The following is a 112,928-nucleotide window of genomic DNA, read 5'->3' on the forward strand; positions in this document are numbered from 1 at the left end:
TCGCCATTGGCCTCGTCACGCTCATCGTAGCGTCTGCCGTGGTGTTTCTGGTTTTGGAAATCGTCCCGGGCGACCCTGCCCTGTTGATGCTCGGGATGAATGCGGAACCCGAGGCGCTGGCTGCCCTGCGTGAGGATATGGGGCTCAATCAGCCGGTGGTCCTGCGCTATTTCGGCTGGGTGGCGGGCATGGCGTTCGGCGATTTCGGCAATTCCTACACCTATTCCACACCCGTGCTCGAACTGATCGGCGGGCGCGTGATGGTCTCGCTGCCGCTCGCGCTCATCTCGCTGTTCCTGTCCACGGCAATCGCCCTGCCCGTCGGGATTTTCGCCGCCTCAAGGCGCGGAAAGCCTGCCGATACAATCAGCATGGGCGCGGCCCAGATCGGTGTCGCCATCCCCAATTTCTGGTTCGCGCTCATCCTGATCTATCTTTTCGCCGTATGGCTTCGCCTCGTGCCTGCCGGCGGATTTCCCGGTTGGGACGCCGGGTTGTGGGCCGGTTTCAAGGCCCTTTTCCTCCCGGCCATCGCCCTCGCCCTGCCGCAGGCGGCCATCCTTGCCCGCGTCACCCGTTCCGCCATGCTTGAAGTGCTCGGCGAAGACTATATCCGCACCGCCCGCGCCAAGGGCATGCCGCGCCGCATTGTCCTGTGGCACCACGCGCTGCGCAATGCGCTCATTCCGGTCCTCACCATTCTCGGCCTGCAATTCGCCTTTTTGCTTGCCGGCACCATCATCATCGAAAATGTGTTCTATCTGCCCGGGCTCGGACGCCTCATCTTCCAGGCCATCACCCAGCGCGATCTCATCGTCGTGGAAGGTGTGGTGATGCTGCTCGTCGCCACGGTCATCGCCGTCAACATTCTGGTCGACATCGGCTACGCCATCGTCGATCCGCGCCTGAGGACACGAAGATGACCCTGGAAACGCCTTCGCCGGAAGCCCCGCCAGAGCGTCATTTCCTGCAAATGGCATTCGCCAACCGTTCCTTCGTGATCGGTCTTGTCATCACCGCCATTGTCGCCGACATGGCGCTCCTTTCCTTCGTGTGGACACCCTACGATATCACCCATCTCGTCGTGGCCGACCGCATGAAGGGACTGTCGATTGCCCATCCGCTCGGCACCGATCATCTTGGCCGCGACATTCTTTCCATGATCATGATCGGCGCGCGCAATTCCATTGCCGTTGCCATTGTCGCCGTCGGCATCGGCATGGGGATCGGCGTTCCGCTTGGCACGTGGGCGGCGGCACGCGGCGGCCTGGTCGACGAAATCCTCATGCGTTTCAACGATCTCGTTTTCGCCTTCCCCGCCCTGCTCTCGGCTATCATGATCACCGCCATTTTCGGTCCCGGCGCGATCAACGCCATCATCGCCATCGGCATATTCAACGTGCCGGTCTTCGCCCGCGTGGCGCGTGCCGGCGCGCTGTCCATCTGGCCGCGCGAATACATCCTCGCTGCCCGAGCCGCCGGCAAGAGCAAGGCGCTCATCACGATCGAGCACATTCTGCCAAACATCGTGGCGCTGCTTCTGGTACAGGGCACGATCCAGTTTGCGCTCGGCATTCTGGCCGAAGCCGGCCTCTCCTATCTCGGCCTGGGCGCGCAGCCGCCCATGCCCTCCTGGGGTCGCATGCTCTTCGAGGCGCAGACACGCATGATGATCGCCCCGCATCTCGCCATTTTTCCGGGCCTTGCCATCGTCATCACAGTCCTCGGTCTCAACCTTCTGGGCGATGGTCTGCGCGACCTTCTCGACCCCCGGCTGAGGCGCGAGCGATGAGCCTTCTTGAAATCGAAAATCTGTCGCTCTCCATCGCCGGCTATCCGGTTTTGAAGGACATCGATCTTCAGATTGCTCCCGGCGAGGTGCTGGGCGTCGTGGGCGAATCGGGCTCAGGAAAATCCATGACCGCCCTCACCGTCATGCAGCTCCTGCCTGAGCTTGCACGCGCGAAAGGGCGTGTCACCTTCGACGGGATCGACATTCTCTCTGCACCCGAAGAGGTCATGTGCCGGTTGCGCGGCGACGATCTCGGCATGGTCTTTCAGGAGCCCATGACCGCGCTCAACCCGGTCAAGACCATCGGCGAGCAGGTGGCCGAAGGCATTCGCTGGCACACAGGCGCCAACCGACCCGACGCCGAAGCGCGCGCCCGTGCCATTCTCGACCGTGTCGGCCTGCCCGAGGCCCAATTTCCGCTCACACGCTTTCCGCACGAACTCTCCGGCGGCCAGCGTCAGCGCGTCGTCATCGCCATCGCCTGCGCGTTGAAACCCAAGCTCCTGATCGCCGACGAACCCACCACCGCGCTCGATGTGGTGCTTCAGGCACAGATCCTCGACCTCCTGCGCGATCTGGTGGAAGAAAACCGCATGGGCCTCATGCTCATCTCGCACGATCTTGCCGTCGTCGCCGGCATGGCCGACCGCGTCACCGTGATGCGCCATGGCGCTGTCATGGAAAGCGGCCCGACGGCCAGGGTTTTAAGCGAGCAGCAACACCCTTATACGCGCCAGCTCGCCGAAGCCTCCACCCATGTCCCGGCCCGTGCACGTCCGCCCGAAGAAGGCAAAGATCAAGAGCAAACGCCCCTCCTCAGCGTTTCCAGCGTCACACGCGATTATCCCGGCCGCCGCAAGGGGCTTTTCCAGAAATCCGAAGCCTTCCGCGCCGTGGACAATGTGAGTTTCTCCCTCATGTCCGGCCATGCCGTGGCGCTGGTCGGGCGCTCAGGATGCGGGAAATCCACACTGGCGCGTATGATCCTGGCGCTCGATACGCCGACATCAGGCGAAATCCGGCTCGATGGCGAGGCACTCGGCGGCAAGAGCGAGCATGAGCTGCGCCACGCCCGCCGCAAGATGCAGGTGGTGTTTCAGGATCCCTATGGTTCGTTCAACCCGCGCCATCGGGTGGAGCGGCTGGTGGCCGAGCCCCTGCATCTGCTTGATCGGAAACCCTCGGCCAACGAGCGCCGCGAACGCGTGGCCGAAGCGCTTCGCTCCGTCGGGCTGAAGCCCGACGACATGCACAAATACCCGCACGAGTTTTCCGGCGGTCAGCGCCAGCGCATTTCCATTGCCCGCGCCATCATCACCGGGCCCAGGCTGATCGTGGCAGACGAGCCCGTCTCCGCGCTCGACGTCTCGATCCGTGCACAGGTTCTGGACCTCTTCGCCGATCTGAACCAGCGCCTCGATCTCACCTATCTCTTTATCACCCATGACCTCACGGTTGCCCGTGCCATCACCGATGAAGTCATGGTCATGCATGAAGGAAAAATCGTGGAAAGCGGGCCCACAGCTGTCGTGTTGCAACATCCGAAATCAGAGGCCGCACGTGCGCTGGTGGCCGCCGCGCCGGATCTGGAACAGGCTGTGGCTGACCGGATTCAGAAGATGGAAACTTAAAAGCGCCCGAACTGCAAGACGGCTTCAACTCACCCGGAGAGATGAGCAACGTCCTCGGCACCAAGTGCCAACACATCGCAAACACGCGTCGTAAGCCGCTCGGCCCGGCAGCCAAGCTCAGCATCACGCATGGCCAGTTCAAATAAGGTTTCTGCGAGGATCAGGCGCCTTTCATGGCTCATCTGACGAAAATTCGCTCTGGCCTGCATGATGTCGACCTCCAACGCCAGATCTTCAAGCGCAGACATGATCTCCGCGACCTCATCATCGGAGAATTTCAAAACGCTGGCGGCGAAGCGGCGCAAAACGTCGGCCTCACGCGGACCTATTGCCTCATCGGTCAATGCCAAACGCAATAACAGGAGCACTTCAGCCGAAACGGCGTTCATCGCGGCCGTCATCGCGCGCCCCCTTGCAGGTGAAATGGCTTCTGGTGATGCGGGCATGGGTCGCCTCCCGCTCGCGGGCGCATGATCACGCCACCACAGCGCGTTCCTCCCACGCGATTGCGGGGGCGGCCTCCTAATTCTGCTGAGACGAGAGCGCTCAATCTTGACCCCTTCCAGATTGCTTGACCGCACATTGCCGTCGACGTGGTTCCTTGTTCATTGCGCCACAGCGGAAAGCTTCCTGTACAATCCACAATTCACCTTGCGGTCTCCATCCCCTTGTGTTGCAAGAAGCAATCTTCTCGCTGGCTACCTCCTGAATATGTTTGAAGCAAGTCTCGAAATTCTCCTGCTGCTGACGCTGGCGGCTTTCTTTGCCGGCTTCATGGATGCGATTGCCGGCGGCGGTGGCCTGGTTACCATCCCTGCCTTGCTGCTCGCCGGTTTCCCGCCGGTGCTTGCGCTGGGAACCAACAAGCTGCAGGGAATGTTCGGCAGCGGGGCGGCGGTCTATGCCTATGCGAAAGCCGGTCACGTCCGCGTTTCAAGCCAGTTGTTTCCAGCGGCATTCTCTTTTCTTGCATCCATCGCAGGCGCGCTCGTGGCCACTGTCTTGCCGGCCGATCTTCTGCGCGGCATGTTGCCCTTCCTTCTCATAGCCGTTGCTCTCTATTTTGCTTTCAAACCGAATTTGAATGACATCGATCAGGCGCAACGCATCTCGCCGTTTCTCTTCGGTCTCACCATTGCTCCGCTCCTGGGTTTTTACGACGGCGCGTTCGGGCCGGGAACGGGTTCCTTCTTCATGCTCGCCTTTGTTGGCCTTGCCGGACAAGGCATGCTCAAGGCGACGGCACACACGAAATTTCTCAACTTTGCATCGAATGTCGGGGGCTTTGCAGCGTTTGCCGCTGTCGGCGCCGTAGCCTGGAAAATCGGACTGATGATGGGGGTGGCGCAGATCGCAGGAGCGCGGATCGGAGCCGCTTTTGCGATGAGGAAAGGTGCTCGCATCATCAAGCCACTGCTTGTCCTTGTGTGTGTCGCATTGGCGATCAGACTACTGATGGACGGCAACAACCCGCTTTTACGATATATTGGCCTATAAGTTGCGACGAGCTTTAACCTTCCCCTGCTGAAACCTGACCGGGGATACCCATGACACTCAACGCACCTTCAAAGCTCGTCTTTCTTCTCAGCCTCGTGATCGCTGTGATTGCGCTTCTCGCGGCGTTGAACCTTCTCACTTTCGTGCCGATCCCATCGTTCTGGATTATGAGCCTGGCTTATATTCTTCTTGCTGGCGGCACGCTGCTGAAGGGTATCTGACCATCTTTCCTGATGTAGCGGGCAGCAGTATCGTGTTCGGATGTACGATGGTTCAGGGCTTCCATGTCTGATGACGGCGGCAGGACTTCTCCCGCCGGACCCGGACAGTTTTTTCCTGCACCACCGTCGTCCGCAGCCTGCGTTTTCAGATGCAGTGCTCGGCCTCACAGGCTATGCCGAAAAGAAGAAGGGACATTTTCGCCAGATCGAGGCCGCCTCTCTGGCTGTCCCCCTCATAATCAGCTTCTCATCCTCCTTCGTAATCGCGCTGGGCAGGATGCCGAAGCAGGATGAACGGTTCAGTTGCTTCACATCCGGTCTTTTTGCCGGACCGGCCGTCATCGAATCCCGCGGTGACAGCGCTTGCATTCAAGTCGACTTTACCCCAACCGGAGCATCCAGGTTTTTCGGCGTACCCATGAGCGAACTCGCCGCCCGTATGATCCCCTTGGACGAAATTCTCGGGCTGTCTGCTCATCGATTGCGCGACCGTCTAGAGGAGGAACCCGACTGGGATCGGCGTCTTGATCTCGTTGAAGCACTTGTCTATCGGCGCCTGCTCGAACGACCCGCAGCCGACCGAAAGTCTTCGATTGCAGTTGCTCGTATCATGGCAGGCCATGGAACGGTGCCGATTTCAATGATCGCTGCCGAGCTTGATTGTAGCCGGAAGCATCTAAACGACGTGTTTCAACGAGAATTGGGTGTCGCTCCCAAAACCTATGCGCGCATGGTGCGCTTTCACCGCGTGCGCAGACTTGCAATTACAGGTGAGCGCTCATGGGCTGATATTGCGTTGGAATGCGGGTTCTCCGATCAGGCCCATATGAGCCGCGACTTCTTGGCCTTTTCCGGCGAGACTCCATCCGGGTGGAAGCGCCGGACAGGCTGACCGGACGGTTACATTTCTTCAAGACGAAACTGCGAGTTGGTGCCAGGTTACTTCGTGCAAACAAACCGGAGAGCATGATGAACCAGTTCGTCTCACTTGAGCCGCCATGCATCTATCCAACTTTTCGCTACCGCGATGCGGTCTCAATGATTGATTGGCTCACGAGGGCGTTCGGCTTCCGTGTTCACAGTCAGCACGAGCACGCCGACCGCATTGTCCATGCCGAACTGGCGCTCGGATCGTCCATGATCATGGTGGGTGAAGCGGCCGACGACACTTACGGGAACGTTGTTGGAACCGCCGGTCAGGCGGGTGGAAAATCCACTTATGTGGCGGTGGACGATGCGGACATGGCGTTTGCCAGGGCAAAGGATGCTGGCGCGGTCATTCTTCAGCACATCCGTGACACGGATTATGGCAGCCGCGACTTCATCTGCGCCGATCCGGAGGGCAATGTCTGGTGTTTCGGCACCTATTGGCCCAAGGCGCACGAGAATCCGTCCGTGGAATAATTTAGCGCGCAGCTGCCAACAAGGCATCGCAATCGAGATGGTTTTCCAGTTTTCGCGCGATATCATCGAGAGCCGTTTCGACCTGCTCGCGATAATTCGTTCCGCCCGTCTCTATCCCGAATTCTCTGAGAAAGCGGGCCCGAAATGGATCGGAGCTGAACAGCCCATGGAGATAGGTTCCCAAAACCCGTCCATCCTTGCTCGTTGCACCTTCCGCCCTGTCGCCGATCAACGCGACGGGACGGCTGCAGTCCGTGCCAAACGTTTGGCCGATGTGAATTTCGTAGCCGTTGATTGCCACCTGATACGCGTGTGAAATGGCATCGACCTCGCGCAGGGCCTTCTGTGGTTGCATGATCGTTTCCACATCAAGCAGCCCAAGCCCCTCGACACGGCCTTCCGCGCCTTCAAAGCCTTGCGGGTCCGCAACGCTTTGGCCCAGCATTTGATAACCGCCGCAAAGCCCAATGATATACCCGCCGCGTTGCCTGTGCGCTTTAATATCCTCGTCCCAGCCCTGCCTGCGCAGGAATGCGAGATCGCCAATCGTCGATTTTGACCCCGGCAGAACGATCAGCCCGGCATCCCGCGGCAATCGCTCGCCCGGCGGCACAAACACCACTTCCACCTCCGGTTCCGCCGAGAGTGGATCGAGATCGTCGAAATTGGCGATGCGTGACAGCATGGGCACCGCAACCTTGAGCTTCGCCGGCAGCGGGCTCGAGCGCCGCGCCAGTGTGACGGAATCCTCCGGCGGAAGCCGATGTGCCTCTGCAAGCCACGGTACGACGCCGAAAGACGGCCAGCCCGTGAAGCGGTGAATGGCGGCGATCCCGTCATCAAACAGCGAGAGATCACCGCGAAACTTGTTCACGATATAGCCGACGATCATCCTCCGGTCCGCTTCCTCGAGGATCAGATGCGTGCCGGCCAGCGCCGCGATCACGCCGCCCCTGTCGATGTCGCCCACCAGAACCACCGGCACGTCGGCCTCTGTGGCAAAACCCATATTGGCAATATCGCGTGCACGCAGATTGATTTCGGCCGGCGATCCTGCTCCCTCGACGATCACCAGATCAGCATCCTGGCGCAGCCGTTTGAAGGAATCCATCACCGGCTCCATAAGCGCGCCCTTGCTGCGCTGATAATCGCGCGCCCGGGCCGAACCACGTGATTGCCCCTGCACCACGAGCTGCGCGCCCGTATCGCTCTCGGGCTTGATAAGAACCGGGTTCATATCCACGGTGGGTGCCACACCGCAGGCCAGTGCCTGCAGCCATTGCGCGCGCCCGATTTCGCCCATTTCACTGGATCCTGGAATGGCTGCGATGGCCGCATTGTTCGACATATTCTGCGGCTTGAACGGAAGAACGTTGAGGCCGCGCCGCCTGGCCATCCGGCAAAGCCCGGCCACCAGAACAGACTTGCCCACATCCGAACCCGTGCCCTGCAACATGATGGCGCGCGCCATGGTCACCCCGTCTTCTTCCTCACCGCGTTTGATGCACAGCGCCTGTGCCACACCTCGCATTGCGCGGTTCCCTCAATGCACTAAAGTGCTCGATCAGGGAAGGAATTCCATTTCGGGAGGACGTTATGGACGCCAGCGTTTCACAGGCTGCGGAGCAGTTCGAGCTCAACGCAGACCAGCGCGCCATCCAGGAAATGACCCAGAGCTTCGCCGCTGATCGTGTCGCACCCCATGCGCTCGACTGGGACCGTGAAAAGCATTTTCCCGCCGATGTGGTGCGCGAGACAGGGCCGCTGGGTTTCGGCGGCATCTATGTGCGCGACGATGTCGGTGGCTCAGCGCTCGGCCGGCTTGACGCGGTGCTGATTTTTGAAGCTCTTGCCGCGGCCTGTCCGGGCTTTTCCTCCTTTATCTCCATCCACAACATGGCCGGATGGATGATCGACACATTCGGCAACGAGGAACAGCGCCAGCGCTTCCTGCCGAAACTCACCTCCATGGAATGGCTTGCCAGCTATTGCCTGACTGAACCCGGTTCCGGCTCCGATGCGGCGGCGCTCAAGACAAGAGCCGTCAAAGCCGGCGGCGACTACGTGCTGAACGGCACCAAGCAGTTCATTTCGGGTGCTGGCGAAAATGACATTTATGTCGCCATGGTTCGCACCGGCGAAGACGGTCCCAAGGGCGTGTCCACGGTCGTCGTCCCGAAAGATGCACCGGGCCTTTCCTTTGGCCCGGCCGAGTTCAAGATGGGCTGGCACATGCAGCCGACCCGACAGGTGATCTTCGAGGATTGCAAGGTTCCTGCCGAAAACCTTCTGTCCAGTGAAGGCGCCGGCTTCAGCATTGCCATGGCCGGGCTTGACGGCGGACGTCTCAACATCGCCGCCTGCTCGTTGGGTGGCGCGCAATCCGCGCTCGACAAGGCCCTCGCCTACACGAACGAACGCCAGGCGTTCGGCCAGGCTATCAACCGGTTTCAGGCGCTCCAGTTCAAACTGGCCGACATGGAAACCCACCTGCAAGCCTCACGCATGATGCTCTACACCGCTGCCTCCAAGCTGGACGCCAAGGCTTCGGACGCCTCGAAATGGTCGGCCATGGCCAAGCGCTTCGTCACCGATACCTGCTTCGACATCGCCAATGACGCGCTGCAGCTTCATGGTGGTTACGGCTATCTGCATGAATACGGCATCGAAAAACTGGTGCGTGACCTGCGCGTTCACCAGATTCTCGAAGGCACGAACGAGATCATGCGCCTCATCATCGCACGGCATCTGGTCGGTCGGAGCTGATCCCGCCACCGAAACCGCATCGCCACCCCCGGGAGGAAATTTATGGCAAGCATCGCATTCATCGGTCTCGGCAATATGGGCAACCCTATGGCCGCCAATCTCGTCAAGGCGGGGCACACGGTGCTGGGTTTCGACCTCGTCACGGAAAACCTCGAGATCGCAGCAAAAAACGGTGTCACGGTCATGGCCAGTGCAGCCGCGGCAGTGAAGGATGCAGACGTCGTCATCACCATGCTGCCCGCCGGAAAGCACGTTTTGTCCGTTTATGCAGACATCGCTGCGAAGGTCCGCAAGGGTGCGCTCTTCATCGATTCCTCCACCATCGATGTGGACTCGGCCCGCAAGGCCCATGGCATTGCCTCCGAGCACGGGCTTCTTTCCATCGACGCTCCGGTCTCCGGCGGTGTGGGCGGAGCGGAAGCAGGCACCCTCACCTTCATGGCCGGCGGTTCGGCTGATGCCTTTGCCAAGGCGAGCCCGATCCTCGAACCGATGGCGGGTCGCGTGGTTCATTGCGGCGAAGGGGGTGCCGGTCAGGCCGCGAAAATCTGCAACAACATGATCCTCGGCATTTCGATGATTGCCGTCGGCGAAGCTTTCGTATTGGCCGAAAAGCTCGGTCTTTCCCATCAGGCGCTGTTTGACGTGGCCTCAACATCCTCGGGCCAGTGCTGGTCGCTGACAAGCTATTGCCCCGTGCCCGGTCCGGTGCCCGCCTCCCCGGCAAACCGCGATTATAAGCCGGGTTTTGCGGCAGCCTTGATGCTCAAGGATCTGAAACTGGCGCAGGAGGCCGCCCAGAGCGCCGGCGCTGCCACACCGCTCGGCGCGGAGGCCACGCAGCTCTACACGCTCTTCAACGCCATGGGACACGACAGCACCGATTTTTCCGGCATCATCAATTTCCTGCGAGGCAAGCAAAGCTGAAAATATAGAACGCCGGCAAAAAAAGTGATTTTATACTTCGCGCTAACTTCCCGGTAACCATGAGCAGCTAGAAATGACGTCGAGGCGGCTTTGAAGCCTCCCCGACGCCGGATCAGGTCTCGCGTACCGGTACGGGAACTCTTCGCAGTGTTGCGTATTGGCGAAGAGAAGTATTCGAGTGCTGTAAAACCGCGTCTCTTCCCGCCCGAAGACACGCGGTTTTTCTTTGCTGGATCGTCAACCCTTGCGAAGCTCGGTTTCGGCCTTGTCCAACGCCGCAGAAATACGGTCGCAGGCCATGTCGATGGTTTCGCGCGCCCAGATCAGCGGCGGTGACAGGATCATCGTGTCCCCCACGGCCCGCATCATCATGCCGCCGGCAATGGCGTGGTCGCGCACGCATGCAGCGGCAGCCCCTTCACCAGGGAAGCGTTTGCGGGCTTCCTTGTCCGACACGATTTCAATCGCTGCCATCAGACCGAAGGAACGTACCTCACCGACAATGCCATGCCCCCCGATGCGGGCCTGCAATGCCTCGGCCAGATAAGGACCGGTGTCGTTGCGCACGCGCTCCACCAAGCCTTCCTGCTCGATGATTTCCAGATTCTTGAGCGCCACCGCGCAGGCAACAGGATGGCCCGAATAGGTGTAGCCATGGAAGAACTCGCCACCTTTTCCGACCAGCGTTTCGGCAATACGATCACCGACCAGGAGCGCTGACAACGGCTGATAGCCGGAAGTGAGCGCCTTGGCCGTCGTAATCGTGTCCGGCTTCAGTCCCAGCCGATTGGCTGCAAACCACTCGCCTGTGCGGCCATAGCCGGTGATCACCTCGTCCAGCATCAGAAGCACATCGTATTTCTTGCAGATGCGGTCCATCTCCGGCCAATAGCTTTCCGGCGGAATCTTCACTCCACCTGCTCCCATCACCGGCTCACCGATGAAGGCTGCGACAGTCTCCGGTCCAGCCGCAAGAATTGCATCCTCAACTGCCCTGGCTGCGCGCAATCCGAAATCATGGTCGCTCTCGCCCGCTTCCCTCAGCTCAAACGCATAAGGCGGCATCACGTGGTCGATGTTCGGCACGGCGCCATAGAGCTGCCCGTGCATGGCGCCCATACCGCCAAGCGATGTCGCCGCAACGGTGGAGCCGTGATAGGCCCAGTTGCGCGAGATGATGCGGTTCTTTTCCGGCCGGCCCTCAAGCGCCCAATAATGCCGCACCAGCCGCAGTGCCGTGTCATTGGCTTCCGAGCCGGACGACCCGTAAAAGACCTGATTGATGTTCTCCGGCGCGATCTCCGCCAGCTTCTGCGAAAGCAGCACCGGTGAAGGCGTCGAGCAGCGAAAGAAGGAATTGTAATAGGGCAACTCCTTCATCTGTTCATAGGCCACTTCGGCCAGCTCGTCGCGCCCGTAGCCAATGTTCACGCACCACAGGCCGGCCATCCCGTCGAGGATTTCATTGCCCTCCGTGTCATAGACGAAGGGCCCGTCGGCACGGGTGATGATGCGTGAGCCGGAAGCCCGCAAATCCTTGTGGTCGGTGAATGGATGCAGATGGTGCGCAGCATCCATTGCCTGAAGCTGCTTCAGCGAAAAATTCCGATAGGTCATGAGTTTGGCCTCTTCTGCTTGAAATCTTCCGGCAATGCCGGAGCCGCGTTCAAACAGAAGCCGGGGGAGAATATCCGATGCGCGCGCAAAGCCGAAGCAACTCCGCGTGCCGTGTACGCGACGACGGCTTGGGCGCCGGCAAGATGCCGTGATCGTGGGTTGCGCGATGTTTCATGAAGCGACTCTAGCCGCACACGACTGCGCTGTTCAAGCAGGATTACCCCCGGCCACCCCGGCCGTTCAGCGGCGAATATGTCGCATCTCTGACGCTACAGGTCGCCAGCCCTGCCTTGTCCCGCCTCTCTTGGCTCCATCATCAAGAATACGCAGCAGTCACGAAGGATGCCCATGACGCAGGACCTCGCAACCGCTGATCCCGGCCCGGCCCGCTCGAGGCGCGGCGGGCGCGCCGCCAAGCGCGCCAGCACGTCACATTTCGAACAGCCTCCCTTCCGACGCCTCGTCAATCCCTTCGAGCCAACGCGCATCGTTTCCGAAGATCAACTTGAAGCGATACATTTCGCCTCATTGCAGGTGTTGAGCGAAATCGGCGTCGAGGTGCTTCATGATGAAGCGCGCGCAATTATGAAAGCCCATGGCGCCGATGTGCGCGCCGATACCCAGCGCGTTCATTTCGATCCCGCACTGATCCTCGACTACATCGCTCATTGCCCATCCGAATTCGAGGTCCACGCACGCAACCCTGCGCACAATCTGCGCATGGGCGGTAACAGCCTCATTCTCGCGCAGATGGCATCGGCACCCAATTGCTCCGATCTCGACCGCGGCCGCAGACCGGGCAATCAGGAGGATTTCCGGAACTTCATCAAACTCTCGCAGATGCACAACATCATCCAGTGTCAGGGTGGCTATCCGGTCGAACCCATCGACATTCACCCCTCTACCCGTCATCTGGAATGCCTGCGCGACATCGCCACCCTCACCGACAAGGCGTTCCACATCTATTCGCTTGGGCGTGAACGCAACCTCGACGGTTTGGAGATTGCCCGGATCGTTCGTGGTGTCAGCGCCGAGCAGTTTGCCGACGAGGTTTCCTGCTTCACCATCATCAACACCAATTCGCCACTCAGGCTCGACATTCCGATGATGGAAGGCATCATCCAGATGAGCCGCCACGGTCAGGCCGTCATCATCACACCTTTCACGCTGGCCGGCGCGATGGCCCCGGTCACCATCGCCGGTGCCGTGGTCGAGCAGAATGCCGAGGCTCTTGCCGCAATCGCCTTTTCCCAGATGGTTCGCAAAGGGGCACCCGTCGGCTATGGCGGTTTTACCTCCAATGTCGATATGCGCTCCGGGGCGCCGGCCTTCGGCACACCCGAATATATGAAGGCCCAGTTGCTCGGCGGGCAACTCGCAAGGCGCTATGGCATCCCCTATCGCAGTTCCAATGTCTGCGCCGCCAACACGGTCGATGCTCAAGCCGCCTACGAAAGCACTTTTTCACTCTGGGGCGTCATTCAGGGCGGCGCGAACATGGTCAAACACGCCGCCGGCTGGCTCGAAGGCGGGCTATGCTGCTCCTACGAAAAGATGATGCTCGACATCGATCTTCTGCAGATGGTGGCCGAGCTTCTACAGCCGCTTGATCTTTCCGAAGATGCACTCGGTGTTGATGCCATCCGCGAGGTCGGGCCCGGTGGACATTTCTTCGGCTCCCCGCACACACAGGCCCGTTACAAGACCGCCTTCTATTCCCCGATCATTTCCGACTGGCGCAACTACGAGACCTGGGCTCAGGCCGGCTCTCCCACTGCCATCGATCATGCCAATCGCCTGTGGAAGGAGCGGCTTGCCATGTACGAACCACCCCCGATGGATGACGCCATTCGCGACGAACTGAACGAATTCGTCGAGCGCCGTATCCGCGAGGGCGGCGCACCCACGGATTTCTAGAGCAATTCCAGGAAAAGTGGGAATGCTCTGGTTTCGATTCCAGAAACAGGTACAAGCCTATGAAATCGCATGCAAAAGCAGTCGTGATCGGTGGTGGCGTGGTCGGATGTTCGGTGCTCTACCACCTCGCCCGCGCGGGCTGGCGCGACATCATGCTGATCGAACGATCCGAGCTAACCTCCGGCTCTTCCTGGCATGCCGCCGGCGGTTTTCACACGCTCAATGGCGATCCCAATGTTGCGAAGCTCCAAGCCTATACGGTCCAGCTTTACCGGGAAATCGAAGAGCTGTCCGGCCAGTCCTGCGGTCTCCACCTCACGGGCGGCGTCATGCTGGCCGACAGCCTCGAGCGCATGGATTTTCTGCGCCTTGCCCACGCCAAGGGTCGGTATCTCGGCATGGAGACCGAGCTGATCACACCGTCGGAAGCCAAATCCATGTTCCCCCTCATGGATGAGCGCCATTTCGTTGGCGCCATGTGGGATCCGGTCGAGGGTCACCTCGACCCGTCCGGCACCACCCACGCCTATGCGAAGGCCGCGCGGAAACTCGGTGCCGAGATCGTGCTCAGAAACCGAGTCACGGAACTCTCGCAAACCTCTGACGGCACATGGAAAATCGCCACAGAGCAAGGCACGGTCGAAGCAGAGCACGTGGTCAATTGCGGCGGCCTTTGGGCGCGCGAGGTGGGCCGAATGGCGGGCCTCGAGCTGCCGCTTCTGGCCATGGAGCACATGTATCTTCTTACCGAACCCATGCCGGAAGTGGAGGCTTTCAACCGCGAAACCGGACGCGAGATGATTGGCGTCATCGATTTCAAGGGCGAGATCTACACGCGCCAGGAGCGTAACGGCATTCTGCTTGGCACCTATGAGAAGGCGGCGAAGCCGTGGTCGCCGCGCGAAACCCCGTGGGATTTTGGCCATGAGCTCCTGGAGCCGGACATCGACCGCATCGCACCTTCTCTTGAAGTGGGATTCCGCCATTTTCCTGCACTGGAAAATGCCGGCATCAAGCAGGTGATCAACGGCCCCTTCACCTTCGCCCCCGATGGCAACCCGCTTGTCGGCCCGGTTCAGGGTCTCACCAATTACTGGGTTGCCTGCGCCGTCATGGCCGGGTTCAGCCAGGGTGGCGGTGTCGGGCTTGCCCTTGCCAACTGGATGGTCGATGGCGACCCCGGCTTCGATGTCTGGGGCATGGATGTCGCCCGTTTCGGCGAATGGGCAAGCCTGCGCTACACAAATGCCAAGGTGCGGGAAAATTATTCCCGCCGCTTCTCCATCCGTTTCCCCAATGAAGAACTGCTAGCAGCCCGCCCGGCGCAGACAACGCCGCTCTACGACATAATGGTGCGCGACAACAATGCAGTCATGGGCGATTCCTGGGGTCTGGAAACACCCCTCTGGTTTGCCCCGGAAGGCACCGAGCCGAAGGATGTGGTCTCCTTCCACCGCTCCAATGATTTTGCGCCTGTGGGCAATGAAGTGCACGCTGTTCGCGAGCGCGTGGGCATCACCGAGATCGCCAATTTCGCAAAGTATGAGATTTCCGGCACTGGTGCGCGGGCCTATCTCGACCATTTGATGACCAACCACCTGCCAAAGCCCGGCCGCATTGTCCTCTCTCCCATGCTCAACGAGTTCGGCAAGCTTATCGGCGACTTCACCATCGCCAATCGTGGTCCAGAAGACGGGATCGACCGCTTCATGGTCTGGGGCTCGTCCGCCGCGCAAATCTACCACATGCGCTGGTTCGAAAAGCACCTGCCGCGCGACGGAACGGTGCATCTCCACCGGTTCGATCAGACCCTTGTCGGCCTGTCGCTCGCCGGCCCCAAATCCCGCGCCGTTCTCGAAAAACTGGTCGACATCGATATTTCGAAAGATGTCTTTCGCTTCATGGATTTCCGCGAAATCGCCGTCGCTGGCGCGCCCTGCCTGGTCAACCGGCTCACCTATACGGGCGATCTCGGCTATGAAATCTGGATGCCGCCGGCCTACCAGCGCCTCGTTTATACGGCGCTGAAGGAGGCGGGCGCCGAATTCGGCATTGTCGATTTCGGCATGCGCGCCCTGCTCTCCATGCGGCTTGAGAAGAATTTCCCGACCTGGTTTCGTGAGTTGCGCCCGATCTACGGCCCTTTCGAAGGAGCCATGGAGCGTTTCGTCAAAATGGACAAGGGAGATTTCATTGGGCGCGAGGTCGCCATGAGGGAGAAGCAGGAGGGGCCGCGACTGCGCCGCGTCTCCTTCATCGTCGAGGCTGAAGACGCCGATGTGATGGGCGACGAGCCCATCTGGGCAAAGGTCGGCGATCAGGATTTCGGCACCGTCGAGCCACCCCATGGCTATGGTGCGCCCCGCTTCGATGAAACCGGCAGGGGGATCTCTAAGGCCGGCAGCAGCATGGTCGATGGCGCGTGGCGCGTTGTCGGCTGGGTGACCTCCGGCGGATACGCCCACTCGGTCGACAAATCCATGGCGCAGGGATATGTGCCTGCAGCTCTTTCCGACGACGAGACCACCAGTCTCTTCGAGATCGAGATCCTGGGCCGCCGCTGTCCCGCACGCATCAATGTCACGCCGCCCTTCGATCCCGAAGGCGAGCGCATGCGCAGCTAGGCAAGAAGCACTGACCGCAGCGACGCAAGTGTTTCCGCATCCGTTTCAAGGCTCGTGACATAGGGAAGCCCCAGCCGCCGCGCCGTCCACCCGGCGACACGCACCCCGTCTAAACCAGGCACGAAACGCTGCGCCAGCGCCCAGCTGCGGCAATCCACGGCGCACACATCCGCGCGCCCGTCCCGCACGGCCTCCAGCGAAGCGCGGTGCCCCCCAGTCTCTCGCTTTTCCGAAAACATTTCAATCGTTTCTCCCGCCTCTCTCAGATCCTGAATCAAGGCGAGAAAGCCCGAGCGCGAGAGCGTTTCATTATAGGCAAGGCGCATTCCCCGCATCCCATCAAGCGGCAGGAGCGCCCGCCCATCCCCGGGCGCGGGGACATCACGGCCAGCCATGCCCTTGCGCATCACGATGACGCTTGAATAATGCGGGCCCGCCCCACCCTCATAGGCTGAATAGTCCGGCTGCCCGACCACACGCACATGCCGGGCCAGTCCCGCCTCCATCGGTCCCCAGCATGTCTGGGCGAGAAGCAGACGCGGGTTCCGCCACAGCGCCTGCAATTCGTCGCCACGCGAAAGCGCCTCGGGCGCGTTGACACCACGCCCGTGCAGCGCATCGCGCAGCCGGCGCCATTGCGCATCGGTCTCATCCCGACACTCGGGCCAGTCATACATGGGAAGGGCTGCAATCCAGTCACTCATGCGCTCTTATCCGATACGGAGCGCGCCAGACGCAAGCGCTCACTCCTTCACCGGCCTTGCCGGCACGGGCACGGTCCCCTGCCCGCCAACCCTGCGCCCATGCGCCCGCGGGCGAAAGCCGCGCGCAGCCTCAGGCATGCGCCGCAAGACAGGATGCGGCACCGGCTCCTTGGCCCGAAAGGCAAAGTCCTTCAGAAGCGCCCAGTAACTGGCATAGCTGTAGCCGCCATTCATGGCGAGCCATTCCGCCCGCCTTTCCCGGTAAAGCGCGGGAAGCCGATACCACGGCACACGCGGCATCTTGTGATGAACGAGATGCAGATTGTTGTTCAGGAAAAGCAGCGACAGCGGCGAGCGCTCCACGATGATGGTGCGCCCGTCCGGCCGCTCCGACCACTGATGCTCGGCAAAGGTACGCACGGAAATCAGCGATTGTCCGAGCCAGGCCGGCACCAGACCATAAAGCCACAGCGCCATGTCGAACCCATAGCCGATGACAGGCAGAACAATGATAAGCCCCGCCCCGTGCAGCAACCAGGCTTTGCGCACACCCGGCGCATTCTCACCGATTAGCCTCCATTCCGAAACCAGAAAGCCCGCATTCATGATCACCGGCCCAAGCACGAACCGGCCCAGCATGGTGTTGTTGATTGTCAGGAGGCGCTGCACCCAGACGGGCATCTCCTCATATCGCCAGAGCGCCCTGTAATGGCTCTCCGGATCCTCGAAAGGATCTGTCAGCCGTTCATCCGCGTGATGGCGCAGATGCAGCGCCTTGAACCGGCGGTAAGGATAGACAAGGCCGATGGGCAGGAACACCAGCGCCTCATTGATGACCGCCGAGCGTGTCGGATGCCCGTGCAGGCATTCATGCATGAGCGAACTCTGCAGCGCGATCGTCAATGTGAGGAGGACGAGCGCTGCGAGCGGCCAGTGAGGCCAGAGCACGAGCCCCGCAATCGCCCAGGCTCCGTAGCAGGCGAAAATCAGGGCAAGCGTCGGCCATTCCACCGCCGCAGAGCGTGTGCCCCGGCGTCTGGTCGTTTTATGCATCGGTTTTCCGGTTCTGCGCCACACCCCAAGCCCGTCGGGCCGTCACAGCAGCGCGTCATTGATCCTGACAATAGTGTGTCAGGAGCACCGATTACACGCAATGCGAGAAAGCGCACAATCCGTTGACATTGCACACTTATTGTCGCATTTGTTTACTAAAGTCATCATTCGTTGAGGGGCGTTATGGAAAAGCTCATGATCGACAAGCGCGATCTTTCAGGCACCTTCCGTGACCGCCTGAAAATCCTGCTCCAGCGCTCCGGCCTCAACCAGTCGGCCTTCGCCGCAGCCGTTGGCATAGACCGTTCCGCCCTCTCCCAGCTGCTCTCCGGCGCGTCCACTCGCCTTCCGCGCGCCGAAACGCTCATCAACATCGCCGCAGAACACAAGGTGTCACTCGACTGGCTGCTCGGGCTCAGCCAGGACGAGGGCATCACCGGCGACCTGCGCGAAAGCCTTGAGATCGCCGAGGCTCAGGGCGGGTTCGACGACACGATGCTTGCCAGATGGCATGCCGAGGCGGTCGGCACAAAAATCCGTTACGTGCCCTCGGGCATTCCCGATCTTCTGCGCACCGAGGCTGTCATTCACTATGAAGCCGAGGCCATGCCGCAGCGCCGCGACACGCAGATCAGCGAGGCCCGGTACCGTGTGGACTACAACCGCCGGCCCGAGACCGACATGGAGGTCTGCATGCCCCGGCAGACCCTGGAGCTTTTCGCCAAGGGCGAAGGTGTGTGGCGCACCCTGCCCGAGCAGGTTCGGGCCGAACAGGTCATCCACATGGCGCGCCTGCTTGACGATCTCTACCCCACCTTTCGCCTTTTCCTGTTCGATGGCCGCCGCCGCTATTCCGCGCCCTACACGATCTTCGGCCCCTACCGCGCGGCCCTCTATATGGGCGGCATGTATCTGGTGATCAGTTCCACCGGCTCCCTTCAGCGCCTCACCCGGCATTTCGACGGGCTGATCCGAGACGCCGAGATCAATGCACATGAGGCAGCCGATTTCGTCAAAAGCCTTCGGCTTGGGTAAGAAAGGCGGATTGACGGATATAAAGATTTCTTTATATCCTCACCCCATATCCAAGCCTCGCCAAATGGAAGGCGCACCCATGCAGACCCCGTCTCTCGCAAATCCCATCGACGCTCTGCTTGCAGAACGCGGCGTGCTCCTTGCCGATGGGGCAACCGGCACCAATCTCTTTGCCATGGGCCTGGAATCGGGCGAAGCGCCGGAACTCTGGAACGAGGATGCGCCTGAAAAGATCGAGGCCCTGCACCAGGGCTTCGTCGATGCCGGCGCCGACATCATCCTCACCAATTCCTTTGGCGGCACGCGCCACCGGCTCAAGCTGCACAACGCACAGGACCGGGTCCACGAATTGAACCGCAAGGCGGCTGAAATTGCCTGCCGCATCGCCCAAAAGGCAGGACGTCGCGTCATCGTGGCGGGCTCCGTCGGCCCCACGGGCGAGCTTCTGGTGCCGCTGGGCGCGCTCACCTATGAGGAGGCGGTGGACGCCTTCACCGAACAGATGGAAGGGCTCAAGGCAGGCGGTGCGGAAGTGGCGTGGATCGAAACCATGTCCGCGCCCGACGAGATCCGCGCGGCAGCCGAGGCGGCGATCCGGGTCGGCCTTCCCTACACCTATACCGGTTCCTTCGACACGGCCGGCCGCACCATGATGGGCCTTGCACCAAAAGACATTCACACCGTTGTCGACGACCTGCCCCAGGCGCCTCTCGCCGTCGGTGCCAATTGCGGCGTCGGCGCGCCCGACATCCTGGCCTCTTTGCTGGACATGACAGAAGCGCGGCCCGAGGCAACGGTGGTCGTCAAGGGCAATTGCGGCATTCCGGAGTTTCGCGGCACCGAGGTCCACTATTCCGGAACGCCCGAACTCATGGCCGAATATGTGCGGCTTGCCGTCGATGGCGGCGCGAAGATCATTGGCGGCTGCTGCGGCACCTCCTTCGAACATCTGGCGGCGATGCGTGCTGCTCTGGATGGCCACAATCAGCCTGCAAGCCGTCCGGACTTAGAGGAGATCGTGGCGCGTGTCGGGCCACTGCGCAACAAGGCTGCATCCGAAAGCGGCGCAACGACCGGAGCGCGCAGGTCCCGCCGCGGGCGCAATTAACGGCGACTGGACCAAACGAAACCAGCTTGCCTGTCTGGCTGGCAACGTTAAAAGCAATTTTTCGCCGAAGGCATCCTCCTTCCGCGCATGATTCCGGCAGGCGTTGAATGTTCCGCCCGCCACAAGGGGTAGACAACATGACGGCCATCGCTCCCGGCGTCCGCGCGCCGGCCAATCCGTGGACCGCCGAAGCGCGGGCGATGCTGGCGCTTTCTTGGCCGATGGTGCTCACCAATCTGGCGCAGATCGCCATGACAACGACCGACGTCATGATGATGGGGCGTTTGGGCCCGGATGCCCTGGCAGCCGGGACACTCGGGTACAATCTCTATTTCGCGCCGCTGATCTTCGGTCTTGGTCTGCTGTTGGCCACCTCCCCCATGATGGCGAGCGCGCTTGGACGCAAGCTTCATTCGGTGCGAGACGTGCGGCGCACGGTCCGGCAGGGGCTTTGGCTTGCGATTGCGGTCTCCGTCCCGATTTGGCTCCTGCTCTGGCAGTCCGAGCGGGTGCTTCTGTGGATGGGACAGGAGCCAGACCTCGCTGCAGTGGCTGGCAGCTATGTGCGTGCGCTTCAATGGGCGGCTCTGCCGTTTTTCGGCTATATCGTGCTGCGCTCGTTCATTTCGGCGCTCGAGCGACCCGGATGGGCGCTTACCATCATGTTCATCATGGTCGCCTTCAACGTGCTGGCCAACTGGTGTTTGATGTTCGGCAATCTCGGTTTTCCGGCACTTGGCGTTCCCGGATCCGGCATCGCCACCACGCTTTCAAGTCTTTTGATGTTTCTCGGTCTCGCGCTGGTCGTTTCCATCGAACGCCAGTTCCGCCGCTACCAGCTTTTTGGTCGCTTCTGGCGTTCCGACTGGCCGCGCTTCTTCGAACTGATCCGCCTCGGCCTGCCAATTGCGGGAGCGATGACGTTCGAGGTCACGATCTTCAATGCCGCCGCTCTTCTGATGGGCCTCATCAGTGCGCCCGCATTGGCCGCCCACGCCATTGCGATCCAGATTTCCTCCATCACATTCATGGTGCCCATGGGGCTTGCGCAGGCGGCAACCGTCCGCGTTGGCCGGGCGTACGGTGCGCAGAACCGGGACGCGATCGCCCGCGCCGGCTGGACCGCGTTCGTCATGGGGGTTGGTTTCATGGCGCTGATGGCCGTCATCATGGTCACGCTTCCAAGACCATTGATCGGCGCTTTCATCGATCTCGACCTGGCCGAAAATGCCGACGTCATCGCCCTTGCCGTCACCTTCCTGGCTTTTGCCGGGCTGTTCCAGATATTTGATGGGGCGCAGGCGGTTGCTGCCGGCATGTTGCGTGGGCTGCACGACACGAAAGTGCCGATGATCTATTCGCTGTTCGGCTATTGGGGGCTCGGCATGACGTCGAGCGTGGTCCTTGCCTTTGTCCTCGGCATGGACGGGCCCGGCATCTGGATCGGCCTCGTAAGCGGCCTCGCCATCGTTTCAGTCTTGCTCTATGTGCGCTGGTTGCGGCGCGAGCGCCTCATGCCCTGGCTTCACCAGCCCCGCGCGGCTTGAATTTGCCGCGTTTGGCTTCATCAATCAGCATATTCGCCACCTGCATGCGCATCATGGCATTCGCCCGCAGATGAGCAGGCACACGGTCGGGGTGATTGCGAAAGGCGAATTCCCGCCGCAACCGATCAAGGATTTTGGGCTCGATGGCCTGGCTCAGACCGAGTTCACGGGCGATATCGTCTGGGTCAGTGGTCAACGGCGGTGACGGAGGCGCTTCGGCAGCCTTGCTAGCAGCCTTGCTCCTTGGCTCGACCGGCTCCGCCATCCGGTGCTCGTCATACTCGACCTGCGCGCGCCGGTCGGTAAAGTTGATGCGTCCGGAATGGAGCTCTTCGGCCACGGAAAGATAGTCGAGTGAATTGAGGCTCGCAGGCACGCCGCCCGCATGCTCATCATCCTCGCTGATCAGTTCATCAAGCAATGCCGCAAAATCGCGGCCTCTCCCGATGGCCATGTCGCATCTCCCGCCGGTGCGAGAGCTCCCATCATACAATCCGCACCGAACGCACCCATAGCGAGGGGCGGTTAAGAAATGCCCCTCTGTTTCATTCTATTTGAAACAACACCAAAATGCACGACGCGCCGCTACAGGCGATCACAATCTGAGCAATGTTCAAACGCTAATATCGGTGCGAATCGATGTTTCCCGCGTTACCCTGCAGGCCGTTTCGAGCCGAGGAGGCCCTGATGAAACCCGCTTTCGCCGCCGTCGCATTCCTTGCTGCGTTGCAAACATCCGTCCTTGCACAGGACGAACCCTATCTGGACGACCGCTCGACGCCGCAAACCTTGTTGAAATCCCTTTACAACGCCGTCAACCGCAAGGAATACGCCCGCGCCTACGACTATTTCGCAACGCCGCCGGCCGATACGCTCGAAGCCTATCAACAAGGCTATGCCGACACGGAACATGTCGAGCTTGCAACGGGAACAGCCACCTCCGAGGGCGCTGCCGGCAGCATTGTCTATTCACTGCCCGTGGCGATCCGTGCGCGGGCAAGCGGTGGCGACGAACGGGTTTTTGCGGGTTGCTATACGCTGCGCCTGTCCAACCCGTTGATCCAGGGAACACCTTACAATCCGCTTCATATCGAAAAGGCGGAAATGAAACCCGCTACCGGCGAACTCGCCAGCGTTCTGCCGCCCAGCTGCGGTGATGGCGCTCCGGATGAAACCGACGCCATGTTGGCCAGCGCAACGGCACTCTTCAAGTCTGTTTATGGCGCCAGCTGCCCCCAGGCATTCGAACAGAAACGCGACGATCAGGTGGAAAGCTACACGATCGCCTTCAACTACTCGCACGAAAGCCTCGACACACCGAAACACGAGGCCAAGCTCTTCCGATTCTATTGCGGTAGTGGCGCGTATAATGAGATTCACGCTTATATTCTGGCCGATGAGGCCGGTGCGCTCACCCCTCTTCAATTTGCCACGCCCGAAACGAGCGTACAGTATCAAGATGATGATCCCGAGGGGAAAGTGGAGGACATCCGGACGATCGGTTATACTGCCGACAACACGCTTGTGAACTCGTCTTATGATGCCGATACGCTGACGCTCACCAGTTACAACAAATGGCGCGGTGTCGGCGACGCCTTCTCGTCAGGCACCTGGATCTTCCGCGAAGGCACCTTCACGCTCGTGCGCTATGATGTCGATGCGTCCTATGACGGCGAACAGGATCCCATCACCATTCTCGACTATCATACAGGCCCCTGACACGTCGCGTCATTGCTGAGCAAGCATCCAGTTCAGCGTCTCGCGCCAATCGGTCATGCGGATCGGCGTGCCATGGGTGCCGGTCTCGAACCGCACGAAGCGGGCAGGATAGCCCTGTGCCGAAGAACGGATCTTGCGAAAGAACGCCTCCTGCCGCTCGACCGGAAACACACGGTCATTGCTGCCGTGACCGAAGAACACCGGCACGCGGGCTGCAAAAGCCGGGCTCTTGAGAAACGCCTCATGCCACAGGGAGCCGAGCAGCAGCAGCCCGCCAAGCCGATCCACCATCGTTTCATCTTCCGCGAGCCACCAGCACTGCACGCCCCCCATCGAACCGCAGGCGACAAACACGGGCGCGCCCGGCGAGGCCGTCGCATAATGAGAAATCAGCGCCGCGATTTGTTGTTTCCCACGCGCCTCGAAATCCGCAACATCAGGCGACAGATAAAGCCCGCCGCTCTTCACCATCAGGTTCTTGATGCGGTTGAAATTGCCACCGAAGGTGAAGTCATTCACGCCCTGCCGGCGATTGCCGCCTTGCCCGTGCAGGTAGATCACGATCGCGCTCGCCCCGTGGGTCTTGCCCACGGCAAAGAAACGCACCGTGCCCGCCTCCGTCTTCATTGCGAGTTCCTGCTGCGCACTGCGCACGCCTGTGGAAATGTATCGCCCCTCCACCCGCCGTTCCGGCACGGCATCGCGAGCATTGATGTCGCGCATTTCCTGATAATCGACAACGCGGTAGGCGCCGCCATCACTGGATGACAGAACCGCGGGATAGGCAAAAAGCCGGTCCTTGTGCGAAGCGAGTTCAAGCGCCTTGACCGACGCTACCGAAACAAACAGGAAAAGAACAGGAAACCAGAACCTTGGCCTGAAAAGAAAACTCATCGATCGAACGTCCCGCCCGCCTTTTCGAGCGCCTCCGGCGTGTCCACGTCGAGATGCGCCGCACCGCCGATCTCCACATCGAACACCGGGACCAGCCCCTGCTCCACCACATGCCTTGCGCCCGTATCACCTTCAAGCCGCGCCACTTCGGCAAAGAGCACGCGCGGAAGGATCACGGGATTGCCGCGTTTGCCATTGTGGGTTGCCCGAACCACGGAATTGCCGCCCGCCTTCACAAAGGCATCCACGAGCCTGTTGAGATCGTCGCAACCAACCTGCGGCATGTCCGCCAGCATGATCAGCGCACCGGAAGCCTCTTCCGGGAGCGCCGCAATTCCGGCCTTCAGAGAAGTGGAAAGCCCGTCCGCATAGGCATGGTTGATCGCAAAGCCCAGTCCGAGACCTTGAAGCGCTGCCTGCACAGGCTCCGCGTCATGCCCAAGCACGGCCACGGCTGCGCCCACACGCGCCTTGGCCAATGCCGCTCCCGTCCGCCGCACCAGCGGCACATCGTCAAATTTGGCGAGAAGCTTGTTGCGCTCCCCCATCCGGCGCGATTGGCCGGCCGCCAGCAAAACACCCCAAACCAGGGGGGCGTCCGCGTCGCGCTTTCCCTCGCGCGGCTGCGGCCGCGTCGGAATTTCGGCGAGCAGCCCGCCGACGCCCATCCCGGCAATATCGGCAGAAGAAACGGCGAGCCCCGCCATCAGCCGGTCAAGCACCCAGTCAAAACCATTTGACTTGGGGCTGCGCGCGCAGCCGGGCGCGCCGATGACCGGCTTGCCGTCAATCGTGCCCAGCACCAGAAGATTGCCGGGATCAACCGGCATGCCGACCCGCTCCACCGCGCCGCCCGCCTTGCGGATGGCGGAAGGGATCACGTCATCCGCATCGCACACCGCCGATGCGCCAAAGACGAGCAGCATGTCGCTTTCATCCTTGAGCACATCGAGCGCGCGCGCAACCGCTTCGGTCTCATGCGCCGGTCGCAGCTCGCGCGTCACGCGGCTTCCCGAACGCGCCAGCCGCTCACGCGTGATCCGTGCAGTCTTGCCGAGCACGCTGTCTTTCAGGCTGGGCAATGCGGTCTGCACCACACCGACAGAATGCGCGCGAAACGGCGCCAGGCGGAACACGTCCTCCCGGACCACAGCCAATGCCTCATCCACCCTGCCAGAGCCAACAGCAAAGGGGATGATCTTCACCGTCGCCACCATCTGCCCTTCGCCGACCGGGCTATAATCTGGCAGCGTGGCAAGCGTGACGGCCGGGTCCACGGCATTCAACCGGTCCACAGCTTCCTTGTCGACAATGAAGAGACCTGCCTTTTCAGCATAAAAGTTCACCCGCCCCGTGGAGGGAGGCCGCGCGGCAATTCCGTCGACGGCAAGCCGTTTCGCAAGCCGTTCCGCCGCCTGATCCTCGTCCAGATCTCCGGGCTCCAGTTTTGCCGCAATCACGGTCGAGACACCTTCGGCCCGCAAAAGTGCAATGTCTTGTGCCGTAAGCCGGTGCGCCTTGCGCAGCCGCATGCTGCCGGCCAACGTCGCATGGGCGAGCACCGCTCCCTCGGCATCTTCAACGCAAAGCGGCCCGAACTTCACGACGGGAGCCCCCCACCATCGAGCCCGCGCGTCCGCAGCGCCCGGATCACCGAGCCAAGCACCGCCACGGCGATCTCGGCTGGCGTCGCAGCGCCGATATCGAGCCCGATGGGTGCATTGATCCGCTCCAGCGCCTGCCCTGCCACACCGGCATCCTTCAGGCGCTCCACGCGCTTGGCATGGGTCTTCCGGCTGCCCAGCGCCCCGATGTAAAAACACTCAGCGTCAAAAGCTGCCTTCAAGGCAGGGTCATCGATCTTCGGATCATGGGTCAGGGCTGCCAGCGCCGTATAGGCATCGAGCGGCTGGCGCGCCAGCGCTTCATCCGGCCATTCGGCGTGAAGCGCCACGTCGGGAAAGCGCTCCGGCGAGGCGAAGGCGGTGCGCGGGTCGATGATTGTCAGATCGAAGCCGGCGATCTTCGCCATCGGCGCCAGCGCCTGGCTGATATGCACCGCCCCGATCACCACGAGACGCGGTGCGGGCAGATGCACGTTGAGGAAAAAATGCCGCCCGTCGACCTCCACCACACCGGATTTTCCGGAGCGAAAGGCACGCGCCACAGCCTCCCCCAGAACTCCTGCCACCGTGTCGCCCTCGCCGATCACACGGTCGCGTCCGTCGCCCAGATCCGTCAGCAGGATCGCAGCCTTGCGGTCGCGCCGCAGCGCGTTCAGTTTTTTGAGCGAATGCGGATCCACTAGCCAAGCCTCTCCACATAAACCCGGATGCGCCCGCCGCAGGAGAGCCCCACCTCCCAGGCGGTCTCGTCGGCCACACCGAATTCCAGCATGCGCGGCTTGCCCTCAGCGAGCACGTCAGCGGCCTCGGCCACCACCGCGCCCTCGACACAGCCACCCGACACGGATCCTTCGAAATTGCCGTCCATGTCGATCACCAGATGGCTTCCCACAGGCCGGGGTGCAGAGCCCCAGGTTTCGACCACGGTGGCAATCGCCACATCGCGGCCGGCATTCATCCATTCCTCCGCGATCATCAGCGGATCGCGCGCATGGTCCTTATGCACAAGATCAGACATTGGCGTTTCTCCCGCCTTTCATATGGGCACGCTGGAAGTGCCGTGCCAAGTCCCCGCCGCTCGCCGGTGCCGTCAGCGCGGCCACCAGATCGCCAAGCGCATCGAGCGAGTGTACGGGGCGTAATTCATCCACATGCGGCAGCATGGCGCGCATGCCCCGTGCGCGCGGCTCGAACCCCTCGAAACCCAGCAGCGGGTTCAACCAGATCAGTCGCCGGCATGATTTCGAAAGCCGCTCCATCTCGCGTGACAGAACCTCGATATGGTCGCGCTCCAGCCCGTCGGTGATCAAAAGCACGATGGCGCCCTGCCCCAGAACCCGGCGCGACCACAGCCGGTTGAAATCGCCCAGCACCGTGCCGATCCGCGTGCCGCCCGACCAGTCGCGCACGGTCCCCGAAGCCTCGTCCATCGCCTCATCGGGATCGCGACGGCTGAGCGCACGCGTGATGTTGGTCAGCCGCGTGCCGAAGGTGAAACTGTGAACGCGCCGGCGCTTCTCCGTCAGCGCGTGGAGAAAATGCAGGAAAATGCGCGAATACTGGCTCATCGAGCCCGAAATATCGACCAACGCCACCAGCGGCGGCGCGATTTCTCTTGGCGAACGGAATCTTGGCAGGATCAGGTCACCGCCCGTGCGCAGGCTCGACCGCAGCATGGCATGGGGATCGATCCGCACACCATGGGGATCCGGTCTGAAGCGGCGCGTCGCGATCTTGTCGAACGGCAATGTGAGATCACGCATGGCAAGGCGCGCCTCGGCCAGTTCAGCCGCCGACATCTGCGCAAAATCCTTGCCACGCAGCACCTCCATTGCCGTGAAGGAAAGGCGCGCATCGAGCTCGAATTCCGGGCGTTTCTTGATGATCGCGCGCCGTTCCTCATCGAGCGCATCTTCGGCACGGCGGTCGCCGGCGCGCTTCTTCTCGCGCAGCACTTCCGCCTCCTCGCCATCCTCGCCGCCGTCCGCATCGTCGCGATCCTCGCGCCGCGCCCAGTAAAGTCGGAACACCGCGTCGAACACCGCATGGTCCTCGCGCCGCGAGATCATGGTCGAATGCAGGGTCCAGTAAAAATCCTGTCGGTTCTCGATTCCGACCGAAAGCACCGCGCGCACCGCATCCATCACCGCCGCAGGCCCGATCCTGAGGCCGGCGCGGCGCAGCATGCGGGCAAAGCCGACAATGCGGTTTGCCAGCCGCGCGCCCTCCTGCTCAACCGAAGCCGATTTCTGCATTACCGGGGCGGCGGCCATTCAGCCGACCCTCACCTCTTCCAGAACCTGCACGCCCTCGCCCTCTTCCATCCGCGCGATGTCGTCCTGGTATTTCAGGAGAACGCCCATCGTGTCAGACACGCTTTCGGCGTCCAGCGCCTCCTTGCCAAGTGCCGTCAGCGCCGTCGCCCAGTCGATGGTTTCGGCAACACCAGGCGCCTTGAAGAGATCGAGCTCCCGCAGTTTCTGCACGAACACCACGATTTGTTTTGCCAGCGTCGCATTGGCGTTCGGCACCTTCTTGGCCAAGATGTCGAGCTCGCGCTGCGCGTCGGGATAATCGACCCAGTGATAGAGGCAGCGCCGTTTCAGCGCGTCGTGAATCTCGCGTGTGCGGTTTGTGGTGATGACGACAATCGGCGGTTCGGCAGCCTTGATCGTGCCCAGTTCCGGCACGCTCACCTGAAAGTCGGACAACACTTCCAGCAGATAGGCCTCGAAGGCTTCGTCAGCCCGATCCAGCTCGTCGATCAGAAAGATCGGAGGCCCATCCACACCGCTTTCCAGCGCCTCCAGCACCGGGCGGCGGATAAGATACTTTTCGGAGAAAACACCGCTTTCCATTTCCGCGCGGTCATGAACGCCTGCCGCTTCGGCCATGCGGATCTCAATCATCTGGGCGGCGTAGTTCCACTCATAGACGGCAGAAGAGACATCGAGCCCTTCATAACATTGCAGCCGGATGAGTTTTCGCCCGAGCCGGTCAGCCAGCACCTTGGCGATCTCGGTCTTGCCCACACCCGCCTCGCCTTCCAGAAACAGCGGCCGCTGCATCGTCAGGCTGAGATAGAGCACCGTGGCAAGTGAGCGGTCAGCCACATAGCCACCCTCGGTCAGCAGCTCCAGTGTTTCATCGATCGATTGCGGCAGGCCGCGTGTGCTCGGTTGGGCCATCATTCCCCCAGTTTTCGCGAAAGCGTGCAAGGTTACAACACCCGATAACCCCGTTCATGGTAGAGGAGCGGGCTCGATTTGTCGCCGATACTGAGGCCTGCGACTTGGCCGAAATAAACCCGATGCGTGCCAAGCTCCACCGTCTTCACCACGTGGCAGTCGAACACCGCCAGAGCATCTGAAAGCGTGGGAGCGCCGGTGGCAATGGTTTCCCAACGGGCCAGCGCAAAACGCTCTTCGGGCGAAAGTCCGGTCAGCCCCGAGAATGCGTTCGAGAGCTCCTGATGATCCGCTGCCAGCGTGTTGAGCGCAAAAACGCCGTTCTTCACGAAACTGTCATTGTTGGGGTTTTCGCGGTTGAGGCACACCAGCACCGTGGGTGGATTGTCCGAAACCGAACAGGCCGCGATGGCTGTGACGCCGCGCTTGCCTGCCGGCCCATCCGTGGTGACCACATGAACGGCACCGGCAAAACGGGCCATGGCATCGCGATAGTGGCGCGGTTCGATCTCGTTGGTCTTCAGCACAATCAACTCTTTTCAACTCTTGGGCGCGATATAGGATATTCCCAAGCCTTACCAAGGCATACCGAAACCCGACAGTGCAAAATCAGAAAAAGCGGTACGCCAACCCAACACGCCAAGCAGACGCATATTGCCGCAAGTGCTTTATGGCACAGTTATTTACCAGTTCAGCAGCTTTGCGGTTAATGTCTGGTGCCGACGGGCTGATTCCCATGCTACTGCGTGACCGTTAAACGGGTAACTGAACCACGATATGCGTTGCTTGGTCTTTTTCATCTTTTGCAGCTTCGCTGCCATCAGCCAGCCTGCCGCTCATGCGCAGGAGCCGGTTGTCGGGCTGGCCGCACCTTTGACCGAGAACTTCGAGCTGCTTGGGCAGCAGCTGCGCGATGGAGCACGCGTGGCGGCTCAATCGATGGGTGCGCGGATTGTCGAGGCCGATACGCAGTGCAGCACCGAAGGTGGGGAGGCCGCCGCCCGCTCACTCATCGATCAGAACGTATCGGTGGTGGTGGGCTTTCTGTGCACAGACGCCATCGACGCAGCGCTCCCTCTCTTCGCGAAAGCGGAGATTCCAGTCATCACGCCCGGGGTGCGCACTGCAACCCTGACCGATCAGCGTGAACGTACCGGCTGGCCCGTTTTTCGTACTGCGCCGCGCGCTGATGCGGAGCGCGATGCGGTCGCCCGGCTTCTCCTGCCCCGCTGGCGCGATGCCTTTTTCGCCATCGTGGACGATGGAACCATCTACGGGCGCGAACTGGCGGAGAACCTCCGCGCGTCTGCCGAGCTGCAGGAACTCAAGCCCGTCTTCATCGACACGTTCCGCCCGCAACTCGACAATCAGATTGCACTGGCCGGGCGCCTGAAACGCTCGGGCGCAACCCACGTATTCGTGGGCGGCGATCGCAGTGACATTGCCATTCTCGCGCGCGACGCGGCAGGCATGGATTACCAGCTCGTTATCGCTGGTGGCGAAGCGTTGCGCGCAGAAGAAAGCACCATACCTCTTGCCGACGGAACACTGATGGTCGGCCTGCCGCGTTGGGCCGACATCGCCACTGAGAGCGCCAAAAGCGCGCTGGGTGACGCCGGCATTGTGCCCGACGGTTACGTTCTACCTGCCTTCGCAGCCACCGAACTTGCCATTTCCGCGTTGCGTGCGGGGTCCGGCGCCATCGCGACGACACTCCAATCCGGCACATTTCAAACAGCGCTCGGCCCATATTCCTTCGATGAGAAAGGTGATCTCGAACAGCCCTTGTACCAGCTGTTCCGCTTCGACGGGCAGGCCTTCAAGGCGGTTGAATGATGTGGCGCAAGGGACCGCGGAACCTGATTACGGATGTCGCAGGACTCACGGTCGGCAATCACACCGACCAGCGCGTGAGGTCAGGGGTCACAGCAATTCTGTGCGAAACGCCGGCGACCGCCGGTGTGCAGGTTCTCGGCGGAGCGCCGGGCACCCGTGAAACCGACGCGCTGGAGCCACACAATCTGGTCGACGGGGTCGATGCCATCACGCTGTCAGGCGGCTCCGCTTTCGGCATTGATGCGGCAGCCGGCGTTCAGGCGGCGCTGCGTGAAATGGGCCGAGGTTTCGAAATTCTGGGCTTTCGCGTGCCCATAGTGCCCGGCGCCATCCTGTTCGATCTTCCCAATGGCGGCAACAAGGACTGGGGGCGCTTTTCCCCCTATCGGGATTTCGGCTTTTCCGCCGCCATGTCCGCATCGCAGGACTTCGAGATCGGCACGGCAGGTGCCGGCACAGGCGCCACCACGGCTACGCTGAAGGGCGGGCTCGGCTCGGCATCCACCGTGCTTGAATACGGCATCACCGTCGGTGCGCTCGTTGCGGTGAATGCGGTTGGTTCGGTCACTGTCGGCAACACACGGCATTTCTGGGCCGCCCCTTTTGAGATCGGCGACGAGTTTGGCGGCCTCGGTCTGCCTCACCCAATGCCGCCGAATGCTTCCAGCGTCACCACAAAAATGCGCACGGCCGCGCGCGGCAACACCACGATTGCCATCATTGCCACCGATGCAAAGCTCGACAAACCGGCTGCAAAGCGTCTTGCCATCGCCGCTCACAACGGTTTCGCGCGCGCCATCTGGCCGGCGCACACGCCGGTCGATGGCGATCTGGTCTTCGCGTTGTCGACCGGCCGCAACGAAACGCCGCTTGATCTCGAAGCAGTGATCGATCTCAACGCCGCCGCCGCCGCAACCATGGCCCGCGCCATTGCCCGGGGGGTGTTTGCCGCCAAACCGGCTGAAGGTGATATATTTCCCACTTGGGCGAACACATCTGTCATAGGGCAGTGAGACGAGCATTCAGCCGAAAGGAATGTCATCATGAAACAGTTTCTCATGGCACTGTGCGCCGCCGCACTTCTCGCCGCTTCGCCCGCGGCTCATGCAGGAGACACGCCCTCGGTCGAGGTTCTCGGCTTTTCAGCCGACGGTTCCACATTCGCCTTTGAGGAATTCGGTGTGCAGGACGGGTCCGGCTTTGCTTACGCCAATCGCTATTACATCAATACCGCCAATGACAGTTTCCTGCCCGGCACGCCCATCCGTGTGACCCTTGAGCAGGACGGGGCCAGTATTTCCGAGGCACGCGCTGAAGCCAGAACACAGTCTCAATCTGTCATTGCAGACAGCGAGCTTGCAGAAAATCTCGGTTTTACCGCCGGCTGGAACGCTGTGACGGAACAGTCAGCTGATCCCTTCCGCATGGCTGTCAATCCCCGCCCGGTCTTTCCCGCGATCGACAGTCCCCTCGAATTCCGCCTGACTGAACTTCCCATGCCGGACGGTGCGGAGTGCTATGGATTCGGCGAGCCAGCCGGCTTTCGCCTCACACGTATTGCCACACAGGCCGGGGCGGAAACCGTTCTTGTGCATGAAGACAGCGCGATTCCGCAGAGCCGCGGCTGCCCTCTCGGCTATAGGATCAGCGGCATCCAGACTTTCTATCCGCAGGGTGGCACACCGGTCTTCGCGGTGATCATTGCCGTGCGCAAAGTGGGCTTTGAAGGGCCCGACCATCGATTCATCGCCGTTACCGGTCGGCTTTGAACGTTGATGTCGGACGGCGGCAGAGACGTGGTTTTTTCGTGAGGCGTTGTTTTGCCAGCCTGCGGCAGGCGCTGCCATCGCTCACACAGGCGTTGACAGGCGCGCTCTTTTGGGGCGCGCTCATGGGCCTCAACATGCTCGTTTTTCTGTGGGCGCGCGGATGGCAGACACTGCCGCAAGTGCTGGTGCTGGCATCGATCTTTGCGCTGGGTGGGGCACTGGCCTTTCCCGTCGGGCACACACTTCAGGCGCTTGTTGCGCGCAGGTCCGGGCCCGAGACGCGCTTTGCTGCAGCCTTTGTTTGCTTCGCTCTCGCCACCATCGGCATCACGGCCGCGCTCTATGCACTGCAGTATCGTGCATATTACGCTCAGTGGCACGGCGATCCCCTGTCAGTCCGGTGGATTCTGCATTTCATTTTCACCACGGCGGGTGCAGTCTATCAATTCGCCGTCATAGGGCTCCGGGCCTATTTTCCCTGGGGATTGGCCGCGCTTTTCGCCCTCTCCTGCATCTATGCCTCCAGGCCGCGTTGAGGAAAACGTCAAGCTCTGCTAGTCAGGCGCCGACCCCACTTTCATGGAAGGCAAGGCACGCATGATCCCGCGCTATTCGCGGCCGGAAATGGCTGCAATCTGGTCGCCCGAGACCAAGTTCCGCATCTGGTTCGAAATCGAGGCTCACGCCGCAGACGCGATGGCCGAGCTCGGCATCGTGCCGAAGGAAGCCGCTAAAACCATCTGGGACAAGGCCGGCAACGCCACGTTCGATATCGACCGCATCGACGAGATCGAGCGCGAAACGAAGCACGACGTCATCGCCTTCCTGACGCACCTGGCAGAGATCGTCGGGCCCGAGGCCCGCTTCGTCCACCAGGGCATGACCTCCTCCGACGTGCTCGACACCTGCCTCAGCGTCCAGCTCGTGCGCGCCACCGACATCCTGCTCGACGATCTCGAGAAGCTTCTCGCGGCGTTGAAGAAACGTGCCTTCGAGCACAAGGACACGGTCACCATCGGTCGCAGCCACGGCATCCATGCAGAGCCGACCACCTTCGGTGTCAAGCTGGCGCAGGCCTATGCCGAGTTCGAGCGCTGCCGTACCCGCCTCGTCTATGCGCGTGAGGAAATCGCCACCTGCGCCATTTCCGGCGCCGTCGGCACTTTCGCCAACATCGACCCGAGCGTCGAAGCACACGTCGCGGAGAAGATGGGCCTGAAGCCGGAGCCGGTCTCCACACAGGTCATCCCGCGTGACCGCCACGCCATGTATTTTTCCACGCTCGCCGTGATCGCTTCCTCCATCGAGCGCCTCTCGGTGGAAGTGCGCCACCTGCAGCGTACCGAGGTTCTGGAAGCCGAAGAGTATTTCTCGCCGGGGCAGAAGGGCTCGTCGGCCATGCCGCACAAGCGCAACCCGGTTCTGTCGGAAAACCTCACCGGTCTTGCCCGCATGGTGCGCGCCTATGCCATGCCTGCCATGGAAAACGTGGCACTCTGGCACGAGCGCGACATCTCGCACTCCTCCGTCGAGCGCATGATCGGCCCGGATGCCACCGTCACGCTGGATTTCGCGCTCATGCGCTTGACCGGCATGATGGAAAAGCTGGTGGTCTATCCCGAGGCGATGGACAAGAACCTCAACAAGTTCCGCGGCCTCGTCCATTCGCAGCGCGTGCTTCTGGCGCTCACCCAGGCAGGCGTGTCGCGCGAGGATGCCTACCGGCTGGTGCAGCGCAACGCCATGAAGGTCTGGGAACAGGGTGCCGATTTCCTTGAAGAGCTTCTGGGCGACAAGGATGTGCGTGCGGCTCTCTCGGAAGACGAGATCCGCGAAAAATTCGATCTCGGCTACCACACCAAGCATGTGGACACGATCTTCGAGCGCGTGTTTGGCGAAAGCTGATCTCTGCCCCTTAAATGCAAAAACGCCGGCGCATCACCCGATGCGCCGGCGTTTTTTTGTCTGGAGCAATTCCGGAAAACTGGGAACGCTTCATGCAGATGACGGCTTCCTTCTCCCCGCGAGCGGGGAGAAGGTCCCGGCAGGGGGATGAGGGGCCGACGCCGCGCATGAAAATTTTTCCGTATTGTGGGTTCGCAGAACTTCGCGCCCGCCCCTCATCCTCACCTTCTCCCCGCAAGCGGGGAGAAGGGGCCTCGAAGTCGGCGTCTGCAACAACTCCAGGAAAAACAGGAACCGGTTCTCCGCGCTTCAGCGAAAGCTGAATGCTCCGGAACCGTGCGGCGTCAGTTTGACGGTGCGACCCGCACGACGGTGCCCCACGGGTCGGCGAATTCCTTCTCCGCCGTCGCATTCCTGCTCTTCAGCTCCAGCCAGGAAAGTCCGGTGCGGTTTGGATTGCGCTGGCCCGCCCCGGCGCTGCGCCAGCTGTTGGCGCCGATATGGTGGTGATAACCGCCCGTCGCCAGAAACACCGCCTGCGATCCATAGCGCGCCATCGTGTCGAAGCCCTGCGCCTCGTGCCACCAGGTTTCCGCCGTATTCGGATCGCCCACCCGCAGATGCACATGGCCGATGACGGTGTTTTCCGGCGCGCCCTGCCAGCCTTCGTCGCCATCCGCCAGGGTGGACAACAGGCTTGAGAAATCAAGCCGCTCGGTCGCCATCGCAATGCCGTCCTCGTTTCTCGCCCAGCTTTCAGGAGCACGGTCGGCATAGATCTCAATGCCATTGCCCTCCGGGTCCGAAAGATAAAGCGCTTCACTCACCAGATGGTCCGAAGCACCTTCAAGCCGCATGTTCCTGTCGCGCGCAAACAGTGCCCAGCGCGCCAGATCAGCCCGCTCCGGCAAAAGGAATGCCGTGTGGAATAGCCCTGCCTCGCGCGGATTATCCGGTTCGGCAGAGCGATCCTCGACGATCTCCACAAGCGTGCGACCGCCGACGCCCAGAGCAATCGCGCCATCGTCGCTTTTCATTTCCTCAAGGCCCAGGATATCCGCATAAAATGCGGCCAACATCCGCGCATCGCGTGCTTTCAGGCCCACGCGGCCGATGCTCACCGGGGTGGTTGCGGCGAAGGGAAACCCATTCATGGCAAAATCTCCATTAAAGTGGCAGCCGGCCATTTCCGCGGGCCACCTCGCGTTTGCCTGAAACTGGCGTGTCATCCTCACACGCACAAGCATGTGTCGGGAGAACACTTCGTTCACAGTTTCAATGCCAATAAAAAGCAACCGTTCGATGCAGATCAAAATCGCGCTTCCAACCGGCGAACGCTTGCATGCAACCGATACGATGGCTACATGGCCGGCCATGAAAGCTTCCGACGCAGACATCCTCATCATCCCCGGATACACCAATTCGGGACCCGATCATTGGCAGACGCGGTGGCAGTCTCGTCTCTCCACGGCGCGGCGTGTCGAACAGGAAGCCTGGTCGAAGCCGGTGCGCGAAGACTGGGTCGCCAATGTCGCAAAAGCCGTCAATGAAGCGGAGAAGCCGGTTGTTCTGGTCGCACATTCGCTGGGTGTGGCCACCGCGGTGCAGGCGATTCCGGAATTCAGAAAACCCGTCGCCGGCGCATTCTTTGTTGCCCCGCCGGACGTCGCCAACAGCAGGATCAGACCGAAACACCTGATGACCTTCGGTCCCTATCCGCGCGACCCGCTGCCCTTCCCGTCAATCACCATCGCCAGCCGAAACGACCATTTCTGTGCGTTTGACGTCGCAGAAGATATTGCAGCCGCGTGGGGATCGCTGTTTCTGGATGCAGGCGAATCGGGCCATATCAACGCCGAATCGGGCTTCGGCCCGTGGCCTGAGGGCTCCATGACCTTTGCCAAGTTCCTCCAGCAGCTTTGATCGCTCTCAATCCTGAATGGAATCCCGCGCGGCCTGGAGCATCGCCGGAGCGCCCTGAGCCATATATGTCGCTTCTGATCCCATGGCGAACAGCCTGAATCCCATGGCGTAGAACCGCCCGACAAGGCGTGGATCGACCACATAGATGGCCGCGTGTTTGCCGAGAGCCCGCGCCTTTTGAGCGATAGACGCAATCGCAGGCATCATTTCTTCAAGAGCCGGATCCACGGTCTTGCCGTTCGACCACGCGATGGAAAAATCCGAGGGGCCAACCAGCACACCGTCGATGCCGTCCACAGCCAGAATGTCGTCGAGCGCGGCAAGTGCCTGCCGGGTCTCTATCATGGCAAAGGCGACCGTGCCGGTATTGGCTGTTTCCAGCCATGTCTGCCCGTCGAAAGCGCCTTCACGCGGCATGGCGAAACTTGGCCCCCAGGACCGCAGCCCGACGGGCGGGTATTTCGTCGCGGCCGCGAAGGCGCGGGCGTCCTCAAGTGAGTTCACCATCGGGGCGATCACAGCCTCTGCGCCCATATCGAGCGCGCGACTTGCCATGTCGAAACGCCCCACGGGGATCCGCACCAGAGAATGTTTGTGATGCGAGCGGATGGCACTGATTCCACGCAGCACGCTGTCTTCGTGATGCCCCCCATGCTGCATATCCAGTGTCACCGCGCCGAAGTCCAGTCCGGCGACGAGCTCGACGGTTAGCGAATCGGGGATGGACGACCAGGCGGAGAAAACGCTCTCTCCTGCCTGCAGCCGGGTGGCCAGGGAGGGAACCGGCAAGCGCCTTACTCGCCGCTCTTGATTTGCTCGAGCGCAGTGGCGAGCAATTCGTCCATTGTACGGCGAATCTGATGATCCGATTGCTGGACCCCTGCCGCATCGAAATCCTTGCGAACCTTCCGGAACACATCGTCGTCCCCGGCTTCTTCGAAATCCGAGTTCATGACCTCGCGCGCATAGGCATCTGCCTCATCACCGCTCTTGCCCAGCTTTTCAGCGGCCCACAGGCCGAGCAGCTTGTTGCGGCGTGCCATGGCTTTGAACTTCTGGGTCTCGTCGTGAACAAACTTGTTCTCGAACGCGTCTTCACGATCTTTCATATTGGCCATCTCGCAATTCCTCCGGCTCGGGCATCGTGTGGCGATGCGGAAACATCTGGTTGAGAAGCAGAAACCAGATGCCCCGTCCCGGGTCAATACGCTCGTTTGGCTCATCCGTTCTTTGCCGGCGGGACACAAACTCGTTGGCTATGACGAATGGCAATTGTGGTATGAGTGGGTTTGCGCTAGAGACCGCGTGAAACGATGCATCCATGAAACTGCCGCATTGCGGAACTTCCGCGCGAAGTTTCCCTGTCTAGGCAACGGACCAGGAAAAGCCATGAACCGTCGTCGCCGCATTTATGAGGGCAAGGCCAAGATTCTTTATGAAGGCCCCGAGCCCGGCACCTTGATCCAGTTCTTCAAGGACGACGCCACCGCCTTTAACAAGAAGAAGCACGAGATTGTCGATGGCAAGGGTGTGCTCAACAACCGGATCTCGGAGTACATTTTCGAGCATCTGAACCGAATCGGCATCCCGACCCACTTCATTCGCCGCCTCAACATGCGTGAGCAGCTGATCAAGGAAGTGGAGATCATTCCGCTCGAGATCGTGGTGCGCAATGTTGCAGCCGGCTCGCTCGCCAAGCGTCTGGGCATCGAGGAAGGCACGGTGCTGCCCCGTTCGATCATCGAGTTCTACTATAAGGCCGATGCGCTGGACGATCCCATGGTCTCCGAAGAGCACATCACGGCCTTCGGTTGGGCCAGCCCCCAGGAGATCGACGACATGATGGCGCTCGCCATCCGCGTCAACGACTTCCTGACCGGCCTCTTCCTTGGCGTCGGCATCCAGCTCGTCGACTTCAAGATGGAGTGCGGGCGTTTGTGGGAAAACGAGATGATGCGTGTGATCGTGGCGGATGAGATTTCGCCCGATTCCTGCCGCCTGTGGGACACCACCACGCAAGACAAGATGGACAAGGACCGTTTCCGCCGCGATATGGGCGGGCTGGTCGAGGCCTATCAGGAAGTCGCACGCCGTCTCGGCATCATGAACGAGAACGAACCGCCGCGCGGCAATGGCCCGGTCCTCGTATCCTCCAAAGACAACAAGACGCGCCACTAGGCCGTTTCAGGACATGCAGGGAGCAGCAAAGTGATCAAGGCCCGCGTCACCGTGACGTTGAAGAACGGCGTTCTGGACCCGCAGGGAAAGGCCATCGAAGGCGCGCTCGACGCGCTCGGTTTTTCCGGTGTCGGTTCGGTGCGCCAGGGCAAGGTCTTCGATCTGGAGCTCGAGGGTTCCGACAAGGCCAAGGCCGAGAGCGACCTCAATGCCATGTGCGAAAAGCTTCTGGCGAACACAGTGATTGAGGACTACACTGTCTCTGTTACCTGAGGTTGTGGAGAAAGACTGTCATGGGCGACGTCACCAACGAGCTGCTTTATGAAGTTCTCAAGAGCATGCAGGGTCGCCTGGACAAACTTGAAGCCGGTCAATCGGAGATCCGTCAGGAGCTAATCTCCATCCGGGGGCATATGATTGCGATCCAGCAGGATACCCACAACATCTACGGTATGCTTGGTCGTCATGATGATCGCCTCGAACGCATAGAACGCCGCCTCGAGCTCCGCGAATTGGCCCAAGGCCCTCAGAAACCGTACGATCCCAGCCCAAGCGATCAGAACCCATGAAATCAGCCATCATCCAGCTTCCCGGCCTCAATCGCGACCGCGACATGATTGCCGCGCTTACCAGGATTTCCGGAAAAGCGCCGATCACCGTCTGGCAGACGGAGACCGAGCTTCCCGATGTCGACCTGGTGGTCATTCCCGGCGGCTTCTCCTATGGCGACTATCTGCGCTGTGGCGCAATCGCCGCGCGCATGCCGGTCATGCAGGCCGTGGCCGAGAAGGCTCGCAAGGGCGTTCTCGTCATGGGCGTGTGCAACGGGTTTCAGGTTCTGCTTGAGATGGGCCTCCTGCCCGGCGCGCTCATGCGCAACGCCTCATTGAAATTCGTGTGCCGCGAGGTCAAGCTCGAAGTGACCAACGCCAACACCGCCTTCACGCGCAGCTATGCGCAGGGCCAGATCATTCGCTGCCCCGTGGCCCATCATGATGGCAATTATTTCGCCGATGATGAAATATTGAAACGGATCGAGGGTGAAGGCCAGGTTGCGTTCCGCTATGCCGAAGGCACCAATCCCAATGGCTCTGTGAACGACATTGCCGGCATTGTCAGCGACAGCGGCAACGTGCTCGGCATGATGCCGCATCCCGAAAACCTCATCGAGGCCGCCCATGGTGGCGATGACGGGCGCGCGCTCTTTGCCGGTCTTCTTGGAAAGGCTGCCTGATGGGCTATGCCGGCCATTCCGGCTTAAACCTGCGACGCTTCGCTCGCTGTGCTACCGGCGCGGTGTCTATAACAGCGCTGCTTCTGTTGTCAGCATGCCAGACAGAACCTGTGGGTGGCGCTCTCAACCTTGAGGTCGATGCGTCGACCCCTGTGGCCGCTCTGCAGAAGATCAACAGCATTGGTGCAAAGTGCTGGATGCGGTCGGGCGATCGCCGCTTCCGTGATCTTCATATGATTCCGGAGCTCGATACGCGCGTCGGGCGGCCACGGCTCCTGATCATGCGCAGCAAAAATCCACAGGGGCTGCCTTTGCTTGTCATCGAAGCAACAGGTTCTCCGACAACGATTTCGACCTACGGCCCCCTGGCGTCGTCACAGACGGGTGCAAGGATCAACGCTGATATCATGCGCTGGTCTGGTGGAGCGTCCGACTGCTGAGCAGCAAAATCGCTTGAGCGAAATTGACGTACCCCACTCCCACATGCATTCCCTTGGCGAACGCATTCCCTTGGCGATATGGAATTGTTGCGGGATATCGCGTCAGGACAATACGACCGGATTTGTTGCACAGCGTGGTCGCGCGTTGCCCTTTCGGGATCCAGCCCGTTCTCACGACAATTGCTTTAGGCCTAAACTTTAAATTTAGATTCTCGGACTAATGCAAGCCTCGCAACACGGCCCAGGGGAACCCGCATGACGAAAATCCTGAACATCGCCGGCCTCGTGGTCGGCTTGCTTGCTCTTGTCGTGCAATTCACCTTGACCATACCGGCTTCCATGGAAGCGGGTCGCAGCCTCATTGGCTCCATCATCTACTACTTCTCGTATTTCACGATCCTGACCAACATTCTGGTGGTTTTCGTCCACATGGCTGCTTTGTCCAAAGCTCCTCGCTTCTTCACACAGGCCTGGGTGCGTGCCGGCGTCGCGGTGGCAATTTCGGTGGTCAGTCTGGTCTACTGGCTGCTTCTGTCGGCGATCTGGCAGCCACAAGGCCTGTTCCTTGTGTGCGACATCGCGCTACACTACTTTGCGCCGGCGCTCTATCTCGTCTGGTGGTTGGTGGCTGGTACGGATGGCAGCCTTTCCTGGCGCCACCTACCGCTTTGGCTCGCTTACCCGCTCCTCTATGTGATCTTTCTACTCGTGCGCGCGCCCATCGCGGGTGAGATCCCCTATTACTTTCTGGATGCACGGTTGAACGGATGGCCGAGCGTGCTCGTTTACTCTGCCGCCATTCTCGTCACATTTGCGTTTCTCGGACGCGTTGCCATGCTGGCAGATCGCCTTATAGCGAGCGGAAAACCCTCTCGCGCCAACGCCTCTGTCTAGAGACAGACAGCACCAAAACCTTCATCAACCTCGCCCTCTTCTCGGCTATTGGAAAGGCGTTTCGATAGCTACCGGCGTGCTCACACTTCACTCTCGAGGGACGCGAAAGCAGTCTGCTCAACTCCAGAACGATCTCAGCCCTTCGCGACGGGCCTCTTCCCGCGAGATGCCTATATCCCGCAATTGATCATCTGTAAGGTCGTACAAGGCCAGCCTGCTGCGACGTTTGCTGAGCGCGGCATTGATCCATTCCAGCGCGGAACGAAGCCCAACCCCATACATCCTCTTCGCGGGCCCAGGCGTCGCCGGCTCGCATCTTTTGCCGATTGTCTTGATTGCGTCCATTGTATCACTCCTCGTTTCATATTGGAGCGATTGAACCTATGCATTGACTCAAATATCGGAGCAATATACATAATTGTCACCATGACAAATTGGCTCCCTAACCTTCATCGCGGATCCGGCCCGCTTTATGTGCGACTGGCCGACCAGATCGAACGCGATATTGAGAATGGCACGCTCCCGCCCGGAACCAAGCTGCCGCCGCAGCGCAATCTTGCTTACGATGTTGGCGTCACAATCGGCACGGTAAGTCGGGCTTATACGCTCGTCCGACAACGTGGACTCGTGTCGGGAGAGGTAGGGCGCGGCACCTATGTTCTAGAGCGTATACGCAGCGCCCGCTCGACGGATGCGCAAGCACAACCCTTCGGAGGCACACGGGCAACCGTGCCGGAACCCGGCAAGACCCGAATGGATTCGACTGCTGCACCCAATGTTGGCCAAGCGCAAATTCTCACTCATATCGCGGAACGAATCGCTCGCGAACATCCTTCTGATGTCGCCAGTTACACGCGCGCGCTCCCTACGCGGTGGCTTGAGGCAGGGAGCCAGTGGCTCGCGCGTGGCGATTGGCGCCCGCAGCCGGGCTCCATTGTCCCCACACTCGGCGGTCATGCCGGCATACTCGCGGTCATTGCTGCCATGACCGTGCCAGGTGACCGGATCGCTTTCGAGGAATGCACCTATTCGCATGTCGCCCGCAGCGCCACCGTGATCGGTCGCCGTCTGCTTTCGGTCGCCATCGATGACGAAGGCATGGTGCCGGAGGATTTTGAACGGGTTTGCGCCCAGCAACATCCCCGCATGGTGTTTCTGGTTCCCTCGCTCCACAATCCGACACTTGCGACGATGCCCGAAGCGCGCCGGCATGCCATTGTGGAGATTGCCAAGATTCACAATGTCTGGCTGATCGAGGATAATATCTACGGCGCGCTTCTTGAGGAGACGCCGCCCCTGTTTGCGTCACTGGCGCCTGAGCGCACATTCCACGTCGGCAGCCTGTCCAAATCGGTGGCGGCAGGTGTGCGCGGCGGTTGGGTGGCCAGCCCCCTACCCTATGTTTCGCGTGTGCTTACCGCGCACAAAATGATCACCGGCGGCATTCCTTTTCTGCTTGCCGAATTGGCCGCCCAGCTGGTGCTTTCCGAAGAAGCCGCAAGCATTCATGCCCGCGTGCGCGCGGAGATCGCAGCCCGGCAGGCGATTGCCGCATCCGTCCTTGCCGGGAAAGATTTCGCCTCTCACCCCGATGCACCCTTTCTGTGGCTGAAACTGCCCGAACCATGGCTTTCCAGCACCTTCAAACAGGCCGCCATGGAGGAAGGTGTCCTGGTTGACGACGAGGACGAGTTCAAGGTCGGCCGGGGCGGCACCCCACTCCACCGTGCCCGCATCGCTTTCACCGTTCCGGAAAGCCGGGAGACAGTGACACGAGGACTGAAGAAGCTCAGAAGTCTTCTGGACAATCCGATCAGCGGGTTTGACAATTACGGTTGATGAAAACCGGCAAAGGGAAGTGGATTATCCGCGCGCAATACTGTACCGCAGGCGCGAGATAGCCTAAGCAACCCCTTTGCAGGGACCATGCCGACCACATGACCATTCCCAATCACATCCCCATCACCGAAGACCTCATCGCCGCCCACGGCCTGAAGCCCGACGAGTTTCAGCGCATTCTCGACCTGATCGGCCGCGAGCCGAGCTTCACCGAGCTTGGCATTTTCTCGGCCATGTGGAACGAGCACTGTTCCTACAAAAGCTCGAAGAAATGGCTTCGCACACTCCCCACTTCGGGGCCGCAGGTCATTCAGGGGCCTGGCGAAAACGCCGGCGTGGTCGACATCGGCGACGGCCAATGCGTTGTCTTCAAGATGGAGAGCCACAACCACCCCTCCTATATCGAGCCCTATCAGGGCGCGGCCACCGGCGTCGGCGGAATTCTGCGCGATGTGTTCACCATGGGCGCGCGTCCCGTCGCCGCCATGAACGCGCTGCGCTTCGGCGCACCCGATCACCCCAAGACGAAGCATCTGGTGGCCGGTGTCGTTTCCGGCATTGGCGGCTACGGCAATTCGTTTGGCGTTCCCACCGTCGGTGGCGAGGTCAATTTCGACGCCCGCTACAATGGCAACATTCTGGTCAATGCCTTTGCCGCAGGCATCGCCGAAACCAACGCCATATTCTACTCCAAGGCCGAGGGCGTCGGCCTGCCCGTCGTCTATCTGGGCGCCAAGACGGGCCGTGATGGCGTCGGCGGGGCGACCATGGCCTCGGCCGAATTCGACGAAGGCATCGATGAAAAACGCCCCACCGTTCAGGTCGGCGATCCGTTCACCGAAAAATGCCTGCTCGAAGCCTGCCTCGAACTGATGGCCACCGGCGCCGTCATCGCCATTCAGGACATGGGTGCCGCAGGCCTCACCTGTTCAGCTGTCGAAATGGGTGCCAAGGGCGATCTCGGCATCGAGCTCGACCTCGACAAGGTCCCCGTGCGCGAAGAGCGCATGAGCGCCTATGAGATGATGCTGTCGGAAAGCCAGGAGCGCATGCTCATGGTGCTTCAGCCCGAAAAGCGCGACGAGGCCGAGGCAATCTTCCGCAAATGGGGGCTCGATTTCGCCATTGTCGGCAAGACGACCGACGATCTGCGCTTCCGCATCCTGCATCAGGGTGAGGAAGTGGCCAATCTTCCCATCAAGGAGCTTGGCGACGAAGCGCCCGAATATGACCGCCCGTGGGTCGAGCCGAAGCCGCAGACACCGCTCGCCGGCCCCGTTCCGGAAGCCGACATTGCCGAAAGCCTTCTGAAGCTTCTCAATTCGCCGGATCTCTCCTCCCGCCGCTGGGTGTGGGAGCAGTACGACACACTCATTCAGGGCAACACACTGCACATCCCCGGTGGCGATGCCGGCGTCGTCCGGGTGGACGGACAGGAGAAAAAGGCCCTTGCCTTCTCCTCCGATGTCACCCCGCGCTATTGCGAGGCCGACCCTTATGAAGGCGGCAAGCAGGCGGTTGCCGAATGCTGGCGCAACATCACCGCCACCGGTGCCGAGCCGCTCGCCTCCACCGACAATCTCAATTTCGGCAATCCCGAAAAGCCCGAAATCATGGGCCAGCTCGTTCATGCCATCAAGGGCATAGGCGAGGCCTGTTCCGCACTCGATTTTCCCATCGTGTCCGGCAATGTCTCACTCTACAACGAGACGCTTGGCGAGGCGATCCCGCCGACGCCCACCATTGCCGGTGTCGGTCTCATCCCCGACTGGCAGAAGGCCGCCCGCGCTGCTTTCGCGGCAGAAGGCGAAGCCATCGTGCTGATCGGCGCCCCGGAAGGCTGGGGCAGGCATCTCGGGCAGTCCGTCTATCTGCGCGACATTCATGGCCGCGCCGAAGGCCCGCCTCCGCCGGTCGATCTCGCTCACGAAAAGCGCACCGGCGATCTGGTGCGCGGTCTGATCCGTTCCGGCGCGTTGACCGCCACGCATGACTGTTCGGACGGCGGCCTTGCCGTCGCGCTTGCAGAGATGGCCATCGCCTCCGGCATCGGAGCCACCATAGATGCGCCCAAAAACGCCATCCCCGCCTTCTTCGGCGAGGATCAGGGGCGCTATGTGGCAACAACGGCAAAGGCCGATGCGGTTCTGTCGGCCGCCAGAACGGCGGGCGTTGCAGCTGTGATCATCGGCACGACCGGCGGCGATGTGCTGGCGCTCGGCGATGCCGCCCCTGTCCCTGTCACGGCCCTGAAAGAGGCGCACGAGGCGTGGTTCCCGCACTTCATGGACGGCGCCTGACAAGGGCCTGTCAGCGCGCCTTCGCTCCTGCTAGATTCAGGTAAAATTCGGCCGGAGGCGCGCCGATGTATGACTGGAACGATCTGAAATATCTCCTGGCAGTGATACGAGCCGGGTCCACCGCTGCCGCCGCCCGATTGCTGGGTGTCAGCCAGACCACGGTCGCGCGCCGGCTTGATGCTTTGGAACATGCACTGTCCGCGCCCTTGTTCGAGCGCATGCCGGAGGGGTTTCGGCCCACACAGCTGGCGATGGAGCTCCTGCCCCTCGCAGAGCGGATCGAAGAGCGCGCCTCCAGACTTTCAGATCTGGCGCGCGCCCACGCTCGTCATTCGCGCCAGGTCTTGAGAATTTCAACCACCCCGCTGCTTGCCGCCTATCTCCTGCCGGACCTTCTCGCACACTACAGGCAGAAGGTGTCTGAGATCACGATCGAGATCGATACCAGCGACAGCCCCGCCGACCTCGTCCATGGAGAAGCCGACCTGGCCCTGCGTCTTGGCACATTGCCCCAGAACCCGGAGATCATCCGGTCACGCGTGGGCATCAGCCACTGGACACTTTATGCAAGCCGCGATTTCGTAAGCGTCCACGGTCTACCCACATCGCCGGAAGCACTCATCGCCTGCCCGCTGGCTGTCGGGGAAGGCGCGCTCGCTCGTATCCTGCCGCTGCAGCGTCTTTCCGAATTGCTTTCCACGCATGCACCTGCGTATTGCTGCGACAATCTGGAAGCCCTGATCGCTCTGGTCAGGGCCGGGCTTGCAGCCGCGCCCCTGCCTGTGTGGCTGGCAAACAGGGACCAGACCCTCGTGCCTCTGCCCGTCACCACCTGCAATGTTGCAGCGCCAATCTGGATGCTGTCTCACGAGCGAAATCGGCACGTTCCCCACATTGTAGCTTTTCGCAAAGTGGCAACGCATCGTCTTCGCACGATGCGTTGCCAAAATGCCGATCCGGAGAATGCCTCTGATCAGGCTGCATCTTCCTTGGGCCTTACAGGCCCCGCCGCAACCGGGAACCCCAGCTGACGCGCCTGCGCAGCCGCGTCGCGCACCCCCCAACGCTTCTGGACCTGATTGTTCTCGATCTCGAACCACTCCATGGCCACCAGCTCATAGCTGTTGCCCGTAGGGGCATCGAAATCGAGGAATGGCGCAGTCCAGCGTCCCGTTTCGCGAAAACGGACGGCAGCCCTGTTCTTCTCCACCACGCAGTCCTCAACCACCAGCCTCATGTTGAGGGAATCATGAAGCTGACGCCAGATGGAGGCGGCGAACGAGAAGGCACCCGTCCCCGTCACGCCCTGAATTTCGCAGTCAGGCGCGAAGATCTGCCTCAAACGCTCGATGTCGCCATGGTTCATCGCCTCGACATAGGCGTCGATGACATCCCTCACGCCCTGTTCCTTGCTCTCTACTGTCATGTCTGTTCCTTTGGAAAACCGCCCGTTCGGCGGCGCATCCTCATGCGTCTGATCGGGTGCTCGCTTCAACGGAACTTGTTGCAGCCCCCTTCTGCAAATCTGTGGTCCAGATTGCGCAATTCTCCCCACTCGATTGACCTTGTCGGCGCCAGACGCCATATCTCGATTGAGAACACTTCAGGAGGCACCGCATCCATGGCCATGAACGCCGCCGACATTGAACGCCTGATCAAGGAAGGCATCCCTGACGCCAAGGTCACGATCCGCGATTTGGCTGGAGACGGGGACCATTACGCGGCGGAAGTGGTGGCAGAGAGCTTTAGAGGCAAATCCCGCGTGCAGCAGCATCAGATGGTCTACAATGCCCTGAAGGGCAATATGGGCGGAGCTCTTCATGCGCTCGCCCTCCAGACCAGCGCCCCCGATTGAGCGAGAAAAAAGTTTTTATCCGTCGGCGTTGCACCGCAATGGATGGTGCAATACATAACGGTTAACAAGTGAAACGCCGGGCCTTTACCCCGGTCAGATGAGGATTTGCGATGACCGGCATCAACGAATTCATCGATAATGAAGTCAAAAGCAGCGACGTTGTGCTTTTCATGAAGGGCACACCCGGCTTTCCGCAGTGCGGCTTTTCCGGCCAGGTGGTTCAGATCCTCGACTATCTTGACGTCGACTATAAGGGTGTCAACGTTCTGACCTCCGACGAACTGCGCCAGGGTATCAAGGATTATTCCAACTGGCCCACCATTCCGCAGCTCTACGTGAAGGGTGAATTCGTGGGCGGTTGCGACATTATCCGGGAAATGTTCCAGGCAGGTGAGCTGCAGGCTTTCCTGAACGAGAAGGGCGTGGCTGCCAAAGGCGCCGCCTGATTTCGATACCGGATTAGCGCCCCTGTCGGGGCGCTTGCTTTCTTTTGTAGATGCGTTGGCGTTCGCCAGCGCATTTTTTCGCGTCGGTAACTGGTTTCCCGTTTCACTGCCGGCGTTTGTTGTGGCCCCGAGCGCGGTTTCTCGCCTCGGATGGGGTCGCAGCGCCTGCTTGCATTAGCGCGGCCGACTGTCGCCACGAGCAGGCTTGATTGCGTATACCTGATGATCGTTGGAGAGTCATATGAACAAGCCCGTTTCAAATGAAGCCTTGCAACCCCAGAGATCCCTGGGTCGGGCGGAATTCATTGCGCTTGCGGCTGCGCTCATGTCGCTGAATGCGCTTGCCATCGACATCATGCTTCCAGCTCTTCAGCAGATTGGCGCCGAGCTTGGCGTGGATGATGAAAACGCTCGCCAATACATCGTCACCGCCTATATCGCCGGCCTTGGCGGGGGCCAACTCGTTTTCGGTCCGGTTTCCGACCGCTTCGGTCGCCGCGCGCCATTGTTCTTTGGCCTCGTTCTCTATGTATCAGCGGCGCTGATCGCAGCGATCTCCCCCAGCTTCGCCTTCATCCTCGTTCTGCGCTTCCTTCAGGGCATCGGGGCAGCAACGACGCGCGTCATCGCCGTCTCCGCAATTCGCGATGTTTTTGGCGGACGCCAGATGGCCGAAGTCCTTTCCATGGTCATGATGGTGTTCATGGTGATACCGGTCATCGCGCCGAGCATTGGCCAGATCATCATGATTTTTGGCGACTGGTCCGAGATCTTTCTCGCCATGGCGGTCCTGGCGGTGGTCTTTGGCACATGGGCCGCGCTTCGGCTTCCAGAGACACTTTCACCTGAGAACCGGCGTGAGCTAACGGTCTCATCGGTCACCAAGGGCTTCGCCTACGTCCTGACCAACCGGATCGCTCTTTGCTACACGCTCGCGACGACCAGCATCTTCGGTGCGCTTTTCGGGTTCATCAGTTCAGCGCAGCAGATCTATACCGATACGTTCGACCTGGCGGACTGGTTTCCGATCCTGTTTGCCATCGGAGCCGGCCTCATGGCTGTCTCGTCCTTCACCAATTCGCGGCTGGTGGGGCGAATCGGCATGCGCCGCCTCTCCCATACGGCGCTTGTCGGGTTCACGCTCGTCAGCTTCCTGTGGCTGGTGCTTGCCATGGTGGGCTATATGCCGTTTGCACTCTTCTTCGTGTTGTTCTCTGTCGCCATGTTTCAGTTTGGCTGGGTCGGTGCGAACTTCAATTCGATCGCCATGGAACCTCTGGGCCATGTGGCCGGCACCGCGGCAGCAACGCAAGGGTTTCTGACCACGCTTGGCGGAGGTTTGATCGGCGCTCTGGTCGGCCAATCCTTCGATGGATCCACCGTGCCGCTGGCCGCCGGTTATTTTCTCACCGGTGCCGTGGCCATCGTTCTTGTTCTGATCGGCGAACGCGGTCGCATGTTCCACGCGGTCAATCCGCCCGTGTGAGCCCCGCAAAGTCGAACAGGTTCCGGTCAAGCAGGTGAGACGGGCGCGCATTGGTCAGCGCCCGGATCATCGTGTCCTTGCGTCCTGGCATGCGACTTTCGATATCCGTCAGCATCGCCTTCATGGCGTTGCGCTGAAGGCCGTCCTGACTGCCGCAAAGGTCGCAGGGAATGATGGGGAACTTCATGGCCTCGGCGAATTTGGCCAGATCTGCCTCCGCACAATAGCTCAGCGGACGCAGCACCATGACATCGCCCTCATCGTTCAACAGCTTGGGCGGCATCGCCGCAAGCCGCCCACCATGAAACAGGTTCATGAAAAAGGTTTCGAGAATGTCCTCTCGGTGATGGCCAAGCACGAGTGAGGAGCAACCCTCCTCCCGCGCAATCCGGTAGAGATGCCCGCGCCGAAGACGTGAACACAGCGAGCAATAAGTGCTTGATTCGGGAAGTTTCTCCGTCACCACCGAATAGGTGTCCTGGTATTCGATCCGGTGCGCGACACCGATACTGTCGAGATACTCCGGCAGAATGTGTTTTGGAAAATTCGGCTGTCCCTGATCCAGATTGCAGGCGAGAAGTTCAACTGGCAAAAGCCCGCGCCACTGCAGATCCATCAGCACGGCCAGAAGTCCGTAGGAATCCTTTCCTCCCGAAAGTGCTACCAGCCAGCGCTCACCGGGTTTCACCATGGCGAAATCCTCGATCGCCTGACGCGTCTGGCGCAACAGACGCTTGCGCAGCTTGTTGAATTCCACCGAAGACGGCATGCCGTGCATGAACGGTGGAGTGTCTTGCGCCGCATCCGCCTCTGCGTCCGTCATATCGATCGGTTCTTTCGATTGCGCCAAAGTGGTATGCATGGACACGCCTCTGTCGGTACATATGATTTCGCGTCTTCCTATCAGAAGCCTTGCGGCAAGGCGACTTAACGAATAGGCATTTTCAACTTTCTATTGGCAGAACATCGTTTGATGGAGATTGCGCGCGTGGCCCAGCGGCTCGACATTCTGGTTCCTTTCCTCAACGAACGGGAGAGCGTTGCCGGGTTCAGCGCCCTGGCAAGCGAGCTTGCTGCACAGGTCAAGCAGCGCTTTGACCTCGACACGCATTTCATCTTCATCGATGACGGAAGCACGGATGAAGGCGGCGCACTATATGGCGAGCACATGACCGGCCATTGGTCCCTCATCACGCTTGCGCGCAATTTCGGCAAGGAAACGGCGATCCTTGCCGGCCTCGATCATTCGGAGGGAGATTATGTCCTGCTCATGGATGCCGATCTCCAGCATACGGTGGATGTCGCCCTCGACATGATCGACCGCATCACTCACGATCCCGATCTCGACATGGTCTATGCAGTTCGCGCAGACCGTGCCGAGAGCCGCACGCTGGGGCGGTACCTTGCCAACGGTTTCTACTGGCTGATCAATATGGGTCAGCGGTACGAGATCCCGGCCAATGCCGGCGATTTCCGTGTCATGACGAGCCGCTTTGCCGCGGCACTGCGCCAGTTGCGTGATCAGCGCCGCTTCAACAAGGGGCTTTACGCCTGGACCGGCTTCAAGCAGGAACGCATCCTCTACAAACCGGCCGAACGGCAAGGTGGCGAAAGCAAGTGGTCGCGGCGTCGTTTGATCGCCTTTTCTCTGGAAGGGTTCACCTCGTTCTCCGTTGTGCCCTTGCGCATGGTCTCGCTGTTCGGCACCGGTGTTGCGGTGCTCGGCTTTCTCTACGGCATCAAGATCCTTCTGGAGGTTCTGTTCACCGGTGTCTCCGTTCCCGGCTATCCCAGTCTGATCGTGGCGGTACTGGTTCTGGGCGGTCTCAACCTGGCTCTGACGGGCCTTGTGGGCGAGTATGTCTGGTCCGCGTTGAGTGAGGCGAAGAACAGGCCGAATTACATCGTGAAGTCCATCACGGGCTCTGGGGCCTCTGCACCTTCGGCCACGAAAGAGCGCAAGCCGCGCAAGGCAACCCATGGCTGAGCCCGGCGCCCGCTCGATCTGGCTGATCGCGGATGACTATGGATTTTCGCCCGGTGTCAGCGAGACCATCCGCGCGCTGCTGGAAGCCGGACGCCTGAGCGGCACGGGCTGCATGACCCTCTTCGATGACTGGTCGAACGAGGCCGGCGCCCTTTCCACGATCGGCGGTCCATTCGCGGTCGGCATGCATCTCACCCTCACAGACTTCCCTGCCCTATCCACGGGCCGGACCATGCCGGATCTGAAACGCCTTCTTGGCAACGCAGAAGCGGACGCCATCATGTCCGAGGCCGATGCCCAGCTGGCGCGCTTTCGCGAGGCGTTCGGGCGAGATCCCGATTTCATTGACGGCCATCAGCATGTCCATTTCCTACCACCCGTGCGACAGTGGCTGATCCAACGGTTTGCAGATGTTCCGAGCGACAAGCGCCCATGGTTGCGTGGTGCTCCGACCCTGCGCGCAGCGCCTGCTCTTGTGAAAGCCAAGATCGTTGTCGCACGTTTGCTCGCGCGCAACTTCGACGCGGAAATGCGGCGGCATGGTTTTAACGTCGAGGGACCGCTCTGCGGCTTCTATGACTGGCGCCGCCCGGGTGCGTTCGCCCGCGCGCTCGATCTCTTCATAGACAAGGCTCCCAATGGCGCCGTTGTCATGTGTCATCCCGGCACGGTGGATGCGGTTCTTCGCAGCCGGGACGTGTTCACCGATGCCCGCAACGAAGAACGCGATGCGCTCGCTTCGGAGGCTTTCCCCTTGCGCCTGCAGAGTGCCGGCCTCGTTCTGAAGCGGGCGGCGTCATGAACCATCAGGCCAATCGCCCATTTGCAAGCAAGCTTGGTCGGTTTGCAATTGTCGGGCTTTTGAACACGGTGATAGACCTTGCCACCTTCAGCGCACTTGTCGCGCTGTCGGTTCCAGCACTGCTTGCCAATTTTCTCGGCTGGACTGTTGCCGTGATATTTTCCTTCGTGGCCAACTCACGCTGGACATTCGAGCGTACAAAGCGCTTCAACCTTCACCGGGCTTTTGCGAAATTTGCGGTCAGCGGGAGCATCATCTCACTCGGATCATCGACACTCGCCGTTTATCTCCTGCCACCGTTCACGGGCTTGTTCGCGGCCAAACTCATCGGCATTGTCGTCGGTGCGATCCTCAATTTTTTTGCCGCCCGCTGGTCGATCGAAAATCGGGTAATTTAACGAGCTTTCGGACGAAACGGACCGGTTTTAGCTCGAATTCCGGCAAACCGAGCCATTTTCGGAAAAATGCTTCAAAGCCCGCTGCCGGCGGGTGGAACAAAGAAAATCCGCACCGTCCAGTTTCTGTCTCCGCCAAAGCCGGGAACCGTCAGGTCCTGCGTATCGCGCCCGCCGCTCGATAACTCTATCGCCTTGTTCAAACAGCCTTTCTGGCCTTCGAAGCAGGCAATCAGCATCCCTTTCTGAGCGACATCCTCGGGACTGATCCAGGGCGTTAGCGCATAGGAGTTCGCCTGCATGGAATAGGGGCGAGAAGCCGTGTAGAACGTCATTCCGCTGGCCAAAATCTTGTCACCGGCCACATAGGTGAGTGGCGTGTCATACCGCGCATACCACGCGCTCTCAATCTGAACCGCGAGTGTCCGAACGGGCACGTTGTTGTAGTGCGAGGTGTTTTTCGCTTCCTCGGCATAGATGATTGGTGTCAGAGCGAGAAGGCAGGCGCCGTAAAGGACAACGATCGCAGGAATGGCAGGCTTCTGCACCTCCAGACGTCCAGCCTTGACGAACAGCATAAGAATGGCCGGCGCCGAGAAATAGAGTGGCAGCGCCCACACCGAACTGAACTGCACGGTGAACGCGATACCAAGCAGAAGCGTCAGCGCTAGGGACCCGAAGCCGGTCCACAAGAGCGCGCGCCCAGTCAGAGTGCTGCGCAGACCAAGAAAAGGTCCTGCGTCAAACCATGGGCCGCGCCCGTTGCGACGGATGGCGACCAACAAGACAAGAACGGCTGGAAGCAGATAGGCCAAAAGGGCCGCGAGGAACCGCGGGGCGGAGGTAAGCCCGATCCAAGGGGAGCCGTCTCCCTGTTCGGAGACATAGGTCAACGGCAGAAAATCGTTCGCAAACAGCCAGAGCAGATGCGGAATCATCAGAGCCAGAAACACAAGGCCTGCGACCCAGACGCCAGGCTTCAAAAGCAGCGTACGCGCCTCGCGATCAAACAGAACATGAAGACAGATCGCACCCAGAAGTGCAGCCGAAAAATACTTGATCAGCACGGACGCAGCCGCCAGCGCACCCAGGATTACCGCATCGATAAAGCGTTCTCTTTCCAGAAAGCGCAGATAGAACCATACCGTCGCGGCCCAGAAAGGAAGCATGGCCGAATTTGCATTGTATTTGATCGCGAGAAATGTGACCGGCGGCAGAAAGAAGAAAAGCGCCGTTGCCAGAAACGCGCGCCATGGATCGAGGAACCTGACGGCGATCCGCCAGCTCGCAAACATGAGCGCTGCGCCATTGACCGCCGACAGGAGATAATAGGCCCAGTCGACATTGGGAAACACTGCAAACCATGCCGCCGTGATCCAGGCAAACAGCGGCGGGTGCTTGTAGTATCCCTGCTCCCAGGCAATGCCCCAGGAGTAGTTTTCCAGCATGTCGCCAAAGCCATCGAGATTGAGCTGGGTCAGGCTGGCATAAACCGTCCACAACGCAACGAAAAAGGCCAGCAACAAGCCCATTCGCACGCCGGACGCAGCGGCCAGTCCTTTCATCGCATTACCCCGATAAATCTCTGAAGACAAAAAAGAAGGCGCCCGGCCAATGGCAGGACGCCCCCTTCCGAATTACCTGCCGAAACGTATCAGCGCGAGTAGTACTCGACAACCAGGTTCGGCTCCATATGCACGGCGTAGGGCACATCGGAGATCGAAGGCATGCGCAGGTAGGTGGCGACCATCTTGTTGTGGTCGACCTCGACATAATCCGGAACATCGCGCTCGGCGAGCTGCGTGGCTTCCAGAACGATGGCGAGCTGCTTGGACTTTTCCTTGACCTCGATCACGTCACCCGCCTTGCAGCGGTAGGACGGGATGTTGACGCGGCGACCATTGACCAGAATGTGGCCGTGGTTCACGAACTGGCGCGCAGCAAAGATCGTGGGAACGAATTTGGCGCGGTAGACGATGGCGTCGAGGCGGGACTCCAGGAGACCGATCAGGTTCTCGTTGGTGTCGCCCTTGCGGCGGTTGGCCTCGTCATAGGTCTTGCGGAACTGCTTTTCCGAAATGTCGCCGTAGTGACCTTTCAGCTTCTGCTTGGCGCGCAGCTGCAGACCGAAGTCCGAAAGCTTGCCCTTGCGGCGCTGACCGTGCTGGCCGGGGCCAAATTCACGACGGTTGACCGGAGACTTCGGACGGCCCCAGATATTCTCGCCAAGACGGCGATCGAGTTTGTATTTTGCTGAATGGCGCTTGCTCATCGCATTCCCTTTCACATCAAAAATCCCGGAGCAAAGAACTCCGGACGAAGGAAACGCGCCCTCCTCTGGCTTCCGTTTTCGAAACCTGACAGGACATGCCACGCACGCTGATGCGGCTTGTCCACGGGACACGTTAAAAAGCGCGGCAGCCGGAAAGCCATCGCGCTTGTGCGGGTGATTATTGAAGACCGGAGCAAATGTCAACCGAAACGCGACGACTGCTCAGGAGGTTCAGTCTAATCTGAAACCGAAACCCGAGACCAACCGGCGATAGCCCTCGACCGGCGCGCCGGAGGTGAAATGGGCAATGTCCTGTCCAGGCGCACCTGCAGAGGCAAGAGGCAGATCCGCTGCCAGCGTGAGGGCACGCCTTGCAATCGCTTCGGATGTATCGATCCAGTCCACGGGCCAAGGCGCGGTCTTGCGCATGCGGTTCACCAGAAACGGATAATGCGTGCAGGCCAGCACCACGATGTCGGTGCGCTTTCCCTCCTGCTCGACAAAACAGGGGGCGATTTCCTGCGCCACGGCCGCCTCATCCACATAGCCTTCGCGCATATACTGCTCGGCAAGAGCTGCCAGGTTTTCGCTGCCAACCAGGCGGACATGGCACTTGGCCGCATAGTCGCGGATCAGATCGCGCGTGTATTGCCGTTTCACGGTGCCGGGCGTGGCCAGAACGGACACCAGCCCTGATCTCGTGCGCTCGGCGGCCGGTTTGATCGCGGGAACCGTGCCCACAAAGGTTTCACCAGGAAACACCTCGCGCAATCGGTGAATGGCAAGCGTCGAAGCGGTGTTGCAGGCGATCACCGACATGGCTGGCCGATACGTCTCCAGGAGTTCCTCAAAAAGCGTGACCATACGCTCGAGGAGCGCGCCCTCCTCCCATGCGCCGTAGGGAAAGGCTGCATCATCGGCCACATAGACATAGGGCCGGCCCGGCAGAAGAATGCGCGCTTCCTTGACCACCGAAAGGCCGCCAATGCCGGAATCGAAGAAAAGGATCGGCCGGGTCTCCATGGTCACCCTTCGTCAGGCGCGCCTGCGCCGCGCGGGTTTTTCGGCGAAAATTTCTCCAGCGAACGCAACACACCGCGCAACACCGCCAGCTCTTCCACCGTGAAGCCAGGACGTGTGAACAATGCCCGCAAATTGTCCATCATCTTCGGCTTCTTGTCCTCGGTTCTGAAGTAGCCACGCTCATCCAGCACCTTGTCGAGATAGTGCATGAGGCTTTCAATATGCAGTTTCTCGGCGGGAGCGAGCGCAATGTCGGGTGGCCGGACGGCCTGATTGCCCGTCTTGATCCACTCATAGGACATGAGCAGCACCGCCTGCGCGATGTTGAGCGAGGCAAACGCCGGATTGACCGGAAAGGTGACGATCTCATCGGCCAGCGCCACTTCCTCATTGGTAAGCCCCCAGCGCTCCCGCCCGAAAAGGATGCCGGTCTTCTGGCCACCGGCAAAGCGGTTTCGCAGATCTGCGGCGGCTTCGACCGGACCGCGCACGGGCTTGAAATTGTCGCGTGGGCGCGCGGTGGTTGCCAGGACGAAGTTGAGATCCGCCACCGCTTCCGCCGGGGTTGCAAAGACCGTGGCCGCGTCGATCACATGGTCGGCGCGACTTGCCGCCGCACGAGCCTTCTCGTTCGGCCAACCATCGCGCGGGCTGACGAGCCGAAGCTCCGCCAGACCGAAATTGGCCATGGCGCGCGCGACCATGCCGATGTTCTCACCCAGCTGCGGCTCCACCAGAATGATTGCGGGGCCTTCAGCGAGCATGTCTTGCTGTTTGTCTGTTCCTGCCATGATGGGCTGCTGTTACCCGCTTCATGCGCCGCGGTAAAGCATACAATGATCAGTTTGCGAACATGGCGCTGCGGACAAGTTCGGGAATGATAGCGACCGCCTTGAGGGCGTCCTTCAATGTCTTCTGCCGAGACGCTGTGAGCCGGTCGACAGCGATTCGGTTGGAGAGCGGTATGCCGGCAGCGATATCCTCCACCTGCTGCTCCAGCACGCGCGCGAGGAGGAAGCGGTGGGCATCGCGCAGCGCGAGAAGATCGCTGCGGGGCATTGCGGGCAGATCCGCGAGAGCTTCCAGACGGGCGCGCGTGGAGGCATGCGGCAGATGATGACGAATTGCGAGCGCGCGGGCGAGTGCCGAGATCGGAAACAGGCCATGGAGTTTCAGATCCAAGCGCCCATTGTCCAGCCGAAACCCGCCAAAAATCGTGAAGGGATTGGCGATATTGCGAACGCTTTCACCCAGGAGCTTGGCGAATTCAACGCGTTCCGCCCCCTTCTTCCATGCATGGGCTGCAAGCTCGGTCACCAGCCCTTCTTCGCCGTAAACCGCCCGAAGATCGTAGAAAATATCGACATTGAGGAGATCCTGCGGCCGCGCCTTTGACACCCAGCCGTCGACACGTTGGCGCCAGGTTTCCGCTGATCCGCGCCAGGGGGGATTGCGCGCCATCACACCACCCTTGCAAAGGGGAATTGCTGCCGTGTGGAGATGGTCGGTGAACCTTTCTGCGAAAACCGCAAACCAGCTGTCTTCGGGACCGTCGGGTGCACCCGTCGAGAAGATGATGGCATTGTCCTGGTCTGCGGCCAGGAGACTTTCGCCGCGCCCGCCCGATCCCAAAACCATCACGGCGAACGGCACCGGCGGCGCGCCCTGCCCCTCGGCTTCCATTTCACACAACGCCATACGGCAGGCGCTCGCGGTGATGGAACACAGAATTCCGGAAATGATTTCAGCGATAATGCGCGTGTCGGTCTCCTCGTCGAGAAGCGCTGACGCTATGACCGCGACGCGCGACCATGCGCCAGCGAGATCGGCGGGCGTTCGCGCATTTTCGATCCGCGCCTGGAGGTCGACAGCGGCTCCTGCCCGGAATTTGAGAAAATCACGGGACGAGAGCACGCCAGCCAGGTTTCCGCCGTCATCCGAGACCGCCAGATGCCGAATTCTCTTTCGGCTCATGAGGCCTAGCGCCTGGTAGAAGAATGCATCGGCCGCCACCGCGATCACCGGCTTTGACGCAATGACCGACACGGGTTCGGCCAGTGTATCACTGCCTCTGGCAGCGATGGACCGCAGGATATCCCGCTCGGTAACAATGGAATAGGCGGAGACAGGGCTGCCCGCTTCGCCATCCGCTGCAAGGAGAAGCGAACTGATGCGGCGCTCTGCCATGAGGCGTGCGGCGTCCAACACCACAATGTCGTCACGCACCACGACCGGCTCGGGCGTTGCGGCTTCCCGCACACGATGGCGGAAAGCATATGGATCGATGGCTTCAAGCGCATGGCGGGCGGCGCCGCTTCGGCGCAGAAAGGGTTCGCTCCACCCGGCTTCCGCCTGCTGACGCAGGGCTTGAGAGCGCAGGCTTGAGGCGCGCTCGGCCTCGGCGACCGTGCGGATGCCGCGTTCTGCCAGATGCGGTGCCAGCGCGATGAAGATTTCTCCCGCAATGCGCGCATCTGCGGTTGCCCGGTGGCGCCCGGACGTATCCACCTCCAACCAGGCCGCGATTGCCTCCAGGGAGGCATCGGGCAGGTGTGAATTGACAAGACCGGCAAGCATGCGCACGCAGAGCGTTCTCGGAGCCTGCCAAAGCAGTCCGGCCCTGTGCGCTTCACGCTCGAGAACGGCCAGATCGAAACCCAGTGCGTAACCGACCAGGAGACGGCCGCCGCAATATGCCTCAAAGCGCGGCCAAGCCTCAGCAAAGCCGGGCGCCGTGCGCAGCATCTGTCCGGTAATGCCGTGAATGGCGGTGGAACGTGGCGGGATGGGAATACCTGGGTCGACCAGTGTCTCGAAAACATCGCCCGGCTGCAGCGCTCCGTCCACCAGCGCCATACCGCCAAGCTGCAGGATACGTGCTTCCTTCACATCAAGACCGGTGGTCTCGGTGTCGAAAGCCACCGCGTTGGCAGCAATCAGGGGCGTGGCGTCGGTGACCGGTCTCACAACACAATCCAAACAACGAGCCAAACAGCGGGCCAATCAAGAGGCCAAACAGCGGGCCAATCAAGAGGCCAAACAGGTGGTTCTGATTAAATCTGCACCAGAACCGACGCAATTTCATCCGCAGATACCGCCTCTGGGACCAAAGTCTGACCTTTCCTCACAGGGCCGGACCGGCAAATCACAGCTCCCCGCTTTGCGCTTTCTGCAAGGGATGCTATAGGGCAGCCGACCTTTGCGCGGCCCCTCTTTGCCGCGTCGTTTTTTACCACAATTGCGGAGCTTTTTCATGGGTAAGATCAAGGTGGACAATCCGGTCGTCGAGCTCGACGGCGATGAGATGACGCGGATCATCTGGCAGTTCATCAAGGAAAAGCTGATCCATCCCTATCTCGACATTGATCTGAAATATTACGATCTCGGCATCGAGGCCCGTGACGAGACCGACGACCAGATCACCGTGGACGCTGCCGAAGCCATCAAGAAATACGGCGTAGGTGTCAAATGCGCCACCATCACGCCGGATGAGGCGCGCGTCGAGGAATTCGGCCTGAAGCGCATGTATCGTTCGCCCAATGGCACGATCCGCAACATTCTGGGCGGTGTGATCTTCCGCGAGCCGATCATCATGAAGAACGTTCCGCGGCTGGTTCCCGGTTGGACGCAGCCGATCATCGTTGGCCGTCACGCCTTTGGCGACCAGTACCGCGCCACCGATTTCAAGTTCCCCGGCAAGGGCAAGCTGACGATCAAGTTCGTTGGCGAGGATGGCCAGACCATCGAGCACGAGGTGTTCGACGCCCCCTCCTCCGGCGTGGCCATGGCCATGTACAATCTTGACGATTCCATCCGCGACTTCGCCCGCGCATCCATGAACTACGCGCTGATGCGCAAGGTGCCGTGCTACCTCTCCACCAAGAACACGATCATGAAGGCCTATGACGGGCGCTTCAAGGACATCTTCCAGGAGATCTACGAGACCGAATTCGAGGACAAGTTCAAGGAAGCCAAGATCACCTATGAGCACCGCCTCATCGACGACATGGTCGCCTCGGCGCTCAAATGGTCGGGTGGCTATGTATGGGCCTGTAAGAACTATGATGGCGACGTGCAGTCCGACACGGTGGCACAGGGTTTTGGCTCGCTCGGCCTGATGACCTCGGTGCTGATGACGCCGGACGGCAAGACGGTGGAAGCCGAAGCCGCGCACGGCACGGTGACGCGCCACTACCGCCAGCACCAGAAGGGCGAGGAAACCTCGACCAACTCCATCGCCTCCATCTTCGCGTGGACGCGTGGCCTTGCCCACCGCGCCAAGCTGGACGACAACAAGGAATTGGCAAACTTTGCCCAGACGCTGGAAAAGGTCTGCATCGATACGGTGGAATCCGGTCACATGACCAAGGATCTGGCCCTGCTCATCGGCCCCGATCAGCCCTGGCTCTCCACCACCGGCTTTTTGGACAAGATCGACGAGAACCTGCAGAAGGCCATGGGCTGAGCCCGGCTTTACAGCGAGCAATCAGGGCCGCGGAGCAATCCGCGGCCTTTTTTCTGCCCGCAATCGCCGTCCATGAAGGACCAACCTGATTCAGTGTGGCTCTTCCGGAACCTGCGATGCGCAAGCGGATAATCCTCCCTCTGGTGGCTCTCGCCGGCCTATACCTCTGGAATGCTTCGTGGCTTGCCGATGCCCCGGACACGCCACGCCTCTCACTGATTGCCCATCGCGGGGTGCATCAGACCTTCGATCGCACGGGGTTGACCAGCGAAACCTGCACGGCCGAACGCATCTTCCCACCAGAACACGAGTTCATCGAGAACACGCTGCCCTCCATGGAAGCGGCTTTTGCCGCGGGTGCGGATGTGGTCGAGCTCGACATTCACCCGACCACCGATGGCAAATTTGCCGTCATGCATGACTGGACGCTTGATTGCCGCACCGATGGCAGCGGCGTGACGCGCAAGCATGACATGGCGACGCTGAAAACACTCGATGTCGGCTTTGGCTATACAGCCGATAATGGCAAGACCTTTCCCCTGCGCGGAAAGGGCGTGGGCATGATGCCCTCGCTTGAAGAGGTTATGGACCATTTTCCGGAAGGACGTTTTCTGGTCAATTTCAAAAGCCGCGACGAAAATGAGGGCCGACAGATTGCCGAGATGCTTGACGCCAACCCGCGCTGGCGGGACCGGATCATGGCCGTCTATGGCGGTGACGAGCCTGTAGAGGAAGCCAAGCGGCGTATTTCCGGTCTTCAAGGCTATGGTAAAAAGAGCGCCCTGAAATGCCTTGGCTTTTACGCTGTGCTTGGCTGGAGTGGCTACGTACCGGCAGAGTGCCGCGACACACTGGTTCCGGTACCCGCCAATTTCGCCCCGTGGCTGTGGGGCTGGCCAAACCGGTTTCAGGCCCGCATGCACGAAGCCGGCAGCAGTATTATTCTGCTCGGTCCGGCAAGCTTTGATGATCCCGGTTCAACCGGGATCGATACTCTTGATCAGCTTGAGCTGATCCCACCGAACTTTTCGGGCTATCTTTGGACCAACCATATCGAAGTGATCGGTCCGGCGATGGCAACTGGCCGGCGGTAGCACTCAGCCTTCCATGGCAGCCTTCACGGCGGCGATGGCGTCGGCAGCCTTCGAGCCATCGGGTCCGCCGGCCTGCGCCATGTCCGGCCGCCCACCGCCGCCTTTGCCGCCGATGGCAGCGGAGGCAACACGGACGAGATCGACCGCGCTGAAGCGCTCAGTCAGATCCTTGGTTACGCCGACCACGACGCTCGCCTTGCCCTCTTCCGAAGTTCCCACGAACACGGTGACGCCAGAGCCGAGCGAGGCTTTGCCATCATCGGCCAGCGGCTTCAAATCTTTTGGCGAAATGCCCTCGACCACCCGGCCCATGAAGCCGACACCGGCGACGGTTTCCCGACCGCCATCCGCTCCCCCGGCACCGCCGCCGCCAAGAGCCAGCTTGCGCTTGGCTTCGGAAAGCTCGCGCTCCAGCCTGCGGCGCTCTTCAAGGATAGTCTCCAAGCGTGCGGTGACATCGGCGGGAGCGACCTTCAATGCGCCTGCAGCGAGCTTCAACTGCTGCTCCTGATGGCCGAGATAGTGGCGAGCCGCATCGGCAGTCAGCGCCTCGATGCGGCGCACACCCGAGGCAACGGCGCTTTCAGAGACGATGCGGATCAAGCCGATATCGCCGGTCGCCTTCACATGCGTGCCGCCGCAAAGCTCCAGCGAGTAGGTCTTGCCGGCCTTATCGCCTTCGCGCGCGGTGCCCATGGAGACAACGCGCACCTCGTCTCCGTATTTTTCACCAAACAGGGCCATGGCCCCCGCCTCAATAGCATCGTCGACTGCCATGAGATGGGTCTCGACCGGTGCGTTCTGCAGAACGATGGAATTGGCAATGTCCTCGATGCGGGCCAGTTCCTCGTCCGAAATGGGTTTCGGATGCGAAAAGTCGAAGCGCAGGCGCTCGGGCGCCACGAGCGACCCCTTCTGCGCCACATGGGTGCCAAGCACCTCGCGCAGCGCCTCATGGAGAAGGTGCGTGGCAGAGTGATTGGCACGAATGCGCGTGCGACGCCCATGATCCACCTTCAGCGCGACCACATCACCGGTCCTGACCCTGCCGCTCTCGACACGGCCGAAATGAACCAGAAGCCCATCACCCTTTTTCTGGGTGTCGGCGATGGCAACGGAAAAGCCTTCGCCCGAAATCAAACCGGTATCGCCCACCTGACCGCCGGATTCGCCGTAGAACGGGGTCTGGTTGGTTACGATGGCCACCTCGTCGCCTTCTGCCGCGTGATCGACCATCGCGCCATCGCGCACCAGCGCGGAAACAACGCCTTCGGCTTCCTCAGTCTCATAGCCCAGAAAATCGCTGCCGCCGGTCTTGTCCTTGACGGCGAACCAGACGGCCTCGGTGGCCGCTTCGCCGGAACCGGCCCAGTTTGCGCGGGCCTCGGCCTTCTGCCGTTCCATCGCGTCATTGAAGCCGCCGAGATCCACATGGATGCCGCGCTGGCGCAGCGCATCCTGTGTCAGATCGAGCGGGAAGCCGTAGGTGTCGTAAAGCTTGAAGGCGGTTTCGCCGTCGAGCAGGTCGCCCTCGCCCATCTCGCTGGTTGCGTCGGACAGCAGCGTCAGGCCGCGCGCCAGCGTCTTGCGGAAACGGGTTTCCTCGAGCTTCAGCGTCTCGGTGATGAGCGCCTCACCGCGCACCAGTTCCGGATAGGCCCGACCCATCTCGCGCACCAGCGCCGGCACGAGGCGCCACATCAGCGGGTCCTTCGACCCGAGAAGCTGGGCGTGGCGCATGGCACGCCGCATGATGCGGCGCAGCACATAGCCGCGCCCCTCATTGGAGGGCAGAACGCCATCGGCAATCAGAAAGCTGGACGCGCGCAGGTGATCGGCAATGACCTTGTGGCTTGCATGCTGCGCGCCCTCGGCACGCACGCCGGTCGCCTCCTCGGACGCGTGGATGAGCGCGCGGAAAAGATCGATGTCGTAATTGTCATGCACGCCCTGCAGGACAGCCGCCACGCGTTCGAGCCCCATGCCCGTGTCGATGGAGGGCCGAGGCAGGTCTACCCGCTCGTCCGGCGTCACCTGCTCGAACTGCATGAAGACGAGGTTCCAGATCTCGATGAAGCGGTCGCCGTCCTCATCCGGGCTTCCGGGCGGGCCACCGGGAATGTGGTCGCCGTGATCGTAGAAGATTTCCGAGCACGGGCCGCACGGGCCGGTATCTCCCATGGCCCAGAAATTGTCGCTCGTTGCGATGCGGATAATACGGTCGTCGGGCAGACCGGCGATCTTCTTCCAGAAGCCGGCCGCCTCGTCGTCCGTGTGGTAGACCGTGACCAGAAGCCGATTGGGATCGAGGCCGAACTCCTTCGTCACAAGGTTCCACGCAAGCTCGATGGCGCGGTCCTTGAAGTAATCGCCGAAGGAGAAATTGCCCATCATCTCGAAGAAGGTGTGATGGCGGGCTGTATAGCCGACATTGTCCAGATCGTTGTGCTTGCCCCCGGCGCGCACGCATTTCTGCGCGGTGACCGCACGGTCATAGGGGCGCGTCTCCAGGCCGGTAAACACGTTCTTGAACGGCACCATGCCCGCATTGGTGAACATCAGGGTCGGGTCGTTGCGGGGCACAAGCGGGCCAGAAGCCACGATCTCGTGTCCGTTCTTCTTGAAATAGTCGAGAAAGGTCGACCGGATGTCGTTGACGCCACTCATGATTCAGCCTTTGCGAGAAGCCCGCCCAGACAAGCGGGGAACAGAAGCCCGCCTTTTAACGTCAGCGCTCAAGCCTGTCCAGAAATCCCGTCAGGACGCAATCACGCAAGCAACCGAGGCCGACAAAAAAACACCGCCAACAGGTGGCGGTGTCCTGACTTCATCGGATTAAAGCACGCCGGCCCTGCAGATTGTCAGGGCCAGCGAGAATGCAGAGCTACTCCTCGGCGTCGCCGCCGTCCTGGTCGCCTGGTCCGGTATCATCAAGGAACTTCTCGGCAATCAGGCCTGCATTCTGCCGCAGAGCCAATTCGATCTCCTGCGCCGCCTCTGGATTGTCACGCAGGAACTGCTTGGCGTTCTCACGCCCCTGCCCCAGACGCTGCGAATTGTAGGAGAACCAGGCGCCTGACTTCTCGACAATGCCAGCCTTCACGCCGAGATCGATCAACTCGCCGGTCTTGGATACACCTTCACCATACATGATGTCGAACTCGACCTGCTTGAAGGGCGGGGCCATCTTGTTCTTCACGACCTTGATACGGGTCTGATTGCCCACCGTCTCATCACGATCCTTGACCGAACCGATACGGCGAATGTCGAGACGCACCGAAGAATAGAATTTTAGCGCATTGCCGCCCGTGGTCGTCTCCGGCGAACCGAACATGACACCGATCTTCATGCGGATCTGGTTGATGAAGATCACCATGGTCTTCGACCGGGAGATGGAGGCCGTGAGCTTGCGCAGCGCCTGGCTCATGAGTCGGGCCTGCATGCCCGGCAGGGAATCACCCATTTCACCTTCGATTTCGGCGCGCGGCGTCAAGGCCGCAACCGAGTCCACGACAATCACATCCAGCGCTCCGGAACGCACGAGTGTGTCGCAGATCTCGAGCGCCTGCTCTCCCGTGTCGGGCTGCGAGATCAGAAGGTTTTCCAGATCCACACCCAGCTTGCGGGCATAGACGGGATCAAGCGCATGCTCGGCATCGATGAAGCCGCAAATGCCGCCCTTCTTCTGCGCTTCAGCGACCGTATGGAGCGCCAGCGTCGTCTTACCGGAGCTTTCCGGACCGTAAATCTCGATAATGCGGCCACGTGGCAGTCCGCCGACGCCCAGTGCAATATCGAGGCCCAGCGACCCGGTGGAGATGGTCTCGATCTCGACCACCTGATCATTGGCGCCGAGCCGCATGATCGATCCCTTGCCGAAGGCACGTTCGATCTGCGATAGCGCCGCATCCAGAGCCTTGGTTTTGTCCACCGAATTATCCTCTACAAGCCGCAATGAATTCTGAGCCATGATACAACACCCCTTCGAGGTCAATGGAGGCGGTTCCGCCAAATCCGCGATAGCCATCTGTACCCTTTTTGTTCTCTTTTTGCAATAGGCATTAGAGCATTGATAAAGCTACATAAATACAATTTGTTCTATTTTTGTGCGCACAAGATCGCAATCACTACCCTGATGCACGCACATGGCGCCTGGCTTGAGAGCAGAGGAGCATTCCCGCATCAGGCGATTCGGAAAGCGCCCCTATGAGCGCTACCAATCGACCGCGTCTGCTTGCCGTCGGCGGTGCCCACATGGACCGTCGCGGACGCCTTGACGCACCGCATATCCCCGCCACCTCCAACCCCGGATGGATGCGCGAAGACGTCGGCGGGGGCATATTTAATGCCGCGCGCACGGCAGTCCGGCGCGGTATGGCCGTGTCGCTCCTTTCCCTGCGTGGCGGGGATGCGGCGGGCGAGACGGTGGCACGCGCCATTGAGGACGCCGGGTTCGAAGACCTCTCGGCGACCTTTCTCGACCGCGTGACACCGAGCTACACGGCGATCCTCGATCATGATGGAGAGCTTATCACCGGCCTTGCGGACATGACCCTCTATGATACGGCGTTCGCCAAGCAGTTGCGGCGTTCGAAGATACGGCAGGCCGCGGCTGCGTCCGATGCCATACTCTGCGATGCCAATCTCCCCACGGAAGCGCTGGCGCAGCTGGTCTCCATCCGTGGAGCAGCACCCGTTTATGCAATTGCAGTCTCGCCGGCAAAGGCCGGACGGTTGAGCTCCCATTTTTCCGAACTCTCTGCACTATTCATGAATGCGCGGGAGGCGCGCGGGCTGGCTGGGCTTCCATCCGCAGCCCCCATCCTTCAGGCCGCAAAAACACTTCAGATTTCAGGCTTGCGCGCCGGCGTCATCACCGAGGGTGGCGGTGCCGTGACGGTCTTCACGTCCGCAAACCAGTGGCAGATCGACCCGCCACGGGTAGAGAATGTGGTGGATGTGACCGGCGCCGGCGATGCCCTGGCTGGTGCAAGTGTTGCGGCGCTGGTCCGTGGACTGCCCCTGCAGGAGGCCGCGCGCGAGGGCGTGGCCGCGTCCGGGCTTGCAGTTGCCTCTGCCTCGGCAGCGCCTGAATTCGATCATACCGCCTTCAAAGCGGCGCTTGCGCGGGTGCCAGCCCCGCGTCTTGTTTCATAAAGGAGTTCCCCCTTGCGTTCCAACAACATTATCGATGTCCATGCGCCGGTCGCCGAAGCCATTTCCCAAGGAAGGCCGGTGGTGGCGCTGGAAAGCACCATCATCACCCATGGCATGCCCTGGCCACGCAACAATGAAATGGCCAGAGACGTGGAAGCGCTGATCCGCCAGGAAGGCGCGATACCGGCCACGATTGCGGTGGTGGACGGGCGCCTGAAAATCGGCCTTTCGGAGCAGGAACGCGAGGCCCTGGCGCAGGCGACAGATCCAATGAAGCTCTCTCGCGCCGATCTCGCCTTTGCCATCGCCGAGGGCAAAAGTGGGGGCACAACCGTGGCTGCAACGATGATCGCCGCGCAGATGGCCGGCATTCACGTTTTCGCCACAGGCGGCATCGGTGGGGTTCACAAGGGTGCAGAGACGAGTTTCGACATCTCGGCCGATCTTGACGAACTGGCGCGGACGCCCGTCATCGTCGTTTCCGCGGGGCCGAAGGCGATCCTCGATACCGAGAAGACGCTGGAGGTGCTGGAAACCCGTGGCGTTCCCGTGGTCACCTATGGCACTGACACAGTGCCAGCCTTCTGGTCGCGCCATTCACCCTACCCCGCTCCATTGCGTCTTGACAGTGCAGAGGCAATCGCGCGCTTTCAGGCGACCCGCACGGCGCTTGGCATCAACGGCGGCATGTTGATTGCCAATCCGGTCCCGGCAGAGGACGAAATCCCCGCAGATGTGATGGCTGGATACATTCTTACGGCTCAACGCGAAGCCGATGAAAAAGGCATTTCAGGCAAGGATGTGACACCGTTCCTTCTGGCCCGTATTCTGGAACTGACAAACGGGGCAAGCCTCGTGACCAATATCGCGTTGGTGAAGAACAATGCGCGGCTGGCGGCAGGCATCGCCAAAGCGATGGCCGCCGGATAGCATGGCCCGCAATGAAAAAGCCGCCAGCGAACGCCGGCGGCTTTTTTTTGCAGTGTGCGGGAGTGATCAGGCGCCGGTAAGCGGCGACAGTTTGATCTCCACGCGCCGGTTTTCTGCGCGACCTTCCGGCGTGGCGTTGGAGGCGATCGGCTGGGATTCGCCCTGACCGATGATCGCGAAACGCTGGCTGCTGTTGCCCTGGCCGATAAGGTAATTCGCGACAGCTCCCGCGCGGCGCTGCGAAAGCTCCAGATTGTAATTCGCATCGCCCGTGGAATCGGTATGACCAAAAACGTCCACCAGCGTGCGATTGTACTTCTGGAGAACCAAAGCGACGGAATTCAGCGTGGAGTAGAAGGCCGGCTGGATGTTGGCCGAATCGGTAGCAAAGGTGATGTTGGAAGGCATATTGAGGATGATGTAGTCGCCCTGGCGGGTGACACTCACGCCCGTGCCCTGCAGCTGACCACGCAACTGCGCTTCCTGCTGATCCATGTAAGAGCCGACCGCGCCACCGGCTAGCGCGCCGATGCCTGCGCCAATCAGCGCATTGCGACGATCATCGCCACCGGCCAGAAGTCCAACGCCTGCACCAGCCAGCGCACCGAGCGCAGCCCCGCCGGCCGTGTTGGAGATCTTCTGCTGACCGGTATAGGGATCCGTGCTGGTCACGCAGCCGGCAGAGAAGCCTGCCACGAGCGCAACTGCGATGGATTTCTTCAACATAGTCCGTGTCCTCACTTGTCAATATCTGCGACGTGAATCGCGCGCAAATCGCCCCTCAAGCCCCGGTGTATCACAAATCGGGCAGAATTCGGCGCAGTTCTCGTCAAACTATATGCGAAGTCGAGAAAAATGCATCCCGGCGCGGGCACGTCTATCAATCGTTTCTGTAGAGCAGCCAATTCTTCATGAATTTGCCCTTGGGAATGCTGGAAAACAGGGTAACGCGGTTTCGCCCATCCACCTTGGAGGCGTAGAGCGCCTGATCCGTCTTGGCGTAGAGTTCGTCGGCATTGGCGGCATCGCTTGCCATACAAACCCCGAGGGAAATACGAATGGGCCCGCATTTGCGGGCACCGGAGCCGATAACGAACTCGGCCTTTTCAACGGCGAGCCGCATTGTTTCGGCAAGTTTGACGGTCGCCTCCTCGGTAAGTCCGTCCACGATGATGGCGAATTCCTCTCCACCCGTTCTTGCGACGAAACACTCGTCAACGCATTGGGTTTTGAGGATCTGCGCGACGCCCTGCAAAATCTTGTCGCCGACCGGATGACCATATTGGTCGTTGATGGCCTTAAAGCCGTCGATGTCCGCGAGAATCAGCGCATGAAACATGATCGAACGCTGTTCATCGAAGATGCCGGCCATGCGCTTGTCGAAGGCACGGCGATTCCAAATTCTTGTTAAGGGGTCGGTGTCGGCAAGCCTCTTGTACCTTTGAAGCTGCGAGCGCATGGCTTCAAGCTCGCTGGATTTTTCTTCCATCGCCTGCGTTATCTGACGCCCCTGAGCGATGGTCGTCTCTGTAGCCGCGGCCATGATGCCGACGATCTTGCGCATGAGATCATGCGAGATGGCGCTGCGACCGCTAAGCCCATTGGAGGTTTGATCGAGGATGACACCAAATTTCTCCAGGGAACTGCGTTCACGGCCGAGCAGCGACAGAATTTCCTGGGCACGCGTGGCGATCTGTTCCTGCGCGTCCTCAACAACGGCCTGCCGGTTGTTCTGCGTGAAATATTTCAGCGCCAGCTTGTCCAGCGCGTCCTGGGTGGGCCGACCGTTCAGCGCTTCGAAATCGCGCACGAGATCGCGGTTGGAACCGGTGAAAACCTCGTAAAATATTTCGTAATTGCGCGGCAGACCGGTCACCCCCATGCGCCGCATGGAGCCTGCAATCATGCCGGCAATGTCGGTGGGCCCCTTCTCCGGGGCGCCTGAAGTCTGCAACATGCGCCGTCCACCTTCCCCCAAAGGCATGACTGTCAGACACCACACAGGAGTGGAGCCGATGACAACCGTGAGTACCCTATTTTAGATCAGCTAACGCAGGGTTAACCTACTGTCTTCCCGGAGGTTCAGACCGGGTCCCATACGGGCGAAAAATCGTAATCGCAGATTCGGCTGCCCCGCTGCCGCAAGGCGGAAATGGACCGCATTTCCTCCTCGCTGAGCGAGAAATCGAAGATGTCCGCATTCTCGGCAAGGCGCTCTGCATTGCTGGTCCGTGGAATGGCGATCACGCCTTCCTGCTGCACATGCCAGCGTAACACGATCTGCGCCGGCGTCTTGCCATAGTGCTCTGCGGGCCCCGCCACTTCCGGTTGTGAGAACAGATCACCGCCCCGTGCCAACGGGCAATAGGACACCATCGCCATGCCCGCATCGCGGCACGCGGCATACACCCGGTCCTGATTCAAAAATGGATGATACTCGACCTGGTTTGCAACGAGGGGGGCTTCGGACAGGCGGACAGCCTCTGCCAGAAGAGCCGTCGGGAAATTGGACACGCCTATGTGCCGCGCGGCTCGGCTTGCTCTTACGCGGTTCAGAGCTTTCACGCTTTCAGCGAGGTCGATAGCGGGGTTCGGCCAATGGATCAAAAGTAGGTCGACCTGATCAACGCCCAACCGGTTCAGGCTTGCTTCCGCCGAGCGCTCAAGGTCACCGCCTGCAATATCGGTCCACCAGACCTTGGTGGTCAGAAAAATATCGTCCCGCTTCACCCCCGAGGCCCGGATGCCTTCGCCCACGGCTTCCTCATTGTCATAGGCAGCAGCCGTATCGATGTGGCGGTATCCAACCTTCAATGCATGCGAGACGAGTTCCGTGCAGGCCTGCCCCTTCAAAGTCCAGGTTCCCATACCCAAGACCGGGATGGATGCTCCGTTCGCCTCAACTGTCTGCATTGAATACCTCTCCGTCTTTCGGCCACTTTTAGCGCCGACTAATATAATCACAACATAAAACAATAATTATACCGGGGCGTTCACACGATGCGGCACCAAGCGGCCGGCAGATCACGCATCGAAATTATCGATGTTGCGCGCGGCGGCGCACTCGTCGCGATGGCAGTCTATCATTTCGGCTGGGACCTTGAGTTCTTTGGCTATATGGATGCAGGCACCACAGTGACCGGCGGATGGCGCCTCTTTGCTCGCGCGATCGCAACCTCCTTTCTGTTTCTGGTTGGCGTCAGTCTGTTTCTAGCTCATGAGAAACACATCCGCTGGACAGGATTCTTGAAACGCCTGGCCATGGTTACGGTGGCTGCGGGCGCAATCTCGGCGGCGACATGGTTCGCATTCCCGCAGGGCTTTATCTTTTTCGGGATTCTGCATCATATTGCGGTGGCAAGCCTGCTCGGCCTTGCCTTTCTGCGCTTTCCGGCCTGGCTTCTTTTGGGGCTCGCCGCCGGGCTGGTGGCCGCGCCTCATATATTTAGTGCGCCATTTTTCGACACGCCGGCTCTGTGGTGGATCGGCCTTTCCACCTTTCGTCCGCCGTCAAATGATTATGTCCCGCTGCTTCCCTGGTTTGGTGCCGTCATCGCGGGCATCGCGACCGCCCGCATTGCAAGAGATACAGGCGCTCTACACTCGATCGCCCTTCTGAAGCCGGCGAATTGGCAGAAGCCCCTCGCCTTTGCCGGCCGCCACAGCCTCGCTTTCTATCTTCTCCACCAGCCAGTTCTTATTGCTTGTGTCTGGGTTCTGGCGCAGCTCTCGCCGCCGGCAGACGTGCCTGCCGATGTGCGCTTTACCCAAGCATGCATGAGCCAGTGCGCGGAAACGCGCGGTGGCGACTTTTGCGCGACCTACTGCACCTGTTTCACCGACACGCTGGAGGCCGAGGATCGCCTTGATCTGGTCATGTCAGGCAAACCGGAAGAAGAGATGCAAAGCCGCTTGAGCCAAATCGCAACCGAATGCACTATGCGCGCGGAAGTGGGGAGCGATTTCACGCAGGGGGATAGGACCAATGAGCGGCCCTGAACAGCAACCGGCCCGTTTTCCCTGGCCACCGGTCATCTATCTGTCAGCTATCGCCATTGCGGCAACGCTGGGTGTTTTCTATCCGTTGACATGGTTCGGCCCGCCACTGGCCGACATACTTTTTGCGATAGGCTGCCTGCTCATCGTCGGATTTGTGATACTCGACGTGCAGGCCATGCGGACACTCCACAGGGCGGGAACGGCGATCCTGCCTACACGCAGCGCGGATGCACTGGTCACAAGCGGGCCATTCGCCATCAGCCGAAACCCTATCTATCTCGGTAATTCGATGCTTCTTGCAGGCATCGCCCTGGTAACAGGCAATCCCTGGTTTCTTCTCTTGCTCGCCTTTGCCTGCTTCCTGACACAGAAGCTTGCGATCGAGCCTGAGGAACGCCATCTCGCAATGCGGTTTGGGAAAAAATATCGCGATTATCAGAAACGGGTACGTCGCTGGTTCTGATTGGCCGTACCACGATCAGGTGGTCACACCGAGCTCAGCCAGACGCTCGACACAGGCTTCCTCCGCGCGGGCCAATTCTTCAAGCGTGTCTTCAAGGTCCCGGCGCTTCTGGCGCAAATCCTGCTGCTTTTCAGAAATACGTGCCAGCATGAGCTTGAGCTGGCCGATCTCTCCGGGCGGCGCCTTGTAAACCTCTATGATCTCGCGAATCTCGGCGATTGAGAAACCGATACTGCGTCCGCGCAAAATCTGCCGCACCAGGTGCCGGTCAGACGGCCGGTAAAGCCGCGTTCGACCGCGCCGCACGGGTTTGATCAACCCTTCATCCTCGTAGAATCGCAGCGTCCGTGTGGAAATCCCGAACTCACGCGTCAGCTCGGTGATGGAGTAGTAATCGCGCATCGCGCCCTGCCCTTTGATGACGGCTCCCCTTTCGCCCGTGCCGGACGATGCCCCAATGGTGAGTGCCGCATTTTCTTCTACCGGGTAATGCGGTAGATCATGATCTGCCGATGCCCGCCCCGCTGCGTCTCCGATCAGGAGCATTTGTTTAGCGAGGAAAAACAAAGTCGCACGGTTCTTACGTAAAAGTCAATTTCTTGAACCGCTAGAGCGAAGAGTTGGGGAAAGACCGTTTTTGACATGCGGAGGCGCTTCCGGGTGCCGCCTGCTAACGTGAACAACTGTGCTGGCGAAACCGACCACCCAATTGTGGGCGCGCCCGGAACAACCAGCTTCCGCGACCACCGCCGGAAATCGGCAACACCCCACCCAACGTTCGCATGGACAGGCACCGAAGCGGGCGTGGCCCTACGGGACGATGTATCGCTGAGCTATGACAGCGACGAGTTCGCGCAGATTGAATGCGGCGCGGACAAGACGCTTTCGAACAGGGAACGAGCAGCTTGCAACAGGGCCCCGCCTATAGCGCCAGCGATGCCATGATCGACGGTTCCTATGCCTGGTTCCGTATGACAATCGCGTTGCTTCTGGGCACGTTCGGCACGGTGGGGCTTTGGGCCTTCGTGGTCGTTCTGCCGCCCATCCAGGCGGAATTTGGCGTCGATCGGGCGGCGGCATCCCTGCCCTATACGAGTACCATGATTGGCTTTGCGCTCGGCAACGTGCTCATCGGGCGGTTTGCGGACAGAATTGGTGTGGCACTGCCCGTGGCCATTGCGGGGGCCCTGCTTGGTGCAGGCTTTGTCGTCTCCAGCTTCACGACTGCTCTCTGGCAGTTCGTCATCCTGCAGGGGCTTATCGGGCTAGGCGGCTCAGCCTGTTTCGGTCCGCTTCTGGCAGACATATCCCACTGGTTCGAGAAGCGGCGGGGCATCGCGGTGGCGGCGGTCGCCTGCGGCAATTATCTGTCCGGTGTCCTTTGGCCAACCGTCATCAAATTCGCGCTGGAACATACGAGCTGGCGGGTCACGTTTCTCGGCATCGGCATTTTCTGCATCGTCAGCATCGTTCCGCTGGCCATGCTCATGCGGGCCAGACCTGATGTGAATCAGGCTGACGACATCGCAGCCATCCATTTACGGCGCCCCGGCGGACGAAAACCCATCGACCTGTCGCCTCGCATGCTGCAGGGGCTTCTGGTGCTCGCCGGATTGGGATGCTGTGTCGCCATGTCGATGCCGCAGGTGCACATCGTCGCCTACTGCATCGACCTGGGCTTCGATATCGCGCGTGGCGCCGAGATGCTCTCTCTCATGCTGGGCGCAGGGATTGCCAGCCGACTGATTTCGGGTCTGCTCGCCGACCGCATCGGTGGTGTGCCGACACTTCTGATCGGTTCGGTGCTACAATGCCTTTCATTGTTCCTCTACATTCCCTTTAACGGCCTCGCCTCGCTCTACATGGTGTCGTTCATCTTCGGGCTTTCGCAGGGCGGCATCGTGCCCAGCTACGCGATCATCGTGCGCGAATATCTGCCGGCGCGCGAAGCGGGTCAGCGCATGGGTGTGGTCATCATGGCGACCATTATCGGCATGGCGCTGGGTGGATGGATGTCGGGCTGGATTTATGACCTGACTGGCTCTTATCAGGCCGCTTTCATAAACGGGATTGCCTGGAACCTCGGCAATATGGGCATCGCATTCTTCATTCTCTATCGCGCGCGCCGCTCGACTACCCCCCTGCCCGCTTGAACTAGACTCCAAACCACCAGGTGGCGAGGCCGAGGAAAGCGAGGAAGCCGACCACATCTGTGACTGCGGTGACGAAAACCGCCGATGCCACCGCCGGGTCGGCGCCAACGCGATCAAGCAGCAGCGGAATGAGGATGCCGCCAAGAGCGGCGACAAACATGTTGATGATCATCGCCGCCGCAATGATGCCGCCCAGATTGTAATCCTGAAACCAAGCGGCCGCGACCACGCCAATCAGCGTGGCGAAAACGACGCCGTTCAGAATGCCGACACCCATTTCTCGACGGATGATGCGGCCGGCATTGTAAATATCGATGTCCCGGGTGGCGAGCGCACGCACCGTGACGGTCATGGTCTGCGACCCTGCGTTGCCCCCCATTCCTGCAACAATGGGCATCAGAATGGCGAGCGCGACGACCTTTTCGATCGTGTCATCGAAGAGGCCGATGACGGAAGCGGCAAGGAATGCTGTGATGAGGTTCACCATTAACCAGGGAACCCGCGAGCGCGCGGCGGTCCAGACACGGTCGGAGAGTTCTTCGTCACCGACGCCGCCAAGGCGCAGAAGATCTTCCTCCGCCTCCTGCTGGATGACGTCGACCACATCGTCAATGGTGAGCACACCGACCAGGCGCTCATTCTCGTCGACCACGGCGGCCGACAGAAGGTCGTATTTTTCAAAAATCTGCGCGGCTTCTTCCTGATCCATCGTGGCCGGGATGGCGTGGCGCGTCTCGCGCATCACATCCTCGATCTTCACTCCACGCTTGGTGCGCAGGATCCGATCGAGATCGACAGCGCCCACCAGCCGAAATGTCGGATCGATGACGAATATCTGCGCGAAGCTTTCGGGAAGGTTTTGCTCCTCCCGCATGTAGTCGATCGTCTGGCCGACGGTCCAGAAGGGCGGCACAGCGACAAATTCCGTCTGCATGCGCCGGCCGGCGGTTTCATCCGGATAGCCGAGCGAACGACGCAGACGCACACGCTCGGTGAAGGGCAGCTCGGCGAGGATCTCGTCCTGGTCCTGCTGATCGAGATCTTCCAGAATGTAGACCGCATCATCCGAATCCAGCTGTTCGACGGCACGCGCCACCTGTTGATTGGGCAGGTTTTCCAGGATTTCGAGACGGATCGCCTCGTCCACCTCGGTCAGCGCGGTGTAATCGAAATCATCGCCCAGGAGCACGACAAGCGCGAGGCGCTGGTCAGGGAGAAGGGCCTCGAGCAGGTCACCGACCTCGGACTGATGGAGCGCGCCGATTTCCTGACGTAGGGTGATGGTGTCCCGGTCGGCAATCGCTGCGCCGATATGCGCCAGAAACGGTGCCGCCACCACACCATCTGCATCATAGATGCCCATTGCCTCAGCGCCTTCGGCTTCGACGTCTTTGTTCAGTCCTTCGGATTCGCTCAAATGGACCTCCCTGGCTGGGATGTTGGGCTCTGCGAATGGGCGCAGCGTTCTTTCGGCAATACAGACGCGTGTGCCGCACCGCAACCGGGGCGCCACGCTTTCCGCTCGAGATTTTTGGTTGTGTGCCCAACCTTTCGGCGCGGCAGGAACACAAGCCCCCTAGGAACGTTAATGCACTATGGCATTGGCTGGTTCCAACCTGAGCAGGTTTTGCCGATCCGAACCACGAAACAGGACAACATGATGCCTCTTCTTCGCACTCTCCCCTTTTTCCTAATTCTCGTGGTCGGTGGCGGTCTTGCCATTGGTTACCTGACAGCACCCGGCTCCTGGTATGCAGGGTTGGAAAAACCGGTTTTCAATCCACCCAACTGGGTATTCGGCCCAGTGTGGGGAATGCTTTATGTCCTGATTGCTTTGGCCGGCACGCGCGTATGGCTGCGCGAACGCCAGAGCAATGCCATGCGTCTGTGGTGGTTGCAGCTTGTTCTCAATTTCGCCTGGTCGCCGACCTTCTTTTCGCTCCACATGGTCGGGGCCGCACTCGTGATTCTCGTGCTTCTTGTGGCTGCGGTTATCGCCTTTATCATCGCGCGCTGGCGCGTGGACCGACTGTCGGCCCTGATGTTCCTGCCCTATGCGGCCTGGGTCCTGTTCGCCGGTTTCTTGAACGGAGCCATTCTCATTTTGAACTAGGAAGCGTTGCTCCCCTGTTTAAACGCTTACGGGAGTCCTAAATGAGAGCCATGAAAATTCGTTTCAATCACATGGTCGTGGCCGCCATTGGAGCGGTTATGCTGGCGGGCACTTCGGGATATGCGGAGGACAGATCCAAGAGCGAAGCGGAACAGGCGCGGGAAGCGCGCATCGACCGTGAACTGGAACGCAGCCGCGACATGCTGGAAGACCGGCATCAGGAATGGATGCGCAGTCAACGGAACATCCCGCGTCTGACGGCGCCCGGCCCGCGGGATCTCGATGTACCGATCTACACCTCACCACCCCGGCTACAATAAACACTGTTGGCGGCACAGCTCGTCGTGACATGAAAAGACCGCACGCCGGACAAGGCGCGCGGTCCAAATTTTTCAAGGGCCTCAAACATCAAGCCCCTGACGGCAAGCAGATTTATTCGCCGGCCTTGCGGGCAGCTTCAAGCCAACCGTCAACAGTATCGCGATTGTCGGAGATCCAGTCGGAAGCCTGCTTTTTGATATCTTCCGGCTTGTCGGCGCCGTCGTTCATGGCCGCGTTCTGGGCAAAAATGTCCTCGAGCGGGATCGAAGCCGACTTTAGAAGCGTTGCAACAGCCGGATTTTCCTCAAGGAACTCGGAATTGGCGACCGGCACGATGTCGTTCGCCTCAAAGCCCATGACGCAAGGATCAGCAACACAGCCATCGATCCCGGCTGCAGCGTTATCATCCGTGGCCTCTTCAGGCACCTGAATCCAGACAACATCCTCGCCGATCTTCAGCTCGTTGACGGTCCAGTTGGGGGTCCAGGTATAGAAGAGAATGGGCTCACCGCTTTCATAAGCCGCCACAGCATCGGCCATGGAGGCAGAGTAGCTCGCCTTGATCTCGTTGATGTGATCCTTGAGCTCGTATTTTGTGAGATGATCCTCGATCGCCACCTCGCAGCCCCAGCCGGGAGGGCATGCGACCAGATCAGCCTTGCCATCGCCATCGCGGTCGAAAGCTTCCTTCACCTCATCCCGCTTGAAATCGTCAAGCGACTTGATCTCGAATTTCTCTGCCGATGCCTTGTCGACGAGATAGCCCTGAAGCGCACCGCCCGCCGCGACCGCACCGACGATCTCCGCCGTTGCCTCGAAAGCCGGGCGATAGGTGTCGTGGATCGGGAACCAGCCGTTCACCCAAAGGTCCACATCGCCATACCCGACCGCCTGATAGAAAGGCGGATTGTCGAGCGTGGTCGGGCCTTCGACCGTGTAGCCAAGCTCTTCGAACATCTGCTTGTAGATTTCAGCGTGAAACCAGCCCGTGTCCCAGGTGGCCTGTGCCATCTTGATCGTTTTGCCGGCGCCGGGGCCGTCCTGCGCCATCGCCGGCATGGCCACGGAGCCGAGCAGCGCGAGGGCTGCGATTGCGGGAATGCTTTTCTTAAGACCAGTCATATCGAGCAGTCTCCATAAATACGTGTTCGACAATTGTGGCAGGGCGTAGCCGCTGCCGTGAATGCGGAACGCCAGGTCGCGCTCCGCGAGACGGACGAAGCCTTATGCGGCTTTGCCCGCTTTTTCTTCGTCACCCGGCTTGCCGAGCGCAAACATCGAGCGCAGCGTCTGCCAGAGCGAAGGCGTGTGCACGGCTTTCTTTTCGCCGAGCGATTGGGTGATGCGGTCAAGGATGATCGCCAGAAGCACGATGCCGATGCCACCGGCGGTTGCCGCCCCCACATTGAGGCGACCGAGTCCGGTGTAGACGGTAAGGCCGAGCCCGCCCGCGCCGATCAGTGCTGCAATGACCACCATCGACAGAGCCAGCATCAGGGTCTGATTGAGACCCGCCATGATGGTGCGCAAGGCCAGTGGAAACTGAACCTCCCACAACATCTGCCAGCGTGTGGAGCCGAAGGCTTCCGCAGCTTCGATCAGGTCACCGCGCACATTGCGGATGCCCAGATTGGTGAGGCGGATAATGGGTGGAAGCGCAAAGATGATCGTGGCGATGATGCCAGGCACCATTCCCACACCGAACAGCATGACAATCGGCACCAGATAAACGAAGGACGGGATCGTCTGCATGATGTCCAGAATCGGTCGCACGATGAAGAGAACGCGGTCGCTGCGTGCACTCCAGATGCCGAGCGGAATGCCGATTATAGCGCAGAACAGCACCGAGGTGATGATCATCGACAGGGTGGTCATGGTCTCCGACCAGAGCCCGATCATGTCTATGAACGCGAGGGCGATCAGCGTGAAAACAGCAACCCCGCGGCCCGCCGTACGCCAGGCAATCAGCGTAAGGCCTGCGGTAAACACCAGCATGGGCAACCAATGGAAGAACGCATCGAGCCAGCCGAGAACGGCCGTGACCGGTGTCTGCATGGCGCGGAAGAAGGGACGGAAATTGGGAACCAGAAAGTCGCGAACAAAACTGTTCACCCAGTCGTCGAGCGGGATCTGAACGAGATCGGCAGGGCTGATCATTGGCGTTCTCCTTTCTGTGCGGAGCTGGCCTCGGTTTCATCCGTTGTCGGCTGTGCCTCTTCGTTCTCCTCTCCTGAAAGCTGGGAGAATACCGCCTGCGGTTCGATCACCCCGGCAAGACGGCCGCGCTTGTCGGCCACCGCGATCGGATAACCAGCACTTGCAGCACCATAAAGCTCGTTGAGCGGCGTATCGCGCGAGACCGTGGGGACCTCCGTCACCAGGACCTCCGAAAGGTCCGTGCGGCCCTCCTCGCGGGCGGCCACCGCCAGCTCCTGGTAGGTGACGAGACCGGCAATCCGATCCTCCTCCACCACGTAGAGGGCATTGCGATTGTGCTCCTCCATCAGGTCGAGCGCCTTTTCGGCTGCATTCCTTTCGCCGAGCTCAACGGTGATCGGGCGCTCGGCGACGTGCGCGGCGTCGAAAACACGGCCCCGGTCAATGTCACCGACAAAGGCGGCGACATAATCATCGGCCGGATTGTCGACGATCTCCTGCGCGGTGCCGACCTGAACAAAGCGACCATCCTTCATGATGGCGATCTTGTCGCCCAGAAGCAGCGCCTCGTTGAGATCATGGGTGATGAAGATGATGGTCTTCTTGAGCTTCTTCTGAAGATGAAGGAGCTCTTCCTGCATCTCACGGCGAATGAGCGGATCGAGCGCGCCGAAAGGCTCATCCATCAGGAGAATTTGCGGATCGGTTGCAAGCCCACGCGCAAGCCCCACGCGCTGTTGCATCCCGCCCGACAGTTCGTCGGGGTAGCTGTCGGCATAGGCCGCAAGACCAACCTGCTCCAGAGCTGCGAGCGCCTTTGCGCGACGCGAAGCGGCGCCTTCACCCTTGATCTTCAGTCCATAGGCGGCGTTCTCGGCGACGGTCTTGTGCGGAAAGAGAGCGAAATGCTGGAAAACCATGGTGATCTTCTCACGCCGCACCTTGCGCAGGCGCTCGGCCGAGCAGTTCGCCACATCGTCTTCGTCAATGAGGATTTTCCCATAGGTCGGCGGAATCAGGCCATTCAAGGTTCTGACCAATGTGGACTTTCCGGAGCCAGAAAGCCCCATGACCACAAAAATCTCGCCTTCATGGACATCAAAACTGACATCCTGAACGCCGACGGTCTGCCCTGTTTCCTCAAAAATCTCGATCTTGGTCTTGTTCTGCTTCAGACCGTCGAGCGCCTGTTCTGGATGTTCTCCAAATATCTTGTAAACATTCTCGACCCGTAGCTTGGGTTTCATGATTCCTCTTGGCTGATTATTTTATGGAAAATGAAATACAGGTCGAACACCTGTAAAATATTTCACATACGCTTGCATTCAGCATTCGCCTTGCGAGACTTCATTATGCCTCACACGTCATGTGAAAATACCATACATGGGTCCTGACATAACGCGCGTTATTTCAAATCGCAACAGTCAGTGAAAATTAATTCAGCAATCAATGCGATTGACCCATCCGCCCCAACGCTTGCTGGGTAGCCCCCGCAAGAAGCGTTTCTTTCGACGGGATGACCTGCTAGTGGTAATCCTGCGGGAGGGCGTCCATGACGCCATAAAGTGCATTTTGAAGGGACGAAGAATGAACGACCGCTACGACGCCTATGCTGCTGCAACCATCGTAACGTTCGGAGCCATCGTGATCGGCGGACTTATGGCTGCTGCGCTTTCCTTTGGAGAGCGGGATGCATTTTTCTTCGCGCTCGGAGCGGGCACCTCGGCATGGGGCGCGGGATACGCCATGTTTCTCGACAAGGCACGCGTGTTTGTCGGCCTGACAGCTTTAGCGGTGGCCATGTCGATCGCAGCGGCCATTCTGCTGGGCTTTTAGAGCTAGGAAGAATCAAAAAGGGCAGGTTTCCCTGCCCCTCCCTGCCCCTTGTTCAAACACGCGTTACATGGCGTTCAAGCGCCCGCAGCTTCGTCACGCACCCTGCCTGTCCAGGCAGTGCGGTCGATATCCAGATCAGGAAATTTGTCCGGATCGAGCACCGGCCGATCGACACCGGCTTTCAGCTGCTCGCGGAAATCTTTCAGTATCCTCAGACATGTGGGCAGAAGCATCATGATGGCGATAAGATTGACCAGCGCCAGAATGCCCATCATTGGATCAGAGAAGAAGAAGACCGCGGTCGCCCCGGGTGCCACCGCGCCAAGAAAGACAATCCCCATCACAACCAAGCGCAGTGCGTTGATGGCCAGCGGGTGTTCGCTGATCACTGTCAGCGCGTTCTCGCCCAGATAGTAATTGTAGATGATCGAGCTGAAGGCAAAAAGAAGTAGAATGAAGGTCAGGAAATACTGGGTCCATTCGCCCAGGTGAGAAACCAGCGACTGCTGAGTGAGAACAACGCCGTCGATGGCTTCGGCGCCCGGCGTATATACATCGCCCAATAAGATAACGAAGGCGGTGCAGCTGCAGATCACAATCGTGTCGATAAAGACCGAGAATGACTGAGTGATGCCCTGGCTGATGGGATGGCGCACATCGGCCGTGGCGGCGACGTTGGGTGCAGAACCAAGTCCTGCCTCATTGGAAAAAAGGCCACGCCGCAAGCCCTGTGCAAGCGCTGCCCCCATGCCCCCACCAACGGCCTGCTCCAGACCGAATGCGTTCATGACGATGGAATAGAGAACGCCGGGAAGCTCGGTGATGTTCAACAGGATAATGACGACCGCCATCAGCAGATAGGCAATCGCCATGACGGGAACCACAACATCGGCTGCCTTGGCGATGCGGCGGATGCCGCCAAAGACAATAAAGCCGGCAATCACGGTCAGAAGGAGACCCGACCACATGCGGTCAATCCCCAGGCTCTCCTGCGCCGCTCCGGCAACCGTGTTGCCCTGAAATGCGTTGAAGCCAATGGCGAACGCCGCGATGAGGCAGATCGCATAGAGCACGGCGAGCCACTTATACTCCTCACCGAGACCATGAATGATGGACCGGGCGGGGCCGCCACGAAACGTTCCGTCCGCTTCGCGGCGTTTGTAAAGCTGCGCCAGCGAACATTCAACGAGACTGGTCGCCATGCCAACCAGGGCGATAGCCCACATCCAGAACACTGCACCTGGACCACCAAGCGTGATGGCCACGGCCACGCCGGCGATATTGCCGCCGCCGACCCGTCCCCCAACGGAGACAAGAAGTGCTGCACGCGCGGAGATCGCATTGGGGTCTCCGCTCTGATTTTTGGAAGAGAGGACGCGGAACATGCGTCTGAAGAACTGAAGTTGAACAAACCCGGTCAACGCGGTGATGAAAATGCCTAAAACGACAAGAATTGGGATGAGGGACCACCCCCAGGTTAAGTCTCCGATAACGCCAAATAAGCTCTCGATGAATGTCACTGTCGCACCCTCGCTTTTCGCTAATGCACTTTCCGGCCTCTCGGCCCATGCGGCAGAATAGCCCACAATCAAAAGCGGCACACCATAAGAAACACACGCCCACAAGGGGACTGGTGCTCGAGAGCCCAAACCATCCACACCTTCCCAACCCCTTCGGTTGTGCGGCAATCGCGATGGGTTTAACTCTTTCGTAACGCTCGCCGGCGGCAACTGGGACTACCTCGATCAGCGTACTCGTCCAGAGAGCCGGGTTGTGGTATCCCACCAGCACAATCAATTTGCCTATCAATCTGAACTTAACGACGGTTCCCGGGGGGAAAGCATGTCGCTCGCATTTGAGACCTGCGCACCGGTCGACTTTGTCGTCGAGGCGCAGACCTGCCGAGACGCGATAGAGCCGGCACTGAGGCGCATTGTGACAACCGCACGGGAGCGCGGCTGGAGCCATCAGCAGATCCATCTCGCGCTGTTCGAAATCGCGATCGCATCCATCAAGACCGAAAAGCTCGATATCGCGACGCTTGTTCGCCTGCGCCGCGCTGCGTGGTGTGCGACGCCAATGGACTGATCCACTTCCCTTCCAGCCGGTTTTGGGGCGCCCGCCTGCGTGCTCGCCGCCACTGGAGATTTGGGAAGACGCGACAATCGGTGTATGCCTGTACCATCACTGCGGATCCGGGGAGCGGTGTTGCCTCAAAAGCGACGCGTCTGCGTCGGTTGCCAGGCAGCACGACAAGCGTGAATGACGCGATCCTCGAACCTTGATGAGAACGCGGGACAACAGGGCCACATGCTCCACAATCCAGAAAACTCGCCGCTGCAGCACCGCAAACGGCAGGTGAACACCCCCATACGGTTCGATTCCGGTCGCAATGAACGCGCAAAGATCGGCTTTGTTCTTCTGCCCAACGATCAACTGGTGGAAGAGGATATGGTGCGCATGGCTCCGCCGGGTGTCGGCGTCTACTTCTCAAGAGCGCGCATGCCTCATGAAATTTCCACCGGCACGCTTGCGCAGCTAACCGAAAGCCTTGCCGAAACAGCCGGGCGCATCCTGCCGGATGACATTCTTGATGTGGTTTGCCTGGCCTGCACCTCAGGCACGGTGGCAGTGGGCGAAGCACGCGTTTGTTCAGAGCTCAACAAGGGCGCTCCCAACGCCCACGCCACTTCTCTCATGGGTAGCGTGACAAAGGCCCTCGAGGCCCTGCAGGTGCGCCGCATCGCGGTGGGCACGCCTTATGCGCATGAATTGACGGACACTGTCGTTGGATATCTGCAAAATGAAGCCGGTTTCGAGATCACCGCTTATGCGGGTCTTGGTCTGGATTATGACCGCGATATGGTTCGGGTCACGCCTGACTACCTTCTCGAGTTCGGGGCCAGTCTCGACACACCGGAAGCAGACGCGCTTTTGATAAGCTGTAGCGCGTTGCGGTCGCTCGAGATCGTGGAGGCGCTGGAAAAGGAAATCCGGAAACCGGTGATCGTGAGCAATCAAGCCATGATGTGGAACTGCCTGCGACTTGCAGGCGTCCAAGATCGCCTTTCCGGTTTTGGTGAATTGCTGCGCCAATTCTAACAAAACGTGGAAGATGCCACATCGGCAATTCTTAAGACCGCAAAGAAATCGTGATGCAGCGTATTTCGTCCCGACGAGTTATCCTGTTGGCGAAACACAGCATGAAACGGTTGTTATGTTTCTGGATTTTCTAAACACGCTGGCTTTGTTGATTTCCTTTGTGGTGCTCTCCACCGCTGCAGTGGAGTTTCTCTCCCGGATGATCAGCCGCATCTACCTTGGCGGATATCCCGGCCCTCTTGCACACGATCATCCCACCATCTGAACGTAGGAGTTGCCAGATGGTTCGGCGATGACCGGAATTTGGTTGCTCCAACAAAAAATCTTCCTCGACGCAAATCGAAGAAGATTCCTTGTTCGCTCAATCGATGATCGAGAGCGAAGCGCCCCACCCATCGCCCCCAACGGTCGGGACGCCCCTCGTTAGCACGCATACAAACCACGTGAATTAACACAGGTTAAGTTTGGGGAGGTTTGCTGGGGATGGTAAATTGACGACGCGGTTGCGGACCTTCCGGTCCATAAGCCAAGCCAGCCGCTCGTCAACTCGGCGACTGGTTGAACCGATGCGTTACGCGTATGGTTTTGACCTGGGGCAAGCTCAAATGACCTGAGGAAAACTCAAACCCAAGTCATCACAGAATATACTCTTTGGAAGAGAGCTTGGTGCGGTCGAGAAGACTCGAACTTCCACGGGTTGCCCCACAGCGACCTCAACGCTGCGCGTCTACCAATTCCGCCACGACCGCACGCAGCTGGAGGCCGGTTCACACCGGCACCGGGCATGTAGCAAATCGGATTTCGGGAAACAAGCGCCCTTCTTCAAAAAGACGAAAAAAATCACCGGAACCCGCAGGGACGCGGTGCACTGGACCTGCAACCAGTTTGTCTCCATATGTGTCGGGCAGTTTCAGTACCTGACGGGATGATGCGATGAGCGAACGCGGCCAGATCGATACGGAATTCCTGCCGCGCGTGGCGGGTGCGCCCGTGGAATGGCGAATCGAACCGGGTTTGACCGATTACGAACAGGCCGTCGCCTTCATGGAAGAGCGAGCCGGCCTGATTCGCGAAGGGAAAGCGCCTGAGCTCGTATGGCTGGTGGAGCACCCGCCACTCTACACAGCAGGCACAAGCGCCAACAGTGCAGACCTGCTCGAAGCAGGCCGCTTTCCCGTCTACAAGACGGGGCGTGGTGGCGAATACACCTATCATGGGCCGGGCCAGCGGGTCGCCTATGTGATGCTCGACCTCAAGACCCGTCGCGAAGACGTGCGCGCCTTCATCGCAGCGCTGGAGGCGTGGATCATCGCCACACTCGAACGTTTCAACGTGAAGGGCGAACGCCGAGAGGATCGCGTCGGTGTCTGGGTTGCGCGGCCGGACAAGCCGCCCTTGCCCGGAGGCCTGCCTGCCGAAGACAAGATTGCTGCCATCGGCATCCGCCTCCGACGCTGGGTGAGTTTTCACGGCATCTCAATCAACGTCGAGCCGGATCTGGCTCATTTCGGCGGTATCGTTCCCTGCGGTATAAGCGGCTACGGTGTCACCAGCCTGGTCGATCTCGGTCTGCCGGTGACGATGGAGGATCTCGACCTCGCGCTGAAGGCCGCTTTTGCCGAAGTATTCGGCCCCGCGGAAAGCCTTTGACGACTGGGCGAGGTCCGGCATGAATATGAACAGGCAGGGTGCGAACGGCAAGTCGCTTGCAGTTGCGCCACACTAGGCTTGAGAGCGTATCGGCGATCCGTATCAGGATCTACGGCGCTCTGACGAAGGAGCGCCAAAAATGCGATTATCACAGGCTTTTGGGGCCTTTGCCCTCATTTCCCTCTCCATGGCCACGCCTGGAGCGTTTGCCCAACAGGCAACAGACGCCCACGCCCCGGAAAGGGCCAGCGGGGTTACAAACAAAACGACAGTCCACGCAAAAGAGCAGATGGTGGCTGCTGCCAATCCGCTTGCAGCGGAGGCCGGTCTCGATATCCTGCGCAAGGGCGGGAGTGCGGCCGATGCACTGGTGGCTGTTCAGACGGTTCTTGGCCTGGTGGAGCCGCAATCTTCCGGCATTGGCGGCGGTGCGTTCCTTGTCTGGTATGATGCTGAAACCGGCAAGGTGACGACCTTCGATGGGCGGGAAACCGCGCCTGCTGCGGCAACGCCAGAGCTCTTCCTCAATCAACAGGGTGAGCCGCTTGCCTTCTTCGACGCCGTGGTTGGCGGACGCTCGGTGGGCACCCCAGGCGTGGTGCGTTTGATGGAAACCATCCACAAGCGGGCCGGGAAGCTTGAGTGGCAAACGCTTCTTGAACCGGCGATCCGGCTGGCGGAAGAAGGCTTCACCGTTTCGCCGCGGCTTCACGCGCTGATAGAGGAAGACAAGGGCCGGCTGGACACGCAACCTGCCGCCCGTGCTTATTTTTATGACAAGGATGGCGATGCGGTCGCGGTCGGATCGATCCTGAAAAATCCGGACTATGCCGCAACACTGAAACGAATTGCCGAGTATGGAGCCGATGGGTTCTATAGGGGGCCGGTCGCCGAACAGATTGTGGCCGCGGTGAAAGCACATGACGGCAATCCGGGGCTTTTGACGCTTGATGACCTTGCCGGGTACGCCGTGAAGGAGCGTGAAGCGGTGTGTGCTCCCTATCGCGACCTTGAGGTCTGCGGAATGGGGCCACCCTCCTCCGGCGCCCTGACCGTCGGGCAAATTCTAGGCATGGTTGGCACATTCGACCTGGGTAGTCTTGGACCTGAAGATCCCGAAAGCTGGCGCATCATTGGCGATGCAACGCGTCTCGCCTTTGCCGACCGGGGCCGCTACATGGCCGACAGCGATTTCGTCAAAATGCCGAAGGGGCTTCTCGACCAGGAATATCTGAAAGCGCGTGCGGCACTGATCCGCCGTCCCACCGCCCTTGGTGCGGATGACGTAAAGGCTGGAGATCCGCCATGGGATAAAGCCGAATTCCGCATCGACGGCATGAGCCTTGAACAGCCCTCGACATCGCATTTCGTTATTGTCGACAAGGCGGGCAACATCGCCTCGATGACGACATCGGTGGAAAGCGCTTTCGGCTCACGCAAGATGGCCGCCGGTTTCATCCTCAACAATCAGCTCACGGATTTCTCGTTTGCGCCTGAAGCCGATGGTGAGGCCGTGGCCAACAGGGTGGAACCAGGCAAACGTCCACGCTCCTCCATGTCGCCGACCATCGTTCTCAAGGACGGCAAGCCGCTCCACGCGCTTGGCTCGCCCGGCGGTAGCAACATCATACCCTATGTCGCGAACACGATCATCGCGCTGACAGACTGGGGCATGAACATGCAACAGGCCATCGACCTGCCGCATCTGACAAATCGTTTCGGCACCTACACGCTGGAAGCCGGCACCGAAGCCGAGGAGATGCAGAACGATCTCGATGCACTCGGCTTCAAGACATCCATCGGCGACCTCAATTCCGGCCTGCACGGCATCACTCTCACTCCCGACGGCCTGGAAGGGGCTGCCGACCCGCGCCGCGAGGGCGTGGCTATCGGCGACTAGCCAACAGCGTGGTTGTGATAGAACAGGGCCGGTCTGAACGGCAAAACTTCATGGGAAGTAAAGCAACCCAGATCGAGAGGCGGGCCTTCCCGCCTCTTTTGCATTCGGGCGGTGCCTGACATGACGCATGGCACCGGCAAGCATCAAATGGCGCCGATCACCACAGCCGCCATCATGATAAAGGAACTGACGGCAACGAGCGAGACGACATCCTGGACAAGATCGGTCATTTATCCCTCCTGATCACTTTATAATCCCTTTATGTTCTATTTTTGTTCTATCGTCAAGCGCGATAGAAGGCGCCTCTTCCGGGCCTGGCAATCAGGGTTTACGTGGGGTTAATTCGCAAACAGACGTTCAGAAGCCCCTCGGTCGTCCGGAGGCTATCGACACGCGGGGACGCTGCTGATGCGTTACCCGGTCCAGGCGACGACCTTGCCGCCGCTCAGCGTGACGACGCGGTCCATCCGCGCGGCCAGTTCATGATTGTGGGTAGCAATCAGGGCTGCGAGGCCTGACTGACGCACAAGCGCCTCAAGCGCGTCGAACACATAGCCTGCCGTCTTGGGGTCGAGATTGCCGGTCGGCTCATCCGCGAGAAGAATACGCGGAGCGTTGGCGACAGCGCGGGCAATGGCCACTCTTTGCTGCTCGCCACCCGACAGTTCTGCTGGTCGGTGGCTCGCCCGGTGACCGACCCGCAAGTAATCGAGAAGCTGTCCCGCACGCGCCTTCGCCTCGGCCGGCGCCATGCCGGTGATCATCTGCGGGATCATGATGTTCTCTTCTGCAGAGAACTCCGGCAGCAGATGATGGAACTGGTAGACGAAGCCGATTTCGTTGCGACGGATCGCGGTGCGCGCATCATCCGACAGCTGGCCACACGCCTGACCTCCGACGATCACCTCTCCAGAATCCGGTGCCTCAAGCAGCCCTGCCAGATGCAGCAATGTCGATTTTCCGGCCCCTGAGGGAGCGACCAGTGCCACCATCTCGCCCGGGTTCAGGGAAAACGCAGCATCCTTGAGAATGGTGAGCCGGCCCTCGCCTTCGCGGTAGCTGCGCTCAATGCCCTTCAATTCGAGAATGGGTGCCGCCATCAATCATACCTCAGAGCATCGACCGGATCGAGCCGGGAGGCCCGCCAGGCAGGAAAGAGCGTTGCCACGAAGGACAGGACCAGCGCCATGATGATAACGGCCACCGTCTCGCCCGCTTCCATCTTGGCCGGCAACTGGCTCAGGAAATAGAGTTCGGGATCGAAGATCGTCGTGCCAGATAGCCAGGAGAAGAACTGGCGGATCGATTCCACATTCCAGCAGATAACGACACCGAGGATCACGCCGGCAAGGGTGCCGGCAACGCCGATCGCAGCACCGGTCATCAAGAAGATGCGCATGATGGCGCCGCTTGTCGCGCCCATGGTGCGAAGGATCGCAATATCGTGACCCTTGTCCTTCACCAGCATCACAAGGCCGGAAATGATGTTGAGCGCAGCAACAAGCACGATCATCGTCAGAATCATGAACATGACGTTGCGCTCCACTTCGAGCGCAGAAAAGAAGGTGCTGTTGCGCTGGCGCCAGTCGGAGAGAAGGATGGGGCGCTGAGCGGCCTCCTCGACCTTCGGCCGCAGCGTGTCCACGGCATCGGGATTGTCGACGAAGAGTTCGATCGACTGCACGAGCCCCTCCGCATTGAAATAGAGCTGCGCCTCCTGGAGCGGCATGTAGATGATGGAGGAATCGTATTCCGACATGCCGATCTCGAAGGTCGCAGAGATCGGATAGGTTTTCACGCGCGGCGTGGTGCCGAAGGGGGTGATGTCGCCCTCGGGGGCGACCAGCGTCACGGAATCGCCGACCGTCAGGCCGAGATTCTGCGCCATGCGCGAGCCGACCGCCAGCCCTTCGCCGGCCGCGAAGCCGACCAGCGAGCCGTCCTTGATGTTGTCGGAAACCAGCTCGAGACGGGACAGGTCGTCAGCACGCACACCGCGGACCACAGCGCCGGTTCCCGCTCCGCTGCGGCCGGAAACGAGAACCTGCCCCTGCACCATCGGCATGGCAAGACGCACGCCCTCAACGCCCTCAATTCGGCTGGCGACAGCCTCATAATCATCCATCGGCATGTCGATCGGCTGCACGATGAGATGGCCGTTGACGCCCAGAATGCGGGTCAGCAGCTCGGCACGGAAACCGTTCATCACCGCCATCACCACGATCAGCGTTGCCACACCCAGCATGATGCCGATGAAGGAGATCGAGGCGATCACCGAGATCACCGTCTCTTTCCGGCGAGAGCGAAGGTAGCGCCAAGCGATCAGCCGCTCGAAACGGGAGAACGGTCCGGCACCCAAGGGTTTCCCGGGCGCGCTCTGCGCGGCTTCTCCGCTGGTGGCGGCTTCACTCATGGCTTGACCTCAAAGGCTGTTGCTCAGACGAATATCGCAGCACCGCCTCATGCGGGGCCCGGAGCGAGACGGTTGAGCGCATCCGCGACCGACAGGGAGAGACGCTCTCCGGAAGCTCGGTTCTTGAGCTCCACCTCGCCATTGGCGACACCGCGCGGGCCGACCACCAATTGCCAGGGAAGACCGATCAGATCTGCAGTGGCGAACTTGCCACCGGCGCGCTGGTCCGTATCGTCGTAGAGCACATCCTTGCCCGCGGCCTGCAGCTTTCCATAAAGCTCTTCGCAGATGCGGTCGCAGGCCTCGTCGCCCACCTTCATGTTGATCAGACCCACATCGAACGGGGCGACGCTCTCCGGCCAGATGATGCCGTTCTCGTCATGGCTCGCCTCGATGATGGCCGCCAGAAGGCGGCTCGGACCAATACCGTAGGATCCCATGGACACATGATGCTCCTTGCCGTCCGGACCGGTGACGGTTGCGTTCATGGGCTTGGAATACTTGGTCCCGAAGTGGAAAATATGGCCGACTTCGATGCCGCGCGCAGAAACCTTCTCATCTTCGGGAATGGCGTCCCAGGCGGCTTCGTCGTGCATCTCGTCGGTCGCCGCATAGGGCGTGGTCCAGGTGGTGACGATGTCGGCGATTTCCGCGTCATTGCTGAAATCGACATCCGCGCCCGGCACCTGCAGTTCAAGGAACTCCTTGCGGCAGAACACCTCGCTCTCGCCGGTGGAAGCCAGAATGATGAATTCGTGGCTCAGATCACCGCCAATGGGGCCGGTGTCGGCGCGCATCGGGATCGCCTGCAGCCCCATGCGGGCAAATGTGCGCAGATAGGCAACGAACATGCGGTTGTAGGCGGCCTTTGCGCCCTCGAAGTCGAGATCGAAGGAATAGGCGTCCTTCATCAGGAACTCGCGCGAACGCATCACGCCAAAGCGCGGGCGCACCTCGTCGCGGAACTTCCACTGGATGTGATAGAGATTGAGCGGCAAATCCTTGTAGGACTTCACGTAGGACCGGAAGATGTCCGTCACCATCTCCTCATTGGTGGGGCCATAGAGCATCTTGCGCTCGTGCCGGTCGGTGATGCGCAGCATCTCCTTACCGTAATCGTCATAACGCCCGCTCTCCATCCACAGATCGGCAGACTGGATGGTGGGCATCAGGATTTCCTGAGCCCCTGCCCGGTTCTGTTCCTCGCGGATGATCTGATTGACCTTGTCGAGAACGCGCTTGCCCAGCGGCAGCCAGGAGAAGCTTCCGGCGCCCTGCTGGCGGATCATACCGGCGCGCAGCATCAAACGGTGCGAGACGATTTCGGCCTCACGAGGGGTTTCTTTCAGGATCGGCAGGAAATAGCGCGACAGTCGCATAAACGTATCCATGGAAGCGGCTCGAGAGAGCCTGTTCGGAATCAAGATGACAAACGGTTCAAGGCCGGTGTCTTAACCATTTCGCAACGGAATGAAAAGCCGCAGCCATATGGCCGCCCCGTGCTCCGTTCTTCAAAACCGCCGCCGCAGAGCAATTTGATAACAAAGCATTTCAAAGGCAATTTTCCTCGTGACATTTCGTCTCAACTTGCTCTATGGTGCCCTCCCATAACAAGAGGGTGGAGCTGAAATTCATCCTCATTACGCGGTCAAAGTCTTGGGAGGATGCGGTCCAGGCGCGGTAACTCGCAGCCGCCGACGATGATACGGCAAAGGATCGGACGCGTTGAGTTAGCAAGGCCTTTTGGCCTTGCATTTTTTTTGGGGGAAGCCCCATCCCCTGCTTCTCTGGATAAACGGATCCCCCTAGCCGGGCGGGATAAGACTTTCGCAGCCAGCGTCAGTCGAATTTCGGCACGACCCTTGGAATATCGTCGAAAGAGTATCCGAGCCCACGCGTCAGCAGGATCAACAACCCACAGATCAGAAGCGCGATGATCGTCGTGCGAACCAAGGCGCGCAGCATGTGCGGCCCGCGCGGCGCGCTCTCGGTGGTGCCGAGCGTCACCTCACCGTCTTCTTCCTGCGTGCGCAGACCGAACGGCAGTGCAATGAAAAGCACCGTCCACCAGACGATGAAAAATACGGCAAGAAGAGAAACCCAGCCCATCGATGAACCTCAGACCTGTTCGAGTTCGACAAGGGTGCCAGTAAAGTCCTTGGGGTGCAGGAAGAGGACCGGCTTGCCATGGGCACCGATCTTCGGCTGTCCGTCTCCAAGAATGCGTGCGCCATCCGCTTTTAGCCGGTCGCGCGCGGCGATGATGTCGGCCACCTCATAGCAGATATGATGCATGCCGCCGTCCGGATTTCTCGAAAGAAAGCCGGCAATCGGCGAGCCCTCGCCGAGCGGCTCCAGTAGCTCGACCTTGGTGTTGTCGAGTTCGATGAAGACCACCGTGACACCGTGCTCGGGCAAGGCCTGCGGTGCGGAAACCTTCGCGCCCAACGTATCGCGATAAAGGGCCGACGCCTTCTCAAGATCAGGCACCGCGATCGCCACGTGATTGAGCTTTCCGAGCATCGGCCTTTCTTCTCCTGCAAAGCGGCGGGCTGTCTGGCGCCCCGCCCTTTGCTTATTGCGTGACGAAGACCGTCACAATGGGCTTTTTGCCCCATGCGGCATTTGCCGCATTGCGCACGGCGCGCCGAACCGATTCCGACACCAGGTCGAGATCCTTGCGGCGGTTGCGCGGAATGCTGCGCAAAGCACCGGATGCCGCGTCCAGCATGATGTCCTCGAGAAGCTCTCCCCGCGCATCACGCTCGGCCACTCCGATGGCGACGATATCGGGGTCGCCATCGAGATTGAAGCGCTCATCAAGCACAACGTTGAGCACGACATGGCCGGCATAGGAGAGCTTGCGGCGATCACGGATGCCCATCTCCTCGTCGTCCCCCAGAAGCCGGCCGTCCTTGAAGAAACGCCCATGCGGAACCTCGCCGATGATCTCGGCCGGTCCGGGGGCAAGGCGCAGCATGTCGCCATTGCGCACCTGTGTGACCTCTGGAATGCCTTCCATGGCGCCGAGCGAGCCCTGCGCCACCAGATGCGCGGCCTCGCCATGCACCGGCACGAGGATCTGCGGCCTCACCCAGGAATACATCCGCTTCAATTCGCTGCGGCGGGGGTGGCCGGAGACATGAACCAGCGCGTCGTCATCCTCGATGATCTCGATGCCCATCTCGATCAGACGGTTCTTGGTTTCAAGAACCGCCTTCTCGTTGCCGGGAATGAGACGCGAGGAATAGACGACCGTGTCGCCTGCCGTCAGCGCGACATTGCGCATCTCGTCACGGGCGAGTTTGGCGAGTGCGGCGCGGCTTTCGCCCTGGCTCCCGGTGCACAGCACCACGACCTTGTCGCGCGGGACGTGCTGGAATTCGTCCTCGTCCAGATACTCCGGCAGGCCGTCGAGATAGCCAAGCTCAGTCGCCACATCGATAACGCGTTTCATGGAGCGACCGAGCACAAGAAGCTGGCGGCCGGCATCGCGCGCGGCCTCCGCAATGGAGCGGATGCGCCCGACATTCGAAGAGAAGGTGGTGACGACGACACGGCCCGATGCCGCCTCGATCACTTCCTTCAGCCCTTCGCCCACAGCTTGCTCGGTCGGGGATTCGCCTTCGCGCATCGCATTGGTGGAATCGCAGACCAGCGCCAGAACGCCTTCATCGCCGATCGCGCGGAAGCGTGCCTCGTCGGTCTTGGGACCGATGGCGGGAGCCGGGTCGATCTTCCAGTCGCCCGTATGCACCACCCTGCCGAGCGGGGTTGTGATGGCGAGCGAAACCGGCTCGGGAATGGAGTGCGCGACGGCAACGGCCTCGATGCTGAACGGACCGATCTCGAAGGTTTCGCCGGCCCTGAAGATCTTCACCGGCACATCGGGCGCACCGGATTCGGACTGGCGCTTGGCCTCCAGAAGCCCGGCGGCAAAAGGCGTCATCCAGACATCGGCCTTGAGCAGCGGCCAGAGATCGAGCACCGCGCCGTAGTGATCTTCATGCGCATGGGTGATGACGATCCCGCGCAGCCGGTCGACCTCGCCACGGATAAAGCTGATGTCGGGCAGAACCAGATCGACGCCTGGAAGCTCCGGCCCCGGAAAGGTGACGCCGCAATCGACAACGATCCATTCGCGCTTTCCCGCGGGCCCGAACCCATAGAGGCCAAAATTCATGCCGATCTCGCCGACACCGCCAAGCGGGCAGAAAACCAGCTCGGCATTCTTCAGATCGCCGCTCTTGGCCGGCTTTTTTGTGCTGGAACGCGCCATGGGTCCCCTTCTCTTAATCTGCCTGCGCAGAAGCAACCGCGCCGAAATGCACGTCGCCTGCTGCAATTCTCAACAATGAACCGTCCGCTTCGCGGATAACGAAGCGACAGGCTTCGTCGATGGTCTCGAATGTGCCGCGCGCCACGCGGCCGTCGACACGGATGGACACCTGGGTGCCAAGCCCCGCCGCTCGCTTGAGCCAGCGGTTGCGAATGGCATCGAGCCCGCGCCCGCCGTTCCAAAGGCGACTGTTATCGACCCAGGCGTCCGAAAGCGCAAGGAAGAGGTCGCCTGCGTCACCGCCGAACCCCAGAGCCCTGAGCGAGGTGGCCGGGTAAGGCGTGTTGTCCGGGTGGGAGACGACATTGACGCCGATACCAACCGCAATGGCAAAGCGGCCATCGGGCAGGATGGTCGATTCCAGCAGAATGCCGGATAGCTTCGCCCCGTCGGCCAGAACATCGTTGGGCCATTTGAGTGCAAAGCGCCCACCGGGCAAATCGCCACTATCGGCAGCAACGGCGATGCGCTTTTCCGGCACGACCGCCAGAAGCGCATCGGAGAGGGCGAGCCCGGCAACAAAGCCGAGCGTGGCCGCCATCGCCGGCTCGAAATGGCCGACATTCAGAAGCGTTGCGGCAAGATTGCCGGGCGGTGTCGCCCATTCACGGCCGCGACGCCCTCGTCCACTCTCCTGCCTGGAGGCGACTACCCAGAGATTGCCTGGATCGCCGGCGCGCGCATGATCGAGCGCCAGCGCATTGGTGGAGCCGACGCTCTCATGGGCTTCCAGCCGATAACCGGCCGTTTCCGCCGACGGCGCCAGACGAAAGGCCATGACCTAGAAGAAGGTCTTTGCGGCAGCCTCGGCAAAGCGCCCGACGGGGCCACCGATCAGAACGTAGAGCAGCACAAAGGCGCCCGACAGGAGCATGACGAAGCGCAGTTCGCCCGCCATGGGCTGGAAGCCGCCCGCCGATTCGTCGAACCACATGATCTTGATAACGCGCAGATAGTAGAATGCGCCGACCACGGAGCTGACCACACCGATCACTGCAAGCGCATAGAGCTTGGCGTCGATGGCCGCGAGGAACACGTACCATTTTCCCCAGAAGCCCGCGAGCGGCGGAATGCCCGCCAGCGAGAACATGAGAATGGTCATGATCGTCGCCATCATCGGGTTGGTGGACGAGAGGCCCGCCAGATCGTCGATCTGTTCGACATTCGCGTCATTGCGGCGCATGGCCAGGATGACGGCAAACGTGCCGAGCGTCATGGCCAGATAGATGAGCATGTAGATCGCCACGCCCTTGACGCCGGCCTCGGAATTCGCGGCAAGCCCGACAAGCGCATAACCCACATGACCGATGGAGGAATAGGCCATGAGGCGTTTGATGTTGCGCTGGCCGATGGCCGCGAAAGCGCCAAGGATCATGGAGGCAATCGCCACGAACACGATGATCTGCTGCCAGTCGCTGGCGATCGGCTCGAACGCGCCCATGGTGACACGCACCAGAAGCGCCATGGCGGCCATTTTGGGCGCTGCCGCAAAGAAGGCGGTGACCGGGGTGGGAGCGCCTTCGTAAACGTCCGGCGTCCACATGTGGAAGGGAACAGCGGAAATCTTAAAGGCGAGCCCCGCAAGCACGAAAACGAGACCGAAGACGAGACCGAGCTGACGCTCCGCACCCGTGAGCGTTGCAGCGATGACGTCGAAGCCGGTGTTGCCGGTGTAGCCGTAGACCAGCGAAATGCCGTAAAGCATCATGCCCGAAGAGAGCGCGCCCAGAACAAAGTATTTCAGGCCCGCCTCGGTAGAGCGCGCGCTGTCGCGGTTGATGGCGGCAACGACATAGAGTGCGAGCGACTGCAGCTCGAGGCCCAGATAGAGCGCGATCATGTCATTGGCCGAGATCATCAGCATCATGCCGAGTGTGGCCAGCATGATGAGAACCGGGAACTCGAACTTGTCGAACTTCTCCGCCTTGGCAAAACCGACCGACATGACGAGCGTCACAACGGAGCCGACCAGCGTCAGGATCTTCATGAAGCGGGCGAACGCATCGCTTACGAAGGCGCCGCCGAAGGCGCGGCCATCGGCCGGGAAGATCACCATCAGCGCAATCACGGCGACCAGAAGCGCGACCGCAAGACCGGTGACGGTGGAATTGGCACGGGGGCCGGAAAAGACACCGACCATCAGGAGCGCCATAGCGCCCACCGCCAAGATCAGCTCCGGCGTTGCAAGGATCAGGCTTATCGTCAGATCAGGCGTCATTCGCTTTCAATCCGTTTACTGCGCGGCAGCCGTTGCCGCTTCCCGTGCCATGTCGGCCGACAGGGAGACATTGTTCACAAGTGCTTCGACCGAAACCGCCGTCGCATCGAGGATCGGTGCCGGGTAGACACCGAAGAAGATGACCAGCACCACCAGCGGGTAGAGAATGAGCTTCTCGCGCGCGGACAGGTCGAGCATGCCCTTCAGGCTTTCCTTGGTGAGCGAGCCGAAGATCACCCGGCGATAGAGCCAGAGCGCATAACCCGCCGACAGGATGACGCCGGTGGTGGCAAAAAGCGCGACCCAGGTGTTGACCTTGAACACCGACAGAAGTGTCAGGAATTCGCCAACGAAGCCGCTGGTGCCCGGCAGGCCAACATTCGCCATGGTGAAGATCATGAACACGGTGGCGTATTTGGGCATGTTGTTGACGAGGCCGCCATAGGCCGCGATCTCGCGTGTGTGCATGCGGTCATAGATGACGCCGACACACAGGAAGAGCGCGCCCGAGACGAGGCCGTGCGAGAGCATCTGGAAGATCGCGCCCTGCACGCCCTGCTCGTTGATGGCGAAAATGCCCATGGTGACGAAGCCCATATGGGCGACCGAGGAATAGGCGATCAGCTTCTTGATGTCCTCCTGCATCAGCGCCACCAGCGATGTGTAGATGATGGCGATCACCGAAAGGGTGAAGACCAGAGGAGCAAGATCGATGGAGGCGACCGGGAACATGGGCAGCGAGAAGCGCAGGAAGCCATAGCCACCCATCTTCAACAGGATGCCCGCAAGGATGACCGAGCCTGCCGTAGGCGCTTCAACGTGCGCGTCGGGCAACCAGGTGTGGACCGGCCACATGGGCATCTTGACCGCGAAGGAAGCGAAGAAGGCCACCCATAGCCAGTATTGCATGCCTTCGGGGAAGACGTGGGTCAGAAGCGTCGGGATATCCGTCGTTCCGGCCTGCCAGTACATCGCCATCATGGCGAGCAGCATCAGCACGGAGCCAAGCAGCGTGTAGAGGAAGAACTTGAAGCTCGCATAGACGCGCCGCTTGCCGCCCCACACACCGATGATGATGAACATCGGGATGAGGCCCGCCTCGAAGAAGACATAGAAGAGCACGATGTCGAGCGCGCAGAACACGCCGATCATGAGCGTTTCCAGGATCAGAAACGCGATCATGTATTCCTTGACGCGGTGCTCCACCGCCTCCCAGCTTGCCAGAACGCATAGCGGCATGAGGAAGGTTGTCAGGATGACGAACAGCATGGAGATGCCGTCGACACCCATGTGATAGGAAATGCCGGAGCCCAGCCATTCCTGCTTTTCGACCATCTGGAAACCGGGCGTCGACGCATCGAACCCGATCCAGATGAAGAGCGACAGGACGAAAGTGAAAACCGTCGTCAGAAGAGCGACATTGCGAATGTTGCGGCGCGCACCGGCACCGTCCTCCCGGATCAGGAGGATGAGAAGCGCACCCACCAGCGGCAGGAAGGTGACCGTGGAAAGAATTGGCCAGTCGGTCATGGCTTAGAACGTGCCTCCGAGCATCATCCAGGTAACGAGGGCCGCAACGCCGATGAGCATGGCGAAGGCGTAGTGATAGAGAAAGCCGCTCTGCAGCTTGACGATCCGGTTGGTGACATCGACCACACGGGCCGAAATGCCATCCGGGCCGAGACCGTCGATGACCATTCCGTCGCCCTTTTTCCAGAGGAAGTGGCCGAGGCGCTTGGCCGGACGGACGAACAGGAAGTCATAGAGCTCGTCGAAATACCACTTGTTGAGCAGGAAGGCGTAGAGCCCGCTGAACTGCTGGGCAAGCCGCTTGGGACGCTCTGGCGACCGGATGTAATAGACCCAGGCGACATAGAGGCCGAGAAGCATGGCAACGAACGGGGCGAGCTTCACCCAGACGGGGACGTGATGGAACTCTTCCAGCATGTGGTTGTCGGGCAATGTGAAGAGCGCGCCCTTCCAGAAGTGCTCGTACTCATGGCCGACGAAGAACTCTTTGAAGGCAACGCCGGCAAAGAGTGCGCCAACGGCCAGGATGAACAGCGGCACAAGCATGACCAGCGGCGATTCATGCACATGATGCATCACATCGGCGGAAGCGCGTGGCTTGCCGTGGAACGTCATGAAGATAAGGCGCCACGAATAGAAGCTCGTGAACACCGCCGCGACGGTGAGCAGGATGAAAGAGAACACGGCGAAATAGTTCTCTGCCGCGAATGCGCCTTCGATGATCGCATCCTTGGAGAAGAACCCTGCCGTGCCGATGACCGTCAACGGGATGCCCACGCCCGTGAGCGCGATCGTGCCGATGATCATCATCCAATAGGTCTGCGGGATCAGCTTCCTGAGACCGCCCATCTTGCGCATGTCCTGCTCGTCGGAAACGGCATGGATAACCGAACCGGACCCAAGGAACAGGAGTGCCTTGAAGAAGGCGTGCGTGAACAGGTGGAAGATGGCCGCGCTGTAAAAGCCGGTGCCAAGCGCGACGAACATGTAGCCGAGCTGCGAACAGGTCGAATAGGCGATGACGCGCTTGATGTCGTTCTGCACCAGACCGACGGTCGCGGCGAAGAAGGCCGTGAACGCGCCAACAAAGGTCACGACGGTGAGAGCCGTGTGCGACAGTTCGAAGATCGGCGACAGACGCGCGACCATGAAGACACCGGCCGTCACCATGGTGGCAGCGTGGATGAGCGCGGAGACCGGGGTCGGGCCTTCCATGGCGTCGGGCAGCCACGTGTGCAGCGGCACCTGCGCCGACTTGCCCATGGCGCCCATGAACAGAAGAAGGCAGATCGCCGTCAGCGCGCCGCCCTTGTCGAGCGCGTAGCCGAGGAAGGTCAGCACCGGCTCTCCAGCCTCTGCGCCTTCAGCGGGCAGATAGGTGGCCGCATTGGCGAAGATGGTGCTGAAGTTCACCGAACCGAACAGCATGTAAACGCCGAAGATGCCGAGCAGAAAGCCGAAATCGCCGACACGGTTGACGATGAAGGCCTTCATGGCCGCGGCATTGGCCGAGGGCTTCTTGAACCAGAAGCCGATCAGGAGATAGGAGGCCAGGCCCACGCCTTCCCAGCCGAAGAACATCTGGACCAGATTGTCCGATGTCACCAGCATGAGCATGGCGAAGGTGAAGAGCGACAGATAGGCGAAGAAGCGCGGCCGATGCGGATCGTGGTGCATGTAGCCGATCGAATAGATGTGCACCAGCGCCGAGACCGTGTTCACCACGATCAGCATGACGACGGTCAGCGTGTCGACGCGGATCGCCCAGCTCACATCCAGATTGCCCGAGGTGATGAAGGCCAGAAGCGGCACGGTGAATGCCTCGCCGCTGCCCATGGCCATCGTGAAGAAGGCCACCCAGGACAAAAGCGCGGCAATGACCATGAAGCCGCTGGTGATCAGCTCGGATCCCTTCGCGCCGATAGAGCGGCCGAACAGCCCGGCGATCAGAAAGCCGATAAGCGGGAGAAATACGATCGCTTGATACATGGCCGTATGCTCAGCCCTTCATCATGTTGATGTCTTCGACGGCGATGGTGCCGCGATTGCGGAAGAAGACGACGAGAATGGCAAGACCGATCGCAGCTTCCGCCGCCGCGACGGTGAGAACGAATAGCGCGAAAACCTGTCCGACGAGATCTCCCAGAACCGAGGAGAAGGCGACGAAGTTCAAGTTGACCGCAAGCAGGATGAGCTCGACCGACATCAGGATGATGATGACGTTCTTCCGGTTCAGGAAGATGCCGAACACGCCAAGCGTGAACAGGATGGCCGAGACGGTCAGATAGTGTGCGATGCCGATTTCCAGCATGATCAGAGGCCCTCGCCCGTTTCGACTTTCTTGATTTCAATCGCCGTTTCAGGCGTGCGCGCCACCTGGACAGAGATGTTCTGCCGCTTGACGTTTTCCTTGTGGCGCAGCGTCAGCACGATGGCGCCGATCATGGCCACCAGAAGCACCATGCCGGCGATCTGGAAGAAATGGATGTAATCGGTGTAGAGAATGTCGCCGAGCGCTGCCGTGTTGTGGCGCACATCGATCGGCGGCGTGGGCTGGGCAACCTCGCCCGAAAGCTCCGGCGCGAAGGCGTAACCGCCGAGAACGATGATCAGCTCTGCGGCCAGGATGATGCCCACCAGCGCACCGACCGGCGCATATTGCAGTGCTCCGCGCTTCAATTCGGCGAAATCCACATCCAGCATCATGACGACGAAAAGGAAGAGCACGGCGACCGCGCCCACATAGACGACAAGCATGATGAAGGCGAGGAACTCCGCGCCTGTCAGAAGGAAGAGACCGGCCGAGTTGAAGAACGCGACGATCAGAAAGAGCACCGAATGCACGGGATTGCGTGCCGCGATGACCATGAAGGCCGCCGCCACGGTGAGAAAGGCGAACAGATAAAAGAAAATCGCCTCAAGTCCTGTCAGCATGGTTCCCTCGGTACCTAGCCTGCCACGGCAAACGCCATGGCTTTTCAAAAAACCCGGCGCGCCGGGCATTCACGATGCTTCGTTTAGACGGGTGCCCTGCCCCCGTCCACAGGTCAAACCGTCACCGGTATGGTGCATCCAGCGCGATGTTGCGCGCCAGTTCCCGCTCCCAGCGATCGCCATTGGCGAGCAGCTTGTCCTTGTCGTAGTAAAGTTCCTCACGCGTTTCCGTCGCGAATTCGAAATTCGGCCCCTCGACGATGGCGTCCACGGGGCAGGCTTCCTGGCAGAAACCGCAATAGATGCACTTCACCATGTCGATGTCGTACCGCACCGTGCGGCGCGTGCCGTCATTGCGGCGGGGCCCCGCCTCGATGGTTATCGCCTGGGCCGGGCAGATCGCCTCGCACAGCTTGCATGCAATGCAGCGCTCTTCGCCATTGGGATAGCGACGCAGCGCATGCTCGCCACGGAAGCGCGGGCTGACCGGGCCTTTTTCATGCGGATAGTTGAGCGTGTATTTCGGCGCAAAGAACTGCCGCATGGACAGGATGACAGCCCCGACGAACTCTTTGAGAAGCAGCGATTTGGCTGCCTGTGCAAGCGCACTCATCGATTTTCTCCGAAGCGGTTTTCAGGGATGAAAAAGGTCATGGTCATGCCATCCCCGTGAATTTCAGGAAGGCCGCGGTGGCAACGACCATGAAGAGCGACAGCGGCAGGAACACTTTCCAGCCAAGGCGCATCAACTGATCGTAGCGGTAGCGCGGCACGAACGCCTTCACCAGCGCGAACATGAAGAAGACCATGCACATCTTCAACACGAACCAGATCACACCCGGCACCCAGGTGAAGGGCGCGAAGTCGAGCGGCGGCAGCCAGCCACCCAGGAACAGGATGGTGGTGAGCGCGCACATCAGGACAATGGCCACATACTCGCCGAGGAAGAAGAGCAGGAACGGCGTCGAGGAATACTCGATCATGTGACCGGCCACGAGCTCGGATTCGGCCTCCACCAGATCGAAGGGAGGACGGTTCGTCTCGGCCAGCGCCGAGATGAAGAACACGATGAACATGGGGAACAGCGCCAGCCAGTTCCAGTCGAGGAACGTGTTGGGCAGGCCAAGCATGGTGCCGAGACCGTCACCCTGCGCAAGCACGATGTCGGTCAGGTTGAGCGAGCCGACCGTGAGCAGGACGGTGACGATCACGAAGCCGATGGAGACTTCATAGGAGACCATCTGTGCCGCCGAACGCAGCGCGCCGAGGAACGGATATTTCGAGTTGGAGGCCCAGCCGCCCATGATCACGCCGTAGACTTCCAGCGAAGCGATGGCAAAGACGTAGAGAATGCCGATGTTCACATTGGCAATCGCCCAGCCTTCATTGACCGGGATCACCGCCCATGCGGCAATCGCCAGAACCGAAGCAACGACTGGTGCCAGAAGGAACACGCCCTTGTTGGCTCCCGATGGGATCACCGGCTCCTTGAAGACGAACTTGAAGAGGTCGGCAAACGCCTGGAACAGGCCCCACGGGCCGACCACGTTCGGGCCACGGCGACGCTGCACGGCAGCCCAGATCTTGCGGTCGGCATAAAGAATATAGGCGACGAAGATCAGGAGGATGACGATCATCGCCACCGACTGCAGAAGGATCAGAAGCCCCGGAAGGACGTAGGTTGAAAAGAAGGTATCCATTCGTCTCTACTCGGCCGCCTGTTTTACGTCGCCGCGCGCCAGCGCCGAACATTCAGCCATCACAGCCGAGGCACGGGCGATCGGGTTGGTGAGATAGAAATCCTTCACCGGCGAGGTGAAGGGAGCCTTGGTAAGCCGCCCGCCAAGCTTGGCGAGTTTCTCGACATCGCCCGCATCGGCTGGCGCAACCGTGTCGATGGCCGCGAAATGCGGGAATTCGGCATAAAGGGCTGCGCGCAGCGCGGCCAGCGAATCGAACGGAAGCTTGTGGCCGAGCACATCGGACAATGCCCGCAGGATCGCCCAGTCTTCCTTGGCCTCGCCCGGCGCGAAACCGGCGCGGTTGGTCATCTGCACCCGGCCCTCGGTGTTCACATAGGTGCCGGACTTCTCCGTATAGGTCGCAGCCGGCAGGATGACATCGGCGCGGTGTGCACCGGCATCACCATGGGTGCCGATATAGACGGTGAAGGCCTCACCGATCGCGTTCATGTCGATCTCGTCGGCGCCGAGCAGGAAGAGCACGTCCATCGCGCCCATCATGCCCTTCACGTCCTTGCCATCTTTACCGGGCACGAAGCCGAGATCGAGACCGCCGACGCGGGACGCCGCCGTATGCAGCACGGCAAAACCGTTCCACTCGGCAGACACTGCCTTGACCGATCCGGCAAGCTTTGCCGCAAGGCCGAGGATCGCCGCACCGTCAGAGCGGGCCAGAGCCCCTTGCCCCACGATGATCATCGGCCGCTTGGCCTTCTTGAGGACCGAAGCGAACTTGCCCTTGCCTTCGGCCAGTTCCTTTAGCGTTTCGGCCCCGGCACCGAGCATGTCGTAATCATACCGCAGGTCACCCATCTCGCCGATGACGCCAATGGGGAAATCGCCCATGCGCCAGCGCTTGCGGATGCGGGCGTTGAGAACCGACGCCTCGAAGCGCGGATTGGCGCCGATGATCAAAAGCGCGTCGGCGTCCTCGATGCCCTCGATGGTCGGGTTGAAAATGTAGCTCGCACGACCAAGCGCCGGGTCGAGTACCGCCCCGTCCTGACGACAATCATAATTCGCCGAACCAAGCGACTGCATCAGCGATTTCAGCGCATACATTTCCTCGACGGCGGCCAGATCGCCGGCAATGGCGCCGATCTTTTCCGGCTGGGCCTTCGATACGGCCTTGGCGATGGCATCGAACGCCTCGGGCCAGGTGGCCGGCTGAAGCCGCTTGCCCTTGCGCACATAGGGGCGATCGAGACGCTGTGTTCTGAGGCCGTCCCACACGAAGCGGGATTTGTCGGAAATCCATTCCTCGTTCACCGCCTCGTTGATGCGCGGCAGGATGCGCATGACTTCGCGGCCACGCGTATCAACACGGATGGCCGAACCGACCGCATCCATCACGTCGATGGACTGGGTCTTGCTGAGCTCCCACGGACGCGCCTGGAACGCATAGGGGCGCGAGGTGAGCGCGCCCACCGGGCACAGGTCAATCACATTGCCCTGAAGCTCGGACGTCATCGCCTCTTCGAGATAGGTGGTGATCTCGGCATCCTCGCCACGGCCAATCAGGCCGAGCTCGGAAATACCCGCCACCTCGGTGGTGAAACGGACGCAGCGCGTGCAGTGGATGCAGCGCGTCATGATCGTCTTGACGAGCGGGCCGATATATTTGTCTTCGACGGCGCGCTTGTTTTCCCTGTAGCGGGACGAATCCACGCCGAAGGCCATCGCCTGATCCTGCAGGTCGCATTCGCCGCCCTGATCGCAAATCGGGCAATCGAGCGGGTGGTTGATGAGCAGGAACTCCATCACGCCTTCGCGGGCCTTCTTGACCATCGGCGTGTTGGTGAAGATTTCGGGCGCCTCGCCATTGGGGCCGGGGCGCAGATCGCGCACGCCCATGGCGCAGGATGCGGCCGGCTTGGGCGGCCCGCCCTTCACTTCCACCAGACACATGCGGCAATTGCCTGCGATCGACAGACGCTCATGGAAACAGAAGCGCGGCACCTCCGCGCCCGCCTCCTCGGCGGCCTGCAGCAGCGTGTAGTGATCGGGTACCTCGATCTCCGTGCCGTCGACTTTCAATTTTGCCATGGTCGCTGTCCGCTTACCTCTCGCCCCTTACGGAGCAAACCTTCACTTTTATTCCGCCGCCACCAGCGCCGGCCGGGCCTGATGCGCGTTGCGGGTGAACTCGTCGATGCGCCGCTCGATCTCCGGGCGGAAATGACGCACGAGACCCTGGATGGGCCATGCAGCCGCATCGCCAAGGGCGCAGATCGTGTGTCCTTCCACCTGCTTCGTCACGTCAAGCAGCATGTCGATTTCATGTTTCTGGGCCTGGCCTACGACCAGACGCTCCATCACGCGCCACATCCAGCCGGTGCCCTCGCGGCACGGCGTGCACTGGCCGCAGCTCTCGTGCTTGTAGAAATAGGAGAGCCGCGCAATCGCCTTCACGATGTCGGTGGACTTGTCCATCACGATCACGGCGGCGGTGCCGAGACCGGACTTCAGTTCGCGCAGGCTGTCGAAGTCCATCGGCGTATCGATGATCTGCTCCGCCGGCACCAATGGCACCGAAGAGCCGCCCGGAATGACCGCCAGAAGATTGTCCCAGCCGCCACGGACGCCGCCGCAATGGCGCTCGATCAGCTCGCGGAACGGGATCGACATTTCCTCTTCCACCGTGCACGGATTTTCCACGTGTCCGGAGATGCAGAAAAGCTTCGTGCCCTTGTTGTTCTCGCGCCCGAAGGAGGAGAACCACGATGCGCCACGGCGCAGAATGGTCGGTGCAACGGCGATGGATTCGACGTTGTTCACGGTCGTCGGGCAGCCATAGAGGCCGACATTCGCAGGGAATGGCGGCTTGAGGCGCGGCTGGCCCTTCTTGCCTTCAAGGCTTTCCAGCAGCGCGGTTTCCTCACCGCAGATATAAGCACCGGCGCCGTGATGGACGTAAACGTCCATGTCCCAGCCGCATTTGTTGTTCTTGCCAAGCAGGCCCGCTTCGTAACACTCGGCAATGGCACGCTCGAGCGCCTCGCGCTCACGGATGAACTCGCCGCGCACATAGATGTATGCGGTGTGGGCGCCCATGGCGAAGCCGGCGATCAGGCATCCCTCGACCAGCGTGTGCGGGTCGTGGCGCATGATGTCGCGGTCCTTGCAGGTGCCAGGCTCCGATTCGTCGGCATTGACGACGAGATAATGCGGGCGGTCGCCCGGTTCTTTCGGCATGAACGACCATTTGAGACCGGTCGGGAAGCCGGCGCCACCGCGCCCGCGCAGGCCCGACGCCTTCATCTCATTGATGATCCAGTCGCGGCCCTTGTCGATCAGCCCCTTGGTGTTGTCCCACAGGCCGCGCGACTGCGCGCCCTTCAGGGAACGGTCGAACTGGCCGTAAATATTGGTGAAGATGCGGTCTTTATCCTGGAGCATGGCTCAGTCCCTCACCTCGGCTTCTTGCCGAAAACCTTGATGTATTCGGCTTCGCCGCCCTTGGCGAGCGCCTTGGCCTGTTTGACCCAGTCCTCGCGCTCGATGCGGCCATGAAAACTCAGATAGCCGTCGACCCATTCGCGCTCGGCCTTTTTCCACTTCGAAACCTGCTCGAAGGTGAAAATGCCCAGATCGTGCAGAATGCCTTCGATCTTCGGGCCGACGCCGGAAATCATCTTGAGGTCGTCGGGCTCTGCCGGACGCTCGATGCCGGCCGGACGGTTCTTGTCCTCAAGCGCAGGCTTGGCCGATTTCGCCGGTTTTGCGGCCCCAGATACTTTGGGTGCGGTGGCGGTTTTGGGCGAGGTGCCAGGCTTCCTCTTCGGAGCAGCCTTGGCAGAAACAGCGGCGGCTGCCGATGTCTTGCCATTGTCCGCCTTGACCGGGGACGGCGACTTGATTGCCGGATCGGTTTCGGTGGCAGACGTGTCGGGCTTGGCCGCGCGGGACGGCGGCACCTCGGTGCCTGCGGTCGCCTTTTTCCGGCTGCCGGGCTTGCCTTTCGTCTTGCCGGTGACGGCCTTTTCGTCGGTCAGTGCGGTCAGGCCGCTCGCCGGGGCCGAATAGATGCGGTCGATCTGCGGACCGGGTTTGATCGTGTCGCCCTTGCCAGCCTCGAATGCATCGATGATTTCTTCCAGACGCTCGGGCGTCAGATCTTCATAGGTATCCTTGAAGATCATGACCATCGGCGCGTTCACACAGGCACCCTGACACTCCACCTCTTCCCACGACAGCGTGCCGTCGGCATTGGGGTGAAAGGGTTCAGGATTGATCTTCTTCTTGCAAAGCTCGATCAGTTCTCCGGAACCGCGCAGCATGCAGGGCGTGGTGCCGCACACCTGAATGTGGGCGCGGGTGCCAACGGGTGCAAGCTGGAACTGGGTATAGAAGGTGGCCACTTCGAGCACGCGGATCAGCGGCATATCCAGCATGTCTGCCACATGCTCGATGGCTGCACGCGTGACCCAGCCTTCCTGCTCCTGTGCGAGCATCAGAAGCGGGATTACCGCCGACTGCTTGCGGTCTTTCGGATATTTGCCCAGCCAGCGCTTCACCTCCCCGTTCATGGCACGGGAAAAAGCGAAGCTCTGCGGCTGGACGGCTTCGTCTGCGAGACGGCGGACTGACATTTATCTGTCTACCTCACCAAACACGATGTCGAGGGAGCCAAGCACGGCGGCGACGTCGGCCAGAAGATGGCCGCGGCACAGGAAATCCATTGCCTGGAGATGAGCAAAGCCCGGCGCGCGCAGCTTGCAGCGATAGGGCTTGTTGGTCCCGTCGGAGACGAGATAGACGCCGAATTCGCCCTTGGGCGCTTCCACGCAGGCATAAACCTCGCCTTCGGGGACGTGGTAGCCTTCGGTGTAGAGCTTGAAGTGATGGATCAGCGCTTCCATCGACCGCTTCATCTCGCCGCGCTTGGGCGGGACGATCTTGCCGTCGGTGTTGGAAACCGGGCCGACACGCTCCTTGCCGAGCAGCCGATCAACGCACTGGCGCATGATCTTCGCCGACTGGCGCATCTCTTCCATACGGATGAGATAGCGATCATAGCAGTCGCCATTCTTGCCGACCGGGATGTCGAAATCCATCTCCGGGTAGCATTCATAGGGCTGGCTCTTGCGCAGATCCCATGCCGCACCCGAACCGCGCACCATGACGCCCGAGAAGCCCCAGGCCCATGCGTCTTCCAGCGTCACGACGCCAATATCGACATTGCGCTGCTTGAAGATGCGGTTGCCGGTCAAAAGATTGTCGAGATCGTCCACCGTCTTGTGGAACGGCTCGATCCAGTTGCCGATGTCCTCGACGAGCTGATCGGGAATGTCCTGATGAACGCCGCCGGGGCGGAAATAGGCCGCGTGCATGCGCGCGCCGCAGGCGCGCTCGTAAAACACCATCAGCTTTTCGCGCTCTTCAAAGCCCCACAGCGGCGGGGTGAGCGCACCGACGTCCATCGCCTGCGTGGTGATGTTGAGGAGATGGTTCAGAATGCGGCCGATCTCGGAAAAGAGCACGCGGATGAGCTGCCCGCGGATCGGCACGTCAATGCCGATCAGCCGCTCGACGGCCAGCGCGAAAGCGTGTTCCTGGTTCATCGGCGCGACATAGTCGAGCCGGTCGAAATAAGGCACGGCCTGCAGATAGGTCTTGTGCTCGATCAGCTTTTCGGTGCCGCGGTGGAGAAGCCCGATATGCGGATCAACACGCTCGACCACCTCGCCGTCGAGCTCTAGCACAAGGCGCAGAACGCCGTGCGCCGCCGGATGCTGCGGGCCGAAGTTGATGTTGAAGTTGCGGACGGAGTGTTCAGTCATGACGCATGGCCCCTTCGTGGCCAGAGCGAATAGCGAATAGCGAATAGCGAATAGAAAGCGATCCCGTCATGCCGATTTTTCCTGTAGTCGCCGGATCATTGATCTGATCATCTTTCCAATCTCTTCAGCCGCCTGGAGCAACTCCTGCAGCCTGCTTTCTTCCAATAAACTCAAACGCGACGCCAACGTCAGATGCGTCTCTAATTCCTTCAGCGAACCCTGCGCAACGCGCAGAAACTGAATAAAGGCTCCGGTAAGTTCGCGCCCATGCCCTTCAGCAATGTTCGCCGGTACCGAACCGGCCGCGCGGCGTATCTGACTCGTAAGACCGTAAATCTCTGTTTTTGGAAAGTCTCCGGTTGCACGATAGCAGTCCGTAGCCAAATCCATCGCTGCTTTCCATATCAGAAGGTCCCTGTACGAGCTGATCGTCAACCGAGCCTCTCTATTCGCTATTCGCTACTCCCTATTCGCTTCCTTCACTCTTTCGCCTTTTCATCGCCGGGCAGAACGTAATCCGTCCCCTCCCATGGCGAAAGGAAATCGAAATTGCGGAATTCCTGTCGCAGTTCGACGGGCTCATAGACGACACGCTTCAGATTGTCGTCGTAACGCACCTCGACAAAGCCGGTCAGCGGGAAATCCTTGCGCAGCGGGTGGCCCTCGAAACCGTAGTCGGTGAGGATGCGCCGCAGGTCCGGATGCCCGGTGAAGAGAACACCGTACATGTCATAGATTTCGCGCTCGAACCAGTTGGCCGCGGGAAACACTTCGATGGCGGACGGCACCGGCGTGTCCTCATCCGTCGAAAGCTTCACGCGGACGCGCTGGTTCTGGCGCGGCGAAAGGAGATGGTAGACCACCTCGAAACGCTTCTGGCGCGAGGGGTAGTCCGCGCCCGAAATGTCGACGAATGCGAAAAACTGGCACTGGACGTCGTTCTTCAGAAAATTGAGCACATCAACGATGTCGCCCGGCTCGACCAGGAAGGTCAGTTCGCCATAGGCGACGACCGCATCCTGAATCTGCGCGTCGAGCTTTTCCGTGACGTATGCCGCCAGGTCCTTCAGCGCTTCGCTCATATCCGCCTCTAACGTTCGATCGTGCCGGTGCGACGGATCTTCTTCTGCAGAAGAAGAATACCGTAAAGCAACGCTTCCGCCGTGGGCGGGCAGCCGGGCACATAGATATCGACGGGCACGACGCGATCGCAGCCGCGCACCACCGAATAGGAATAGTGATAATAGCCGCCGCCATTGGCGCAGGAGCCCATGGAGATGACGTAACGCGGCTCGGGCATCTGGTCATAGACCTTGCGCAGCGCGGGCGCCATCTTGTTGGTCAGCGTGCCGGCAACGATCATCACATCCGACTGGCGCGGTGACGCGCGCGGCGCGATGCCGAAACGCTCTGCATCGTAGCGCGGCATGGAGATGTGCATCATCTCGACAGCGCAGCAGGCCAGACCGAAGGTCATCCACATGAGCGAGCCGGTGCGCGCCCAGGTGATCAGCGCCTCCGAAGACGTGACAAGAAAGCCCTTGTCGGAAAGTTCGTTGTTGATGCCCGTGTAGAACGGATCGTCCGAACCGATCGGGTTGCCGGTGTTCGGATCAATCAAACCCTTGGGCTGGGGCGCTACGAGCGTGCCGTTGTTCAGTCCCATTCCAGCGCTCCCTTCTTCCATTCATAGATGAAGCCGATGGTCAGAACCCCGAGGAACACCATCATCGACCAGAAGCCGAGCCAGCCGATATCTCCGAACGCCACCGCCCACGGGAAGAGGAAAGCCACTTCCAGGTCGAAGATGATGAACAGAATTGCCACCAGATAGAAACGCACATCGAACTTCATGCGCGCATCGTCGAATGCGTTGAAGCCGCATTCATATGCGGAGAGCTTCTCCGGATCCGGATTGCGATAGGCCACCAGGAATGGCGCAACCACCAGCGCAAGCGCGACGACGAGCGCGACGCCGATGAAAATAACGATAGGTAGGTATGAACTCAGAAGCTCATTCATGGTCCGACTTTCCGTTGCCCGCCGCGGGCGAGGCTGCGTATCAAGGCCCGTGACCGGGTTTTTGCGCCTACGGCCAAGGCAGCAAGGCTAGGCTCATGTTGCAACGCGGCGAGGGTTAGCGCAGGGCGCTTGGCGACGCAAGTCAAACCTTGGCCAGATTGCGGCATTGTCGCACGCATATCCGCCTTTGTTCACAAAACGCGCCCCTGCGCGTGTGCCGCAACAGCGGAGATAACGCACAAAAAACGCGTGTAAAGCATCCTCGCCCTCATGTCAGGAGACTACGCTGTTTTGGAACAATCGGGTGGCATATGCCCGATCGACTGGCTAGGTCTTTTATAAATCGAATGAGCGGGATGAACGCAGGCCCATGCGACGAGAGCGACTCACACCGGCAGAGGTGCGGCGAATTGCCCTTGGCGCCCAGGGATTTTCCACTCCGCTGCCCCAAGGCCCTGTCACGCGACAACACATCAAGCGAACGCTGGCCCGCACCGGTTTGTTGCAGATCGACTCAGTCAACGTGGTCGCTCGCGCGCATCTCATGCCGCTCTATGCCCGACTTGGCCCCTATCCAGTGGAGCTCCTGGAGCGCGCCCAGGCGAAAAAGCCGCGCATGCTGTTTGAGTACTGGGCGCATGAGGCCTCGCTTCTGCCGGTTGAACTGCAGCCCCTTCTGCGCTGGCGAATGGAGCGCGCGCGAGACGGTGAAGGCGTCTACAAAGGGCTCGTCCATTTCGCTCGCGAAAAGCGAAACCTTGTCGAACGCCTGTACAAAGAGGTCGAGAGCCGGGGTCCGATGGCTGCGTCGGATTTCGAGGGGGAAAGTGGAAACGGCGGCTGGTGGGGCTGGAGTGAAACAAAGAAAGCGCTCGAATGGCTTTTCTGGTGCGGGCGCATCACCACCCATTCCCGCCGCCCAAGCTTTGAGCGGCTATACGACCTGCCCGAGCGCGTGTTGCCACGCAGTATCATCGCTTCTCCCACCCCGCGAGAAGAGGACGCACAGCGCGCTCTGGTCAACATCGCAGCGCGCGCCCTCGGTGTTGCCAGTGAGCCGGATATCAGGGACTATTTTCGATTGAAGCCCGATGTATCGAAGGCCCGTGTCGCCGAACTTGTCGAGGATCGCATCTTGCGTCCCGTAGAGATCCGCGGCTGGCGTCATACCGCATATCTTCACGAGGACGCACAGCTGCCAAGACGCATCGACAGGGCCGCTCTGCTCGCTCCGTTCGATCCGATTGTATGGGAACGCGCCCGGGCCGAACGTATCTTCGGCTTTCGCTATCGGATCGAAATCTATACTCCCGCTCATAAGCGTGAGCACGGATATTACGTTCTGCCCTTTTTGCTCGGTGATCGTATTGTTGCTCGCGTAGACCTTAAGGCGGAACGGTCAAAACGGGTTCTGATCGTTCAGTCGAGCCACGCGGAGCCCGATGCACCCGCTCACACAGCAGAAGCCCTGCACAAGGAGCTTGAGCGGTTCGCTTTTTGGCTCGGTCTCAATTCCATTCTGATCATGCCGCGCGGAAACCTGGCGCCAGCATTGAAAATGCTCTGACTGACGCAACGTCACCCTTCAATCCTTCGATTTTCGTGGTGTTTTTTGCAACCATTTCAGGAATTACTCTGACAGTTACAAAACTTTTCGAATTTTTTTTGCAACCTCTGCTTTTTGAGAGTGATGTCTTCTTCGCGCTAAATCGAATTTGCTTTTGAGAGACTGAAATCCGCATTTTACAATCTCAAGGTGATATTCCCGACCCAGCGAGCAAGGGAGAAAGCCCACGAAACCAACGTTCTCAACGTGAACATTGAAATACAAATCTTAATTGCGTAACCCTGAGTTGTTTTCAAGCAAAAACATGACTGCAAATCAGCGGTTGCTTCTAAAAAAAACACAACCGATCAAGCACAATCTACAGTATTAAAGACCAGCTCTCTTGTTTAATCTTTGTTTATTTCTGCTCATCAATCCTGCTTACGGGCTTGGGAGTACTGAAAATGGACAGAAGATATTTCGTAAAATTTCTCCACCGATCAGACGGCACAGCAGCGCTAGAATTCGCCATTATTGCGCCGGTGTTTTTTCTCACCGTTTTTTCGATGATTGCTTACGGAATCTATCTAAGCGCTGCCCATTCCGTTCAACAGGTCAGTGCTGACGCCGCTCGTGTTGCAGTCGCGGGGCTTTCTCAGACAGAAAGGCAAACGCTGGCGCGAGACTACATCCAAAGATCGATGACCGATCACCCGTTCATCGACGCGCAGAAGTTCGACGTTCAAGTGGCGGACGATGCTGGCAACCCAAACCAGTTTACCGTTTCCGTCGAATACGATGCCGGCGACCTGCCTATATGGTCACTTTACTCATACGCAATGCCCGACAAGAAAATAGTAGGGTATTCAACGATCCGGCTTGGGGGGCTTTGACATGCCCGGAACCCGCTTTGCGTTTATCAGCAGGTTCGCCGAGGATCGCCGGGCAAATGTCGCAACACTTTTCGCGCTGTTCGTGCCCGTCATGATTGGGTGCGTGGCGTTGGCCGTGGATTACGGCAACCTTACTTTACAAGACAGAAAACTTCAGAAGACCGCTGATCTCGCTTCGATCGTTGCTGCTGCGGATATTACAAGGGCAGAGAAAGCTGTCGCCCAGTTTTTCTCACTCAACAAGCAAGAGATCGCCGTGGAGACGGATGAAGGTCTTTTGCTTGACGGACGCTATCTGTCCGCCGACCAATATAT

The 112,928-nt window shown here is 60.3% G+C and carries 111 protein-coding genes and 1 tRNA gene (2 of these 112 running past the window's edge); 54 read left to right on the forward strand and 58 right to left on the reverse strand.

Annotated features, from left to right (window positions below):
- The 3 genes in view from H7H48_RS01390 to H7H48_RS01400 are tightly spaced (each overlapping or abutting the next) and all read left to right on the forward strand, a layout consistent with a single transcriptional unit that may run on beyond the window.
- Positions 1–923 carry the 3' portion of an ABC transporter permease gene (locus H7H48_RS01390; protein WP_229447040.1) on the forward strand. The gene continues 25 nt to the left of window position 1, outside the view, so 923 of the gene's 948 nt are visible here — the last part of the coding sequence; the start codon falls outside the window, past its left edge; its stop codon occupies positions 921–923.
- Entirely contained in the window at positions 920–1,792 is an 873-nt protein-coding gene (locus H7H48_RS01395; RefSeq protein WP_229447041.1) for an ABC transporter permease, read from the forward strand. Before H7H48_RS01390 ends, H7H48_RS01395 begins: the two co-directional genes overlap by 4 nt.
- Positions 1,789–3,423: an ABC transporter ATP-binding protein gene (locus H7H48_RS01400; RefSeq protein WP_229447042.1), complete on the forward strand. Its 1,635-nt coding sequence runs from the start codon at positions 1,789–1,791 to the stop codon at positions 3,421–3,423. The genes H7H48_RS01395 and H7H48_RS01400 overlap by 4 nt, the downstream gene beginning before the upstream one ends.
- A 29-nt stretch (positions 3,424–3,452) precedes the next feature.
- On the opposite strand, the gene H7H48_RS01405 is transcribed toward H7H48_RS01400, so the two are convergent.
- Positions 3,453–3,869, reverse strand: a complete 417-nt coding sequence (locus H7H48_RS01405; RefSeq protein WP_229447043.1) for a TerB family tellurite resistance protein — start codon at positions 3,867–3,869, stop codon at positions 3,453–3,455.
- Positions 3,870–4,134: 265 nt separating this feature from the next.
- Between H7H48_RS01405 and H7H48_RS01410 the strand changes: the two genes are divergently transcribed.
- The 4 genes from H7H48_RS01410 to H7H48_RS01425 all read left to right on the forward strand — a co-directional run bounded on the left by H7H48_RS01410 (position 4,135) and on the right by H7H48_RS01425 (position 6,545).
- The gene (locus H7H48_RS01410) at positions 4,135–4,920 is read left to right on the forward strand and encodes a TSUP family transporter (RefSeq protein ID WP_229447044.1); all 786 of its coding nucleotides are present in this window, start codon (positions 4,135–4,137) and stop codon (positions 4,918–4,920) included.
- 50 nt (positions 4,921–4,970) lie between these two features.
- Positions 4,971–5,141 carry a hypothetical protein gene (locus H7H48_RS01415; RefSeq protein WP_229447045.1) on the forward strand — a complete coding sequence of 57 codons (171 nt, stop codon included), beginning with the start codon at positions 4,971–4,973 and terminating at the stop codon, positions 5,139–5,141.
- 70 nt (positions 5,142–5,211) lie between these two features.
- Positions 5,212–6,033: an AraC family transcriptional regulator gene (locus H7H48_RS01420; RefSeq protein ID WP_229447046.1), complete on the forward strand. Its 822-nt coding sequence runs from the start codon at positions 5,212–5,214 to the stop codon at positions 6,031–6,033.
- A 77-nt stretch (positions 6,034–6,110) separates the two neighbouring features.
- Positions 6,111–6,545, forward strand: coding sequence for a VOC family protein (locus tag H7H48_RS01425; RefSeq protein WP_229447047.1), 435 nt, complete (start codon positions 6,111–6,113; stop codon positions 6,543–6,545).
- A gap of 1 nt (position 6,546) precedes the next feature.
- Here the strand turns inward: H7H48_RS01425 and H7H48_RS01430 are convergent, their stop codons facing one another.
- Positions 6,547–8,016 carry a cobyric acid synthase gene (locus H7H48_RS01430; protein WP_229448056.1) on the reverse strand — a complete coding sequence of 490 codons (1,470 nt, stop codon included), beginning with the start codon at positions 8,014–8,016 and terminating at the stop codon, positions 6,547–6,549.
- Positions 8,017–8,141: 125 nt separating this feature from the next.
- Between H7H48_RS01430 and H7H48_RS01435 the strand changes: the two genes are divergently transcribed.
- Positions 8,142–9,311: an isobutyryl-CoA dehydrogenase gene (locus H7H48_RS01435; RefSeq protein ID WP_229447048.1), complete on the forward strand. Its 1,170-nt coding sequence runs from the start codon at positions 8,142–8,144 to the stop codon at positions 9,309–9,311.
- 42 nt (positions 9,312–9,353) lie between these two features.
- Entirely contained in the window at positions 9,354–10,238 is an 885-nt protein-coding gene (gene mmsB / locus H7H48_RS01440) for a 3-hydroxyisobutyrate dehydrogenase (RefSeq protein ID WP_229447049.1), read from the forward strand.
- A 237-nt stretch (positions 10,239–10,475) separates the two neighbouring features.
- Here mmsB and H7H48_RS01445 read toward each other — a convergent pair whose 3' ends face one another.
- Positions 10,476–11,855: an aspartate aminotransferase family protein gene (locus H7H48_RS01445; RefSeq protein ID WP_229447050.1), complete on the reverse strand. Its 1,380-nt coding sequence runs from the start codon at positions 11,853–11,855 to the stop codon at positions 10,476–10,478.
- A 348-nt stretch (positions 11,856–12,203) separates the two neighbouring features.
- Here H7H48_RS01445 and H7H48_RS01450 point away from each other — a divergent pair, with 348 nt between their 5' ends.
- Entirely contained in the window at positions 12,204–13,772 is a 1,569-nt protein-coding gene (locus H7H48_RS01450) for a trimethylamine methyltransferase family protein (protein WP_229447051.1), read from the forward strand.
- Between the two features lie 59 nt (positions 13,773–13,831).
- Positions 13,832–16,396 (forward strand): FAD-dependent oxidoreductase, encoded by a 2,565-nt coding sequence (locus H7H48_RS01455; RefSeq protein WP_229447052.1) that lies wholly within the window; start codon positions 13,832–13,834, stop codon positions 16,394–16,396.
- Here the strand turns inward: H7H48_RS01455 and H7H48_RS01460 are convergent.
- Both H7H48_RS01460 and H7H48_RS01465 read right to left on the reverse strand, forming a co-directional pair.
- Positions 16,393–17,100 (reverse strand): phosphate/phosphite/phosphonate ABC transporter substrate-binding protein, encoded by a 708-nt coding sequence (locus H7H48_RS01460; protein ID WP_229447053.1) that lies wholly within the window; start codon positions 17,098–17,100, stop codon positions 16,393–16,395. The genes H7H48_RS01455 and H7H48_RS01460 overlap by 4 nt on opposite strands.
- Before the next feature lie 39 nt (positions 17,101–17,139).
- Complete coding sequence (locus H7H48_RS01465; protein ID WP_229447054.1) at positions 17,140–18,153, reverse strand: fatty acid desaturase; 1,014 nt, start codon at positions 18,151–18,153, stop codon at positions 17,140–17,142.
- Positions 18,154–18,348: 195 nt separating this feature from the next.
- Between H7H48_RS01465 and H7H48_RS01470 the strand changes: the two genes are divergently transcribed.
- The 3 genes from H7H48_RS01470 to H7H48_RS01480 all read left to right on the forward strand — a co-directional run bounded on the left by H7H48_RS01470 (position 18,349) and on the right by H7H48_RS01480 (position 21,843).
- Complete coding sequence (locus H7H48_RS01470; protein WP_229447055.1) at positions 18,349–19,188, forward strand: helix-turn-helix domain-containing protein; 840 nt, start codon at positions 18,349–18,351, stop codon at positions 19,186–19,188.
- 79 nt (positions 19,189–19,267) lie between these two features.
- A complete protein-coding gene (bmt, locus tag H7H48_RS01475) occupies positions 19,268–20,296 on the forward strand; it encodes a betaine--homocysteine S-methyltransferase (RefSeq protein ID WP_229447056.1) in 1,029 nt (342 codons plus the stop codon).
- Between the two features lie 137 nt (positions 20,297–20,433).
- The gene (locus tag H7H48_RS01480) at positions 20,434–21,843 is read left to right on the forward strand and encodes an MATE family efflux transporter (protein WP_229447057.1); all 1,410 of its coding nucleotides are present in this window, start codon (positions 20,434–20,436) and stop codon (positions 21,841–21,843) included.
- On the opposite strand, the gene H7H48_RS01485 is transcribed toward H7H48_RS01480, so the two are convergent.
- Positions 21,809–22,297, reverse strand: coding sequence for a hypothetical protein (locus H7H48_RS01485; protein ID WP_229447058.1), 489 nt, complete (start codon positions 22,295–22,297; stop codon positions 21,809–21,811). The genes H7H48_RS01480 and H7H48_RS01485 overlap by 35 nt on opposite strands.
- Positions 22,298–22,530: 233 nt before the next feature.
- Here H7H48_RS01485 and H7H48_RS01490 point away from each other — a divergent pair, with 233 nt between their 5' ends.
- The gene (locus tag H7H48_RS01490) at positions 22,531–23,562 is read left to right on the forward strand and encodes a DUF1176 domain-containing protein (RefSeq protein WP_229447059.1); all 1,032 of its coding nucleotides are present in this window, start codon (positions 22,531–22,533) and stop codon (positions 23,560–23,562) included.
- Positions 23,563–23,571: 9 nt separating this feature from the next.
- On the opposite strand, the gene H7H48_RS01495 is transcribed toward H7H48_RS01490, so the two are convergent.
- Genes H7H48_RS01495 through H7H48_RS01525 form a run of 7 tightly spaced genes read right to left on the reverse strand, consistent with a single transcriptional unit; the run spans position 23,572 to position 29,796 of the window.
- Complete coding sequence (locus H7H48_RS01495; protein ID WP_229447060.1) at positions 23,572–24,456, reverse strand: alpha/beta hydrolase; 885 nt, start codon at positions 24,454–24,456, stop codon at positions 23,572–23,574.
- Positions 24,453–26,060, reverse strand: a complete 1,608-nt coding sequence (locus tag H7H48_RS01500; protein ID WP_229447061.1) for a molybdopterin-binding/glycosyltransferase family 2 protein — start codon at positions 26,058–26,060, stop codon at positions 24,453–24,455. The genes H7H48_RS01495 and H7H48_RS01500 overlap by 4 nt, the downstream gene beginning before the upstream one ends.
- The gene (locus H7H48_RS01505) at positions 26,057–26,761 is read right to left on the reverse strand and encodes an XdhC family protein (RefSeq protein WP_229447062.1); all 705 of its coding nucleotides are present in this window, start codon (positions 26,759–26,761) and stop codon (positions 26,057–26,059) included. Before H7H48_RS01505 ends, H7H48_RS01500 begins: the two co-directional genes overlap by 4 nt.
- Positions 26,761–27,099 (reverse strand): XdhC family protein, encoded by a 339-nt coding sequence (locus tag H7H48_RS01510; protein WP_229447063.1) that lies wholly within the window; start codon positions 27,097–27,099, stop codon positions 26,761–26,763. Before H7H48_RS01510 ends, H7H48_RS01505 begins: the two co-directional genes overlap by 1 nt.
- A complete protein-coding gene (locus tag H7H48_RS01515; RefSeq protein WP_229447064.1) occupies positions 27,092–28,354 on the reverse strand; it encodes a VWA domain-containing protein in 1,263 nt (420 codons plus the stop codon). The genes H7H48_RS01510 and H7H48_RS01515 overlap by 8 nt, the downstream gene beginning before the upstream one ends.
- Entirely contained in the window at positions 28,355–29,269 is a 915-nt protein-coding gene (locus tag H7H48_RS01520; RefSeq protein WP_229447065.1) for a MoxR family ATPase, read from the reverse strand.
- A gap of 32 nt (positions 29,270–29,301) precedes the next feature.
- Entirely contained in the window at positions 29,302–29,796 is a 495-nt protein-coding gene (locus H7H48_RS01525) for a flavin reductase (protein WP_229447066.1), read from the reverse strand.
- 250 nt (positions 29,797–30,046) lie between these two features.
- On the opposite strand from H7H48_RS01525, the gene H7H48_RS01530 reads away from it, so the two are divergent.
- The 5 genes from H7H48_RS01530 to purB all read left to right on the forward strand — a co-directional run bounded on the left by H7H48_RS01530 (position 30,047) and on the right by purB (position 34,779).
- Positions 30,047–31,105 (forward strand): branched-chain amino acid ABC transporter substrate-binding protein, encoded by a 1,059-nt coding sequence (locus H7H48_RS01530; RefSeq protein ID WP_229447067.1) that lies wholly within the window; start codon positions 30,047–30,049, stop codon positions 31,103–31,105.
- On the forward strand, positions 31,105–32,118 hold the full coding sequence (locus tag H7H48_RS01535) for a P1 family peptidase (RefSeq protein WP_229448060.1): 1,014 nt from the start codon (positions 31,105–31,107) through the stop codon (positions 32,116–32,118). Before H7H48_RS01530 ends, H7H48_RS01535 begins: the two co-directional genes overlap by 1 nt.
- A 30-nt stretch (positions 32,119–32,148) precedes the next feature.
- Positions 32,149–32,874 carry a DUF2259 domain-containing protein gene (locus H7H48_RS01540; protein WP_229447068.1) on the forward strand — a complete coding sequence of 242 codons (726 nt, stop codon included), beginning with the start codon at positions 32,149–32,151 and terminating at the stop codon, positions 32,872–32,874.
- A 38-nt stretch (positions 32,875–32,912) separates the two neighbouring features.
- The gene (locus H7H48_RS01545; RefSeq protein WP_229447069.1) at positions 32,913–33,410 is read left to right on the forward strand and encodes a hypothetical protein; all 498 of its coding nucleotides are present in this window, start codon (positions 32,913–32,915) and stop codon (positions 33,408–33,410) included.
- Between the two features lie 61 nt (positions 33,411–33,471).
- Positions 33,472–34,779, forward strand: a complete 1,308-nt coding sequence (gene purB / locus H7H48_RS01550; RefSeq protein ID WP_229448061.1) for an adenylosuccinate lyase — start codon at positions 33,472–33,474, stop codon at positions 34,777–34,779.
- A 344-nt stretch (positions 34,780–35,123) separates the two neighbouring features.
- Here the strand turns inward: purB and H7H48_RS01555 are convergent, their stop codons facing one another.
- Positions 35,124–35,933: a VOC family protein gene (locus H7H48_RS01555; RefSeq protein ID WP_229447070.1), complete on the reverse strand. Its 810-nt coding sequence runs from the start codon at positions 35,931–35,933 to the stop codon at positions 35,124–35,126.
- Positions 35,934–36,153: 220 nt separating this feature from the next.
- On the opposite strand from H7H48_RS01555, the gene H7H48_RS01560 reads away from it, so the two are divergent.
- On the forward strand, positions 36,154–36,702 hold the full coding sequence (locus tag H7H48_RS01560) for an alpha/beta hydrolase (protein WP_229448062.1): 549 nt from the start codon (positions 36,154–36,156) through the stop codon (positions 36,700–36,702).
- 6 nt (positions 36,703–36,708) lie between these two features.
- Here the strand turns inward: H7H48_RS01560 and H7H48_RS01565 are convergent, their stop codons facing one another.
- Positions 36,709–37,491: an HpcH/HpaI aldolase/citrate lyase family protein gene (locus tag H7H48_RS01565; RefSeq protein ID WP_229447071.1), complete on the reverse strand. Its 783-nt coding sequence runs from the start codon at positions 37,489–37,491 to the stop codon at positions 36,709–36,711.
- Positions 37,492–37,496: 5 nt separating this feature from the next.
- The gene (locus tag H7H48_RS01570; protein ID WP_229447072.1) at positions 37,497–37,820 is read right to left on the reverse strand and encodes a DUF1476 domain-containing protein; all 324 of its coding nucleotides are present in this window, start codon (positions 37,818–37,820) and stop codon (positions 37,497–37,499) included.
- A gap of 271 nt (positions 37,821–38,091) precedes the next feature.
- Between H7H48_RS01570 and purC the strand changes: the two genes are divergently transcribed.
- The 6 genes from purC (at position 38,092) to H7H48_RS01600 (ending at position 41,448) form a co-directional block, all read left to right on the forward strand.
- The gene (purC, locus tag H7H48_RS01575; protein ID WP_223020479.1) at positions 38,092–38,880 is read left to right on the forward strand and encodes a phosphoribosylaminoimidazolesuccinocarboxamide synthase; all 789 of its coding nucleotides are present in this window, start codon (positions 38,092–38,094) and stop codon (positions 38,878–38,880) included.
- Between the two features lie 30 nt (positions 38,881–38,910).
- Positions 38,911–39,153 carry a phosphoribosylformylglycinamidine synthase subunit PurS gene (gene purS / locus H7H48_RS01580; RefSeq protein WP_223020478.1) on the forward strand — a complete coding sequence of 81 codons (243 nt, stop codon included), beginning with the start codon at positions 38,911–38,913 and terminating at the stop codon, positions 39,151–39,153.
- A gap of 20 nt (positions 39,154–39,173) precedes the next feature.
- A complete protein-coding gene (locus H7H48_RS01585; RefSeq protein WP_229447073.1) occupies positions 39,174–39,449 on the forward strand; it encodes a hypothetical protein in 276 nt (91 codons plus the stop codon).
- Positions 39,446–40,114 (forward strand): phosphoribosylformylglycinamidine synthase subunit PurQ, encoded by a 669-nt coding sequence (purQ, locus tag H7H48_RS01590; RefSeq protein WP_229447074.1) that lies wholly within the window; start codon positions 39,446–39,448, stop codon positions 40,112–40,114. Before H7H48_RS01585 ends, purQ begins: the two co-directional genes overlap by 4 nt.
- Entirely contained in the window at positions 40,114–40,554 is a 441-nt protein-coding gene (locus tag H7H48_RS01595) for a hypothetical protein (RefSeq protein ID WP_229447075.1), read from the forward strand. The genes purQ and H7H48_RS01595 overlap by 1 nt, the downstream gene beginning before the upstream one ends.
- Positions 40,555–40,809: 255 nt before the next feature.
- Positions 40,810–41,448 (forward strand): Pr6Pr family membrane protein, encoded by a 639-nt coding sequence (locus tag H7H48_RS01600; RefSeq protein WP_229447076.1) that lies wholly within the window; start codon positions 40,810–40,812, stop codon positions 41,446–41,448.
- A gap of 117 nt (positions 41,449–41,565) precedes the next feature.
- Here H7H48_RS01600 and H7H48_RS01605 read toward each other — a convergent pair whose 3' ends face one another.
- Positions 41,566–41,793 (reverse strand): DUF1127 domain-containing protein, encoded by a 228-nt coding sequence (locus H7H48_RS01605; RefSeq protein WP_229447077.1) that lies wholly within the window; start codon positions 41,791–41,793, stop codon positions 41,566–41,568.
- Positions 41,794–41,874: 81 nt separating this feature from the next.
- Between H7H48_RS01605 and H7H48_RS01610 the strand changes: the two genes are divergently transcribed.
- The 3 genes from H7H48_RS01610 to H7H48_RS01620 all read left to right on the forward strand — a co-directional run bounded on the left by H7H48_RS01610 (position 41,875) and on the right by H7H48_RS01620 (position 46,618).
- Entirely contained in the window at positions 41,875–43,287 is a 1,413-nt protein-coding gene (locus tag H7H48_RS01610) for a PLP-dependent aminotransferase family protein (protein ID WP_229447078.1), read from the forward strand.
- 98 nt (positions 43,288–43,385) lie between these two features.
- Complete coding sequence (purL, locus tag H7H48_RS01615) at positions 43,386–45,587, forward strand: phosphoribosylformylglycinamidine synthase subunit PurL (protein ID WP_229447079.1); 2,202 nt, start codon at positions 43,386–43,388, stop codon at positions 45,585–45,587.
- A 65-nt stretch (positions 45,588–45,652) separates the two neighbouring features.
- Positions 45,653–46,618, forward strand: coding sequence for a LysR family transcriptional regulator (locus H7H48_RS01620; protein WP_229447080.1), 966 nt, complete (start codon positions 45,653–45,655; stop codon positions 46,616–46,618).
- Here H7H48_RS01620 and H7H48_RS01625 read toward each other — a convergent pair.
- Positions 46,561–47,013, reverse strand: a complete 453-nt coding sequence (locus tag H7H48_RS01625) for an ester cyclase (protein ID WP_229447081.1) — start codon at positions 47,011–47,013, stop codon at positions 46,561–46,563. The genes H7H48_RS01620 and H7H48_RS01625 overlap by 58 nt on opposite strands.
- 195 nt (positions 47,014–47,208) lie before the next feature.
- Between H7H48_RS01625 and H7H48_RS20125 the strand changes: the two genes are divergently transcribed.
- The 3 genes from H7H48_RS20125 to H7H48_RS01640 all read left to right on the forward strand — a co-directional run bounded on the left by H7H48_RS20125 (position 47,209) and on the right by H7H48_RS01640 (position 49,374).
- A complete protein-coding gene (locus tag H7H48_RS20125) occupies positions 47,209–47,442 on the forward strand; it encodes a BolA family protein (protein ID WP_229447082.1) in 234 nt (77 codons plus the stop codon).
- Positions 47,443–47,552: 110 nt separating this feature from the next.
- Positions 47,553–47,888, forward strand: a complete 336-nt coding sequence (gene grxD / locus H7H48_RS01635; RefSeq protein WP_229447083.1) for a Grx4 family monothiol glutaredoxin — start codon at positions 47,553–47,555, stop codon at positions 47,886–47,888.
- Positions 47,889–48,129: 241 nt separating this feature from the next.
- The gene (locus tag H7H48_RS01640; protein ID WP_229447084.1) at positions 48,130–49,374 is read left to right on the forward strand and encodes a multidrug effflux MFS transporter; all 1,245 of its coding nucleotides are present in this window, start codon (positions 48,130–48,132) and stop codon (positions 49,372–49,374) included.
- On the opposite strand, the gene ttcA is transcribed toward H7H48_RS01640, so the two are convergent.
- The gene (gene ttcA / locus H7H48_RS01645) at positions 49,358–50,197 is read right to left on the reverse strand and encodes a tRNA 2-thiocytidine(32) synthetase TtcA (RefSeq protein WP_229448063.1); all 840 of its coding nucleotides are present in this window, start codon (positions 50,195–50,197) and stop codon (positions 49,358–49,360) included. The genes H7H48_RS01640 and ttcA overlap by 17 nt on opposite strands.
- 150 nt (positions 50,198–50,347) lie before the next feature.
- Here ttcA and H7H48_RS01650 point away from each other — a divergent pair, with 150 nt between their 5' ends.
- Genes H7H48_RS01650 through H7H48_RS01660 form a run of 3 tightly spaced genes read left to right on the forward strand, consistent with a single transcriptional unit; the run spans position 50,348 to position 52,561 of the window.
- The gene (locus H7H48_RS01650; protein WP_229447085.1) at positions 50,348–51,361 is read left to right on the forward strand and encodes a glycosyltransferase family 2 protein; all 1,014 of its coding nucleotides are present in this window, start codon (positions 50,348–50,350) and stop codon (positions 51,359–51,361) included.
- Positions 51,354–52,163: a ChbG/HpnK family deacetylase gene (locus H7H48_RS01655; RefSeq protein WP_229447086.1), complete on the forward strand. Its 810-nt coding sequence runs from the start codon at positions 51,354–51,356 to the stop codon at positions 52,161–52,163. Before H7H48_RS01650 ends, H7H48_RS01655 begins: the two co-directional genes overlap by 8 nt.
- Positions 52,160–52,561 carry a GtrA family protein gene (locus H7H48_RS01660; RefSeq protein ID WP_229447087.1) on the forward strand — a complete coding sequence of 134 codons (402 nt, stop codon included), beginning with the start codon at positions 52,160–52,162 and terminating at the stop codon, positions 52,559–52,561. Before H7H48_RS01655 ends, H7H48_RS01660 begins: the two co-directional genes overlap by 4 nt.
- Positions 52,562–52,632: 71 nt before the next feature.
- Here H7H48_RS01660 and H7H48_RS01665 read toward each other — a convergent pair whose 3' ends face one another.
- From H7H48_RS01665 to H7H48_RS01685, 5 genes are all read right to left on the reverse strand, one after another.
- Positions 52,633–54,123 carry a glycosyltransferase family 39 protein gene (locus H7H48_RS01665; protein ID WP_229447088.1) on the reverse strand — a complete coding sequence of 497 codons (1,491 nt, stop codon included), beginning with the start codon at positions 54,121–54,123 and terminating at the stop codon, positions 52,633–52,635.
- Positions 54,124–54,212: 89 nt separating this feature from the next.
- The gene (gene rpsD / locus H7H48_RS01670; protein WP_229447089.1) at positions 54,213–54,830 is read right to left on the reverse strand and encodes a 30S ribosomal protein S4; all 618 of its coding nucleotides are present in this window, start codon (positions 54,828–54,830) and stop codon (positions 54,213–54,215) included.
- Between the two features lie 231 nt (positions 54,831–55,061).
- A complete protein-coding gene (gene murI, locus H7H48_RS01675; protein WP_229447090.1) occupies positions 55,062–55,853 on the reverse strand; it encodes a glutamate racemase in 792 nt (263 codons plus the stop codon).
- 2 nt (positions 55,854–55,855) lie between these two features.
- A complete protein-coding gene (locus H7H48_RS01680) occupies positions 55,856–56,644 on the reverse strand; it encodes an RNA methyltransferase (protein WP_229447091.1) in 789 nt (262 codons plus the stop codon).
- 49 nt (positions 56,645–56,693) lie between these two features.
- Positions 56,694–58,820: a DUF294 nucleotidyltransferase-like domain-containing protein gene (locus H7H48_RS01685; RefSeq protein ID WP_229447092.1), complete on the reverse strand. Its 2,127-nt coding sequence runs from the start codon at positions 58,818–58,820 to the stop codon at positions 56,694–56,696.
- Positions 58,821–59,106: 286 nt separating this feature from the next.
- Here H7H48_RS01685 and H7H48_RS01690 point away from each other — a divergent pair, with 286 nt between their 5' ends.
- Positions 59,107–60,318: an NADP-dependent isocitrate dehydrogenase gene (locus H7H48_RS01690; RefSeq protein WP_229447093.1), complete on the forward strand. Its 1,212-nt coding sequence runs from the start codon at positions 59,107–59,109 to the stop codon at positions 60,316–60,318.
- A 116-nt stretch (positions 60,319–60,434) separates the two neighbouring features.
- Positions 60,435–61,412, forward strand: coding sequence for a glycerophosphodiester phosphodiesterase family protein (locus H7H48_RS01695; RefSeq protein WP_229447094.1), 978 nt, complete (start codon positions 60,435–60,437; stop codon positions 61,410–61,412).
- A 3-nt stretch (positions 61,413–61,415) separates the two neighbouring features.
- Here the strand turns inward: H7H48_RS01695 and alaS are convergent, their stop codons facing one another.
- Both alaS and recA read right to left on the reverse strand, forming a co-directional pair.
- Entirely contained in the window at positions 61,416–64,079 is a 2,664-nt protein-coding gene (gene alaS / locus H7H48_RS01700; protein WP_229447095.1) for an alanine--tRNA ligase, read from the reverse strand.
- Positions 64,080–64,296: 217 nt separating this feature from the next.
- A complete protein-coding gene (recA, locus tag H7H48_RS01705) occupies positions 64,297–65,382 on the reverse strand; it encodes a recombinase RecA (RefSeq protein ID WP_229447096.1) in 1,086 nt (361 codons plus the stop codon).
- A 236-nt stretch (positions 65,383–65,618) separates the two neighbouring features.
- Between recA and H7H48_RS01710 the strand changes: the two genes are divergently transcribed.
- Positions 65,619–66,569, forward strand: a complete 951-nt coding sequence (locus H7H48_RS01710) for a carbohydrate kinase family protein (RefSeq protein ID WP_229447097.1) — start codon at positions 65,619–65,621, stop codon at positions 66,567–66,569.
- Between the two features lie 12 nt (positions 66,570–66,581).
- Positions 66,582–67,499, forward strand: a complete 918-nt coding sequence (locus tag H7H48_RS01715; protein WP_229447098.1) for a pseudouridine-5'-phosphate glycosidase — start codon at positions 66,582–66,584, stop codon at positions 67,497–67,499.
- A gap of 66 nt (positions 67,500–67,565) precedes the next feature.
- Here the strand turns inward: H7H48_RS01715 and H7H48_RS01720 are convergent, their stop codons facing one another.
- The 3 genes from H7H48_RS01720 to H7H48_RS01730 form a co-directional block, all read right to left on the reverse strand.
- The gene (locus H7H48_RS01720) at positions 67,566–68,225 is read right to left on the reverse strand and encodes an OmpA family protein (protein WP_223020454.1); all 660 of its coding nucleotides are present in this window, start codon (positions 68,223–68,225) and stop codon (positions 67,566–67,568) included.
- A gap of 154 nt (positions 68,226–68,379) precedes the next feature.
- The gene (locus H7H48_RS01725; RefSeq protein ID WP_229447099.1) at positions 68,380–69,456 is read right to left on the reverse strand and encodes a GGDEF domain-containing protein; all 1,077 of its coding nucleotides are present in this window, start codon (positions 69,454–69,456) and stop codon (positions 68,380–68,382) included.
- A 125-nt stretch (positions 69,457–69,581) separates the two neighbouring features.
- Positions 69,582–70,412, reverse strand: coding sequence for an aldo/keto reductase (locus H7H48_RS01730; RefSeq protein WP_229447100.1), 831 nt, complete (start codon positions 70,410–70,412; stop codon positions 69,582–69,584).
- Between the two features lie 87 nt (positions 70,413–70,499).
- Here H7H48_RS01730 and H7H48_RS01735 point away from each other — a divergent pair, with 87 nt between their 5' ends.
- Together H7H48_RS01735 and H7H48_RS01740 are read left to right on the forward strand one after the other, a co-directional pair.
- Entirely contained in the window at positions 70,500–71,498 is a 999-nt protein-coding gene (locus tag H7H48_RS01735) for a heparan-alpha-glucosaminide N-acetyltransferase (protein ID WP_229447101.1), read from the forward strand.
- Positions 71,485–71,961: an isoprenylcysteine carboxylmethyltransferase family protein gene (locus tag H7H48_RS01740; RefSeq protein WP_229447102.1), complete on the forward strand. Its 477-nt coding sequence runs from the start codon at positions 71,485–71,487 to the stop codon at positions 71,959–71,961. The genes H7H48_RS01735 and H7H48_RS01740 overlap by 14 nt, the downstream gene beginning before the upstream one ends.
- Positions 71,962–71,976: 15 nt before the next feature.
- Here H7H48_RS01740 and H7H48_RS01745 read toward each other — a convergent pair whose 3' ends face one another.
- Complete coding sequence (locus tag H7H48_RS01745; RefSeq protein ID WP_223022609.1) at positions 71,977–72,363, reverse strand: MerR family DNA-binding transcriptional regulator; 387 nt, start codon at positions 72,361–72,363, stop codon at positions 71,977–71,979.
- 539 nt (positions 72,364–72,902) lie between these two features.
- On the opposite strand from H7H48_RS01745, the gene H7H48_RS01750 reads away from it, so the two are divergent.
- Positions 72,903–74,114 (forward strand): MFS transporter, encoded by a 1,212-nt coding sequence (locus H7H48_RS01750; RefSeq protein ID WP_229448064.1) that lies wholly within the window; start codon positions 72,903–72,905, stop codon positions 74,112–74,114.
- A 1-nt stretch (position 74,115) separates the two neighbouring features.
- Here H7H48_RS01750 and mgtE read toward each other — a convergent pair whose 3' ends face one another.
- Positions 74,116–75,477 (reverse strand): magnesium transporter, encoded by a 1,362-nt coding sequence (gene mgtE / locus H7H48_RS01755; protein ID WP_229448065.1) that lies wholly within the window; start codon positions 75,475–75,477, stop codon positions 74,116–74,118.
- Between the two features lie 297 nt (positions 75,478–75,774).
- Here mgtE and H7H48_RS01760 point away from each other — a divergent pair, with 297 nt between their 5' ends.
- Together H7H48_RS01760 and H7H48_RS01765 are read left to right on the forward strand one after the other, a co-directional pair.
- Entirely contained in the window at positions 75,775–76,227 is a 453-nt protein-coding gene (locus tag H7H48_RS01760; RefSeq protein WP_229447103.1) for a TspO/MBR family protein, read from the forward strand.
- Between the two features lie 41 nt (positions 76,228–76,268).
- Entirely contained in the window at positions 76,269–76,547 is a 279-nt protein-coding gene (locus H7H48_RS01765; RefSeq protein WP_229447104.1) for a hypothetical protein, read from the forward strand.
- 112 nt (positions 76,548–76,659) lie between these two features.
- On the opposite strand, the gene proX is transcribed toward H7H48_RS01765, so the two are convergent.
- The 3 genes from proX to H7H48_RS01780 all read right to left on the reverse strand — a co-directional run bounded on the left by proX (position 76,660) and on the right by H7H48_RS01780 (position 79,952).
- The gene (proX, locus tag H7H48_RS01770) at positions 76,660–77,670 is read right to left on the reverse strand and encodes a glycine betaine/L-proline ABC transporter substrate-binding protein ProX (protein WP_229447105.1); all 1,011 of its coding nucleotides are present in this window, start codon (positions 77,668–77,670) and stop codon (positions 76,660–76,662) included.
- Between the two features lie 102 nt (positions 77,671–77,772).
- A complete protein-coding gene (locus H7H48_RS01775) occupies positions 77,773–78,705 on the reverse strand; it encodes a proline/glycine betaine ABC transporter permease (protein ID WP_229447106.1) in 933 nt (310 codons plus the stop codon).
- Positions 78,702–79,952, reverse strand: coding sequence for a glycine betaine/L-proline ABC transporter ATP-binding protein (locus tag H7H48_RS01780; protein ID WP_229447107.1), 1,251 nt, complete (start codon positions 79,950–79,952; stop codon positions 78,702–78,704). The genes H7H48_RS01775 and H7H48_RS01780 overlap by 4 nt, the downstream gene beginning before the upstream one ends.
- Before the next feature lie 340 nt (positions 79,953–80,292).
- On the opposite strand from H7H48_RS01780, the gene H7H48_RS01785 reads away from it, so the two are divergent.
- Positions 80,293–80,541, forward strand: coding sequence for a hypothetical protein (locus tag H7H48_RS01785; protein WP_229447108.1), 249 nt, complete (start codon positions 80,293–80,295; stop codon positions 80,539–80,541).
- Between the two features lie 74 nt (positions 80,542–80,615).
- Here H7H48_RS01785 and H7H48_RS01790 read toward each other — a convergent pair whose 3' ends face one another.
- Complete coding sequence (locus H7H48_RS01790) at positions 80,616–82,061, reverse strand: alanine/glycine:cation symporter family protein (RefSeq protein WP_229447109.1); 1,446 nt, start codon at positions 82,059–82,061, stop codon at positions 80,616–80,618.
- 322 nt (positions 82,062–82,383) lie between these two features.
- Here H7H48_RS01790 and H7H48_RS01795 point away from each other — a divergent pair, with 322 nt between their 5' ends.
- From H7H48_RS01795 to H7H48_RS01805, 3 genes are all read left to right on the forward strand, one after another.
- Complete coding sequence (locus H7H48_RS01795; protein WP_229447110.1) at positions 82,384–82,629, forward strand: hypothetical protein; 246 nt, start codon at positions 82,384–82,386, stop codon at positions 82,627–82,629.
- 222 nt (positions 82,630–82,851) lie between these two features.
- The gene (locus H7H48_RS01800; protein ID WP_229447111.1) at positions 82,852–83,643 is read left to right on the forward strand and encodes an arylmalonate decarboxylase; all 792 of its coding nucleotides are present in this window, start codon (positions 82,852–82,854) and stop codon (positions 83,641–83,643) included.
- Positions 83,644–83,758: 115 nt separating this feature from the next.
- Complete coding sequence (locus H7H48_RS01805; RefSeq protein ID WP_229447112.1) at positions 83,759–83,908, forward strand: hypothetical protein; 150 nt, start codon at positions 83,759–83,761, stop codon at positions 83,906–83,908.
- A gap of 399 nt (positions 83,909–84,307) precedes the next feature.
- Here the strand turns inward: H7H48_RS01805 and H7H48_RS01810 are convergent.
- Positions 84,308–84,392: transfer RNA gene (locus tag H7H48_RS01810), tRNA-Leu, on the reverse strand.
- Between the two features lie 184 nt (positions 84,393–84,576).
- On the opposite strand from H7H48_RS01810, the gene lipB reads away from it, so the two are divergent.
- On the forward strand, positions 84,577–85,293 hold the full coding sequence (gene lipB, locus H7H48_RS01815; protein WP_229447113.1) for a lipoyl(octanoyl) transferase LipB: 717 nt from the start codon (positions 84,577–84,579) through the stop codon (positions 85,291–85,293).
- Positions 85,294–85,432: 139 nt separating this feature from the next.
- Positions 85,433–87,193, forward strand: a complete 1,761-nt coding sequence (gene ggt, locus H7H48_RS01820; protein WP_229447114.1) for a gamma-glutamyltransferase — start codon at positions 85,433–85,435, stop codon at positions 87,191–87,193.
- Between the two features lie 413 nt (positions 87,194–87,606).
- Here ggt and H7H48_RS01825 read toward each other — a convergent pair whose 3' ends face one another.
- The 22 genes from H7H48_RS01825 to H7H48_RS01930 form a co-directional block, all read right to left on the reverse strand.
- Positions 87,607–88,293: an ABC transporter ATP-binding protein gene (locus H7H48_RS01825; RefSeq protein ID WP_229447115.1), complete on the reverse strand. Its 687-nt coding sequence runs from the start codon at positions 88,291–88,293 to the stop codon at positions 87,607–87,609.
- Positions 88,293–89,606 carry a lipoprotein-releasing ABC transporter permease subunit gene (locus tag H7H48_RS01830; RefSeq protein ID WP_229447116.1) on the reverse strand — a complete coding sequence of 438 codons (1,314 nt, stop codon included), beginning with the start codon at positions 89,604–89,606 and terminating at the stop codon, positions 88,293–88,295. Before H7H48_RS01830 ends, H7H48_RS01825 begins: the two co-directional genes overlap by 1 nt.
- Positions 89,607–89,653: 47 nt before the next feature.
- On the reverse strand, positions 89,654–90,985 hold the full coding sequence (gene proS, locus H7H48_RS01835; protein WP_229448066.1) for a proline--tRNA ligase: 1,332 nt from the start codon (positions 90,983–90,985) through the stop codon (positions 89,654–89,656).
- Between the two features lie 460 nt (positions 90,986–91,445).
- Positions 91,446–91,715 carry a DUF1467 family protein gene (locus H7H48_RS01840; RefSeq protein ID WP_229447117.1) on the reverse strand — a complete coding sequence of 90 codons (270 nt, stop codon included), beginning with the start codon at positions 91,713–91,715 and terminating at the stop codon, positions 91,446–91,448.
- 9 nt (positions 91,716–91,724) lie between these two features.
- Positions 91,725–92,129, reverse strand: a complete 405-nt coding sequence (gene mce / locus H7H48_RS01845; protein WP_229447118.1) for a methylmalonyl-CoA epimerase — start codon at positions 92,127–92,129, stop codon at positions 91,725–91,727.
- 52 nt (positions 92,130–92,181) lie between these two features.
- Positions 92,182–93,885 carry a ribonuclease J gene (locus H7H48_RS01850; RefSeq protein ID WP_229447119.1) on the reverse strand — a complete coding sequence of 568 codons (1,704 nt, stop codon included), beginning with the start codon at positions 93,883–93,885 and terminating at the stop codon, positions 92,182–92,184.
- Positions 93,886–93,898: 13 nt separating this feature from the next.
- Positions 93,899–94,723, reverse strand: coding sequence for a biotin--[acetyl-CoA-carboxylase] ligase (locus H7H48_RS01855; RefSeq protein ID WP_229447120.1), 825 nt, complete (start codon positions 94,721–94,723; stop codon positions 93,899–93,901).
- A gap of 3 nt (positions 94,724–94,726) precedes the next feature.
- Positions 94,727–96,163: an NADH-quinone oxidoreductase subunit NuoN gene (nuoN, locus tag H7H48_RS01860; RefSeq protein WP_007007892.1), complete on the reverse strand. Its 1,437-nt coding sequence runs from the start codon at positions 96,161–96,163 to the stop codon at positions 94,727–94,729.
- A gap of 15 nt (positions 96,164–96,178) precedes the next feature.
- Complete coding sequence (locus H7H48_RS01865) at positions 96,179–97,693, reverse strand: NADH-quinone oxidoreductase subunit M (protein ID WP_229447121.1); 1,515 nt, start codon at positions 97,691–97,693, stop codon at positions 96,179–96,181.
- A gap of 3 nt (positions 97,694–97,696) precedes the next feature.
- Positions 97,697–99,682, reverse strand: a complete 1,986-nt coding sequence (gene nuoL / locus H7H48_RS01870) for an NADH-quinone oxidoreductase subunit L (protein ID WP_229447122.1) — start codon at positions 99,680–99,682, stop codon at positions 97,697–97,699.
- A 10-nt stretch (positions 99,683–99,692) separates the two neighbouring features.
- Positions 99,693–100,001, reverse strand: coding sequence for an NADH-quinone oxidoreductase subunit NuoK (nuoK, locus tag H7H48_RS01875; RefSeq protein WP_025030250.1), 309 nt, complete (start codon positions 99,999–100,001; stop codon positions 99,693–99,695).
- 5 nt (positions 100,002–100,006) lie between these two features.
- Positions 100,007–100,627: an NADH-quinone oxidoreductase subunit J gene (locus H7H48_RS01880; protein ID WP_229447123.1), complete on the reverse strand. Its 621-nt coding sequence runs from the start codon at positions 100,625–100,627 to the stop codon at positions 100,007–100,009.
- Positions 100,628–100,748: 121 nt separating this feature from the next.
- Complete coding sequence (gene nuoI, locus H7H48_RS01885) at positions 100,749–101,240, reverse strand: NADH-quinone oxidoreductase subunit NuoI (RefSeq protein WP_065817666.1); 492 nt, start codon at positions 101,238–101,240, stop codon at positions 100,749–100,751.
- Between the two features lie 43 nt (positions 101,241–101,283).
- Positions 101,284–102,327: an NADH-quinone oxidoreductase subunit NuoH gene (nuoH, locus tag H7H48_RS01890; RefSeq protein ID WP_065817667.1), complete on the reverse strand. Its 1,044-nt coding sequence runs from the start codon at positions 102,325–102,327 to the stop codon at positions 101,284–101,286.
- 6 nt (positions 102,328–102,333) lie between these two features.
- Positions 102,334–104,415, reverse strand: coding sequence for an NADH-quinone oxidoreductase subunit NuoG (gene nuoG, locus H7H48_RS01895; protein ID WP_229447124.1), 2,082 nt, complete (start codon positions 104,413–104,415; stop codon positions 102,334–102,336).
- Between the two features lie 48 nt (positions 104,416–104,463).
- Positions 104,464–105,768 carry an NADH-quinone oxidoreductase subunit NuoF gene (gene nuoF / locus H7H48_RS01900; RefSeq protein WP_229447125.1) on the reverse strand — a complete coding sequence of 435 codons (1,305 nt, stop codon included), beginning with the start codon at positions 105,766–105,768 and terminating at the stop codon, positions 104,464–104,466.
- A gap of 11 nt (positions 105,769–105,779) precedes the next feature.
- Complete coding sequence (locus H7H48_RS01905) at positions 105,780–106,961, reverse strand: NADH-quinone oxidoreductase subunit E (protein ID WP_229447126.1); 1,182 nt, start codon at positions 106,959–106,961, stop codon at positions 105,780–105,782.
- Complete coding sequence (locus H7H48_RS01910; RefSeq protein ID WP_229447127.1) at positions 106,962–108,152, reverse strand: NADH-quinone oxidoreductase subunit D; 1,191 nt, start codon at positions 108,150–108,152, stop codon at positions 106,962–106,964.
- 66 nt (positions 108,153–108,218) lie between these two features.
- Positions 108,219–108,587 (reverse strand): four helix bundle protein, encoded by a 369-nt coding sequence (locus H7H48_RS01915; RefSeq protein ID WP_229447128.1) that lies wholly within the window; start codon positions 108,585–108,587, stop codon positions 108,219–108,221.
- 44 nt (positions 108,588–108,631) lie between these two features.
- Positions 108,632–109,234: an NADH-quinone oxidoreductase subunit C gene (locus tag H7H48_RS01920; protein WP_065817673.1), complete on the reverse strand. Its 603-nt coding sequence runs from the start codon at positions 109,232–109,234 to the stop codon at positions 108,632–108,634.
- An 8-nt stretch (positions 109,235–109,242) separates the two neighbouring features.
- Positions 109,243–109,818 (reverse strand): NADH-quinone oxidoreductase subunit B family protein, encoded by a 576-nt coding sequence (locus H7H48_RS01925; protein ID WP_229447129.1) that lies wholly within the window; start codon positions 109,816–109,818, stop codon positions 109,243–109,245.
- Positions 109,809–110,174: an NADH-quinone oxidoreductase subunit A gene (locus H7H48_RS01930; protein WP_223004263.1), complete on the reverse strand. Its 366-nt coding sequence runs from the start codon at positions 110,172–110,174 to the stop codon at positions 109,809–109,811. The genes H7H48_RS01925 and H7H48_RS01930 overlap by 10 nt, the downstream gene beginning before the upstream one ends.
- A gap of 370 nt (positions 110,175–110,544) precedes the next feature.
- Between H7H48_RS01930 and H7H48_RS01935 the strand changes: the two genes are divergently transcribed.
- The 3 genes from H7H48_RS01935 to H7H48_RS01945 all read left to right on the forward strand — a co-directional run.
- The gene (locus tag H7H48_RS01935; RefSeq protein WP_229447130.1) at positions 110,545–111,741 is read left to right on the forward strand and encodes a winged helix-turn-helix domain-containing protein; all 1,197 of its coding nucleotides are present in this window, start codon (positions 110,545–110,547) and stop codon (positions 111,739–111,741) included.
- 443 nt (positions 111,742–112,184) lie between these two features.
- Positions 112,185–112,613 carry a TadE/TadG family type IV pilus assembly protein gene (locus tag H7H48_RS01940; RefSeq protein ID WP_229447131.1) on the forward strand — a complete coding sequence of 143 codons (429 nt, stop codon included), beginning with the start codon at positions 112,185–112,187 and terminating at the stop codon, positions 112,611–112,613.
- A gap of 1 nt (position 112,614) precedes the next feature.
- Positions 112,615–112,928 carry the start of a pilus assembly protein TadG-related protein gene (locus H7H48_RS01945; protein WP_229447132.1) on the forward strand. The gene runs 1,450 nt beyond the window's last position, so the window shows 314 of its 1,764 coding nt (coding positions 1–314); it begins with the start codon at positions 112,615–112,617; its stop codon lies off the right edge, out of view.

The organism is Nitratireductor sp. B36, assembly GCF_020833685.1.
GTDB lineage: Bacteria > Pseudomonadota > Alphaproteobacteria > Rhizobiales > Rhizobiaceae > Nitratireductor.

Coding starts and splice junctions, on each gene's coding strand:
- H7H48_RS01395 (WP_229447041.1), top strand. CDS start 920: ATGACCCTGGAAACGCCTTCGCCGGAAGCCCCGCCAGAGCGTCATTTC.
- H7H48_RS01400 (WP_229447042.1), top strand. CDS start 1,789: ATGAGCCTTCTTGAAATCGAAAATCTGTCGCTCTCCATCGCCGGCTAT.
- H7H48_RS01405 (WP_229447043.1), bottom strand. CDS start 3,869: ATGCCCGCATCACCAGAAGCCATTTCACCTGCAAGGGGGCGCGCGATG.
- H7H48_RS01410 (WP_229447044.1), top strand. CDS start 4,135: ATGTTTGAAGCAAGTCTCGAAATTCTCCTGCTGCTGACGCTGGCGGCT.
- H7H48_RS01415 (WP_229447045.1), top strand. CDS start 4,971: ATGACACTCAACGCACCTTCAAAGCTCGTCTTTCTTCTCAGCCTCGTG.
- H7H48_RS01420 (WP_229447046.1), top strand. CDS start 5,212: ATGACGGCGGCAGGACTTCTCCCGCCGGACCCGGACAGTTTTTTCCTG.
- H7H48_RS01425 (WP_229447047.1), top strand. CDS start 6,111: ATGAACCAGTTCGTCTCACTTGAGCCGCCATGCATCTATCCAACTTTT.
- H7H48_RS01430 (WP_229448056.1), bottom strand. CDS start 8,016: ATGGCGCGCGCCATCATGTTGCAGGGCACGGGTTCGGATGTGGGCAAG.
- H7H48_RS01435 (WP_229447048.1), top strand. CDS start 8,142: ATGGACGCCAGCGTTTCACAGGCTGCGGAGCAGTTCGAGCTCAACGCA.
- mmsB (WP_229447049.1), top strand. CDS start 9,354: ATGGCAAGCATCGCATTCATCGGTCTCGGCAATATGGGCAACCCTATG.
- H7H48_RS01445 (WP_229447050.1), bottom strand. CDS start 11,855: ATGACCTATCGGAATTTTTCGCTGAAGCAGCTTCAGGCAATGGATGCT.
- H7H48_RS01450 (WP_229447051.1), top strand. CDS start 12,204: ATGACGCAGGACCTCGCAACCGCTGATCCCGGCCCGGCCCGCTCGAGG.
- H7H48_RS01455 (WP_229447052.1), top strand. CDS start 13,832: ATGAAATCGCATGCAAAAGCAGTCGTGATCGGTGGTGGCGTGGTCGGA.
- H7H48_RS01460 (WP_229447053.1), bottom strand. CDS start 17,100: ATGAGTGACTGGATTGCAGCCCTTCCCATGTATGACTGGCCCGAGTGT.
- H7H48_RS01465 (WP_229447054.1), bottom strand. CDS start 18,153: ATGCATAAAACGACCAGACGCCGGGGCACACGCTCTGCGGCGGTGGAA.
- H7H48_RS01470 (WP_229447055.1), top strand. CDS start 18,349: ATGATCGACAAGCGCGATCTTTCAGGCACCTTCCGTGACCGCCTGAAA.
- bmt (WP_229447056.1), top strand. CDS start 19,268: ATGCAGACCCCGTCTCTCGCAAATCCCATCGACGCTCTGCTTGCAGAA.
- H7H48_RS01480 (WP_229447057.1), top strand. CDS start 20,434: ATGACGGCCATCGCTCCCGGCGTCCGCGCGCCGGCCAATCCGTGGACC.
- H7H48_RS01485 (WP_229447058.1), bottom strand. CDS start 22,297: ATGGCCATCGGGAGAGGCCGCGATTTTGCGGCATTGCTTGATGAACTG.
- H7H48_RS01490 (WP_229447059.1), top strand. CDS start 22,531: ATGAAACCCGCTTTCGCCGCCGTCGCATTCCTTGCTGCGTTGCAAACA.
- H7H48_RS01495 (WP_229447060.1), bottom strand. CDS start 24,456: ATGAGTTTTCTTTTCAGGCCAAGGTTCTGGTTTCCTGTTCTTTTCCTG.
- H7H48_RS01510 (WP_229447063.1), bottom strand. CDS start 27,099: ATGTCTGATCTTGTGCATAAGGACCATGCGCGCGATCCGCTGATGATC.
- H7H48_RS01515 (WP_229447064.1), bottom strand. CDS start 28,354: ATGGCCGCCGCCCCGGTAATGCAGAAATCGGCTTCGGTTGAGCAGGAG.
- H7H48_RS01520 (WP_229447065.1), bottom strand. CDS start 29,269: ATGGCCCAACCGAGCACACGCGGCCTGCCGCAATCGATCGATGAAACA.
- H7H48_RS01530 (WP_229447067.1), top strand. CDS start 30,047: ATGCGTTGCTTGGTCTTTTTCATCTTTTGCAGCTTCGCTGCCATCAGC.
- H7H48_RS01535 (WP_229448060.1), top strand. CDS start 31,105: ATGTGGCGCAAGGGACCGCGGAACCTGATTACGGATGTCGCAGGACTC.
- H7H48_RS01540 (WP_229447068.1), top strand. CDS start 32,149: ATGAAACAGTTTCTCATGGCACTGTGCGCCGCCGCACTTCTCGCCGCT.
- purB (WP_229448061.1), top strand. CDS start 33,472: ATGATCCCGCGCTATTCGCGGCCGGAAATGGCTGCAATCTGGTCGCCC.
- H7H48_RS01555 (WP_229447070.1), bottom strand. CDS start 35,933: ATGAATGGGTTTCCCTTCGCCGCAACCACCCCGGTGAGCATCGGCCGC.
- H7H48_RS01560 (WP_229448062.1), top strand. CDS start 36,154: ATGAAAGCTTCCGACGCAGACATCCTCATCATCCCCGGATACACCAAT.
- H7H48_RS01570 (WP_229447072.1), bottom strand. CDS start 37,820: ATGGCCAATATGAAAGATCGTGAAGACGCGTTCGAGAACAAGTTTGTT.
- purC (WP_223020479.1), top strand. CDS start 38,092: ATGAACCGTCGTCGCCGCATTTATGAGGGCAAGGCCAAGATTCTTTAT.
- H7H48_RS01585 (WP_229447073.1), top strand. CDS start 39,174: ATGGGCGACGTCACCAACGAGCTGCTTTATGAAGTTCTCAAGAGCATG.
- purQ (WP_229447074.1), top strand. CDS start 39,446: ATGAAATCAGCCATCATCCAGCTTCCCGGCCTCAATCGCGACCGCGAC.
- H7H48_RS01595 (WP_229447075.1), top strand. CDS start 40,114: ATGGGCTATGCCGGCCATTCCGGCTTAAACCTGCGACGCTTCGCTCGC.
- H7H48_RS01600 (WP_229447076.1), top strand. CDS start 40,810: ATGACGAAAATCCTGAACATCGCCGGCCTCGTGGTCGGCTTGCTTGCT.
- H7H48_RS01605 (WP_229447077.1), bottom strand. CDS start 41,793: ATGGACGCAATCAAGACAATCGGCAAAAGATGCGAGCCGGCGACGCCT.
- H7H48_RS01610 (WP_229447078.1), top strand. CDS start 41,875: ATGACAAATTGGCTCCCTAACCTTCATCGCGGATCCGGCCCGCTTTAT.
- purL (WP_229447079.1), top strand. CDS start 43,386: ATGACCATTCCCAATCACATCCCCATCACCGAAGACCTCATCGCCGCC.
- H7H48_RS01620 (WP_229447080.1), top strand. CDS start 45,653: ATGTATGACTGGAACGATCTGAAATATCTCCTGGCAGTGATACGAGCC.
- H7H48_RS01625 (WP_229447081.1), bottom strand. CDS start 47,013: ATGACAGTAGAGAGCAAGGAACAGGGCGTGAGGGATGTCATCGACGCC.
- H7H48_RS20125 (WP_229447082.1), top strand. CDS start 47,209: ATGGCCATGAACGCCGCCGACATTGAACGCCTGATCAAGGAAGGCATC.
- grxD (WP_229447083.1), top strand. CDS start 47,553: ATGACCGGCATCAACGAATTCATCGATAATGAAGTCAAAAGCAGCGAC.
- H7H48_RS01640 (WP_229447084.1), top strand. CDS start 48,130: ATGAACAAGCCCGTTTCAAATGAAGCCTTGCAACCCCAGAGATCCCTG.
- ttcA (WP_229448063.1), bottom strand. CDS start 50,197: ATGACGGACGCAGAGGCGGATGCGGCGCAAGACACTCCACCGTTCATG.
- H7H48_RS01650 (WP_229447085.1), top strand. CDS start 50,348: ATGGAGATTGCGCGCGTGGCCCAGCGGCTCGACATTCTGGTTCCTTTC.
- H7H48_RS01655 (WP_229447086.1), top strand. CDS start 51,354: ATGGCTGAGCCCGGCGCCCGCTCGATCTGGCTGATCGCGGATGACTAT.
- H7H48_RS01660 (WP_229447087.1), top strand. CDS start 52,160: ATGAACCATCAGGCCAATCGCCCATTTGCAAGCAAGCTTGGTCGGTTT.
- H7H48_RS01665 (WP_229447088.1), bottom strand. CDS start 54,123: ATGAAAGGACTGGCCGCTGCGTCCGGCGTGCGAATGGGCTTGTTGCTG.
- rpsD (WP_229447089.1), bottom strand. CDS start 54,830: ATGAGCAAGCGCCATTCAGCAAAATACAAACTCGATCGCCGTCTTGGC.
- murI (WP_229447090.1), bottom strand. CDS start 55,853: ATGGAGACCCGGCCGATCCTTTTCTTCGATTCCGGCATTGGCGGCCTT.
- H7H48_RS01680 (WP_229447091.1), bottom strand. CDS start 56,644: ATGGCAGGAACAGACAAACAGCAAGACATGCTCGCTGAAGGCCCCGCA.
- H7H48_RS01690 (WP_229447093.1), top strand. CDS start 59,107: ATGGGTAAGATCAAGGTGGACAATCCGGTCGTCGAGCTCGACGGCGAT.
- H7H48_RS01695 (WP_229447094.1), top strand. CDS start 60,435: ATGCGCAAGCGGATAATCCTCCCTCTGGTGGCTCTCGCCGGCCTATAC.
- alaS (WP_229447095.1), bottom strand. CDS start 64,079: ATGAGTGGCGTCAACGACATCCGGTCGACCTTTCTCGACTATTTCAAG.
- recA (WP_229447096.1), bottom strand. CDS start 65,382: ATGGCTCAGAATTCATTGCGGCTTGTAGAGGATAATTCGGTGGACAAA.
- H7H48_RS01710 (WP_229447097.1), top strand. CDS start 65,619: ATGAGCGCTACCAATCGACCGCGTCTGCTTGCCGTCGGCGGTGCCCAC.
- H7H48_RS01720 (WP_223020454.1), bottom strand. CDS start 68,225: ATGTTGAAGAAATCCATCGCAGTTGCGCTCGTGGCAGGCTTCTCTGCC.
- H7H48_RS01725 (WP_229447099.1), bottom strand. CDS start 69,456: ATGTTGCAGACTTCAGGCGCCCCGGAGAAGGGGCCCACCGACATTGCC.
- H7H48_RS01730 (WP_229447100.1), bottom strand. CDS start 70,412: ATGCAGACAGTTGAGGCGAACGGAGCATCCATCCCGGTCTTGGGTATG.
- H7H48_RS01735 (WP_229447101.1), top strand. CDS start 70,500: ATGCGGCACCAAGCGGCCGGCAGATCACGCATCGAAATTATCGATGTT.
- H7H48_RS01740 (WP_229447102.1), top strand. CDS start 71,485: ATGAGCGGCCCTGAACAGCAACCGGCCCGTTTTCCCTGGCCACCGGTC.
- H7H48_RS01745 (WP_223022609.1), bottom strand. CDS start 72,363: ATGCGCGATTACTACTCCATCACCGAGCTGACGCGTGAGTTCGGGATT.
- H7H48_RS01750 (WP_229448064.1), top strand. CDS start 72,903: ATGATCGACGGTTCCTATGCCTGGTTCCGTATGACAATCGCGTTGCTT.
- mgtE (WP_229448065.1), bottom strand. CDS start 75,477: ATGGGCATCTATGATGCAGATGGTGTGGTGGCGGCACCGTTTCTGGCG.
- H7H48_RS01760 (WP_229447103.1), top strand. CDS start 75,775: ATGCCTCTTCTTCGCACTCTCCCCTTTTTCCTAATTCTCGTGGTCGGT.
- H7H48_RS01765 (WP_229447104.1), top strand. CDS start 76,269: ATGAGAGCCATGAAAATTCGTTTCAATCACATGGTCGTGGCCGCCATT.
- proX (WP_229447105.1), bottom strand. CDS start 77,670: ATGACTGGTCTTAAGAAAAGCATTCCCGCAATCGCAGCCCTCGCGCTG.
- H7H48_RS01775 (WP_229447106.1), bottom strand. CDS start 78,705: ATGATCAGCCCTGCCGATCTCGTTCAGATCCCGCTCGACGACTGGGTG.
- H7H48_RS01780 (WP_229447107.1), bottom strand. CDS start 79,952: ATGAAACCCAAGCTACGGGTCGAGAATGTTTACAAGATATTTGGAGAA.
- H7H48_RS01785 (WP_229447108.1), top strand. CDS start 80,293: ATGAACGACCGCTACGACGCCTATGCTGCTGCAACCATCGTAACGTTC.
- H7H48_RS01795 (WP_229447110.1), top strand. CDS start 82,384: ATGTCGCTCGCATTTGAGACCTGCGCACCGGTCGACTTTGTCGTCGAG.
- H7H48_RS01800 (WP_229447111.1), top strand. CDS start 82,852: ATGCTCCACAATCCAGAAAACTCGCCGCTGCAGCACCGCAAACGGCAG.
- H7H48_RS01805 (WP_229447112.1), top strand. CDS start 83,759: ATGTTTCTGGATTTTCTAAACACGCTGGCTTTGTTGATTTCCTTTGTG.
- lipB (WP_229447113.1), top strand. CDS start 84,577: ATGAGCGAACGCGGCCAGATCGATACGGAATTCCTGCCGCGCGTGGCG.
- ggt (WP_229447114.1), top strand. CDS start 85,433: ATGCGATTATCACAGGCTTTTGGGGCCTTTGCCCTCATTTCCCTCTCC.
- H7H48_RS01825 (WP_229447115.1), bottom strand. CDS start 88,293: ATGGCGGCACCCATTCTCGAATTGAAGGGCATTGAGCGCAGCTACCGC.
- H7H48_RS01830 (WP_229447116.1), bottom strand. CDS start 89,606: ATGAGTGAAGCCGCCACCAGCGGAGAAGCCGCGCAGAGCGCGCCCGGG.
- proS (WP_229448066.1), bottom strand. CDS start 90,985: ATGCGACTGTCGCGCTATTTCCTGCCGATCCTGAAAGAAACCCCTCGT.
- H7H48_RS01840 (WP_229447117.1), bottom strand. CDS start 91,715: ATGGGCTGGGTTTCTCTTCTTGCCGTATTTTTCATCGTCTGGTGGACG.
- mce (WP_229447118.1), bottom strand. CDS start 92,129: ATGCTCGGAAAGCTCAATCACGTGGCGATCGCGGTGCCTGATCTTGAG.
- H7H48_RS01850 (WP_229447119.1), bottom strand. CDS start 93,885: ATGGCGCGTTCCAGCACAAAAAAGCCGGCCAAGAGCGGCGATCTGAAG.
- H7H48_RS01855 (WP_229447120.1), bottom strand. CDS start 94,723: ATGGCCTTTCGTCTGGCGCCGTCGGCGGAAACGGCCGGTTATCGGCTG.
- nuoN (WP_007007892.1), bottom strand. CDS start 96,163: ATGACGCCTGATCTGACGATAAGCCTGATCCTTGCAACGCCGGAGCTG.
- H7H48_RS01865 (WP_229447121.1), bottom strand. CDS start 97,693: ATGACCGACTGGCCAATTCTTTCCACGGTCACCTTCCTGCCGCTGGTG.
- nuoL (WP_229447122.1), bottom strand. CDS start 99,682: ATGTATCAAGCGATCGTATTTCTCCCGCTTATCGGCTTTCTGATCGCC.
- H7H48_RS01880 (WP_229447123.1), bottom strand. CDS start 100,627: ATGCTGACAGGACTTGAGGCGATTTTCTTTTATCTGTTCGCCTTTCTC.
- nuoI (WP_065817666.1), bottom strand. CDS start 101,240: ATGAGTGCGCTTGCACAGGCAGCCAAATCGCTGCTTCTCAAAGAGTTC.
- nuoH (WP_065817667.1), bottom strand. CDS start 102,327: ATGGATACCTTCTTTTCAACCTACGTCCTTCCGGGGCTTCTGATCCTT.
- nuoG (WP_229447124.1), bottom strand. CDS start 104,415: ATGGCAAAATTGAAAGTCGACGGCACGGAGATCGAGGTACCCGATCAC.
- nuoF (WP_229447125.1), bottom strand. CDS start 105,768: ATGCTCCAGGATAAAGACCGCATCTTCACCAATATTTACGGCCAGTTC.
- H7H48_RS01905 (WP_229447126.1), bottom strand. CDS start 106,961: ATGTCAGTCCGCCGTCTCGCAGACGAAGCCGTCCAGCCGCAGAGCTTC.
- H7H48_RS01910 (WP_229447127.1), bottom strand. CDS start 108,152: ATGACTGAACACTCCGTCCGCAACTTCAACATCAACTTCGGCCCGCAG.
- H7H48_RS01920 (WP_065817673.1), bottom strand. CDS start 109,234: ATGAGCGAAGCGCTGAAGGACCTGGCGGCATACGTCACGGAAAAGCTC.
- H7H48_RS01925 (WP_229447129.1), bottom strand. CDS start 109,818: ATGGGACTGAACAACGGCACGCTCGTAGCGCCCCAGCCCAAGGGTTTG.
- H7H48_RS01930 (WP_223004263.1), bottom strand. CDS start 110,174: ATGAATGAGCTTCTGAGTTCATACCTACCTATCGTTATTTTCATCGGC.
- H7H48_RS01935 (WP_229447130.1), top strand. CDS start 110,545: ATGCGACGAGAGCGACTCACACCGGCAGAGGTGCGGCGAATTGCCCTT.
- H7H48_RS01940 (WP_229447131.1), top strand. CDS start 112,185: ATGGACAGAAGATATTTCGTAAAATTTCTCCACCGATCAGACGGCACA.